Source organism: Microbacterium sp. NPDC089189, from assembly GCF_040685095.1.
Lineage (GTDB): Bacteria > Actinomycetota > Actinomycetes > Actinomycetales > Microbacteriaceae > Microbacterium.
This window is the reverse complement of sequence record NZ_JBFBHG010000009.1, coordinates 1-112,991: the sequence shown is the minus strand read 5'-3', so window position 1 is coordinate 112,991 and position 112,991 is coordinate 1. Positions and strand designations below refer to the sequence as shown.

105 protein-coding genes and 1 riboswitch (1 of these 106 running past the window's edge) are annotated in these 112,991 nt (G+C 71.2%); of the genes, 33 read left to right on the top strand and 72 right to left on the bottom strand.

What is annotated here, in order from left to right; all coding sequences use genetic code 11:
• The 3 genes in view from AB0N73_RS07315 to AB0N73_RS07305 are tightly spaced (at most 28 nt apart) and all read right to left on the bottom strand, a layout consistent with a single transcriptional unit that may run on beyond the window.
• Positions 1-771 carry the 5' portion of a monooxygenase gene (locus tag AB0N73_RS07315; protein ID WP_363561897.1) on the bottom strand. 498 nt of this gene lie to the left of the window's left edge, so the window shows 771 of its 1,269 coding nt (coding positions 1-771); its start codon is at positions 769-771; its stop codon lies off the left edge, out of view.
• Positions 768-1,994 carry an acyl-CoA dehydrogenase family protein gene (locus AB0N73_RS07310; RefSeq protein WP_363561895.1) on the bottom strand — a complete coding sequence of 409 codons (1,227 nt, stop codon included), beginning with the start codon at positions 1,992-1,994 and terminating at the stop codon, positions 768-770. Before AB0N73_RS07310 ends, AB0N73_RS07315 begins: the two co-directional genes overlap by 4 nt.
• A gap of 28 nt (positions 1,995-2,022) precedes the next feature.
• Positions 2,023-3,444: an LLM class flavin-dependent oxidoreductase gene (locus AB0N73_RS07305; RefSeq protein WP_363561893.1), complete on the bottom strand. Its 1,422-nt coding sequence runs from the start codon at positions 3,442-3,444 to the stop codon at positions 2,023-2,025.
• 226 nt (positions 3,445-3,670) lie between these two features.
• Between AB0N73_RS07305 and AB0N73_RS07300 the strand changes: the two genes are divergently transcribed.
• The 4 genes from AB0N73_RS07300 (at position 3,671) to AB0N73_RS07285 (ending at position 8,015) form a co-directional block, all read left to right on the top strand.
• Entirely contained in the window at positions 3,671-4,990 is a 1,320-nt protein-coding gene (locus tag AB0N73_RS07300; protein ID WP_363561891.1) for a sugar ABC transporter substrate-binding protein, read from the top strand.
• A complete protein-coding gene (locus AB0N73_RS07295) occupies positions 4,983-5,900 on the top strand; it encodes a sugar ABC transporter permease (RefSeq protein WP_363561889.1) in 918 nt (305 codons plus the stop codon). Before AB0N73_RS07300 ends, AB0N73_RS07295 begins: the two co-directional genes overlap by 8 nt.
• Complete coding sequence (locus tag AB0N73_RS07290; RefSeq protein ID WP_363561887.1) at positions 5,893-6,738, top strand: carbohydrate ABC transporter permease; 846 nt, start codon at positions 5,893-5,895, stop codon at positions 6,736-6,738. Before AB0N73_RS07295 ends, AB0N73_RS07290 begins: the two co-directional genes overlap by 8 nt.
• 287 nt (positions 6,739-7,025) lie before the next feature.
• A complete protein-coding gene (locus AB0N73_RS07285) occupies positions 7,026-8,015 on the top strand; it encodes a hypothetical protein (RefSeq protein WP_363561885.1) in 990 nt (329 codons plus the stop codon).
• Positions 8,016-8,178: 163 nt separating this feature from the next.
• On the opposite strand, the gene AB0N73_RS07280 is transcribed toward AB0N73_RS07285, so the two are convergent.
• The 3 genes from AB0N73_RS07280 to AB0N73_RS07270 all read right to left on the bottom strand — a co-directional run bounded on the left by AB0N73_RS07280 (position 8,179) and on the right by AB0N73_RS07270 (position 11,146).
• A complete protein-coding gene (locus AB0N73_RS07280) occupies positions 8,179-8,667 on the bottom strand; it encodes a DUF4870 domain-containing protein (protein WP_363561883.1) in 489 nt (162 codons plus the stop codon).
• Between the two features lie 89 nt (positions 8,668-8,756).
• A complete protein-coding gene (locus tag AB0N73_RS07275) occupies positions 8,757-9,638 on the bottom strand; it encodes a DUF4436 family protein (RefSeq protein WP_363561881.1) in 882 nt (293 codons plus the stop codon).
• A 35-nt stretch (positions 9,639-9,673) separates the two neighbouring features.
• Positions 9,674-11,146, bottom strand: coding sequence for an NAD-dependent succinate-semialdehyde dehydrogenase (locus tag AB0N73_RS07270; protein WP_363561879.1), 1,473 nt, complete (start codon positions 11,144-11,146; stop codon positions 9,674-9,676).
• 285 nt (positions 11,147-11,431) lie between these two features.
• Here AB0N73_RS07270 and AB0N73_RS07265 point away from each other — a divergent pair, with 285 nt between their 5' ends.
• Genes AB0N73_RS07265 through AB0N73_RS07255 form a run of 3 tightly spaced genes read left to right on the top strand, consistent with a single transcriptional unit; the run spans position 11,432 to position 13,016 of the window.
• Positions 11,432-11,758, top strand: coding sequence for a transcriptional regulator (locus AB0N73_RS07265; protein ID WP_363561877.1), 327 nt, complete (start codon positions 11,432-11,434; stop codon positions 11,756-11,758).
• Positions 11,755-12,423 (top strand): NAD(P)H-dependent oxidoreductase, encoded by a 669-nt coding sequence (locus tag AB0N73_RS07260; protein ID WP_363561875.1) that lies wholly within the window; start codon positions 11,755-11,757, stop codon positions 12,421-12,423. Before AB0N73_RS07265 ends, AB0N73_RS07260 begins: the two co-directional genes overlap by 4 nt.
• 2 nt (positions 12,424-12,425) lie before the next feature.
• Positions 12,426-13,016: a hypothetical protein gene (locus AB0N73_RS07255; protein WP_363561873.1), complete on the top strand. Its 591-nt coding sequence runs from the start codon at positions 12,426-12,428 to the stop codon at positions 13,014-13,016.
• 124 nt (positions 13,017-13,140) lie between these two features.
• Here the strand turns inward: AB0N73_RS07255 and AB0N73_RS07250 are convergent, their stop codons facing one another.
• The 3 genes from AB0N73_RS07250 to AB0N73_RS07240 are packed head-to-tail and all read right to left on the bottom strand — an operon-like array spanning position 13,141 to position 15,905.
• Positions 13,141-13,779 carry a pyridoxamine 5'-phosphate oxidase family protein gene (locus AB0N73_RS07250; RefSeq protein ID WP_363561871.1) on the bottom strand — a complete coding sequence of 213 codons (639 nt, stop codon included), beginning with the start codon at positions 13,777-13,779 and terminating at the stop codon, positions 13,141-13,143.
• A 9-nt stretch (positions 13,780-13,788) separates the two neighbouring features.
• Positions 13,789-14,586 carry a creatininase family protein gene (locus AB0N73_RS07245; RefSeq protein WP_363561869.1) on the bottom strand — a complete coding sequence of 266 codons (798 nt, stop codon included), beginning with the start codon at positions 14,584-14,586 and terminating at the stop codon, positions 13,789-13,791.
• Positions 14,583-15,905, bottom strand: coding sequence for an FAD-binding oxidoreductase (locus AB0N73_RS07240; protein ID WP_363561867.1), 1,323 nt, complete (start codon positions 15,903-15,905; stop codon positions 14,583-14,585). The genes AB0N73_RS07245 and AB0N73_RS07240 overlap by 4 nt, the downstream gene beginning before the upstream one ends.
• Before the next feature lie 158 nt (positions 15,906-16,063).
• Here AB0N73_RS07240 and AB0N73_RS07235 point away from each other — a divergent pair, with 158 nt between their 5' ends.
• Entirely contained in the window at positions 16,064-16,672 is a 609-nt protein-coding gene (locus AB0N73_RS07235; protein WP_363561865.1) for an XRE family transcriptional regulator, read from the top strand.
• A gap of 5 nt (positions 16,673-16,677) precedes the next feature.
• Here AB0N73_RS07235 and AB0N73_RS07230 read toward each other — a convergent pair whose 3' ends face one another.
• Positions 16,678-17,727, bottom strand: coding sequence for a methylenetetrahydrofolate reductase C-terminal domain-containing protein (locus AB0N73_RS07230; protein ID WP_363561863.1), 1,050 nt, complete (start codon positions 17,725-17,727; stop codon positions 16,678-16,680).
• A complete protein-coding gene (locus tag AB0N73_RS07225; RefSeq protein ID WP_363561861.1) occupies positions 17,724-18,518 on the bottom strand; it encodes a hypothetical protein in 795 nt (264 codons plus the stop codon). Before AB0N73_RS07225 ends, AB0N73_RS07230 begins: the two co-directional genes overlap by 4 nt.
• A 32-nt stretch (positions 18,519-18,550) precedes the next feature.
• Between AB0N73_RS07225 and AB0N73_RS07220 the strand changes: the two genes are divergently transcribed.
• On the top strand, positions 18,551-19,159 hold the full coding sequence (locus AB0N73_RS07220) for a cyclodeaminase/cyclohydrolase family protein (RefSeq protein WP_363561859.1): 609 nt from the start codon (positions 18,551-18,553) through the stop codon (positions 19,157-19,159).
• Between the two features lie 84 nt (positions 19,160-19,243).
• Here the strand turns inward: AB0N73_RS07220 and AB0N73_RS07215 are convergent, their stop codons facing one another.
• The 4 genes from AB0N73_RS07215 to AB0N73_RS07200 are packed head-to-tail and all read right to left on the bottom strand — an operon-like array spanning position 19,244 to position 23,401.
• Complete coding sequence (locus AB0N73_RS07215; RefSeq protein ID WP_363561857.1) at positions 19,244-20,446, bottom strand: hypothetical protein; 1,203 nt, start codon at positions 20,444-20,446, stop codon at positions 19,244-19,246.
• 59 nt (positions 20,447-20,505) lie between these two features.
• Entirely contained in the window at positions 20,506-21,384 is an 879-nt protein-coding gene (locus AB0N73_RS07210) for an ABC transporter permease (RefSeq protein WP_363561855.1), read from the bottom strand.
• A complete protein-coding gene (locus AB0N73_RS07205; protein ID WP_363561853.1) occupies positions 21,381-22,127 on the bottom strand; it encodes an ABC transporter ATP-binding protein in 747 nt (248 codons plus the stop codon). Before AB0N73_RS07205 ends, AB0N73_RS07210 begins: the two co-directional genes overlap by 4 nt.
• On the bottom strand, positions 22,124-23,401 hold the full coding sequence (locus AB0N73_RS07200; RefSeq protein ID WP_363561851.1) for an amidohydrolase family protein: 1,278 nt from the start codon (positions 23,399-23,401) through the stop codon (positions 22,124-22,126). The genes AB0N73_RS07205 and AB0N73_RS07200 overlap by 4 nt, the downstream gene beginning before the upstream one ends.
• Positions 23,402-23,593: 192 nt before the next feature.
• Between AB0N73_RS07200 and AB0N73_RS07195 the strand changes: the two genes are divergently transcribed.
• A complete protein-coding gene (locus AB0N73_RS07195; protein WP_363561849.1) occupies positions 23,594-24,586 on the top strand; it encodes a PDR/VanB family oxidoreductase in 993 nt (330 codons plus the stop codon).
• A 39-nt stretch (positions 24,587-24,625) separates the two neighbouring features.
• Here AB0N73_RS07195 and AB0N73_RS07190 read toward each other — a convergent pair whose 3' ends face one another.
• The 3 genes from AB0N73_RS07190 to glyA all read right to left on the bottom strand — a co-directional run bounded on the left by AB0N73_RS07190 (position 24,626) and on the right by glyA (position 28,274).
• Positions 24,626-25,948: an amidohydrolase family protein gene (locus tag AB0N73_RS07190; RefSeq protein ID WP_363561847.1), complete on the bottom strand. Its 1,323-nt coding sequence runs from the start codon at positions 25,946-25,948 to the stop codon at positions 24,626-24,628.
• 43 nt (positions 25,949-25,991) lie between these two features.
• Positions 25,992-26,873 (bottom strand): bifunctional methylenetetrahydrofolate dehydrogenase/methenyltetrahydrofolate cyclohydrolase, encoded by an 882-nt coding sequence (locus AB0N73_RS07185; protein WP_363561845.1) that lies wholly within the window; start codon positions 26,871-26,873, stop codon positions 25,992-25,994.
• A 126-nt stretch (positions 26,874-26,999) separates the two neighbouring features.
• Complete coding sequence (glyA, locus tag AB0N73_RS07180) at positions 27,000-28,274, bottom strand: serine hydroxymethyltransferase (RefSeq protein ID WP_363561843.1); 1,275 nt, start codon at positions 28,272-28,274, stop codon at positions 27,000-27,002.
• 36 nt (positions 28,275-28,310) lie between these two features.
• Positions 28,311-28,394: riboswitch (ZMP/ZTP riboswitch) on the bottom strand.
• A gap of 82 nt (positions 28,395-28,476) precedes the next feature.
• Between glyA and AB0N73_RS07175 the strand changes: the two genes are divergently transcribed.
• The 4 genes from AB0N73_RS07175 to AB0N73_RS07160 are packed head-to-tail and all read left to right on the top strand — an operon-like array spanning position 28,477 to position 32,928.
• Entirely contained in the window at positions 28,477-29,985 is a 1,509-nt protein-coding gene (locus AB0N73_RS07175) for a family 20 glycosylhydrolase (RefSeq protein ID WP_363561841.1), read from the top strand.
• Positions 29,982-31,130: an N-acetylglucosamine-6-phosphate deacetylase gene (gene nagA / locus AB0N73_RS07170; RefSeq protein ID WP_363561839.1), complete on the top strand. Its 1,149-nt coding sequence runs from the start codon at positions 29,982-29,984 to the stop codon at positions 31,128-31,130. Before AB0N73_RS07175 ends, nagA begins: the two co-directional genes overlap by 4 nt.
• A 41-nt stretch (positions 31,131-31,171) precedes the next feature.
• Positions 31,172-31,564, top strand: a complete 393-nt coding sequence (locus AB0N73_RS07165; RefSeq protein ID WP_363561837.1) for a YrdB family protein — start codon at positions 31,172-31,174, stop codon at positions 31,562-31,564.
• Positions 31,561-32,928, top strand: coding sequence for an FAD-linked oxidase C-terminal domain-containing protein (locus AB0N73_RS07160; RefSeq protein ID WP_363561835.1), 1,368 nt, complete (start codon positions 31,561-31,563; stop codon positions 32,926-32,928). Before AB0N73_RS07165 ends, AB0N73_RS07160 begins: the two co-directional genes overlap by 4 nt.
• 24 nt (positions 32,929-32,952) lie before the next feature.
• Here the strand turns inward: AB0N73_RS07160 and nagB are convergent, their stop codons facing one another.
• From nagB to rpsO, 5 genes are all read right to left on the bottom strand, one after another.
• Positions 32,953-33,732 carry a glucosamine-6-phosphate deaminase gene (nagB, locus tag AB0N73_RS07155; protein ID WP_363561833.1) on the bottom strand — a complete coding sequence of 260 codons (780 nt, stop codon included), beginning with the start codon at positions 33,730-33,732 and terminating at the stop codon, positions 32,953-32,955.
• On the bottom strand, positions 33,725-34,651 hold the full coding sequence (locus AB0N73_RS07150) for an ROK family protein (protein ID WP_363561831.1): 927 nt from the start codon (positions 34,649-34,651) through the stop codon (positions 33,725-33,727). The genes nagB and AB0N73_RS07150 overlap by 8 nt, the downstream gene beginning before the upstream one ends.
• A gap of 7 nt (positions 34,652-34,658) precedes the next feature.
• Complete coding sequence (locus tag AB0N73_RS07145; RefSeq protein WP_363561829.1) at positions 34,659-35,501, bottom strand: carbohydrate ABC transporter permease; 843 nt, start codon at positions 35,499-35,501, stop codon at positions 34,659-34,661.
• A complete protein-coding gene (locus AB0N73_RS07140) occupies positions 35,498-36,337 on the bottom strand; it encodes a sugar ABC transporter permease (protein ID WP_363561827.1) in 840 nt (279 codons plus the stop codon). Before AB0N73_RS07140 ends, AB0N73_RS07145 begins: the two co-directional genes overlap by 4 nt.
• 149 nt (positions 36,338-36,486) lie before the next feature.
• The gene (rpsO, locus tag AB0N73_RS07135; protein ID WP_223723405.1) at positions 36,487-36,756 is read right to left on the bottom strand and encodes a 30S ribosomal protein S15; all 270 of its coding nucleotides are present in this window, start codon (positions 36,754-36,756) and stop codon (positions 36,487-36,489) included.
• Between the two features lie 243 nt (positions 36,757-36,999).
• Here rpsO and AB0N73_RS07130 point away from each other — a divergent pair, with 243 nt between their 5' ends.
• Positions 37,000-37,923, top strand: a complete 924-nt coding sequence (locus AB0N73_RS07130) for a DMT family transporter (protein ID WP_363561824.1) — start codon at positions 37,000-37,002, stop codon at positions 37,921-37,923.
• A gap of 39 nt (positions 37,924-37,962) precedes the next feature.
• On the opposite strand, the gene AB0N73_RS07125 is transcribed toward AB0N73_RS07130, so the two are convergent.
• The 4 genes from AB0N73_RS07125 to AB0N73_RS07110 all read right to left on the bottom strand — a co-directional run bounded on the left by AB0N73_RS07125 (position 37,963) and on the right by AB0N73_RS07110 (position 41,872).
• The gene (locus tag AB0N73_RS07125) at positions 37,963-38,520 is read right to left on the bottom strand and encodes a YceI family protein (protein ID WP_363561822.1); all 558 of its coding nucleotides are present in this window, start codon (positions 38,518-38,520) and stop codon (positions 37,963-37,965) included.
• A gap of 162 nt (positions 38,521-38,682) precedes the next feature.
• On the bottom strand, positions 38,683-39,051 hold the full coding sequence (locus AB0N73_RS07120; RefSeq protein WP_363561820.1) for an FKBP-type peptidyl-prolyl cis-trans isomerase: 369 nt from the start codon (positions 39,049-39,051) through the stop codon (positions 38,683-38,685).
• A gap of 165 nt (positions 39,052-39,216) precedes the next feature.
• Positions 39,217-40,569 carry an NtaA/DmoA family FMN-dependent monooxygenase gene (locus AB0N73_RS07115; protein ID WP_363561818.1) on the bottom strand — a complete coding sequence of 451 codons (1,353 nt, stop codon included), beginning with the start codon at positions 40,567-40,569 and terminating at the stop codon, positions 39,217-39,219.
• An 85-nt stretch (positions 40,570-40,654) separates the two neighbouring features.
• Positions 40,655-41,872 (bottom strand): PrsW family intramembrane metalloprotease, encoded by a 1,218-nt coding sequence (locus tag AB0N73_RS07110; RefSeq protein WP_363561816.1) that lies wholly within the window; start codon positions 41,870-41,872, stop codon positions 40,655-40,657.
• Positions 41,873-41,910: 38 nt separating this feature from the next.
• On the opposite strand from AB0N73_RS07110, the gene AB0N73_RS07105 reads away from it, so the two are divergent.
• Positions 41,911-42,777, top strand: coding sequence for a fumarylacetoacetate hydrolase family protein (locus tag AB0N73_RS07105; protein WP_363561814.1), 867 nt, complete (start codon positions 41,911-41,913; stop codon positions 42,775-42,777).
• Between the two features lie 18 nt (positions 42,778-42,795).
• Here AB0N73_RS07105 and AB0N73_RS07100 read toward each other — a convergent pair whose 3' ends face one another.
• The 4 genes from AB0N73_RS07100 to AB0N73_RS07085 form a co-directional block, all read right to left on the bottom strand.
• On the bottom strand, positions 42,796-44,259 hold the full coding sequence (locus AB0N73_RS07100; RefSeq protein WP_363561812.1) for an aspartate ammonia-lyase: 1,464 nt from the start codon (positions 44,257-44,259) through the stop codon (positions 42,796-42,798).
• A gap of 120 nt (positions 44,260-44,379) precedes the next feature.
• On the bottom strand, positions 44,380-45,315 hold the full coding sequence (locus AB0N73_RS07095; RefSeq protein WP_363561810.1) for a phosphodiesterase: 936 nt from the start codon (positions 45,313-45,315) through the stop codon (positions 44,380-44,382).
• Positions 45,316-45,345: 30 nt separating this feature from the next.
• Positions 45,346-45,681, bottom strand: coding sequence for a peptidase (locus AB0N73_RS07090; protein ID WP_363561808.1), 336 nt, complete (start codon positions 45,679-45,681; stop codon positions 45,346-45,348).
• Entirely contained in the window at positions 45,681-46,910 is a 1,230-nt protein-coding gene (locus AB0N73_RS07085; protein WP_363561806.1) for an inorganic phosphate transporter, read from the bottom strand. Before AB0N73_RS07085 ends, AB0N73_RS07090 begins: the two co-directional genes overlap by 1 nt.
• A gap of 209 nt (positions 46,911-47,119) precedes the next feature.
• On the opposite strand from AB0N73_RS07085, the gene AB0N73_RS07080 reads away from it, so the two are divergent.
• Together AB0N73_RS07080 and AB0N73_RS07075 are read left to right on the top strand one after the other, a co-directional pair.
• The gene (locus AB0N73_RS07080; protein WP_363561804.1) at positions 47,120-48,682 is read left to right on the top strand and encodes a molybdopterin-dependent oxidoreductase; all 1,563 of its coding nucleotides are present in this window, start codon (positions 47,120-47,122) and stop codon (positions 48,680-48,682) included.
• A gap of 56 nt (positions 48,683-48,738) precedes the next feature.
• Positions 48,739-50,844, top strand: a complete 2,106-nt coding sequence (locus tag AB0N73_RS07075; protein ID WP_363561802.1) for a S9 family peptidase — start codon at positions 48,739-48,741, stop codon at positions 50,842-50,844.
• A 97-nt stretch (positions 50,845-50,941) separates the two neighbouring features.
• On the opposite strand, the gene AB0N73_RS07070 is transcribed toward AB0N73_RS07075, so the two are convergent.
• From AB0N73_RS07070 to AB0N73_RS07055, 4 genes are all read right to left on the bottom strand, one after another.
• Complete coding sequence (locus tag AB0N73_RS07070; RefSeq protein WP_363561800.1) at positions 50,942-51,700, bottom strand: hypothetical protein; 759 nt, start codon at positions 51,698-51,700, stop codon at positions 50,942-50,944.
• 358 nt (positions 51,701-52,058) lie between these two features.
• Positions 52,059-53,087, bottom strand: coding sequence for a 6-phosphofructokinase (locus AB0N73_RS07065; protein WP_363561798.1), 1,029 nt, complete (start codon positions 53,085-53,087; stop codon positions 52,059-52,061).
• Positions 53,088-53,223: 136 nt separating this feature from the next.
• On the bottom strand, positions 53,224-55,371 hold the full coding sequence (locus AB0N73_RS07060) for a DEAD/DEAH box helicase (RefSeq protein WP_363561796.1): 2,148 nt from the start codon (positions 55,369-55,371) through the stop codon (positions 53,224-53,226).
• A 175-nt stretch (positions 55,372-55,546) separates the two neighbouring features.
• The gene (locus AB0N73_RS07055) at positions 55,547-56,149 is read right to left on the bottom strand and encodes a hypothetical protein (protein WP_363561794.1); all 603 of its coding nucleotides are present in this window, start codon (positions 56,147-56,149) and stop codon (positions 55,547-55,549) included.
• 154 nt (positions 56,150-56,303) lie between these two features.
• Between AB0N73_RS07055 and AB0N73_RS07050 the strand changes: the two genes are divergently transcribed.
• Positions 56,304-57,692: an MFS transporter gene (locus tag AB0N73_RS07050; protein WP_363561792.1), complete on the top strand. Its 1,389-nt coding sequence runs from the start codon at positions 56,304-56,306 to the stop codon at positions 57,690-57,692.
• Here the strand turns inward: AB0N73_RS07050 and AB0N73_RS07045 are convergent.
• From AB0N73_RS07045 to truB, 4 genes are read right to left on the bottom strand one after another with little or no spacing between them, the layout of a single operon-like run.
• Positions 57,671-58,630 carry a bifunctional riboflavin kinase/FAD synthetase gene (locus tag AB0N73_RS07045; RefSeq protein ID WP_363561790.1) on the bottom strand — a complete coding sequence of 320 codons (960 nt, stop codon included), beginning with the start codon at positions 58,628-58,630 and terminating at the stop codon, positions 57,671-57,673. The genes AB0N73_RS07050 and AB0N73_RS07045 overlap by 22 nt on opposite strands.
• Positions 58,627-59,079 carry a hypothetical protein gene (locus AB0N73_RS07040; RefSeq protein ID WP_363561788.1) on the bottom strand — a complete coding sequence of 151 codons (453 nt, stop codon included), beginning with the start codon at positions 59,077-59,079 and terminating at the stop codon, positions 58,627-58,629. Before AB0N73_RS07040 ends, AB0N73_RS07045 begins: the two co-directional genes overlap by 4 nt.
• 43 nt (positions 59,080-59,122) lie before the next feature.
• Complete coding sequence (locus tag AB0N73_RS07035; RefSeq protein WP_363561786.1) at positions 59,123-59,491, bottom strand: hypothetical protein; 369 nt, start codon at positions 59,489-59,491, stop codon at positions 59,123-59,125.
• Positions 59,488-60,420 carry a tRNA pseudouridine(55) synthase TruB gene (gene truB / locus AB0N73_RS07030; RefSeq protein WP_363561784.1) on the bottom strand — a complete coding sequence of 311 codons (933 nt, stop codon included), beginning with the start codon at positions 60,418-60,420 and terminating at the stop codon, positions 59,488-59,490. The genes AB0N73_RS07035 and truB overlap by 4 nt, the downstream gene beginning before the upstream one ends.
• A 61-nt stretch (positions 60,421-60,481) precedes the next feature.
• On the opposite strand from truB, the gene AB0N73_RS07025 reads away from it, so the two are divergent.
• Entirely contained in the window at positions 60,482-61,348 is an 867-nt protein-coding gene (locus tag AB0N73_RS07025) for an A/G-specific adenine glycosylase (protein ID WP_363561782.1), read from the top strand.
• 115 nt (positions 61,349-61,463) lie between these two features.
• On the opposite strand, the gene rbfA is transcribed toward AB0N73_RS07025, so the two are convergent.
• The 5 genes from rbfA to AB0N73_RS07000 form a co-directional block, all read right to left on the bottom strand.
• Positions 61,464-61,901, bottom strand: a complete 438-nt coding sequence (rbfA, locus tag AB0N73_RS07020) for a 30S ribosome-binding factor RbfA (protein WP_363561780.1) — start codon at positions 61,899-61,901, stop codon at positions 61,464-61,466.
• Between the two features lie 67 nt (positions 61,902-61,968).
• Complete coding sequence (gene infB / locus AB0N73_RS07015; protein WP_363561778.1) at positions 61,969-64,740, bottom strand: translation initiation factor IF-2; 2,772 nt, start codon at positions 64,738-64,740, stop codon at positions 61,969-61,971.
• Between the two features lie 57 nt (positions 64,741-64,797).
• On the bottom strand, positions 64,798-65,070 hold the full coding sequence (locus AB0N73_RS07010) for a YlxR family protein (protein WP_363561776.1): 273 nt from the start codon (positions 65,068-65,070) through the stop codon (positions 64,798-64,800).
• Positions 65,071-65,106: 36 nt separating this feature from the next.
• Positions 65,107-66,093 (bottom strand): transcription termination factor NusA, encoded by a 987-nt coding sequence (gene nusA / locus AB0N73_RS07005; protein ID WP_363561774.1) that lies wholly within the window; start codon positions 66,091-66,093, stop codon positions 65,107-65,109.
• An 86-nt stretch (positions 66,094-66,179) separates the two neighbouring features.
• Positions 66,180-68,018, bottom strand: coding sequence for a lipase family protein (locus AB0N73_RS07000; RefSeq protein WP_363561771.1), 1,839 nt, complete (start codon positions 68,016-68,018; stop codon positions 66,180-66,182).
• Between the two features lie 82 nt (positions 68,019-68,100).
• Between AB0N73_RS07000 and AB0N73_RS06995 the strand changes: the two genes are divergently transcribed.
• Positions 68,101-68,898 (top strand): DUF1206 domain-containing protein, encoded by a 798-nt coding sequence (locus AB0N73_RS06995; RefSeq protein WP_363561769.1) that lies wholly within the window; start codon positions 68,101-68,103, stop codon positions 68,896-68,898.
• 97 nt (positions 68,899-68,995) lie between these two features.
• A complete protein-coding gene (locus AB0N73_RS06990; protein WP_363561767.1) occupies positions 68,996-69,625 on the top strand; it encodes a GPR1/FUN34/YaaH family transporter in 630 nt (209 codons plus the stop codon).
• Positions 69,626-69,634: 9 nt separating this feature from the next.
• Here the strand turns inward: AB0N73_RS06990 and AB0N73_RS06985 are convergent, their stop codons facing one another.
• From AB0N73_RS06985 to AB0N73_RS06975, 3 genes are read right to left on the bottom strand one after another with little or no spacing between them, the layout of a single operon-like run.
• Positions 69,635-71,389: a proline--tRNA ligase gene (locus AB0N73_RS06985; RefSeq protein WP_363561765.1), complete on the bottom strand. Its 1,755-nt coding sequence runs from the start codon at positions 71,387-71,389 to the stop codon at positions 69,635-69,637.
• Positions 71,390-71,432: 43 nt separating this feature from the next.
• On the bottom strand, positions 71,433-72,593 hold the full coding sequence (locus AB0N73_RS06980; RefSeq protein WP_363561763.1) for a hypothetical protein: 1,161 nt from the start codon (positions 72,591-72,593) through the stop codon (positions 71,433-71,435).
• Positions 72,584-73,120, bottom strand: a complete 537-nt coding sequence (locus AB0N73_RS06975; RefSeq protein ID WP_363561761.1) for an RNA polymerase sigma factor — start codon at positions 73,118-73,120, stop codon at positions 72,584-72,586. Before AB0N73_RS06975 ends, AB0N73_RS06980 begins: the two co-directional genes overlap by 10 nt.
• 133 nt (positions 73,121-73,253) lie before the next feature.
• On the opposite strand from AB0N73_RS06975, the gene AB0N73_RS06970 reads away from it, so the two are divergent.
• Both AB0N73_RS06970 and AB0N73_RS06965 read left to right on the top strand, forming a co-directional pair.
• Positions 73,254-73,943: a GntR family transcriptional regulator gene (locus tag AB0N73_RS06970; RefSeq protein ID WP_363561759.1), complete on the top strand. Its 690-nt coding sequence runs from the start codon at positions 73,254-73,256 to the stop codon at positions 73,941-73,943.
• A complete protein-coding gene (locus tag AB0N73_RS06965) occupies positions 73,940-74,959 on the top strand; it encodes a 1-aminocyclopropane-1-carboxylate deaminase (protein ID WP_363561757.1) in 1,020 nt (339 codons plus the stop codon). The genes AB0N73_RS06970 and AB0N73_RS06965 overlap by 4 nt, the downstream gene beginning before the upstream one ends.
• A gap of 21 nt (positions 74,960-74,980) precedes the next feature.
• Here the strand turns inward: AB0N73_RS06965 and ispG are convergent, their stop codons facing one another.
• Both ispG and AB0N73_RS06955 read right to left on the bottom strand, forming a co-directional pair.
• The gene (ispG, locus tag AB0N73_RS06960) at positions 74,981-76,132 is read right to left on the bottom strand and encodes a flavodoxin-dependent (E)-4-hydroxy-3-methylbut-2-enyl-diphosphate synthase (protein WP_363561755.1); all 1,152 of its coding nucleotides are present in this window, start codon (positions 76,130-76,132) and stop codon (positions 74,981-74,983) included.
• A 48-nt stretch (positions 76,133-76,180) separates the two neighbouring features.
• A complete protein-coding gene (locus tag AB0N73_RS06955; protein ID WP_363561753.1) occupies positions 76,181-76,447 on the bottom strand; it encodes a 2TM domain-containing protein in 267 nt (88 codons plus the stop codon).
• A 158-nt stretch (positions 76,448-76,605) separates the two neighbouring features.
• On the opposite strand from AB0N73_RS06955, the gene AB0N73_RS06950 reads away from it, so the two are divergent.
• On the top strand, positions 76,606-78,507 hold the full coding sequence (locus AB0N73_RS06950) for a chorismate-binding protein (RefSeq protein WP_363561751.1): 1,902 nt from the start codon (positions 76,606-76,608) through the stop codon (positions 78,505-78,507).
• A 6-nt stretch (positions 78,508-78,513) separates the two neighbouring features.
• Here the strand turns inward: AB0N73_RS06950 and AB0N73_RS06945 are convergent, their stop codons facing one another.
• The gene (locus AB0N73_RS06945) at positions 78,514-79,788 is read right to left on the bottom strand and encodes a M50 family metallopeptidase (protein WP_363561749.1); all 1,275 of its coding nucleotides are present in this window, start codon (positions 79,786-79,788) and stop codon (positions 78,514-78,516) included.
• A gap of 197 nt (positions 79,789-79,985) precedes the next feature.
• Between AB0N73_RS06945 and AB0N73_RS06940 the strand changes: the two genes are divergently transcribed.
• The 3 genes from AB0N73_RS06940 (at position 79,986) to pflA (ending at position 84,953) form a co-directional block, all read left to right on the top strand.
• Entirely contained in the window at positions 79,986-81,593 is a 1,608-nt protein-coding gene (locus AB0N73_RS06940) for a UDP-N-acetylmuramoyl-L-alanyl-D-glutamate--2,6-diaminopimelate ligase (protein WP_363561747.1), read from the top strand.
• A gap of 176 nt (positions 81,594-81,769) precedes the next feature.
• Positions 81,770-84,046, top strand: a complete 2,277-nt coding sequence (gene pflB / locus AB0N73_RS06935; protein WP_363561745.1) for a formate C-acetyltransferase — start codon at positions 81,770-81,772, stop codon at positions 84,044-84,046.
• A gap of 7 nt (positions 84,047-84,053) precedes the next feature.
• A complete protein-coding gene (gene pflA / locus AB0N73_RS06930) occupies positions 84,054-84,953 on the top strand; it encodes a pyruvate formate-lyase-activating protein (protein WP_363561743.1) in 900 nt (299 codons plus the stop codon).
• Here the strand turns inward: pflA and dxr are convergent.
• Together dxr and AB0N73_RS06920 are read right to left on the bottom strand one after the other, a co-directional pair.
• Positions 84,947-86,035, bottom strand: coding sequence for a 1-deoxy-D-xylulose-5-phosphate reductoisomerase (dxr, locus tag AB0N73_RS06925; RefSeq protein ID WP_363561741.1), 1,089 nt, complete (start codon positions 86,033-86,035; stop codon positions 84,947-84,949). The genes pflA and dxr overlap by 7 nt on opposite strands.
• A gap of 13 nt (positions 86,036-86,048) precedes the next feature.
• On the bottom strand, positions 86,049-86,993 hold the full coding sequence (locus AB0N73_RS06920; RefSeq protein ID WP_363561739.1) for an FKBP-type peptidyl-prolyl cis-trans isomerase: 945 nt from the start codon (positions 86,991-86,993) through the stop codon (positions 86,049-86,051).
• 182 nt (positions 86,994-87,175) lie between these two features.
• Between AB0N73_RS06920 and AB0N73_RS06915 the strand changes: the two genes are divergently transcribed.
• Entirely contained in the window at positions 87,176-87,901 is a 726-nt protein-coding gene (locus AB0N73_RS06915) for a lysophospholipid acyltransferase family protein (RefSeq protein ID WP_363561907.1), read from the top strand.
• A gap of 18 nt (positions 87,902-87,919) precedes the next feature.
• Here AB0N73_RS06915 and AB0N73_RS06910 read toward each other — a convergent pair whose 3' ends face one another.
• Complete coding sequence (locus AB0N73_RS06910; RefSeq protein WP_363561737.1) at positions 87,920-88,390, bottom strand: OsmC family protein; 471 nt, start codon at positions 88,388-88,390, stop codon at positions 87,920-87,922.
• 47 nt (positions 88,391-88,437) lie between these two features.
• On the opposite strand from AB0N73_RS06910, the gene AB0N73_RS06905 reads away from it, so the two are divergent.
• A complete protein-coding gene (locus AB0N73_RS06905; protein ID WP_363561735.1) occupies positions 88,438-89,427 on the top strand; it encodes an asparaginase in 990 nt (329 codons plus the stop codon).
• Between the two features lie 60 nt (positions 89,428-89,487).
• Here the strand turns inward: AB0N73_RS06905 and AB0N73_RS06900 are convergent, their stop codons facing one another.
• The 17 genes from AB0N73_RS06900 to prmC form a co-directional block, all read right to left on the bottom strand.
• A complete protein-coding gene (locus AB0N73_RS06900; RefSeq protein ID WP_363561733.1) occupies positions 89,488-91,029 on the bottom strand; it encodes an APC family permease in 1,542 nt (513 codons plus the stop codon).
• 32 nt (positions 91,030-91,061) lie between these two features.
• Positions 91,062-93,920 (bottom strand): FtsK/SpoIIIE domain-containing protein, encoded by a 2,859-nt coding sequence (locus AB0N73_RS06895; protein WP_363561731.1) that lies wholly within the window; start codon positions 93,918-93,920, stop codon positions 91,062-91,064.
• 91 nt (positions 93,921-94,011) lie between these two features.
• On the bottom strand, positions 94,012-94,782 hold the full coding sequence (locus AB0N73_RS06890) for a protein phosphatase 2C domain-containing protein (RefSeq protein WP_363561729.1): 771 nt from the start codon (positions 94,780-94,782) through the stop codon (positions 94,012-94,014).
• A 144-nt stretch (positions 94,783-94,926) separates the two neighbouring features.
• Positions 94,927-95,637 carry a DUF5684 domain-containing protein gene (locus AB0N73_RS06885; RefSeq protein ID WP_363561727.1) on the bottom strand — a complete coding sequence of 237 codons (711 nt, stop codon included), beginning with the start codon at positions 95,635-95,637 and terminating at the stop codon, positions 94,927-94,929.
• Between the two features lie 117 nt (positions 95,638-95,754).
• Positions 95,755-96,504 (bottom strand): peroxide stress protein YaaA, encoded by a 750-nt coding sequence (locus AB0N73_RS06880; protein WP_363561725.1) that lies wholly within the window; start codon positions 96,502-96,504, stop codon positions 95,755-95,757.
• A 121-nt stretch (positions 96,505-96,625) separates the two neighbouring features.
• Positions 96,626-96,886 carry a F0F1 ATP synthase subunit epsilon gene (locus AB0N73_RS06875; protein ID WP_363561723.1) on the bottom strand — a complete coding sequence of 87 codons (261 nt, stop codon included), beginning with the start codon at positions 96,884-96,886 and terminating at the stop codon, positions 96,626-96,628.
• Positions 96,887-96,888: 2 nt separating this feature from the next.
• Complete coding sequence (gene atpD / locus AB0N73_RS06870) at positions 96,889-98,343, bottom strand: F0F1 ATP synthase subunit beta (protein ID WP_363561721.1); 1,455 nt, start codon at positions 98,341-98,343, stop codon at positions 96,889-96,891.
• A gap of 18 nt (positions 98,344-98,361) precedes the next feature.
• The gene (locus tag AB0N73_RS06865) at positions 98,362-99,264 is read right to left on the bottom strand and encodes a F0F1 ATP synthase subunit gamma (RefSeq protein ID WP_363561719.1); all 903 of its coding nucleotides are present in this window, start codon (positions 99,262-99,264) and stop codon (positions 98,362-98,364) included.
• 20 nt (positions 99,265-99,284) lie between these two features.
• Positions 99,285-100,925 carry a F0F1 ATP synthase subunit alpha gene (atpA, locus tag AB0N73_RS06860; protein ID WP_363561717.1) on the bottom strand — a complete coding sequence of 547 codons (1,641 nt, stop codon included), beginning with the start codon at positions 100,923-100,925 and terminating at the stop codon, positions 99,285-99,287.
• Positions 100,926-101,004: 79 nt separating this feature from the next.
• Positions 101,005-101,793: a F0F1 ATP synthase subunit delta gene (locus AB0N73_RS06855; RefSeq protein ID WP_363561715.1), complete on the bottom strand. Its 789-nt coding sequence runs from the start codon at positions 101,791-101,793 to the stop codon at positions 101,005-101,007.
• Positions 101,793-102,347 (bottom strand): F0F1 ATP synthase subunit B, encoded by a 555-nt coding sequence (locus tag AB0N73_RS06850; RefSeq protein WP_363561713.1) that lies wholly within the window; start codon positions 102,345-102,347, stop codon positions 101,793-101,795. The genes AB0N73_RS06855 and AB0N73_RS06850 overlap by 1 nt, the downstream gene beginning before the upstream one ends.
• A gap of 29 nt (positions 102,348-102,376) precedes the next feature.
• A complete protein-coding gene (gene atpE, locus AB0N73_RS06845) occupies positions 102,377-102,616 on the bottom strand; it encodes a F0F1 ATP synthase subunit C (protein ID WP_243227107.1) in 240 nt (79 codons plus the stop codon).
• A 43-nt stretch (positions 102,617-102,659) separates the two neighbouring features.
• On the bottom strand, positions 102,660-103,469 hold the full coding sequence (gene atpB / locus AB0N73_RS06840; RefSeq protein ID WP_363561711.1) for a F0F1 ATP synthase subunit A: 810 nt from the start codon (positions 103,467-103,469) through the stop codon (positions 102,660-102,662).
• A gap of 124 nt (positions 103,470-103,593) precedes the next feature.
• The gene (locus AB0N73_RS06835; protein ID WP_363561709.1) at positions 103,594-104,079 is read right to left on the bottom strand and encodes a hypothetical protein; all 486 of its coding nucleotides are present in this window, start codon (positions 104,077-104,079) and stop codon (positions 103,594-103,596) included.
• Positions 104,076-105,257 carry an MraY family glycosyltransferase gene (locus tag AB0N73_RS06830; RefSeq protein WP_363561707.1) on the bottom strand — a complete coding sequence of 394 codons (1,182 nt, stop codon included), beginning with the start codon at positions 105,255-105,257 and terminating at the stop codon, positions 104,076-104,078. The genes AB0N73_RS06835 and AB0N73_RS06830 overlap by 4 nt, the downstream gene beginning before the upstream one ends.
• Complete coding sequence (locus AB0N73_RS06825; protein WP_363561705.1) at positions 105,254-105,946, bottom strand: L-threonylcarbamoyladenylate synthase; 693 nt, start codon at positions 105,944-105,946, stop codon at positions 105,254-105,256. The genes AB0N73_RS06830 and AB0N73_RS06825 overlap by 4 nt, the downstream gene beginning before the upstream one ends.
• 39 nt (positions 105,947-105,985) lie before the next feature.
• Positions 105,986-106,897, bottom strand: coding sequence for a peptide chain release factor N(5)-glutamine methyltransferase (prmC, locus tag AB0N73_RS06820; RefSeq protein WP_363561703.1), 912 nt, complete (start codon positions 106,895-106,897; stop codon positions 105,986-105,988).
• Between the two features lie 101 nt (positions 106,898-106,998).
• Here prmC and cysK point away from each other — a divergent pair, with 101 nt between their 5' ends.
• From cysK to AB0N73_RS06805, 3 genes are all read left to right on the top strand, one after another.
• On the top strand, positions 106,999-107,937 hold the full coding sequence (cysK, locus tag AB0N73_RS06815; protein WP_363561701.1) for a cysteine synthase A: 939 nt from the start codon (positions 106,999-107,001) through the stop codon (positions 107,935-107,937).
• Between the two features lies 1 nt (position 107,938).
• Positions 107,939-108,517, top strand: a complete 579-nt coding sequence (epsC, locus tag AB0N73_RS06810) for a serine O-acetyltransferase EpsC (protein WP_363561699.1) — start codon at positions 107,939-107,941, stop codon at positions 108,515-108,517.
• A gap of 149 nt (positions 108,518-108,666) precedes the next feature.
• Positions 108,667-110,064 (top strand): amidase, encoded by a 1,398-nt coding sequence (locus AB0N73_RS06805; protein WP_363561697.1) that lies wholly within the window; start codon positions 108,667-108,669, stop codon positions 110,062-110,064.
• A 30-nt stretch (positions 110,065-110,094) separates the two neighbouring features.
• Here AB0N73_RS06805 and prfA read toward each other — a convergent pair whose 3' ends face one another.
• Both prfA and rho read right to left on the bottom strand, forming a co-directional pair.
• The gene (gene prfA / locus AB0N73_RS06800; RefSeq protein ID WP_363561905.1) at positions 110,095-111,171 is read right to left on the bottom strand and encodes a peptide chain release factor 1; all 1,077 of its coding nucleotides are present in this window, start codon (positions 111,169-111,171) and stop codon (positions 110,095-110,097) included.
• A 26-nt stretch (positions 111,172-111,197) separates the two neighbouring features.
• The coding region (gene rho, locus AB0N73_RS06795; protein ID WP_363561695.1) for a transcription termination factor Rho at positions 111,198-112,991 on the bottom strand (1,794 nt) is incomplete at its 5' end.

Below are 112,991 nucleotides of genomic sequence, written 5' to 3'. Positions count from 1 at the left end.
GACCGCCGCGTGCGCGATGCCGGCGAGGACGCTCAGCAGGACGAACTGGTACAGCGCGGTCTGGTAGCCGAACCGCTCCGGAACGGGCAGCACGTCGCCCGGATCCACCGCGGCCCCGTCGAACACGATCGTGCCGGTGCCGGTCAGACGCTGCCCGAATCCGTCCCAGTCGTCGAGCACGGTGACGCCCGGCTGGTCGAGCCGCACGAGCGCCGATACGTCGGTACCGTCGGCGATGCGATGCGCGACCGCATCCGTCCACTCGGCGAAGATGCTTCCCGTCGTGTAGAACTTGCGGCCGGAGATGCGGAGCACCCCGTCGTCGCCGACGGCGAGCTCGGCGCCGGCCCGGGCGGTCGTCGACCCCGAGGCCTCGCTCCAGGCGTTGCCGGTGATCTCACCCCCGGCGATGCGGGCGCGCCAGCGGTCGGCGAAGGCGCGGTCCGCGCTGGTGAGCGCCTGCTCCACGAGGGCGATGTGACCGCGGAGGATCTGCGGGAGGTTGGCGTCGGCGGCCGAGACGGCGATCAGCAGCCGCCCGAATGTGGGCCAGTCCAGTCCCAGTCCCCCGTCGGCGAGCGGGATGCGGGCGCGCCCGAGCCCCGCCTCACGCAGGAGCGCCAGCTCCTCGACCGGCAGCTCGCGGTCGAGGTCGCGGCGCCCCGCATCCGCTGCGATGCGGTCGACGACCGGACGGAAGCGCGCGACGAGCTCGAGCGGCAGCGCCGCCCACAGCTGGTCGGCGAAGCTCGTTCCCACCGCGGCGCTCACGTGTACAGCGAGATCGGCTGCACGACGCCGGTCAGGAAGTGCGCGCCGACCTCGAGCTTCTTGTAGTCGACCGGGTCGTGGAGCGAGTGGGTGCGGATGTTGCGCCAGTGCAGGTCGAGCCCGACGCGGTTGGCGGTGGAGCTCGTGCCGGTGGCCTCGAAGACGCGGTTCGCGACGTCGACCGCGGTGTCGCTCGAGACGACCTTCAGCTGGGCGATCTCGATCGCGAGCTCCGCCCGGTGCTCCTCGGTGACACCGTGACCCAGATCCACCACCTCGTCGAAGCGTCGGTTGACGCGGTCCGCCAGGGCCTCCACCGCGACCGTGCGCGAGACGAGTTCCCCGTAGAGCCGGCGCACGAAGGGGTCCTCGCTGTAGGTGTCGACGCCGCTGAGGAACCAGGAGTTCGCGCGCGCGTTGGTGAGCTCCCGCGCCTGCGCGAGCGCGCCCTGGGCGATGCCGAGATAGAGGTTGCCGAACACCAGCTGGATGCCGGGGGTGACGAGGCTCTGGAAGGCCTCGTCCGTGCCGAACCCGAGCACGTGCTCCGAGTCGACGCGCACGTCGCGGTAGGTCACGGTGTTGCTGGCCGAGAGCCGCTGCCCCAGGTTGTCCCAGTCGTCGACGAGCTCCACCCCGGGGTGCCCGTAGGGCAGCACGAGGTAGGCGAATGCGCCTGCCTGATCGCCGCCCTCGACCACGGCGTTGATGAGCAGGGCCTCGCCCACGCCCGAACCGGTCGAGTAGCGCTTGAACCCGTTGAGACGGTAGCCGTCGCCGTCGACCGTCAGCGTCAGGTTGGGATCGACGGGGTTGACCGAGTCTCCCCAGATCCACCGCCCCTGCACGGAGGCGCGGTACCAGCGCTCCCGCTCCTCGGCGGGAGCGACCAGCGCGATATTCGCCGAGTTGATGTAGTGGTAGCCGAGCACCTGGGCGATCGACGCATCCGTCCGCGCGATGATCCGCACGGCCCGCAGCGCGCTCTCCCAGTGCCCGCCGCCGCCGCCGAACTCCGCCGGGTCGAGGAGCGTCGTCAGGCCGGACTCTTGGAGGATGCCGGCCTCCGCGAAGGGCTGCGCGTTGGCACGGTCGCGGGCGAGCGCGTCGGCGCCGAGCGTCTCGGCGACACCGGTGGCGACGGCATCCCAGCGCGCGCGCTCGTCGGCGGATGCGGTGCCGGTCCACGGACTGCGGGCGCCGGTGAGAGTGGTCGAGGTCATGGCTGCTCCTGGGCGATGGGCGGGCGGGTCAGGCCTGCGAGGGGACGAGGGAGGCGCCGCCGTCGGCGGCGGAGCGGAGTCCCGCGTAGGCCCCGCGGTAGGCGTGGGCGGGATGCCAGGCGGGCACGACGGCATCCCCCGAGAGCCGCTCGCGGAGCGTGGCGCCGTCCCGCCCGCCGTCGTCGAGGCGGCCGCGCCGACGCAGCTCCGGCACGAGCAGGTCGACGACGTCCTCGAACGTGCCGGGCGTCACGACGTAGGCCAGGTTGAAGCCGTCGATGCCGCCGACCTCGATCCAGCGCTCCAGCTCGTCGGCCACGGTCGTGGGGCTTCCCACGATCACGGCGCCGATGCCGCCGATGCCCACGTACTCGGCGATGTCGCGCGGTGTCCACTGCCGCGTCGGGTCCGCCTTCGTGAAGATCGACAGCGCGGAGCGCGCGGCATCCGTGTCGACGTAGGTGAGCGGCTGATCGGGGTCGAGCGCCGACAGGTCGATGCCCGACCATCCGCCGTAGAGCGCCAGCGCGCCCTCGAGCGAGATGTACTGCCGGTAGTCGTCGTACTTCGCCTGCGCCAGCTCATCCGTCTCGGCGACGATCACGGTCGCGAGGGTGAGGATCTTGACGCTGTCGGCCGGCCGGCCGATGCGCTCGGCCTTCTCGCGGATGCTGTCGGTCACGCGACGGGTCAGTTCGGGCGCGAGGCCGTTGATGAAGATCGCCTCGCCGTGGCGCGCCGCGAACTCCTGCCCGCGCGGCGATGCGCCGGCCTGGAAGATGACCGGCGTGCGCTGCGGCGACGGCTCGCCCAGGTGGATGCCCGGCACGTCGAAGTGCTCGCCGTGGTGCGCGATGGGGTGCACCTTCTCGGGGTCGGTGAAGACACCGCCTTCCCGGTCGCGGCGCACCGCGCCGTCCTCCCACGACCCCTCCCACAACTTGTAGGTGACGTCGAGGAACTCATCGGCGATGCCGTAGCGGTCGTCGTGGGCGATCTGGTCGCCGAGCCCCAGGTTGCGCGCCGCACTGTCGAGGTACGACGTGACGACGTTCCAGCCGACGCGGCCGCCGGTGAAGTGGTCGAGGGTCGTGAGCGTGCGGGCGAGCGAATACGGCTGCTCGTACGTCGACGCGATGGTCACGCCGAAACCGAGGCGCGAGGTCACCGCCGCCATCGCCGGGATCTGCAGCAGCGGATCGCCCACCGGGATCTGGGCGGCATCGCGGAGCGCGGGCGCGGCCGAGTCGCGGTAGACGTCGTAGACGCCCAGGACGTCGGCGAGGAAGATCGCGTGGAACCCGCCGCGCTCGAGCAGCCGGGCGAGCTCCGTCCAGTACTCCAGACGGTTGTACTCGTCGGCACGGTTGTCGGGGTGGCGCCAGAGACCCGGCGCCTGATGCGTCACGCAGCTCATCTCGAACGCGTTGAGGATGATCTGCTGAGTCATCGCGCTTCCTTTCGCGCCGTAGCGGGCGCACCGCGGCAACGTAGCAGCGCGTCGCCGACGCCTCCCACCCGCCGCGACACACACCGACACGCGAGGTCGCACTGCGTCGTTGCGTGTCGCTTCCTTACGGCGCGCGATGCGCGCGGCCCGGAATGCCTCCACACTGACGGATCGATGCGGACCACAGCCCCGCACCCGCCCCGCACCCCACCCGAGAGGCTCCGCCATGTCCGCTTCGCCCCGCCGCGCCCTGCGCTGGCTCGCCGTCCCCGCCGCGCTCGCGGCGGCATCCCTGACCCTCGCCTCGTGCGCCGGCGGATCGTCGTCGGGGTCGACTGACGGCGGCGACCAGGAGCTCACCGTCCTGCTCATCTCGTCGCACGAGGGCGCCTCGAAGCTGCTCGCCGAGCGTTACGAGGAGGAGACCGGGGTGAAGATCAACCCCGTCATCGTGCCGTACGACGAGATCGGCAACACGCTCGCGCTCGACCAGCAGTCCGGCGCCAACACGATCGACGTGGCGGCCCCCTGGTACGTCTCGCTCGGCGACCTGGCCGATGCCGGCGCCATCCAGGACCTCACCGACTGGATCGCGGAGGACCCGGCGATCGAGGAGGACGACTTCATCTCGTCGATCTACGACCCGTACAGCCTGGTCGACGGCAAGCGCTACGGCCTGCCCTTCGACGGTGACACCCACGTGCTGTTCTACAACAAGGAGATCCTGGAGCGGAACGGGTTCACCGCCCCGCCCGCCACCTGGGACGAGTACGTCGAGCAGTCGCGCGTGATCACCGAGAACGAGAGCGCCGACGGGGTCTACGGCAACGTCATCTTCGGCCAGAAGTCGCCCCTCATCCTCGGTGCCAGCTTCGCGAACCGCCTCGCCGGCTTCGGCGGGGAGTTCGTGGATGCGGACGGCGCCCCCGTCATCAACTCGCCCGAGGCCGTCGCGGCCGCCCAGTCGCTCGCCGACTCGCTCGCCTCGGCCTACCCGACGCCCGCCGAGACCGCGTTCGGCGAGGGCAACTCGGCCTGGTACGCGGGCAACGCCGCGTTCATCGAGAACTGGACCGACCTCGGTGTCGGTTCGCAGACGAACCCCGACTCGACGGTCAAGGACAAGTGGGGCGTCACCCTGCTCCCGGTCGGCGGCGACAACACCCAGCCGCGGGCATCGCTCGTGGCCGGCTTCACCTGGGTCATCGCCGAGAACACCGAGAAGACCGAGCTCGCTCGAGACTTCATCGAGTGGGCGGCGTCGAGCGAGATCAACGAGGAGCTGATCGTCGCCGACCCGCAGACCGGCATCGACCCCAACCGCATCTCGTCGCTCGAGAGCGAGGCGTACGGCACCGCGTATCCCGACCTGCAGCGCGTCAACCGCGCGACGCTCGACGGCGCCCTGGCCTGGCCCACCGGAAAGAACGCGACGGCGGCCGCCGAGGTGCTCACCGATGAGCTGGCCAAGCTCGTCGCCGGCGAGGTCACGGCGCAGGAGGCGCTCGACGCCACGCAGGAGGAGTGGGAAGAGCTCCTTGGCTGACACCTCCGTCGCGGTGCGCCCGCGTCGATCCCCTCGGGGGCCGGCGTGGGCGCACCGTCTGTTCGTCGCGCCGAGCGTCATCGCACTGCTCGTGCTCGGGGTCTACCCGCTGCTGTTCATCGTCGGCGCGGCGTTCACCGAGTCCTCCCTCGGCAAGCCCTTCCAGGAGTGGGTGGGGACCGAGACGTTCGAGAGCGTCCTCGGCGACGCGGATGCGGTGGCCACCCTGTGGCGGACCCTCGGCTACGCGCTCGGCGTGTCGGTGGCGAGCCTCGTGCTCGGCGTCGTCGCCGCCCTCGCCCTGCACGGCGCCGTGCGCAGCGGGTCGCTCGTGCGCACGCTGCTGCTCCTCCCGCTCATCACGCCTCCGGTGATCGTCGGCACCCTCTGGAAGCTGATCTACAACCCCGGCGGCGGCCTGCTCGCCACCGTCCTCGGGTTCTTCGGGGCGCCGCGCGACGCGATCGCTCCGCTGTCGTCGACCACCTGGGCTCTGCCCGGCATCGCTCTGGCCGACGTCTGGGAGTGGACGCCCCTCGTCGCGCTCCTCGTGTTCACCGCCCTGCTCGCGCAAGACCCGCAGACGCTGGAGGCCGCCCGACTGGACGGTGCGCACGGCATCCGGCTCTTCCGGTACATCACGCTCCCCTCGATCGCGGGCGTCGTGGCAGCGGCGTTCTTCATCCGCCTCGTCCTGGCGTTCAAGGTCTTCGATCTGATCTTCATGATGACCTCCGGCGGTCCCGGCCAATCGACCACGACGACCTCGTACCTGATCTACCAGGCGGCATTGCGCGAGTTCGACGTCGGCAAGGCGGCGGTCATCACCCTGCTGCTGGCCGTGCTCGTCACGGTCGTCACGCTCCCCGTCGCGCTGGTCGCGCGCAGATTGCAGGCCAATCATGAGTGAGGTCCTCCTCGCGCGCCCCCGCCCGCGGGCGGATCACCGCAGCATCCTGGCGAGCATCGTCCTCGCGGTGCTGCTGATCTTCTTCGTCGCCCCGCTGCTGTACCTCGTGTCGGTCTCGCTGATGGGCCGCAACGAGACCGGGCAGGGCGTCCTGGTCCCCGCCGTCCCGCAGTGGTCGAACTGGGCCGAGGTGCTGACGCAGTCCGACCTCCTGCACGCCATCGCGAACTCGCTCGTCGCCGCCATCGGGGGCGCCGTGCTGACCCTCGCGATCGCGCTGCCCGGCGCCTGGGCGATCGTGCGCTTCCGCACCGGCGGCGCGACGCTCGCCGGAACGCTCATGAGCCCGTGGCTGCTGCCGCCGATCGTGGCCGTCGTACCGCTGTTCACCCTGCTGCGGGTGCTGGGCCTCAACAACACCCTGCTGGGGCTGACGCTCGTCTACGCCCTGGTGAACGCGCCGGTGGCGATCTGGCTGCTCGAGGGGTTCCTCCGCAAGCTCCCGACCGAGATCGAGGAGGCCGCGCGCATCGACGGGGCCGGATCGTTCCGCATCCTGATATCGATCGTCGCCCCGTTGGTCGCGCCCGCGTTGGCCGCGATCGGGATCATCGTCGGGGTGCTCAACTACAACGAGTTCCTGCTCGCCACCTTCCTCACCCAGAGCCCCGACGCCCAGACCCTCCCGGTGGTGCTGTCGTTGTTCTACGGCGAGCGCACGCCGCACATGGGCAAGATCGCCGCGGCCTCGGTCATCGGCGTCATCCCCGTCTTCACCGCCGCGGTGTTCTTCCAGCGGTGGCTCGTCGGCGGTCTCACCGCCGGCTCCGTCCGCTGACCCCCGCGCCTGCCACCTGCCACCTGCCACCTGCCACCTGCCGCCTGCCACCTGCCGCCTGCCGGGGCCTTCCCGCCGAGTGAGCACCCGTTCAGCCAGCGAGCACCCGATCGGATGCGCACTCACGAAATGAGTGCTCACTCGGGGCGGAGGGGGACGGGGCGTGACGGGGCAGCGGCGCGGGATGACGCGGGCACCTCTCCTCCCCACCCTGGATGTGGGGCGCCCGGGAACACGGACCGTGTGGATGGGCTGCGCACGGGGGCGCGGCGGCGCAGGCTGGCCGGGTGCGGCTCCCCGACTTCGACGACCAGGTCTTCTCGCGCACCGTCGCGCTGCGGCGCGGTGACACCGACGACGGTCTGTCCCGACGACAGCGCGACGGCTCGCTGCGCCGCATCCGACCGGGTGCGTACGCGATCGGCGACGCCTGGGCGAGCCTGCACGCGGAGGACCGCGCGCGATGGGCTGCCGCGGCGACGGCTCACGCCTCACGCGGCGCTCCGCTCGTCTTCTCGCACGCCACGGCCGCCGCCTTGCACGGCCTCCCCCTGTTCCGGGTCGACACGACGCGCGTCCACCTCACCGTCGACGGGCCCGCGCGATCCACCGCCCGGGTGCTCCGGCACCGGATGCCGCTCCCTCCTACAGACGTCGAGTGGATCGACGAGGGAATCGTCGGCGTCACCTCGCTCGCACGCACGGTGGTGGATCTCGCGGGCTCGCTGCTCACCGAGGCGGCCGTCACGATCGCCGACGCGGCCCTGCGACAGACCGCGCTGCGCGGTCGCGCGGATCCGGTCCCGGACCTCGACCTGGATGCGGGCGAAGACCTGCGTCTCGACCTCTCCGACCGGATCGAGGCCCGCCCCGGTGCCCGCGGCATCCGTGCGGCCCGGTTCGTGGTCGCATTCGCCGATGCGCGTGCGGATCGTCCCGGCGAGAGCATCAGTCGGCTGTACCTGCACCGCCTGGGATACGCGCCGCCCGGGCTCCAGGTCGCCGTGCCCGGTCCGCACGGCCACGACTACGCGGTCGACTTCGATCTGGGCGCGGCGTGGGGCGAGTTCGACGGGGCGCTCAAGTACACCGACCCGCTCTATCTCCGCGGCCGCGCTCCCGCCCAGGCACTGGCCGACGAGAAGGCCCGCGAGGACTGGATCCGCGGCACGACCGGCAAGCGCATCGTGCGCTGGCAGATGCCGCATCTGTCGAGTCCCGAGACGTTCGGCCGTCTCCTCCGCTCGTTCGGCATCCGCCCCCATCCCACCGAGTGAGCATCCATTCAGCCAGTGAGCACCCGATCGGATGCGCACTCGCGGAATGAGTGCTCACTCGGCATGGGCGGGCTGGGGCTCGCTCGGCACGGGCGGCGCCCGCACGCGGCGCTCGGCATGGGCGGGCTGGGGCGGGCCGGGGCCACACGGCGCGCCCGCGAGGTCAGGCGCGGACGAAGGGGATGGCGAAGGGGACGCGCATGAGCTTGCCCGAGGAGGCACGGACCGTGCCGACGATGACCAGCACCACATGCAGGAGCACCAGCACACCGTAGAGCGTGATCGGGATGCCGAGGGGGTAGAAGTCCTGCGCCGGGGCGGCGTAGGCCAACGAGAACAGGAGCACCACGTGCAGGAACAGCAGCACGAACGAGAGCAGCGTGAAGGTCAGGCCCCAGTTGAGCGCGGCGCGGCCGTTCTGCTGCGCGACGGGTCCGCGGCGTCGCAGCGAGGCATACGGGATCGCCATCGCGATGCCCGAGAAGAACAGCCCGAGCGGCACGAACACGATGAACCCGAGCGCCCACGACACGACCCCGGTCGACGGACGCGGCCCCCATCCGGGTGCGGCACCGGGCGGTGGCGCCACCGGCATTCCGGCGGGCGCCGCGTACGGGGGCGGACCGGGAGGGGTGCGGGTCGGATCAGACATCCGCCCATCCTCCCCCACGAACCGGCGCCGACCCCCCTCATCCACAGGTCCGGGCGCCGGCGACCCGCCGCGCCGGACACGACGACCGCTCAGAAGCGCGGGGGCGCGTCCGGCCGCGGCGTCCACCGCATCCAGGCGGCGGCGAAGATCGCCAGCCCCGTGACGAGCCCGACGATGACCCAGAGCACGACGAGGTAGTCGACCCAGCTGCCGATGGGCGGGGCACCGGGGAAGAAGTTGCGCAGCGGGATGGTGGCGAACAGCATCGCGCCCATCCAGCTCATGAGCGTCGCCTCGACCTTGCGATGCCCCCGGTATGCGGAGATCGCGACCATGAGCACCAGCACGGGCGTCACGATCATGAGCGCGAGCAGCACCATCGCGAACACGATGGTCGCGATCGAACGCTGCGCGGTGATCTGGATGAAGGGCAGCTCCGCCTCCTGCACGACCTGCACGGTGACCGCCCACCCCGGCACCTCGCCGTCGACCGTGTAGTAGGTCTGGAGGGCTTCGAACTCGTCGTCCACCACGTGTCCCGGCAGGATGACGACGCTGTCCGCCTCGTACCGGTCGAACGGCCAGACATCGATCGAGCCGTCGAGGGCGATGTTCGCGACGGTGGGGGCCACGATCTGATCCTTCGGGATGGTCACCTGACCCTCACCGCGCACCGGGATCATGAGCAGCACGACGTCCTCGTCGAACGCGAGCGGGGACTCCTGCGCGAGTGGGCCGGAGGGCCGGACGGTCACCGAGACCTCGAGCTGTCGGTCGAGCGCGTGCACGGCTCGCGTCTCGATCTCGACCACGGTGTCGTCGACCGTCGGCGCGGCGTCCTGCGTGATGCGCACCTGCCCGCTCAAGGCGTAGAGGGTGATCACGCTCGCGTACACGACGACGATCCCGAGAATCACGCCGTACAGACGCGGCCGCCACCAGCGGCGGCGGGCGGGCGCGGGTGTCGTCACGCGTTCAGTGTGCCAGAGCGGGCGCGGGCGCTCGATCAGGCGAACGGATCGGGCGTCAGCGTGTACTTCGTCTCGAGGTACTCGGCGATCCCTTCGGCACCGCCCTCACGCCCGAGCCCCGACTTCTTCCAGCCGCCGAACGGCGACGCGGCGTTCGAGACGACGCCGACGTTCAGGCCCATCATCCCGGTCTCGAGCCGTTCGATCATGCGCTGCCCGCGGGCGAGGTTCTCGGTGAAGACGTACGACACCAGTCCGTACTCGGTGTCGTTCGCCAGACGTACGGCGTCGTCCTCGGAGTCGAACGGGATGATCGCGAGCACCGGCCCGAAGATCTCCTCGCGCAGGATGTCGCTGCCCGGGGCGACGTCCGCCACCACGGTCGGCTCGTAGAAGGTGCCGGGACCGTCGAGCGCCGCACCGCCGGTGCGCACCGTCGCGCCGCGCGAGACGGCATCCGCCACGAGCTGCTCGGCCTTCGCGACCGCGCGCTCGTCGATGAGCGGGCCGATCGTCACGCCCTCCTCCGTGCCGCGCCCGATGCGGAAGCCCTGCACCCGCTCCGTCACACGGCGCGCGAACTCCTCGGCGACGCTGCGGTGCACGATGAAGCGGTTCGCGGCGGTGCACGCCTGACCGATGTTGCGGAACTTCGCCGCCATCGCACCGTCGACGGCCTTGTCGAGGTCGGCGTCGTCGAACACGACGAACGGGGCGTTGCCGCCGAGCTCCATCGAGGTGCGGAGCACGCCCTCCGCCGCCTGCTGCAGCAGACGCACGCCCACCGGGGTCGACCCCGTGAACGAGAGCTTGCGCAACCGCGGGTCGCGGATGATGGGCTCGGAGACCGCGCCGGACTCGGACGTCGTGATGACGTTCACGACGCCGTGAGGAAGCCCGGCGTCCTGCAGCAGCCGGGCGAAGTACAGCGTCGTCAGCGGGGTGAGCTCGGCGGGCTTGATCACCACGGTGCAGCCTGCCGCGAGCGCGGGGGCGATCTTGCGGGTCGCCATCGCGAGCGGGAAGTTCCACGGCGTGATCAGGAAGCACGGCCCCACCGGATGCTGCGAGACGATCATGCGCCCCGTGCCCTCCGGGTTGGCACCGTAGCGGCCGGAGATGCGGGGGGCCTCCTCGCTGAACCAGCGCAGGAACTCGCCGCCGTAGGCGACCTCGCCGCGGGCCTCGGCCAGCGGCTTGCCCATCTCGATCGTCATCAGGAGCGCGAACTCCTCTGTGCGCTCCTGCAGCAGATCGAAGGCGCGGCGGAGGATCTCGCCGCGCACACGTGCGGGTGTGGCCGCCCAGGCGGGGAAGGCCTCGACGGCCGCGTCGAGCGCCCGGGCGCCGTCCGCGACGCTCGCACTCGCGATCGTCTTGACGACGGCCCCGGTGGCGGGATCGCGCACGTCGAGGGTCGCGGCGTCGTCGGCGGCCTGCCACCGCCCGGCGATGAAAAGGCCGTCGGGGACGTTCGCCAGCAGATCGGTCTCGGTCGCTGCGGTCATGCCTACTCCTCGCCTCGCGGTGCACCATCATCGGCACCTGCTCATCTTCACGGCGTCCACCGTGAGCGGCACTCGCCACCATGGCGTACCGGGCGACCGACATGCGCCACCCCGTACAGGCAACCTCGCTGTCAACTCGTTGACAAAGAGCGTGTCAACGAGTTGACTCGTCGCATGAGGCCCCGGATCACCTTCGCCCTTCACGAACTGGTCGCAACTCTGACGGCGTTCGCAGATGCGCGTCTACGGCGCGACCACGGCATCTCTGCGGGAGACTTCGTGTATTTGGGCACCATCTCCGATCAGCAGCCGATCGACATCACCTCCCTCGCGCATTGCCTGGTGATCACCAAAGCGGCGGTCAGCAAACGTCTCCCGCATCTCGTCGAGTGCGGCTGGGCGAGCACGACTCCTGGACCCGGGCGACGGGTGCTCATCTCCCTGACGGATGCGGGTGCCGAACTCGTCGAGGACGCCGGCGGGCGGATCGACGCCGACGTCCTCGCACTTTTCGCCGATCCGCGACTCTCCGGCTCCGGCCTCGACCCCGCCGTGCTGGGGCCCCAGCTCGAACTCCTGACCCAGCTCATCCGAGAGAAGGAGACCGTGTGAGCGACCGCATCCTGATCGTCGTAGGCACACCCATCGCCGACAGCCTGAACCACGCCCTCGCCCGGTCGTACGCGGACGCGGCGCGCTCCGCCGGCGCCGACGTGCGCGTCATCGACCTCGCCGTCGTCGACGCGCCCTCCCATCCGCAGAGCCGGGACGAGGTCCGCATGCCGCGCTCCGTCGCGGACGCACCGCTGGACCCCGTCGCGGCGGCAGCGATCGAGGATGTCGGATGGGCCGAGCACCTCGTCTTCTTCTTCCCTCAGTGGTGGGGCACCTACCCCGGCGCGCTCAAGGTCTTCATCGACCGGGTCTTCCTCTCCGGGTTCGCATTCCGGTACCGCCCGAGCGGGCGGCTGTGGGACAAGCTGCTCACCGGGCGCACGGCGCGAATCGTCATGACGATGGACTCGCCCCGCGCGTGGAACCGCCTCGTCTATCGCGGTGCCGCCGAGACCAGTCTGCGTCGGGCCGTCTTGGGGTACTGCGGCATCCGCACGGTCGGCGTGACCCGCTTCGCCGAGGTGCGGCACCGGGACGCGGCGACGCGAAGCGCCTGGATCGCGCGCGTCGCTGCCCTCGGCGCGCGCGACGCACGGAACGCGCGCCGCGCGCCGGCGCGAACCGGCGCCGCCACACGACACCCCTCGCATGGCAGGCTGTAGGCATGAAAGCCTGGGTCGTCCGCTTCGCCTCGCTGTACCTGTTCAACGTGGTCGTTCTCCTCGTGATCGGCGCGATCTTCGGCAGCGTACGAGTGGGATGGGCCGCGCTCTGGGCGTCTCTTCTGCTGACGGCGGGGACGATCTGGTTGAAGCCGCTGCTCCGCCGCCTGTTCCGCGGCATGGCGGCACGGTCCGCCTCGCGTCGTTCACGCATGGCGGAGAAGCTCGTCCAGGCACTGATCGTCTTCGTCATCGAGCTCGGATTGTGGATCGTCGTCGTGGTGTTCTCGTCCGTCGATGTGCGGGGCTGGCTGCTCGGGTGGATCCTCCCCCCGATCGCGCTGCTCATCGCGTTCGCGATCTACGACCTGGTCGACGATCGGATCGAGGCGCGCGCGGGCGCGCTGTACGACCGCGTGGGACGCCGCGGCGCCACGGCGGCGACGACGGACACCGCCGCAGCCGGCATCCCGCCCGTGCCGCGCCCGGCCGGCGCCGCACCTGCCGCATCCCCGCCGCCGGCCGCGCGCGCGAAGGATCCGTACGACGGTCTGACCGCCGAGCAGCGCCGCATGCTCGACGACCTCGGCTGACGACCCCGCGCCACCGCCCCCGCAGCGCGTCGAGTGCACGGCTTCGCGCCGAACGCACGACGTAGCGGCGTGAGCACGCCGTGCGCTCGGCGCGAAGCCGTGCACTCGGCGCCTCGAACTCGGCTCATCCGGGAAGGTAGCGGCGCTCCCAGCCCCTCGCCGTGCGGGTGTACTCGACGCGGCGGCTCGCGGTCCGCGGGTTCGACACCCAGAACAGGAACCGGTGCGGCGTCACCGCATATCCCATCCACCCGGCCGGCTGCGCCGGAGCCGCGTTGTGCACCGCGAACTCCGCCCAGCGCTGTTCCCGGACGGCTCTCGAATTCTGCGCGAACTCATCGGTGTTGAGCCATGCGAGCTGCCGGAGGTACGGCGAGCGCGCCTCGTAGGCGGCCGCCGCCTCGGATGCGGGGGCGATGGCGGCGGTGCCCTGCACCACGATCTGCCGGGTGAATCCCGGCCAGAGCAGCGTCAGGGCGACCTTCGGATCCGCGGCAAGATCGGCCACCTTCCGGCTCGCGGCGTCCGTGTGGAAGAAGAAACGCTCGCCGTCGAACTCGCTGAGCATGACGGTGCGCGTGCGCGGGAAGCCGTCGGGGTCGATGGTCGCGAGCGTCATCAGCATCCGGTCCTCGCCGTCCGCAGGAACCCAGCTCCCGGCGAGCGCGAGCGGGTCGTCAGCGGGGTGGTCGGACTGCACGGGATCCGTCGCGTGGTCGATGATCGGCACGTCGACGATGAGTCGATCGGATGAGGCGTCCACAGCTGCCGCCTATCCGAACTCGAAGCCGTCGATCTCGACCAGCGCCTCGCTGACGAAACCCACGCCCCGATCGAAGAGGTCGCGCCCCGCCGCTGCGTTCGCACCGGTCGCGTCGCCGATGACCCCCGTCGGACCGAAGTCGTCGCTCGTCCATCCGAACATCACCGGTTTCCGGTTGAACCCGATGTGGGTCATCGCCGCGATCCGCTCCGGCACGTTCCGCGGAGGGAGATCGGGGGCGACGAGGTGCGGGGCGAGGTGCATCACGATCGACGTCTCCCCGAATCCGGCGTGGATGCCCTGACCGAGCTCGTCCGGTCGGCCGTCGACGCCGTCTCCTGCGCCGCCCACCCCGGCGGGCATCGAGAAGGAGCGCAGCCCGAACCGCCGCCGCAGCTCGCGGTTGACCCAGCCCAGCAGCATCACATTGCCGCCATGACCGTTCACGAAGGCGACCGTGCGGACCGGGGTCATCGAGATGGATCGGCCGATCTCGATCAGCTCGTCGAGGAGGGTCGTGCCCTCGATCCACAGCGTGCCGGGCGCCCAGTGGTGTTCGTCCGACTTCGCATAGGCGATCGTCGGGAGAAGCCAGGCATCCACGCCCTGCGCCGCGACGCGTTCCACCGCCGCCGTCGCGACGGCCTCGGCGATCAGCGCGTCCGTGCGCAACGGCAGGTGGGGTCCGTGGTGTTCCACCGCACCGATCGGGACGACGGCGATCGACCGCTCCGACGTCGCGGCGACGAGCGAGGGCCCGGACAGGTCGTCCCAGCGGCGTCCGGGGGGCGTGAACGGTGCGGTCATCGGATGGCTCCCTTCGTGGGGCCGGCGTACTCGGGGTTGAGCTTGCCCGGATTGAGAAGCCCTCGCGGGTCGGTCTCACGCGCGAGCTCGACGGTCTGCGGGAGACGGAAGTCGACATTCCACTGGTGGGGGTTGTGCACGCCGACGCCCAGCTCGTTGAGCGCGGCGATGCCCGCGTACACCGCCTCGGGGCTCTCGTACACGCCCGCCAGCATCCCGATCGGGACCGTATGCCCGGCCTCGATGTGCAGGAGCCCGCCGGGGTAGACCGCGTGCACCTCGTCGATGCGGTCGATCAGCGCATCCCCGGACACCTCGACATGGAAGTAGACGCCCGGCTCGGACTTCTGCAGCCATTCGATCGGGTGGTTGTAGCTGAGCACCGAGATCGCCGCCGACACGGTCGGGCCCTCACGGACGTCCTCGATGCGCCCACCCGCACCCTCGATGAGCGCGGTCGCCTCTTCGACGGTGCGGACGTCGGCGATCATCCGCAGCGAGCTGCGCCCCGGCGGGACGGCGTCATCCGGCGGCAGCTGCGCGGCGATGTGCGGGGTGTCGGCCGACACCAGGCGCGGTGCGGGATGCAGGTCACCGAGCGCGCGAAGGACCGAGAGGGCTCCGCGGAAGTCGTCGAAGGACGCGTACAGCCCGCGCCAGTCCTGCAGGTCCTCCACCCGGACGGTCGCCCGGGCGATGATGCCCGCCGTCCCGTAGTTGTGGACGTACCGCTGCGCCTCGTCGCCCTCCACATGCACGAGGGCGCCGTCGGAGACGGGCGTCGCGACATCGAGAGCGACGACGAACCCCATGTCGTTGCTGCCGTGGGCGATCGTGCCGGTTCCGCCCGACCCGCCCGCCAGGAATCCCCCGATCGTGGTGTGCACGGTCGACGGGTACATCCAGAGCTGCTTGCCCGCAGCGCGCGCTGCCTGCTCGAGCGCCGTCATCGGCGCCCCGGCATCGGCGGTGATCGTGTCGCCGTCCACGCCCAGCACGGTGCGGGCCCGCGAGGTGTCGATCACCAGGCCACCTGCCATCGGGATCGCCTGACCGTAGTTGCCGGTGCCCTTGCCGCGCGGCGTGATCGGCGCACCGAAGCGCGCCGCCACGGCCACGACGGCCGCGATCTCCGCAGCCGTCGTCGGGAAGGCGACGAGGTCGGCGACGCCCAGCGGCAGCAGCTCGGCGATGATCGGCGACATGCGCGCCCCATCGACGGAAGCCCGCTCGCGCTGACGCAGGTCGCTGCTCACCCCGCGCGGGCCGAGCAGGTCCACCAGGGCCGCCTCGAGCGCGGTGTAGTCGGTATCGGTCACGTTCGTCCTCCTCGATGACATCTCCCGCGTGTGATCCGCAGCGAGCCGGGTGATGGATCACTCGCTGCGAGGGGCGCGAGCGCCCCCTGTCCGGTGGCACGACGGACGGCGACACGGGCCGGACCGCCCTGGCGCCCGCGCGACGGTACTCTGCACCCATGGCGGACACGGGTGGGACAACGTCGACCGGCGTCGAGGGCGCCGCAGATCTGGATGCAGCGGCGCGCGCTCTGGGCGCCCGCATCCGCGAGCTCCGCAAGCGCCGCGGGCTGACGCTGACGCAGGCGGCGGTCGACGCGGGGCTGTCGCACTCCTTCCTCAGCCAGGTCGAACGCGGGCTCGAGCGGCTCAGCATGGCCTCGCTGTTCCGCGTCGCACGAACGCTCGGCACCACGCAGCAGGATCTGCTGACGGAGGAGACCGCGGAGCGCCCAGAGGGCAATTACCACGTCTACCGGCAGTCGTCCGCATCGCCCGTCGACGCGGGCACCGGCCCGGTGGCGGTGCTCGCGCAGCACCGCGCACGCTTCCTGCCGATGGTGTTCTCGGGAAGCTTCGAGGATGACGGCATCTGGTGGGAGCACGACGAGGAGGAGTTCCTGTACGTCCTCGAGGGCGAGATCATCGTCGTGCTCGAGGACTCCGAGGTGCTTCTGCGCGCGGGGGACGCCACCTATTACGAGAGCGGGATCCGCCACAAGTGGCGCACGCCGCCGGAGACCGCGTGCCGCGTCCTCGTCGTCAAGGAGCAGCAGCACAACCGCTGAGGCGCTCATCGGTCTCCTCCCCCGAGCTCGGTGGCGACGACGGCCAGCGCGCGCGCATAGGCCTGCTCCTCGCCGGCACGCGCTCCGCCGGCGACCACGACACCGCCGACGCCGGGCACGGCGAGCAGAGCGCCCCCGTACTCGACGGCCAGCCGGATCCCTTCGCGCCGCACATCCCTGGCGGAGAAGAGACGGTCCAGGTATCCGGTCGGCAGGGTCGCCGCATGGAATGACGCCAGCATCTCCGCGCCCTCGCGGTCGACCACGAGCGGAACACCGGGGAGCACCGGAACGTCGGCACCGGCCTCGGCGCAGCGGCGCACGAATGCCGCGACATCCGCCACGTCTCCGCAGTACTGCGTGAGGCAGAACTGTCCTCCGGCGCGCTCCTTCTCCCGCACGCGCGCGCCGCGCAGCGCGATGGGCGGCGCGTCGGGTGACTCGGCGAACGAGACGAGCAGACCGAGGCGTCGAGCACGCGGGATCAACGACGTCGCTTCGAGATCGAAGACAGGGCGCGCGTCGGGACGGTCGCCGGTGCGGGTGTGATCGCCGGTCACGCAATGCACACCCGCCACCCCGATCTCTCGGAGCGACGCGAGTTCGCGCTCGAGGGCGTCACGCGCACGATCCCGGGTGTTCATCCCCATCCAGACGCGCACGCCTGCCCGGCTCATGAGCAGCGCGCGGTAGGACGGCGGGAACTGGGTGCGCGACCGGCCGGCATCTCCCGACAGCACCGCATCCGCCGCGCCGCGCAGGACATCGGCGGTGCGGTGGACGTCGTCGGCCCTCATCCCCCGCACGGGGAATCCCGTGAGGATGAGGGGGCGCCGCAGCCGGATGTCCTCGACCTCGCGCGACGCTGCGGTCGGGGTCGCGCCGATCGTGGGCTCCACCGCTCCTGCCCACCGCACGGGGAGCCGTTCGCCGAGGAACACGCAGGGCGTCGGATCGACCTCGCATGTGCCGTCGCGGTTCACTCCGCCGCATGGGCCGTGCGTCATGCTCTTCGGGCACGCGTGCGGGCGGGAAGCCTCGAGGAGGGCCGTCACGGCTCGACTCTCCGGATGCGCGCCGCGAGCCGCGCGATCGATTCCGCGATCCGTGGCGGGCCGCCCCGGTCGACCTCACGGATCTCGAGGTGGATGCCGACGACCCCGGGCGTCCTCATGGCGGCCTCGATCTCGGCGAGGCGGCTCACCTCCGGTCCCTCCAGCGCCACATCGACGGTCACGACGGCGAGGGTCGGCCGAGGCGACGGGGATCGTCGAGCCGCCCGCTCGATCACGGAGCTCCCGCCGGAACCGCCCGGGCCGCCCAGGACCAGATCGGCGCCGTCGTCCGCCGCCCGGTACGCCTCGGGCACCGCGACGGTATGGCCCGCGCGACGCGCGAGCGCGGCGATCTGCGTCGCATCGAGATCGAGGGTCGGCTCCCGCCCCGGCACGAGGACGGCGGCGATGTCGATGTCGGCGAGCGCGGCGAGCTCGCCCTCCACCGCGACCCGGTTCCGATCGCGCCCGCTCAGCGCCACGATCACGTCAGCGCCCTCCGCGCGTAGCACCGCGGCTCGGTGCGTCAGCGCGAGTCCGTGACCGCCCGGGGGCTCACGGATGAGGACCGCATCGACCACGGGGCCGAGCACCGCCGCGGCCGCGCGCAGCTCTACGACGGTCGCGACGTGGGAGGGCAGCGTCGCGGAGACGATCCCGGGACGCACCATGCGCACGGCGAACCGCTCGGCCGCCGGCGTTCTGCCCTGCGTTCCGCGTCGATCGGCGAGCCGATCCGGGCCGTCGAGCGGGAACGGCTCCGCGTGCCGGGATGCGGTGGCGTTCAGCATGTCCGAGACCGCATCGGTTCTAGACTTCGGGCGTGACGCGCCCCGCAGACGACCGTTCGGCCGACGAGCTCGGACCCTGGCTCGAGCGACTCGCCGAGCCCGTGCCGTCGCCCGGCGGCGGCGCCGCCGCGGCCGTGACGATCGCGGTCGGAGCCGCGGTCCTCGGCATGACCGCGGGCTACGCGGCGGAGGGGGATGAGCGACGTCGCGCGATCGCGCTCGCCGCTCGCGTACGGCAGGACGCGCTCGCAGCCGCCGACCGCGACGCCGCCGCTTCCGCGGCCCTCGTGGCGGCCTTCCGCCTGCCCGAGGACGAACGCTCGCGCGCCGTACGCGCGGGGGCCCTGCGGGAGGCGGCGACGGCGAGCCTCACGGTGGCCCGACTCGCGCTGCCGCTCGTGGAGACGCTCGGCTGGCTCGCCGAGCACGGAGATCCGATGCTCACCCCGGACGTGGTCGTGGCCGGACGCACGCTCGCCGCCGGCATCCGCTCCGCCTGCGCCACCGCGCGGAGCAATCTCACTGCGGCGGCGGGAGTCGACGACGGCGCCCTCGCGCCGCTGCGCACCGCGGAGTCGGACGCGCGTGCCGCCGCCGGGCGCTTCGACGCGGTGGCCTCCCGGGTCGAGGATGCCCTCTGAGAGGGCACAACCCCGCCTCGCCGGCACCCGTGCCACGCGGCGCAGCGGTGATGCCGGCGAGGTCGAGGTCATGAGCAGCTCCCCTCAGCCCATCGAGATCGACGTGTCGAGGAAGTCGTTCGTGTAGAGATCGTCGACGTCGATCGCGTCCGCATCCGCCTGCCCGATGCTCCCGGATTCCACGAGGATCGGCACGAAGTCATCGAGGATCGACTGCATGCGCGCGGGGTCGAACGCGCCGAACACCCCGGATGCCGGGTCGTTCTCGACGATGCCGAGCTCGAGCTGCTGGGCGACCGAGTACTCGGCGACGCCCTCCGAATACGTCCAGCCGGTGTCGTACTGCTCCACGAGATCGAGGATCAGGGCGATCGCCGCGCTCGGGTCCTCGAGGAAGTCGAGCTGCGACTGCTGCATGATCGGCACGAGCTTGGCGAGGCAGTCGCCGTACTCCTCGACCGCATCCGCGCGCACTGCCAGCGGCTCGGGATAGACCGAGTAGCCGATCTCCGAGAGCAGCTGGAAGTCGATCGGACGACCCCACTCCGAGATCTCGTTCTCGTAGATGAACGGCTCAGCGGTGGCGAACCCCTGCTGCAGGATCGTCGGGTCGGACACGAACCGCTGCGGAGTGCCTTCGTAGCTCGTGTCGACCTGGGATGCGTCGATCATCCCCTGCGACTCGAGGAGTGCGGGAATCACATCTCCCGAGGTCACGACCACCGCGCCGTCCGCGGTGGCTTCTTCGATCGTCTCGGCGCCGGGGTGGCTCTCGGGGTCCCACATCAGGATCTGCGGGCTCCAGGTGAGCTGAGAGGCGACGGCCACGGTCGGCTGGTCGGCCGCCGCGACGATCGCCGCATCCGTGTTCACCGCACCGATCAGGATGTCGGTGTCGAGGTACATGAGGGCGGGCACCGGCTGGAAGTTGACGTTCGGACCGCCGGGGCGCACCTCGATGTCGACGCCCGTGTCGACGCCCTGCGCGACGAGCGAGCCCGTCACGGTCTTCGCGTCGGTGTCGACCGTGTAGTCGTCGCCGACGAGAGCGTACATCGCACCGTGCTCGGCCTCGGGCTGCCAGTCCTGCTGCATCACCACCGTGGCGGGGCAGACGTCGGAGAGGTCGAGGGCGCTGCCGGCATCGGCGGCGGGCGCCGAGGTTCCGGCGCGGGAGGCCGCGGGTTCGGATGCGCCCGAGCACGCCGCCAGGCTCACGGCGACGGACAGGACGACACCGGCGGCGAGAGCGGGTCGCAGGCGAGGGGAGACGGGAATGGTCGACACGGGTTCCTCCAGAGGATGGGTTCGGGTGGAGCGCGGGCGGGGCAGGTCTGTGGGACGGGTCAGCGGTTCTTCCAGCCGAACAGGCGACCGACGATCGCCCGGTCGAGCGCGGCGAAGACGGAGAACACGATGACGCCGAAGATCGCGGTGAAGATGATCGCGAGGAAGAGCGACTCCATGTTCAGACGCAGCGTGTAGGTACGCAGGAGCCCTCCGATCCCCTGCGACCCCTGCTGGAAGAAGAAGTCGCCGACGATCGCGCCGATCACGGAGAGGCCGGCGGCGTTGCGCAGACCGGTGAAGATGGCGGGCAGTGCGGCGGGCAGCTGCAGCTTCGTGAGTCGTTGCCAGCGCGACGCCTTGTTGAGAGTGAAGAGATCGTGGGCCGACGGCTCCGCGGACTGCAGGCCGAACAGTGTGTTCGAGATCATCGGGAAGATCGCGATGATCACGCATACGACGATGCGGGCGGGGATGCCGTACCCCATCCAGATGCCGATGAGAGGTGTCAGTGCGAGGATCGGGATCGTCTGCAGGATGACCGCATACGGATACAGCACCCGCTCGGCGATCCGCCACTGCGACATCAGGATCGCCCAGCCCATCCCGAGGACGACGGCGATCGCGAGTCCGATCAGGGCCACACCCGTCGTCTGACCGAGCGCCGCCAGCATCGGCGTGATGACCTGGGGATTGCCCAGGGTCTCGGTGAACACCTGATGCGGCGGCGGCAGCAGGAACCGGCGGCTCTCGGAGAGCAGGAGGTAGGACACCGCGTACCAGACGATCAGGATGCCCACGATCGCGAGCACGATCGGCAGCACGCGGGACCCCGTCGCACTGGCCGCCCGCGAGAACGAGCCACCCGTGCGAACCGGACCGATCGGCGGCGGGGTCGTCGCCGTGGTCGGCGGGTCGATCAGCGTCTTCTCGCTCACGAGTGCTCCTCCAGCATCCTCGAGATGTGCCCGGCGATCCGTCCGAACTCCGGTTCGTAGCGCAGCTCGGGCGGTCGCGGATACGACCAGGGCAGCTCGATGTCGTCGACGATCCGGCCGGGTCGCCCGCTCATCACGAGCACACGGCTGGAGAGGTAGACCGCCTCCGAGATGGAATGCGTGATGAACATCGCCGCGAACTGCTTGAGCTGGAAGAGGCGCTGCAGCTCGGTCTGCATCTTCAGACGGGTGATCTCGTCGAGGGCACCGAAGGGCTCGTCGAACAGCGCCAACTGCGGCTCTGCGACGAGCGCGCGGGCGATCGACACCCGCATCCGCATCCCTCCCGACAGCTGACGCGGATGCTGCCTCTCGAAGCCCCCGAGACCGACCAGGTCGAGCACCTCGCGAGCCCGGCGGGCGCGCTCGGCGGCACCGAGGCCGGCGAGCTCCCCGACGAGCTCGACGTTCTTCTGCGCGCTCCGCCACTCCAGCAGCGTGGGATCCTGGAACACGAAACTCGTGACCGCCGCGTCGACGTCGAGCGTTCCGTGGCTGATGGTCTCGAGCCCCGACGCCAGGCGCAGGAGCGTCGACTTGCCGCAGCCGGACGGCCCGACGACGGACACGAACTCGCCACGGGACACCGTCAACGACACCCCCGCGAGCGCGCGCGTTCCGGTGGTGAAGTCCTTCGTGACGTCGCTCAGGCGCAACGTGGGCTCGGTGAGCGTCGCACTCATGCCTGCACCGCCTTTCTCTCTCGCTGGGGGGCTGCGCTCCGATGCCCGGGAACGGGCACCGCGGTGGTGCGTGTGCGGCGTGTCGCCACGACGCGTCCGGCCCGGACCACGACGCGATCCGGCGCGCGCTCCGCGAGAGCCGCCGCGACCGAGTCGCCGCGCACGAGCACCAGATCGGCGACGTCGCCGACGGCTCCCCTCGCGGGCGGCAGGCCGAGCAGCCCGCGTCCGGACGCGATCACGTCCCATGCGGTCCGTGGCGCGAGGTGCCCCGCGATCACGAGAGACGCCGCGACGTCGACCATGTCGCCGTTGCCGAGCGGGTTGAACGGATCCTGGACGTTGTCGCCTCCCGCGGCGAGCACGACGCCGGCGTCCAGGATCGCGCGCAACGGCGGGATCGCCCGCGGGGTCGAGACCGGATGCTGCCACCCCTGCAGGTAGAGATTGGTCAACGGGTTGACGATGATGCTGACGCCCGCCTCCGCGGCCGCATCCAACGCCGCGGCCAGGCGCGCCGGCGGCTGGACGGCGAGGCTCACGCAGTGACCCGCCGACCGGGTCATGTGGGCCGGCCAGTGCCGCGTGCGCGCGGCGAGGTCGAGCAGGTCGAGCGAATCGGGGTTGAGCGTCTCGTCCGTGTGCAGGTCGATGCCGATCCCGGCTGCCTCCGCCAGGGCCGCGGCGCGGTCGATCTCGCGACGCGGGTCGTCGCTCAAGTGAGGTGCGGCTCCCACGAGGTCGACGCCGAGGGCGATGGCCTCTCGCACGAGACCGTCGTCGTGGAGTTGTCCGTGCATCGCGACGATCTGCACGTCGACGAGACCGCGGTAGTCCTCACGTGCGCCGAGCACGGCGCGCATGCCTCGCAGCGGGTCCGCGCCCTCGTGATAGTTCACGTGCGTGCGGATCGTCGTGACGCCCGCGCGGAGGGCCGCGTCCAGCTGGCGACGCGCGTGCACGGCGATCTGCTGCTCGGAGAGCGTCGCCCCGAAATCCCGCCAGCACGCGACGGCGTCCTCGAGCGACCCCTCCGGCTCCCCGGCGAGACTCCAGGTGTAGGCCTTGTCGATGTGCGCGTGCAGGTCGGCGGCCGGAGGAAGCAGCAGCCACCCGGAGGCGTCCGCGTCGGCTCCCGGTCGCGGCGCGTCGTCCGGGGCGACGATCCGGCCGTCGGCGATGTGCACCGTCGCGGTCGTGCCGTCGGCGAGCGTCACGCCGCTCAGGCGCGCCAGCGGCGCTCCGGCCTCGAGATCCTCGGGATGGGTGCTCACAACCCTGCCTTCCTGAGCGGATGTGCGGTGCGTCCTGTTGGCGTGGCCAACAATTGATGTGGCAACATTCAACGCGCAGCGTGTTTCGGCGGTCGACGGTCCCTGTTGCCGTGCTGTTAACGCATTTCGTCGTCCGCGCGTCGGGCGATCTGCCGCGATGAGCGTGAATGACCGGAGACGGGGAGGAGAGTTGTGAGCTATTTCAGCGATGTCGAGCGCGACCTGATCGTGACCGGACGCACCGAGCTGGCCGAGGGGATCGTCGCGCTCGACCTGGCGTCCCCGAACGGCCGAGATCTTCCGGCCTGGACGGCCGGTTCCCACGTGGACGTGATCCTCCCCGCCCAGGATCCGCCGAACGGCGATCCGCTCGAGCGCCAGTACTCGCTGTGCGGCGACCCCGCCGCTCGCGGGACCTGGCGCGTCGCGGTGCTGCGGGAGCAGGGGGGACGCGGCGGGTCGGCACGGATCCACGACGAGGTCGCCGTCGGGCAGCGGGTGCGCGTACGCGGCCCCCGCAACCACTTCGCCTTCACACCCGCGCCGGGTACCCGCTACCGGTTCGTCGCCGGCGGCATCGGCATCACCGCGATCCGCAGCATGGTGGCGTCGGCGGAGGCCGCCGGCGTCGACTGGCGGCTCGACTACGCCGGGCGGTCGCGTCGCACGATGGCGTTCGTGGATGAGCTCGCCGCCGCGTTCGGCGAGCGAGTCCGGGTGCATGCCGCCGACGAGGGCGCGCGCCTGTCCGCATCCGCCCTGGCCGCGGAGGTCGGGTCGGACGGCGTCGTGTACGCGTGCGGCCCGACGCGACTGCTCGACGCGCTCGAGAGCGCGCTCGCCCCTCGCCGCGACGAGGCGCTGCACGTGGAGCGTTTCGAGGCGAAGGTCTTCGGGGCCCCGGTGTGGACGGAGCCGTTCGAGGTGGAGCTGGTGGGAAGCGGCGACGTCGTCAGCGTGGCGCCGGACCAGTCGATCCTCGAAGCGATCCGGCAGCAGTCCCCCGAGACTCTCGTGCTCTCCAGCTGCCGCCGCGGCACGTGCGGAACCTGCGAAGTGCCGGTGCTCGAGGGCGAGGTCGAGCACCGCGACTCGGTGCTCACGCCGGTCGAGCAGGAGCACGGCGACGTCATGATGATCTGCGTCTCGCGCGCAGCCTGCCCGCGCCTCGTCCTCGACCTCTGACAGGCCGTCGGGTCGGCGCGCGACCCGCCTCGGTGACGATCAGGATGCGGGTGACAGCCGGGAACGGAGGGCCGCGACGATGACGTGTTCGTCCTGCGCCACGAGCCGGTAGTCACGGACGACCACGCGTCCGCCGACGACGACGTGCCGGGGTCGCCGACCGGGCGCCGCCCACAGGAGCCCCGCGACAGGATCGGCGACTCCCGCATCCGCCACCCCCGAGACGTCCCAGACGCAGATGTCCGCGCGTGCACCGACCCGCAGATGGCCGAGGTCGGGACGCCCGAGCCCCGCGGCGCCGTCCTCCGTCGCCATCCCCAGCACGGTGCGCGCCGGCAGTTGCGGGCCGACGAGCCCCGAGATCTGCATCGCCAGTCGGGCATCCGCCAGGAGATGCCCGGCGTCGTTGGATCCCCCTCCCGAAGTGCCGAGGCCGACGCGCAGACCCGCGTTCTGCAGCCGGAGCACGGGAGCGATCCCCCAGCCCATGGGCACGTCGCATCCGGGCGCGTGTGTCGCGCTCACCCCCGCGTCCGCGAGGCGGACGATCTCCGCATCCGTCACGTCGCACAGGTGGGCGATCGTGACGTCGGGGGCGAGCCATCCCCATTCCGCCAACAAGTCCAACGGACGTCGGCCGTAGCGCTCCTGCGCGATCTCGGTGTCGACCTGCTCGTTGGCCTGGGTGCGACGGCGCACGCCGTGCCGCGCGGCCACCGCGCCGAGCGCGCGGAAGGTGGCCTCACCGTCGGAGTGGACCCCCGCCGGTCCGACGGCGACCTGCCGCATCCCGTCCGCCGAGACACCCCCGATGTGCCCCCCGGACAGGAGATCCTCGATGATGGCGTCGGCACTGTCCGCCGCCAGACCTGGATCGTCGCGCGCCGATCCACGGACGAAGACGAGGCGCGCACCGAGAGACGCGGCCGCGTCAGCCACTGAGCGGGCGATGTCGACCGTGTCGCCGACGGGATCGGCGGAATCGGCCGCGGCAGGCCAGTTGAGCTGATGGTCGGCGACGGTGGTGACCCCGGAGAGAAGTGACTCGGCCACTCCCACCGACGCCGTCGCTCGCGTGAGCGACGGGTCTATACCGGCCGTCGCATATGCGCCGGCCATTACCGGCAGCCAGTCGCGCATGGGCGCGCCCCGCGTGCCGGGAAGCGTCCGGAACCCGCTCTGGAGCAGGTGATGGTGCGCGTTGACGAGTCCCGCCGTCACGACGCAGCCGCTCACGTCGAGGCGCTCTGCATCCGCCGACGGCACGTCGGACACGCGTCCATCCGATCCGACCGACAGCGTCCCGGCGCGTTCGGTTCGGGTGTCGATGAGGATGCGCTCGGCACCGGTGAGGGTCAGCATCCTCCGTTGATACCACGCGGCGCCCACCGGGCGCAGCGCCGGCTCAGGATGCCGCGCGCTCGGCCGCTTCGACCACGTTCATCATGAGCAGGGCGACGGTCATCGGTCCGACGCCGCCGGGGTTGGGCGAGAGCCAGCCCGCCACCTCGGCCACCGCGGGATCCACGTCGCCGTAGACCTTCTGCGTCCCCGAGACGGGGTCGTCCTCGCGCGTGACGCCGACATCGAGCACGGCCGCACCCGGCTTGACGTCCTCCGCCCGTACCAGGTGCTTGACGCCGGCCGCGGCAACGATCACGTCGGCCTGACGCAGGTACTGCGACATGTCGCGGGTGCCCGTGTGCGTCAGCGTGACGGTGGCGTTGACGTCCCGCCGCGTGAGCAGCAGGCCGATCGAACGCCCGATCGTGACGCCCCGGCCCACCACGACGACGTGCTTGCCGCGCAGGTCGTAGCCGTTCCGCTGCAGGAGCTCGATCACTCCGCGCGGCGTGCACGGCAGCGGTGAGGTGATCGGGGCGTTGACGTTCAGGACGAGGCGGCCGAGGTTCGTGGGGTGCAGGCCGTCCGCATCCTTGTCGGGATCGATCCGCTCCAGGATCGCGTCGGTGTCGAGATGCTTCGGCAACGGCAGCTGCACGATGTAGCCGTGGCAGGACGGGTCGGCGTTCAGCTCGTCGATCAGCGCCTCGACGTCGGCCTGCGTGGCGTCGGCCGGGAGTTCGCGCTGGATCGAGTTCATCCCGATCGCCTCCGACTGGCGGTGCTTCATCCCGACGTAGAGCTGGGACGCCGGGTCGGCGCCCACGAGCACGGTCGCGATCCCGGGCGTGATGCCCTTCTCGGCGAGCGCGGCCACGCGGACGCGGAGCTCCTCCTTGATGGACGCGGCGGTCGCCTTGCCGTCGAGCTTCTGAGCGGTCATGTCGCTGTCTTCCTCACGTCGTCGTGGTTCGGTGGTGTCGATCCGCGAGACTGCGGTTCGGCGCCGAGACAGTGGCTTAAACCCACCGTCTCGGCGCGAAACTACTGTCTCGCGGGTGATGCGGGGTTACTGGTTCAGGCCGGGGTACAGCGGGAACGCCGCCGTCAGTGCGGCGACGCGGGTGCGCAGCGCCTCGACGTCGGCACCGGGCAGCAGCGCGAGCGCGATGATATCGGCGACCTCGGCGAACTCGGCGTCGCCGAATCCGCGCGTGGCGAGGGCGGGCGTGCCGATGCGGAGACCCGAGGTGACCATCGGCGGACGCGGGTCGTTGGGCACCGAGTTGCGGTTGACCGTGATGCGGATCTCGTGCAGCAGGTCTTCGGCCTGCTTGCCGTCGATCTCGGCGTCGCGGAGGTCGACGAGCACGAGGTGGACATCCGTGCCGCCCGAGCGCAGCGTGATGCCGGCGTCCGCCACATCCTTCTGCGACAGGCGCTCGGCGAGCAGGGCCGCGCCGCGGACCGTGCGCTCCTGGCGCTCCTTGAACTCGGGCGTGGCGGCCAGCTTGAAGGCGGTCGCCTTGGCGGCGATCACGTGCATCAGCGGGCCGCCCTGCTGACCCGGGAACACGGCGGAGTTGATCTTCTTGGCGATGTCGGCGTCGTTCGACAGGATGAAGCCCGACCGCGGTCCGCCGATCGTCTTGTGCACGGTCGAGGAGACGACGTGCGCATGGGGCACCGGGCTCGGGTGCACGCCGGCGGCGACCAGACCCGCGAAGTGCGCCATGTCGACCCAGAGGTAGGCGCCGACCTCGTCGGCGATCGCGCGGAACCGCGCGAAGTCCAGCTGACGCGGGTACGCCGACCAGCCGGCGATGATCACGGTGGGCTTGTGCTCCACCGCGAGACGGTGCACCTCGTCCATGTCGACGAGCGAGGTCTCGGGGTCGACGCCGTAGGCGACGATGTCGTAGAGCCGGCCCGAGAAGTTGAGCTTCATGCCGTGCGTCAGGTGGCCGCCGTGATCGAGCGAGAGACCGAGGATGGTGTCGCCGGGGCGCGCGATGGCGTGGAGGACGGCGGCGTTGGCGGAGGCACCCGAATGGGGCTGGACGTTCGCGAACTGCGCGCCGAACAGCGACTTCGCGCGCTCGATCGCGAGCTCCTCGGCGACGTCGACCTCTTCGCAGCCGCCGTAGTAGCGGCGTCCGGGGTACCCCTCGGCGTACTTGTTGGTCAGCACCGAGCCCTGCGACTGCAGCACCGACACGGGCACGAAGTTCTCGGAGGCGATCATCTCGAGATAGCCGCGCTGGCGGTCGAGCTCGCGCTCGAGCACCTGGGCGATCTCGGGATCGACCTCGGAAAGAGGGGCGTTGAAGTACGGGTCGGTCATGACTCTCCTTGACGACGGCTCGGATGAAGAAGGTCCCGCATCGGCCCAGGCGTACGGCCGAATACCGTGTCGATCGCTCCCCGGTGGTGGCCCACCTCAACGCCAGTCGCGACGCATCGAGCATAGCGGATGCGGGGCGCCCTGCATCCGCCGTCCGCCCGAGACGGTGCGGCGCGGAGACGGGTTTGTTAAGGTTCCTTACATGAGGCACGGCCTGGTTCCCGTTCCCCGCTCGCAGCGCGACGACGACGACTCCGGCGGCCTCCTCCTCCGCGCCCCGATCCGCCTCACCGGCCCCGTCGATGCGGTCGCCCTTCTGCGCGAGGGCATCGCCCGCCGCACCGGGCTGCCGCTCGATCAGACCCCCGTCGACACCGCCCCCGAGGTCTCGTTGCGCGTGGATCGCGGTGGGGCCCCGGAGTCCTACCGCCTGCACGTCTCGCCCGCGGGCGCCGACGTCGTCGGTGCGGACGCGGCGGGTCTCTTCTACGGCACCCGCAGCCTGCTGCAACTGCTCACCGAGACCCCCGCGGGATGGATGTGGCCGGCCGTCGACATCGACGACGCTCCGCGCTTCGCGCACCGGGGCCTGATGCTCGACGTCGCCCGCCACTTCTTCCCGGTCGACGTCGTGGAACGCCTCATCGAGCGCGCCGCCGCGCTGAAGCTGAACGTGCTGCACCTGCATCTGAGCGACGATCAGGGCTGGCGCCTCGCGCTCGATCGCCGGCCCGATCTCAGCGCGCGGGCCTCGCAGACCGCGGCGCTCGGCGACGCGGGCGGCTTCTACACCCGCGCCGCGTGGGACCGCCTTCTCGCCTGCGCCGCCGCGCACCACATGACCGTCATCCCCGAGATCGACGTGCCCGGCCACACGCACGCCGTGACCCTGGCCTACCCGGAGGTGACGCGCGCGCCCGTCATCACTCCCGAGGTCGCGGAGACGATCGCCGCGTTCGGGGGCGGGACGCCCGTGACCGGCGAGCCGTACACCGGCTTCGCCGTCGGCTTCTCGTCGCTGCGCATCGGCGAGACGACGACGAGCGACTTCCTCGCCGACGTCTTCGGCGAACTCGCCTCGCTCACCCCCGGGCCCTGGCTGCACGTGGGCGGCGACGAGGCGCTCGGCACCTCATCCGCCGACTACGCGGTCTTCATCGCCGAGGTCACGCGCCTGGTCAGGGGCCTCGGCAAGACGCCGATCGCCTGGCACGAAGCCGGCGGCGTCGCCGACATCGCGCCCGGGACGATCGGGCAGTACTGGGGGTTCGTCTCACCCCGCGACGGGATGGACGAGAAGGCGCGCGGTTTCGTCCGGGCCGGTGGGCGCCTCATCCTCTCCCCCGCCGACGCGATCTACCTCGACATGAAGTACGACGCCCGAACGCCCCTGGGGCTCACCTGGGCGGACGGCCCCACCCCGCTCGAGCGGGCGTACGACTGGGAGCCGACCGCGATCATCGACGGCATCGAGGAGAGCGACATCCTGGGAGTCGAGGCGGCGGTGTGGACCGAGACGATCCGTACCGAACAGGACCTCGAGGCGATGGTGTTCCCCCGCCTCGCGGCCGCCGCCGAGATCGCCTGGTCGCCCGCGGCGGCTCTCGACTGGCCCGGGTTCCGCGAGCGCCTGGCGGTGCTCGCCGCCGGATGGGACGCGGCGGGCGTGGCCTACACGCGCGCCGACGGCGTCGCCTGGATCACCCCGTGAGCGTCCTCATCCACTCCGCCCGGCTCGTGTCGGCGGGGCGCGACGACGCCGACGGCTGGGTGCTCCTCACGCCCGCGGGCATCGGAGCGCGCGGCACCGGCCCCACGTGGCGTTCCGTCGCCGCCGACCTCGTGATCGACGCGGTGGATGCGGCCGGGCCCGGCGCCCTGCTGACGCCCGGCTTCATCGACCTCCACGGACACGGCGGTGCGGGCGGGTCGTACGACGACGGGCCCGCGGCGATCCGCGCGGCCCGCGCGATGCACCGCGCGCACGGCACGACGCGCGCCGTGCTCTCGCTGGTCACGGCGCCGCTGGAGGAGATGGCGCGCCGCGCCGCTCTGGTCGCCGAGATGACCCGCGCGGGCGAGGGGGTGCTCGGATCGCACCTCGAGGGCCCGTTCCTCGATGCGGGCCACAAGGGCGCGCACGCGTCGGCGCTTCTGCAGCCGCCGAGCCCCGCAGCCATCGAGCGCCTGATCGAGGCCGGCGCCGGCACCGTGCGGCAGATCACGCTGGCGCCGGACGCTCCCGGCGGGCTCGACGCGGTCCGGCAGGTCGTGGCGGCGGGGATCGTCGCCGCCGTCGGCCACACGGGCGCGGACCGCGACCTCGCCGCCGCCGCGTTCGACGCGGGAGCGACCGTGCTGACGCACGCGTTCAACGCGATGCCGGGCCTCCACCACCGCGCGCCGGGCCCGGTGGGGGCCGCGCTGTCCGATGAGCGCGTAGTGCTCGAGCTGATCGCCGACGGCGTGCACCTGCATCCCGACATCGTGCGCATCGCCGCCGCCGCCGCCCCCGGGCGCATCGCTCTGGTCACCGACGCGATGGCCGCGGCCGGCGCGAGCGACGGCGACTACACGATCGGGGCGCTCGCCGTGACCGTCCGGGACGGGGTCGCGCGTCTCACCGGCACCGACACGATCGCCGGCTCCACGCTCACCCAGGACACCGCCCTGCGGACGACCGTGGCCGCCGGCGTGCCGCTGCCCGCCGCGGTCGACGCACTCACCCGCACACCCGCCCGCGTGCTGGCGCGCGCCGATCTCGGTCGCCTGGAGGTGGGCGCCGTCGCCGACGCGGTGCTGCTGCGCGCTGACCTCACCGTGGCCCGCGTATGGGTCGACGGCCGCACGGTCTGAGGCGGAGGATGCGGGCGGATGCGGCTCGTAGAATGGAAGCCGTGACCGACCCGACCCCCGCCGCGCCTGCGGCCGCCGCCCCGCTGCCCGCGGGCACGCGCCCCGCGCTCACCGCTCTGGATGTGGTGGCGTTCCTGTGCGAGATCGGCGGTATCGCCGCCCTCGCCATCTGGGGCTTCGCGACCTGGCCGTTCCCGTGGAACCTGGTCGTCGGCATCCTCACGCCGGTCGCCGCCATCGTCCTGTGGGCGCTCTTCGTCTCACCGCGCGCCGTCCTGGCGGTGCACCCCTTCGTCCGCGCGGTCGCCGAGCTGCTCGTCTACGCCGGCGCGACCGCCGCGCTGTGGGCGCTCGGACTCACCTGGGTGGGCATCGCCTACGCGGTCGTCGCGATCACCGTGGGCCTGGTCGTGGGACGCCGCCGGCTCGCATGAACGACGCCGCGACGCTGGCCCGCCTCCGTGCGGAGCTGGGCGATCGTGTCGACACCTCCCCCACAGCGCTCGCGGCCGCCCGCGCCGACAAGTCCGGTCACGCGTCCGAGGGCCACCCTCTCGCCGTCGTCTCCGCGATGGATGTCTCGGATGTGCAGACGGTGCTGCGTATCGCGCACGCCACCGGCACGCCCGTCGTCACGCGGGGAGCCGGGACCGGACTCGCGGGCGGCGCGAACGCGGGATCCGGCGAGATCGCGCTGTCGATGGCGCGCATGGACCGCGTGCTCGAAGTGCGTCCCGACGACCTCCTGGCCGTGGTCGAACCCGGCGTGATCAACGCCGACCTGGGCGCCGCCCTCGCCGCACACGGACTGTGGTGGGCACCCGATCCGGCCAGCCGCGCGATCTCAACCGTGGGCGGGAACATCGCCACCGGCGCGGGCGGCCTGCTCTGCGCCAAGTACGGCGTGGTGCGCGACGCGGTCCTGGGTGTCGACGTGGTGCTCGCCGACGGCGAGCTCGTGCGGTTCGGGCATCGCAGCGTCAAGGGCGTGACCGGCTACGACCTCACGTCGCTCATGATCGGTTCCGAGGGGACGCTCGGCGTGGTCGTGGGCGCCACCCTGAAACTCCGCCGCCTCGTCGCCGGGGAGGTATGCACCGTCACCGGTCGCTTCGACGACGTGCGGGCGGCGGCCGCCGGATCCGCCGCCGTGACCGCGGCGGGCGTGCAGCCCGCCATCATGGAGCTGATGGATGCGGCCAGTCTCGCCGCCGTGGCCGCACTCCTCGAGCTGCCCCCACCCGTCGCGGGCTCCGCGCTGCTCACCGTGCAGACGGACGGACCGGCGGCGGCGGGCGAGGCCGACGCGATCGCCGGGATCCTCGCGGGCCTCGGTGCCGACGTCGCCCTCACCCACGACCGCGCCGAGGGCGAGGAGCTGCTGCGCATCCGTCGGTCGATGCACCCGGCGATGGAACGGCTGGGCACGACCCTCATCGAGGACGTGTCGGTGCCGCGCTCGGCGCTCGCGGCGATGTTCGCCGAGATCGCGCGCATCGAGGCCGACTACGGCCTGACCATCCCCACCGTGGCGCACGCGGGCGACGGCAACCTGCATCCCAACTTCGTGTTCGCCGGTGCCGAGGTGCCCGACATCGTGTGGCGCGCGGCGGACGACCTGTTCCGCTCGGCGCTCCGCCTGGGCGGAACCCTGACGGGCGAGCACGGCATCGGGGTGCTCAAGCGTCAGTGGCTGGCCGAGGAGCTCGGGGCACCGCAGTGGGAACTGCAGCGCCGCATCAAAGCGGCCTTCGACCCGAGCGGCATCCTCAATCCGGGCAAGGTCTTCGCCGTCTGAGCCTCGTTCGCCCGTCGCGACGTCTCAGAGCCCCTGCCAGTCGGGCTTGTCGGCCCACGTGTCGCGGTAGTAGTCGAGCAGGCGCAGCCGGCTCGCGGCGGCCTCGTCGACCACGACGGTGACGTGCGGGTGCAACTGCACGGCGGATGCGGGCAGCATCGCCGTCACCGGTCCTTCGAGAGCGGCCGCGACGGCGTCGGCCTTCTGCGCGCCGAACGCGAGGAGGACCAGGTGGCGTGCCCGCGCGATCGTGCCCAGACCCTGGGTGATGCAGTGACGCGGGACGTCGTCGATCGACGCGAAGAAGCGGGCGTTGTCGCGCCGGGTCTGCGCCGTTAAGGTCTTCACCCGCGTCCGCGAGGCGAACGACGAGCCCGGCTCGTTGAAGCCGATGTGCCCGTCCGTGCCGATCCCGAGGATCTGCAGGTCGATGCCGCCCGCCGCGTCGATGTCGCGCTCGTACTGCTCGCCCGCATCGGCGATCCCCGCGAGCGACCCGTCGGGCACGCGCACACGGTCGGGGTCGAGGCCGAGGGGGACGATCACCTCGCGCGCGATGACCGAGCGGTAGCTCTCGGGATGGGCGGGGTCCAGGCCGACGTACTCGTCGAGCGCGAACCCGCGCACCCGCGACACGTCGACGCCGGCGAGGCGCGGACGCAGCGCCTCGTAGACCGGCGTGGGGGTGGAGCCGGTCGCGAGTCCGAGGACGGCATCGGGACGCCGTGCGATGAGCCGCACGATCTCGTCCGCGACGAGCGCCCCGGCGTCCTCCTTCGCGTCGACCACGACGACTTCAGCCATGAACGTCCACCTCCTCGTTCGTCCGGGTGCCCCCGATGAGAGCCGCGCCGAGCGCCGCGGCCGATGACCCGGCGGGCAGCACCCGCACACGTGCCGACAGGTCGAGCGACCGCAGGAACGGCGACCCGGCCGCGCCCGCGTCCAGGCGATCGCGCACCGCCGGCAGGAACCGGTCGGCGAGCGCCGTGAGCCCGCCGCCCAGCACGACGACGTCGACGTCGACCGTGAGCACCAGGATGCGCACCGCGGCGGCGATCGCCGCCACGAGGTCGCCGCGCAGACGCACGGCGTGCGCGTCCCCGGCGTCCGCGGCGTCGAAGATGTCGCGCACGGGCAGCGCACCGCCGCGCCCCCATCGACGCGCGAGGGCAGCACCGCCCGCGAACGCCTCGATGCATCCCCGGCCGCCGCAGCGGCACTCCGGCCCCTCCGGATCGATCGGGATGTGGCCCACCTCGCCCGCAGTCCCCCGCGCGCCCCGCCAGACGGAGCCGTCGACGACGATGCCCGCAGCGATCCCCGTCCCGAGGTTGAGGTAGGCGAGCGACGCGATCCCCGGCTCGAGTGCCGCGGCGCCCACCGCCGCCGTCTTCACGTCGTTCTCGACGCGCACCGGGAGCCCCAGGACGGGCTCGAGCGCCCCCTGCGCGTCGAACTCGGTGACCCCGAGGTTGAGGGCGTGGGTCACGGTGCCGCTGCCCGGGCGCACCTGGCCCGGCATGCCGAGGCCCACGCTGCGGAACGACGACGCGTCGATCCCGGGGTGCGCGGCGAGGTCGGCGAGCGCGTCGGCGGCGGTGCGCACGACGCCCGCCGGGCCCCACAGGGTCGGCCGCCGGACGCTGCCGACCACGACCCCGCGATCGTCGATCGCGACGGCGTCGGTCTTGGTGCCGCCCACATCCAATCCCACTCTCATCGCCGCGTCATCCCTTCACCGCGCCCGAGACCAGCCCGCCGGTCATGCGCTGCTGCACGATCAGGAAGAACACGACCACGGGGACGGCCATGAGCGTCGATGCGGCCATGACGACCGACCAGTCGGTGGCCTTGGTCACCTGCACGAACGCGCGCAACCAGATGGGGAGGGTCTGCGGGTCGGGGCGGGTGAGGATCACGAGGGCGAAGACGAACTCGTTCCACGCCTGGATGAACGCGAAGACGCCGGTGGCGACCAGCCCGGGGGCGAGGAGCGGGAACGTGATCCGCCAGAACGCGCCGGTGCGACTGCATCCGTCGATCATCGCGGCTTCCTCGAGTTCGGCGGGGATGCCGTTCACGAAGCCGCGCAGGGTCCAGATCGTGAACGGCAGCACGATCGCGATGTAGACGAGGCTGAGGCCGGCCACCGTGTTGACGAGCGCCCATCCGTCGAGCACCCGGAACGTCGAGATGATCATCGCCTCGGCCGGGATCATCTGGATGACGAGGATGGCGACGATGAAGCCGCGGCGGCTGCGGAACCGGTAGCGCGACACCGCGACGGCGGCGAGGAACGCGAACAGCAGCGCCACCACCAGCGTGATGAGCGTGACGGTCAGCGACGTCCCCAGGGCGCCGAGGAACCCGCCCTCGCCGAGCGCCGTGACGTAGTTGCGCAGCGTGAACTGATCGGGCCACAGGTGGGGAGTCGACGTGCGGACGGCGGACGCCGGCAGCAGCGACGTGTTCACCATCCAGTAGACGGGGAACACCGAGCAGACGATGACGACCAGAGCAGCGGCGTTGAGGGCCGCGCGGCCGGTCCGGGTGCGCGCGCGGGCGGTCATGCGGCGTCCTCCCTCAGCATGGAGCGGATGTAGTAGCCGGCGATGAGCAGCATGATCACGACGAGGATCACCGAGATCGCGCCGCCCGCACCGAGGTCTCCCGAGGCCATCGACACGCTGTAGATGTAGACGCCGATGGTGTTGGTGTCGGCACGGACCCCGCCGATGGTCTGCAGCGCGTAGATCTGGGCGAACACGCGCAGATCCCAGATGATCTGCAGGATCAGCAGCACCATGAGGATCGAGCGGAGGTAGGGGAAGAGGATGAAGCGGAACCGCGCGAACGCTCCCGCGCCGTCGAGCGCGGATGCCTCGAGCACCTCGTCGGGCACCTGTGACAACCCCGCGTAGACCGAGAACGCCACGAACGGGATCGCACCCCAGGTGATCACGATGGCCGCGACGGCGAAGAAGCTGAGCGGGTCGATGAGCCAGCTGTGCCCCGTCCAGTCCGTGCCCGTCAGCGCGGTCAGGGCGTAGTTGACCAGTCCGTACTGGGTGTCGAAGATCCAGCCCCAGACGATCGTCGCGGTGAGCGCCGGCATCGCCCAGGCCAGCAGGAGGGCGATCGAGACGGCGGTGCGCATGGCGGAGCCGAGCTTGGTCATCAGCAGCGCCACGAGCACGCCCAGCACCATGGTCGCCGTCACGCAGACGAGGCAGAGCACGATGCTCCGTGTGAGGACCCGCCAGAACTCGGGGTCGCCGAGCACCGCCAGGTAGTTGTCGAGACCGACGAACGAGGGCGCGGCGCCGAAGATCTGCGCGCGTCCGAACTCCTGGAACGACATGACGACCATCTGCACGATCGGCCATCCGATGAAGACGGCCAGCATGACGATGGCGGGCGCCAGCAGCAGGAACGGGGTGGCGGACGGGCGGCGGCGCCGCGGGAGCGGCGGGGCGGATGCGGCGGGAACGACGAAGGCCTCCCCACACCGTGGGGAGGCCTTCGGAGAAAGCGATATACGCGGAAGCGTGTGCCTTAGCGGCGGAGCCCCAGGCGCTCGATCAGCGAGCGGTAGCGCGCGATGTCGATGTCCTGGAGGTAGCCGAGCAGACGGCGACGCTGACCCACCATGAGGAACAGACCACGACGCGAGTGGTGGTCGTGCTTGTGCTCCTTCAGGTGCTCGGTCAGGTCCTTGATGCGCTGCGTCAGCATCGCAACCTGCACCTCGGGGGATCCGGTGTCACCGGGGTGCGTCGCGTACTCTTCGATGATCGCCTTCTTGGCGTCCTGCTCAAGTGCCATAGATTCGATCCCCTCTCTGCTTGTTGCGCGGCGCCCTCCGCCTGATGCGTGGGCTCTCTTTATCCGCGGCCGATCCAACGGCAACCGCACAAGTCTACCAGCCGCGGTGCCTCGCGGCGACCGCGCGTCCGCCCCGCACCGCGCCGGCCGCACGACGACATCGGACGGCCAGCCGTCGGCGGTTTCCGGACGTCGTTGTCGCCGGGGGCGGGATGGCGATCCGGGCAGAACTAGAGTCGCTCCGTGTCCTCCCTCCCCCGGCCCGCCGACGTCGCGGCGCGATCGTCGACGATCGCCGTCCAGTTCGTCCTGACCGGCGTCATCTGGGGGTCGAGCTTCCTCTTCATGAAGATCGCGCTGACCGGGATCTCCCCCGCGCAGGTCGTCTGGTCGCGGCTGACGCTCGGGGCGATCACGCTCGGCATCTTCGTGGCGCTCCGGCGCGACCCGCTGCCGCGACGGCTCGTCGTCTGGCTGCACATGAGCGTGCTCGCCCTGACGTTCTGCGTGATCCCGTTCCTGCTGTTCTCGTGGGCGCAGCAGCACGTCACGTCCGGGCTCGCCAGCATCTACAACGCGACGACGCCGATCATGACGGCGGTGATGGCGTGGGCGGTCTTCCGGGTGGAACGGCTTCGGCTCGTGCAGATCGCGGGGATCCTGGTGGGCGTCCTGGGCGTCATGGTGATCATCGCCCCCTGGCAGGGCCTGGACATGTCGCAGAGCCTCATCGCCCAGCTCGCCATCCTCGGCGCCACCGTCTGCTACGGCTTCAGCCTCGCGTACATGCGCCGCTTCGTCGCCGATACCGGCATGAGCGCACTCGTCTTCTCGTTCCTCAACATCGGCATCGCCGCCGCCGTGATGGTGGTGCTCACCCCCGTGCTGGCGCTCACGCCGGTGCGTCTGGACGGGGCGATCATCGTCAGCCTCGTCCTGCTGGGCTGCCTCGGCACGGGCGTCGCGTACATCTGGAACCAGAACGTGCTGCGGGCGTGGGGGCCGACGCGGGCCTCGACCGTCACCTACATCACCCCGCTGGTGGGCGTCCTGCTCGGCGTCATCGTGCTGGGCGAGCCCGTCACCTGGAACGAACCGGTGGGAGCCCTCGTGGTCTTCGTCGGGATCCTCCTCGCCCAGAACAGGCTGCGCCTGCGCCGGGCATGACGAAGGGCGGATGCGATCCGCATCCGCCCTTCGGAAGAGTCAGGCCGCGACAGCGCCCTGCAGGTCGAGCTCGATCGTGACGTCCTTGCCCACGAGCACGCCGCCGGTCTCGAGCGCCGCGTTCCAGGTCAGACCGAAGTCCTCGCGGTTGATGACCGTCTTCGCGGTCGCGCCGGCCTTGTAGTTGCCCCACGGGTCGGTGCCGAAGCCGCCGAACTCCAGCTCGAACGTGACGGGCTTGGTGACGTCCTTGATGGTCAGGTCGCCGTCGACGAGGAAGTCGCCCTTCTCGACGCGCACACCGGTCGAGACGAAGGTCATGGTCGGGTAGGTCTCGACGTCGAAGAAGTCGGCCGAGCGGAGGTGGCCGTCGCGGCCCTCGTCCTTGGTGTCGACCGAGGTGACGTCGACGGTGGCCTCGACACGGGCCTCGAGCGGGTTCTCGGGGGCGATGATGGTGGCGCTCTTCACACCGAAGGTGCCGCGCACCTTCGAGATCATCATGTGGCGCACCGAGAAGGTGACCTCGCTGTGCGACGCGTCCAGCGTCCAGGTGCCGGCCTTGTAACCGGGGATCTCGATCGTGGTCTCGCTCATGGTGTCTCCAAGTCTTCGGCCGCGCTTCTCGCGGCATCAGAGACAGTCAACAGGATGATCGGCCGATCCATTCCATCGCATGTAAAAATTCTCGGCGAACACATCACGACGCGACGATGCCCCCGGCGCCGAGCACCGGGGGCATCGCAGGGGATATCGAGGTCAGCCGACCTGCAGCAGGTCGATGATGAAGATGAGGGTCTTGCCGCCGAGGAAGTGGCCACCGGCCGGGCCGTACGCCAGGTGCGGCGGGATGACGAGCTCGCGGCGTCCGCCGACCTTCATGCCCGGGATGCCGTCCTGCCAGCCCTGGATCAGGCCGCGCAGCGGGAACTGGATGCTCTCGCCCCGGCCCCACGACGAGTCGAACTCCTCGCCCGACTCGAACTCGACACCGGCGTAGTGCACGGTGACCGTGTCGCCCGGCTTCGCCTCGTCGCCGTCGCCCACGATGATGTCGCGGATGACGAGATCGGTCGGGGCGGGACCGGCGGGAGCGTCGAACTCGGGCTTGGTGCGGTTGTCAGTCATGTCTCCATCCAAGCACGCCGAGAACGCGTGCGCACGACGCGGGCGCGCACGCGACGGGTCTTGACACGGCACCGCGGGTCGCGCATCCTGGGCTCAGATCAACTCAGCGCTCGGGAGCACGCAGGCATCGCCGCGGCACCGGGCGCTGAGTCTGTGCAGGGGCACTCACCCGAGACGCGCGCCGGGGCGTTCGCGGATGCGTTCGCGCAGCGTGGTGCCGGCGGCAGGCGCGAGCCGGCCGCGCTCGGCCAGCCGAGAGAGCACGAGCTCCCCGAAGCCCTCGACGTCGCGCGTGCCGAAGACCGGCTCGAGCAGGAACCCGTCGAGCCCCGTCTCGGCGGCGAGCCGCTCGACCTCGTCGGCCACGCGGTCGGGGTCGCCGACGACGCGGAAACCCCGCGTGCCGCGGCCCCGCAGTTCGTCGAGGATCTGCCGGACGGTGGGCGCCGGGCGGCCGTCGCCGCCCAGGAAGCGTTCGATGTTGCTCGTCCCCATCTGCCCCACGGCACCGCCCGCCTCGAGCGCCTGCGCGAGGGTCAGGTCGGGGTCGAGAGTCAACAGGTCGATCCCGGTGTTGCCGGCGTAGAGCGCCGCGACGATCTCGTCGGTCTGCATCGCGGAGAACTCGCCCCACAGCCGCTCGGCCTCGTCCTGCGTGTCGGCGACGATCGCGGTGAGCCCCGCCATGATGCGGATCTCGTCGGGATCGCGTCCCGCCTCGGCGGCGAGGCGGCGGATGTCCGCCACCGCGCGGGCGGTCTGTGCGGGTGTCGTCCCCTGCACGAACACACCCTCGGCGTGCGCGGCGGCCAGCGCGCGCCCCGGCGCCGAGGTGCCCGCCTGGAAGATGACCGGCGTGCGCTGGGGCGAGGGCGGCGCACCGAAGTACCCGCGGGAGCGGTAATAACGTCCGTCGACCTCGGTGCGGTGGATGCGAGCCGGGTCGATGTAGACGCCCGCCTCCGCGTCGCGGAGCAGCGCACCGTCCTCCCAGGAGTCCTCCCAGTAGCTCCGCGCGAGCGACACGTACTCGTCGGCCATCGCGTAGCGCACGTCGTGCGGCACCATCTCGGGGTGGCCGAAGAGCTCGGCGACGGCGTTCTGGGATGCGCCGGTGACGACGTTCCAGCCGATGCGCCCGGCGGTCAGATGATCGAGCGTGCTGAACCGCCGGGCCAGGGGCAGCGGGTGGTCCATCCCCGTCGTCGCCGTGACGACGAAGCCGAGTCCCTCGGTCTCACGCGCGAGGACCGGGATCAGCGTCGACGGGTCGAGGCCGGAGAAGTTGATGGCCGCCGAGAGGCTCGCCGCGCTGATGTCGCCGTTCTGCATCGGGTACCCGAAGCCGTCGGCGAAGAAGAGGAAGTCGTACCCGGTGCGGTCCATGATGCGGGCCATGCGCACCCAGCGCTCCGGATCGAGATAGTCCGCAGCATCGCTGAGGGGGTGCGCCCAGCTGAAGGTGCCGCCGACGTGCGGCGCGTACACCTCGAACACGCCGAAATGGAGAGAGGACATGCGGGCTCCCGTCGCTGCTATGAACTGATCGGTTCACGGTAGCGCCCGCGTGTTTCCGCGACGTGACGCGCGGCGTCGGCCGGGGTCAGAGCGCGAACAGCGCCGCGCGGGCGGTGACCGTGCGCTCGAGCAGAGCCCGCTCCTCCGCCGCCGCGCGCGGATCGCGCCCGGAGATGACGCGCTGGCGGGCGGCGGCGAGCGCCGTGGCGTCGGAGATGAAGGTGCGCATGATCGGCACGCGGTCGCCGCGGAGCGTGCGCGCCCACGCGATGGCGGAACGCCGGCCCGCCCCCGTGGCGAGCATGTCGACCTCCTGCGCGGTGAACCAGCCGACGGCGGCGTACTCCCCCAGCCGGGCCCGCGTGAGACGCGCCTCCTCGCGTCGGAGCATCACGATCCCGACGACGAAGACGACGAACAGCGGCACCTGCAGCAGGGCGTAGAGCGCGAAGAAGTCGCCGAGCAGCGCGGAGCCGTTCCAGAGCGCATGCAGCGCGATCGCTCCGACGAGGCCCAGCAGCCACGGACCGAACGCACCGCCGGCGCGCGCGCCGCGCCGGGCGGCGAGGCCCACCGCGAAACCGGTCACGGCGGTGAACATCACGTGCGCGAAGGGCGACAGCATCCCGCGCACGAAGAAGGTGGCCGAGGCGAGTTCGAGGCCGCCCTCGAGGAACGACTGTGCGAAGTACTGGATGTTCTCGGTGAAGGCGAACCCCGCGCCGATGAGCCCGCCGTAGACGATGCCGTCGACCGGCCCGTCGAAGAAGCGGCGGGCTGCGGCGAAGATCAGCAGCACACCGAGCCCCTTCGCGACCTCCTCGACGATCGGAGCCTGCACGACCGACTGCAGGAACTCCGCCCAGGGCGCGGTGCTGCGTCCCACGCTGAGCACGATCAGCAGATCGACTCCCAGCGCGACGGCGACCGACACGATCGCCCCCCAGCCCAGAGCGATGATCACGAGCCCCCGGGGCTCCGGCTCCCACCGGTCGACCAGACGCAGCGCCCACAGGACGCCCGCGAGGGGCACGAGGGCGAGCACCGCGCCGAGGATGGAGGCGGCGGGCCCGATGGCCCTCAGGAAGTACCCCACGAGGACGACCAGGAGCACCACGAGGAGGGCTCCCACCCAGATGTACAGCCCCCACGCGCGCTTCAGTGCGGGCGGCACGGGGGCCTGCGCGACGGCGGGGGCCGCGATTACGGATGGCGCGGCGTGCGCGGGTTGCGCGAGCGTCGAATCGAACCCGGGGGGCGTGGTGGAGGGGCGGTGGCGCGCGGGGTCACCCGGGGAACTCATAGCGACAGCCTAGGGTCGCACCCCGGTAGCGTGGAGTCATGCGCTTCGCCCATGTGAGCACCGACGCCCATCCGGATCCGCGCCTCGTCATCGTCGACGGCGACCGAGGGGTCTTCGTCGATCGCCTCTTCGAGGGCGCTCCCTCGCAGCTGGAGCCGCTGATCGCCGGGGGCGATGCCCTGCTCGCCCGGGTGCGCGAGGCCGCCGAGGGCCGCGAGGGCGACATCGATCTCGACACCGCCGTGTTCGCGTCCGCCGTCCTCGCTCCGCCCGTCATCATGGCGATCGGCCTGAACTACGCCGCGCACTCCGGGGAACTGGGTCTGAAGACCGACCAGACCCCCACCGTCTTCGTCCTGTGGCCGAACTCGTTGACCGGCCACACCGCGACCACGTCGTGGCCGCGCACGCTCAGCGAGTCCGTCGACTACGAGGCAGAGCTCGGCGTCATCATCGGCACGCCGGCGAAGGATGTGGCCGCCGCCGACGCCCTCGACCACGTCTGGGGGTACACGGTCGTCAACGACATCACGGCCCGCGACATCCAGTTCTCGGAGGCGCAGTGGTCGCGGTGCAAGTCGTTCGATGGCTTCACTCCCACCGGCCCCGTCGTCGTGACCGCCGACGAGATCCCCGACCCGCAGGACCTCCACATCTGGGCCGTCGTCGACGGCCACACGGTGCAGGACGCGTCGACGGGCCAGATGGTGCGCAGCGTCGCGACCCTCATCGCGCACCTGTCGCAGTCGGTCACGCTCCTGCCGGGCACCCTCATCTCGACGGGCAGCCCGGGCGGCGCCGGATACTCGCGCGACCCGCAGATCTTCCTCCGCGACCGCTCCACCGTCACGGTCGGCGTCGACGGCATCGGCGCGTTGACGACCCACTGCCGCATCCTCGACTGAGCGGATGCGGCCGGCCCGTCACTCGGGCTGCGGATGGGCCGTCGTGTCGATGATCGGGATGGCGGCGGTGACCGCCTCGAGTCCCGACAGCCGCGCGGGCGAGAGCTGCTTGGCGACCTCTTCGCGCCCCATGAGCCCGGCCTCCACCACGAGGTCGGCCACATTGCGTCGGGTCAGGAGCGCGGTCTTGGCCAGCGCCGCGGCGGCCGCGTAGCCGATGAACGGCGTCAGGGCGGTGATGACCCCGACGGAGGATCCGACCATCGCACCCAGCCGGTCGCGGTTGGCCGTGATCCCTTCCACGCAGTTGACGCGCAGGGTCCACATGGCCTGACGCATCCAGGTGATCGACTGGAAGATCGAGTGGGCGATGACGGGCTCGAACGCGTTCAGCTGCAGCTGCCCGCCCTCGACGGCCATCGTCACGGTGGTGTCGGCGCCGGCGACGGCGAAGGCGACCTGATTGACGACCTCGGGGATGACCGGGTTGACCTTGCCGGGCATGATGCTGGAGCCGGCCTGCCGCGCCGGGAGGTTGATCTCGCCGAAGCCCGCCTGGGGTCCGCTCGAGAGCAGCCGCAGGTCGTTGCAGATCTTCGACAGCTTGATCGCGTTGCGCTTGAGCGACGACGAGAACGACATGAAGGAGCCGGTGTCGCTCGTGGACTCCACGAGGTCGACCGCCGTCTCGAGGTCGAGCCCCGAGATCTCGCGCAGGTGCCGCAGCACGGCGGCGCCGTAGTCGGGGTGGGTGGTGATGCCGGTGCCGATCGCGGTGGCGCCCATGTTGATCTCGTGCAGCAGGTACGCGTTCTCGCGCAGCCGCATCTGGTCGGCGCCGAGGGTGGAGGCGAAGCCGTGGAACTCCTGGCCGAGCGTCATGGGCACGGCGTCCTGCAGTTGCGTGCGCCCGACCTTCAGCACGTCGCGGAACTCGACGGCCTTGTCGAGGAACGCCTGGCGCAGCAGGCCGAGCTCGTCGAGGAGGCTCCCGAGGCTCAGCGACAGTCCGACCTTGATGGCGGTCGGGTAGACGTCGTTCGTCGACTGGCTGCGATTGGTGTGGTCGATCGGCGACAGGAACGCGTAGTCGCCCTTCGGGCGCCCGGCGAGTTCGAGCGCGATGTTGGTGATCACCTCGTTCGCGTTCATGTTGGTCGAGGTGCCCGCGCCGCCCTGGATCACCCCGACGACGAACTGGTCGTGGTGCCGCCCGGCGATGACCTGCTCGGCCGCGCGGTCGATGAGATCCGCCCGTTCGGCGTCGAGCGCGCCGATCTGGCGGTTCGCCCGCGCAGAGGCCTGCTTGACCATGGCGAGCGCGGTGATCAGCTCGGGGTACACCGAGATGGGGCGTTTGGAGATCGGGAAGTTCTCCAGGGCCCGGGCGGTGTGGATGCCCCAGTAGGCATCGGCGGGGATGGGGAGCTCCCCCAGTGAATCGGTCTCGATACGGGTGCGCGTCTCTGCGTCCTGAACCATGCGTGTGTCCTTGTGGGTCGTCGGCCGGATCCTCCCGAGCCTAGACGGGACTCCGCGCGCGGCGAGTGGCCCTGGCGTACACCGCAGGGCTGTGATCCGCCGACGCGGCGAGTGCCCGCGTCAGCGCGGCGGTTTGCGCGAGAACGCCTCGAGGCGTTCGGACGGCGTGAGCCGCGACATCCGCTCGACCCACTCGGGCGAGAAGAACTCGGCCGTGTCGGCCTCGACCACCGGCACCACGGCCGAGGTGACCGTGTCGTCGTAGACGTGCACCAGATGGAACGACTGGCCCGCATCCATGCCGTTGACCGATTCCGCGGGCCGCGCGAGGTTCATCGTGTAGCACGTGGCCGCGGCGACCGTGACCGGGATGCCGGCGAACGTGCCGGACGTCGAGTAGTGCAGGTGCCCCGCCAGGATGCCCCGCACGTCGGATCCCGCCAGCACCGCCGCCAGGCGCGGCTGATCGCGCAGCTCGAGGATGTCGAAGAACGGGATGTGGCTCGGCAGCGGCGGGTGGTGCATGGCCAGCAGGGTGCCCAGGGGCGCGGGCTCGGCGAGCACGTCGGCCAGCCAGCGCAGCTGCGCGTCGTCGATGTCGCCGTGATGCCACCCGGGCACGCTCGTGTCGAGCACGACGAGGCGGAGGCCGTCGAGGTCGTGCACCGCCGTCACGGGTTCCTCGGTGGGCGCGCCGCCCAGCAGTCCCTCCCGGAGCGCGCCGCGCTCGTCGTGGTTGCCGGCGACCCAGACCAGCGGCGCGCCCCACCGCGCCGCCGCCGGCTCGAGGATGCTCCGGAGCGCGGCGTACGCCTCCGGCTCGCCGAGGTCGGTGAGGTCGCCCGTGCAGACGACGGCATCGGGGCGGATGCGGATGCGATCGATCGCGGCGACGGCGCGCTCCACGCCGCGGCGCGTGTCGTACCGACCACCGAGCGGCGCGTCGCCCGCGAGCAGGTGGGTGTCGCTCAGGTGCACGATCGTGCGGCGGGCCGGCGGATACTGACCGAACGGCGCGGGGGCGTCTCCGTCCGCCGCAGACGTGTCGAAGCTCATGCCCTCAGCCTAGGCCGGGGCCCGGACCCCTCAGTGGCCGACGATGATCAGCAGGAGGCCCGCCAGCACCGCGAGGGCGCAGACGCCGAACGCGGCGTAGGCGCCGACGAGGGCCGCACGGCGCTGGCCGGCAGAGAGCGGGCTGCGCTTGGCCGCCTTCAGGGCGGCCTTCGCCGCCCGCGCACGCTGCTTGTCGGTCATGACGGTGATCGCATCGGTGAACTCGGCGGGGCCGACCACCGGCGCCCGACCCGCGCGCACGAGCAACCGCAGCCCGAGGGCGTAGGACCCCACGACCAGGACGGCGCCCAGGAGAGCCGCGACGAAGACCTGGACGAAGGCCAGCCAGTCGATCGAGATGCCCATCAGCTCCGGCCCCCTTCATCCGCCCCGGTGCGTTCCTTCTCGAGTCGGCGCTGCCGGCGGGTGGGCGGCGGGTTGCGCGTGACCTTGACGGCGCGCCCCGAGTCGGCGACCTCGCTCATCGCATTGCCGGCGTCGACCCGGTCGCGGCGCGACCGCAGGAACAGGAACAGGACGATGGCCACGGCGAGGACGGCGTCGATGAGGATGCCCCACGTTCCCAGCCACGCCACCACGCCAGCGGCGAGCGCTCCCACCAGCCCCGCGGCGGGCAGGGTGAGCAGCCAACCGATGGCGATGCGCCCGACCGTGCCCCAGCGGACGACGGAGCCGCGGCGCCCGAGACCCGATCCGATGACCGAACCGGAGGCCACCTGCGTGGTCGAGAGGGCGAAGCCGAGGGCGCTGGAGGCGAGGATGGTCGCCGCCGTCGACGTCTCGGCCGAGAAGCCCTGCGCCGGCTTGACGTCGGTCAGGCCCTTGCCGAGCGTGCGGATGATGCGCCATCCGCCCATGTAGGTGCCGAGCGCGATCGTGAACGCGCAGGCGAAGATGACCCAGGTCTGCGGATCGGCGTGCGAGGCGTCCTGCCATCCGGCCATGATCAGCGCCAGCGTGATCACACCCATCGTCTTCTGCGCGTCGTTCGTGCCGTGGGCGAGGGCCACGAGCGACGACGAGAAGATCTGCCCCCACCGGAAACCGTCGCGGCCATCGGGCTTGCCGTCGTAGCGGCGCGTCATCGCGTAGGCGAGCTTGGTCACCACGATCGCGATGACCGCGGCGGTGAAGGGGGCGATCAGCGCCGGCAGGATGACTTTGCCGAGCACGACGCCGAAGTCGATCGCCATCACACCGACGCCGACCAGCGTCGCGCCGATCAGGCCGCCGAAGAGAGCGTGCGACGAGCTCGACGGGAGACCCAGGAGCCACGTGAGCATGTTCCAGGTGATCGCACCGATGAGTCCCGCGAAGATGAGCGGGAGGAACTCGGTCGGGGTGATCTGGTCCTCGCGGACGATGCCGTGCGAGATCGTCTTCGACACCTCGGTCGAGAGGAAGGCCCCCACGAGGTTGAGGCCCGCGGCCAGGAGCACCGCGACCTTGGGCTTGAGCGCCCCCGTGGCGATGGGCGTGGCCATCGCGTTCGCGGTGTCGTGGAAGCCGTTCGTGAAGTCGAAGAACAGCGCGAGTCCGATGATCAGGACGACGATGAGTGCTGCGGTTTCCACCGTTCGCTTTCGGTGAGGAGTCGGGCAGAGATGCCGACCTGATCGGCGGTGCGAACGAAGAGTTCACCGTGCGGACAGCTGCCGTTCACCGGAGCCCCACGGAATCCTTACACCGCGTGGCGCGTCGGTCAACTCGACACCCATCCGATCGGCGGAGCGATCCGAACAACTCCCGACGGCATGCGCGTGCGTGCGGGAGGATGGGCATCATGGTCGCTGAACGACGCTGGCCGTGGCTGCTGCGAGCGGGAGTGGCCGGGATCGTCTCCGCGGCCGCGTTCCTGGGCATCGCAGAGCTCACTGCACTGCTGCTCTCGCCCGGCGCGAGCCCGCTCGTCGCCGTCGGTTCGTTCGTCGTCGACATCGTCCCGCAGCAGGTCAAGGAACTGGCGATCGCCTGGTTCGGCGCCGCCGACAAGATCGTGCTGCTGGGCAGCCTCGGACTCGCCGCCGCCGTCGGCGCGGCGATCGCCGGTATCGCGGAGTGGTGGCGACGGCCGGTCGGCTCCGTCCTCTTCGCCGTCGTCGCGGTGGCCGTGGGAGCGGCGCTCGCGACCCGCGCCGGAGCGGGAGCCCTCGCCGTCGCCCCCGCGGTGACCGGCGGCATCGTGGCCCTGATCGTGCTGCACATCCTCATCCGCGCCCTCCGCACCTGGAAGGACGCCCGCGCGGCGGAGGCATCGGCCGAGGACGAGAGCACGGGCACCGGACGTCGCACGTTCCTGCGGGTGGCCATCATCACGACCGCGGCGGCCGTGGTCGTCGGCACCGGCTCACGGCTGGTCAGCGCCACCACCTCGTCGATCCAGGCCATCCGCGAGGCGCTGCGCCTGCCCGCGCCCCGGTCGCGCGTCACGATCCCCGCCGGCGCCGAACTCGACGTCGAGGGGATCTCCCCGCTCTTCACTCCGAACGCGGACTTCTACCGCGTCGACACCGCGCTCACCGTCCCCCAGATCGACCCCGCCGAGTGGCGGCTCGTGATCGACGGCATGGTCGAGAACGAGATCGAGCTCACGTTCGACGACCTGCTGGCGATGGGCCTGGACGAGTATGCCGTCACCCTCACCTGCGTCTCGAACGAGGTGGGCGGAAACCTCCTCGGAAACGCCCTCTGGCAGGGCATCCCGGTGCGGGATCTCCTGGCCCAGGCCGTGCCGAGCGCGGATGCCGACATGGTGCTCTCGCGCAGCATCGACGGGTTCACCGCATCCACCCCGCTCGAATCGCTCACCGACGACGGGCTCGACGCCATCCTCGCGGTAGCGATGAACGGCGATCCCCTGCCCCTCGAGCACGGGTTCCCGGTGCGGATGGTCGTGCCGGGCCTGTACGGCTACGTGTCGGCGACGAAGTGGCTGACGCGCCTGACGGTGACCCGCTTCGACCAGGACGAGGCCTACTGGACGCCGCGCGGCTACAGCGAGCGCGCACCCATCAAGATGTCCTCGCGCATCGACACCCCGCGGGTCGACGCCCCGGTCGACGCCGGAACCGTCGCGATCGGCGGCGTCGCGTGGGCGCAGCCGGTGGGCGTCGGGCGCGTGGAGGTGCAGATCGACAGCGGCGACTGGCAGGAGGCCACGCTCTCGGCCCCCATCAACGGGCAGACGTGGGTGCAGTGGATGCTGCCGTGGGAGGCGACCGCGGGCACGCACAACCTGACCGTCCGCGCTTTCGACCTCAACGGCGATCAGCAGATCGAGGAGCGCGCGCCCATCGCTCCCGACGGCTCGTCGGGATGGCAGCGCACGCTCGTCACGGTGCGCTGAGCGAACGGCCGCACCGGGCGCGCCCCCGGGCATGCAGGGGCCGCTAGCGTGGGACGGTGACCGAGTCCCCCGCACCCGCATCCGCCCCCGTCGCCGTCCAGAAGCCGCAGACCCGCACCCACCACGGCGATGACGTCGTGGACGCGTACGAGTGGCTGCGCGACAAGGAGAACGCCGAGGTCGTCGCCCACCTCGAGGCCGAGAACGCCTACACCGAGGCGCGGACGGCGCACCTCGAACCTCTGCGCGAACGGATCTTCCAGGAGATCAAGGGACGCACGCTCGAGACCGACCTCTCGGTGCCCACGCGTCGCGGCGACTGGTGGTACTTCTCACGCACCGAAGAGGGCAAGCAGTACGGCATCCACTGCCGCGCGCCCATCGCCTCCCCCGACGACTGGACCCCACCGGTGCCCGAGGGCGCCCTGCCCGGCGAGGAAGTGCTGCTCGACGGCAACGCCGAGGCCGACGGCGAGGAGTTCTTCTCTCTCGGCACCTTCGAGGTCTCGAGTGACGCGCGACTGCTGCTCTACGGCATCGACGTCGCCGGTGACGAGCGGTACACCCTGCGCGTGCGCGACCTCGACACGGGTGAGACGCTGCCCGACGTCATCGAGGGAACCTTCGCCGGTGCGGAGCTCTCGCCCGACGGCCGGTTCATCGTCTACTCGACCGTGGATGAGGCCTGGCGCCCCGACACCGTCTGGCTGCACGAGCTCGGCACCCCCGTCGCCGACGACACGCAGCTGTTCCACGAGCCCGACGACCGCTACTGGGTCGGCGCCGGCTTCACCCGGAGCGACCGGTACCTGGTGATCGGACTCGGCTCCTCCATCACCTCCGAGGAATGGCTGGTGCCCGCCGACGACCTGCGCGCCGAGCCCCGCGTGGTGTGGCCGCGCCGCGAGGGCGTCGAGTACGACTCTTCGCACGCGGTCGTCGACGGCGAGGACGTGCTCTACATCCTGCACAACGACGACGCGCTCGACTTCGAACTGGTGCGGGTGTCGGCATCCGACCCGCAGGGAGAGCGCGAGATCGTCGTGGCGCACGCGCCGGGCCACCGACTGCTCGGAGTCTCGACCTTCCGCGACTGGGCGGTCATCGGCTACCGCCGCGAGGGCCTCGCCCGTCTCGGGATGCTCGACTACACCGACGGCGCCGTCTCCGAGATCGTCTTCGACGAGCCGCTGTACTCAGTGGGCACGGCCGGCAATCCGGAGTGGGCGCCGCCCCTCATCCGCCTCGGCTACGGCTCGTTCGTGACGCCGTCGTCCGTCATCGACTACGACCCGGCCACGGGCGAGCGCACGCTGCGCAAGCAGCAGCCCGTCCTCGGCGGCTACGAGAGCACCGACTACGCGCAGGAACGCGTCTGGGCCACCGCGCAGGACGGCACCCGGGTGCCCGTCTCGCTGGTCTGGAAGCGATCGTTCGGTGAGGCCGGGGCCGCGCCCCGCCCCATCCACCTGTACGGCTACGGATCGTACGAGCACTCGATCGAGCCGTTCTTCTCCGTCGCCCGACTGTCGGAGCTCGACCGCGGCGTCATCTTCGCCGTGGCGCACGTGCGCGGCGGCGGCGAGATGGGCCGACAGTGGTACGAGGACGGCAAGATGCTGGCCAAGCGCAACACGTTCACCGACTTCGTGGACAGCGCACGGCACCTGATCGACAACGGCTACACGACGCCCGACCGCCTCGTCGCCGAGGGCGGTTCGGCGGGGGGCCTGCTGATGGGCGCCGTCGCGAACCTCGCGCCCGAGCTGTTCGCGGGCATCGTCGCCGACGTGCCGTTCGTCGACGCGCTGACAACGATCCTCGACCCGTCGCTGCCCCTCACCGTCATCGAGTGGGACGAATGGGGCGACCCGCTCCACGACGCCGACGTGTACGCGTACATGAAGTCCTACAGCCCGTACGAGAACGTGCGCGAGGGCGTCGCCTACCCCCGCATCCTGGCCGTCACGTCGTTCAACGACACCCGGGTGTACTACGTCGAGCCCGCGAAGTGGGTCGCACGGCTGCGCGAGGTGGGCGCCGACGCGCTCCTGAAGTGCGAGATGGTCGCCGGGCACGGCGGTGTCAGCGGCCGCTACAACGCCTGGCGCGAGCGCGCGTTCGAGCTCGCCTGGCTGTTCGACGTGCTCGGCGTCGACTGAGTCCCATGTCCCACTTTTCGCTCGCCATGTCCCACTTTTCCCCGCCTAGCGCCCGCGCAAGCGGGGAAAAGTGGGACATGGCGGAGGTGGGAGAACCTCACAGGCCGGGATGCCATCCGGCGGAACGCAGCGCATCACGGACCTTGGCGACAGCGATGCCGTGATTCCCACGCATGTGGTGCCGCATGATGCGCACGTGCATCCAACCCTCGTGACGGATGCGGTCCCAGCGGTCGGCGTCTTTCGCGAACTGCGCACCGTCGAGCTCATGGATGCGGCCGTCGTACTCGACGCCGATCTGCCAGCGCGGGTAGGCGAGGTCGAGTTCTGCGACGAAGCGTCCGCCGACCCCGCGCAGCACGAAGGCGACGACAGGCTCAGGCAGCCCCGACCGCACCAGCGCCAATCTGAGCTCGGTCTCCTTCGCCGACCTCACGCCGGCACGCACGTCGCGCAGCGCCCGTCTCAGGATGCCGCTGCGCGTGTCACCCATGAGCTCGACCTCATCGCGTAGGTCCTCGCCCTCCACCTCGAGCGACGCGCTCGAAACGAGGAAGTCCCCCGCCGCGATGAGCGCATCCAACGGCCAATGGGTTGCCGCCTGACGCCACGCCCGGACCGGATGCTCGACACGCAAGCCGTCGGCGTTCTCGATGGTGGCAGGCTGCCTCACCTGCAGTCGGTGTCCGACGACCCCGACGACCCGCGGCTCGCGAGCCGGACGGTGCGTCGACACGTGGAGACCCGTGGTGGTCAGCGACGGACCGGGTGCGCCGATGAGCAGCAGAGCCGTTCCGTGGCTGAAGAACTGCCCGTCGGCGAGTCGAGGCGCATACTCGCGACACGTCTCGAACATGGTCCGAGCAGCGGCGACGTCGCGACGGGTACGAACGCCCGGAAAGGGCGCTCGCAGATCCGAGCGGTCGAAGCGCGCTCGCGGAAGTCCGATCTGGAGCCCCTCGCGTATGGCGAAGACCGGCGGGAGGTCGTCTGGCAGCGGATGCGGGTGCGGCATCCTTCAGGGTGTTCGGCCCACCGGAACCGCGATGGGCCGTCACCGCGCCGAGGGGGCGACGCTCCGCATCCGCGGGCCTGTGGAGGACCCGTCAGCGTCTCGGCCCCATCGCCATGTCCCACTTTTCCTCGTCTGAAGGGACCCCAGACGAGGAAAAGTGGGACATGCAGACCGAAAAACGGGACATGCCCGACCGGGTTCAGCCGAAGAGCGCGGCGGCCTCTTCGTAGCGGTACTCGGGAACCGTGTTCAGCTCGCCCAGGGCCTCGGCGAACGGCACGCGCACGATGTCGGTGCCGCGCATGGCGACCATCTGGCCCCAGGCGCCCTCGACGATCGCGTCGGCGGCGTGGAGGCCGAGACGCGTCGCGAGCACACGGTCGAATGCCGACGGCGAACCTCCGCGCTGGATGTGGCCCAGCACCGTGGCGCGCGTCTCGATGCCGGTGATGCGCTCGATCTCGGGCGCGAGGACCTCGCTGATGCCGCCGAGGCGCGGGCGGTTGAAGGCGTCGAGGCCCTTGTCGCTGAAGGCCTCGTCCATGCCCTTGAGCTTGAAGCCCTCGGACACGACGACGAGCGGGGCGCGGCCCCGGTCGTGGGCGCGCGAGACCTGGTCGACGATCTCGTCGAGCGAGAGCGGAACTTCGGGGATGCAGATCACGTGCGCGCCGGCGGCGATACCCGCGTGCAGCGCGATCCAGCCGACGTGGCGGCCCATGACCTCGGCCACCATGCAGCGCTGGTGCGAGTCGCCGGTGGTGCGGAGACGGTCCATCGCGTCGGTGGCGATGTTGACGGCCGTGTCGAACCCGAACGAGTAGTCCGTGGCGCGCAGGTCGTTGTCGATCGTCTTCGGCACGCCCAGCACGTTGATGCCGTCGTTGGCCAGACGGTTGGCGGCCGCGAGGGTGCCTTCGCCGCCGATCGCGATGATGCCGTCGATGCGGTGACCGTAGAGGGTCTTCGCGATGTTCTCGGCGCCGCCGCGGGGACCCTCGTAGGGGTTGGTGCGGCTCGTGCCGAGGATGGTGCCGCCGACCTTCGACAGACCCTTCACCTCGTGACGGGTGAGCGGGAAGAAGTCGGCGTCGACCACGCCGCGCCATCCGTCGCGGATGCCCACGAACTCGAGGTCGTAGGTCGTCGTGCCCTTGAGGACCACTCCGCGGATGACCGCGTTGAGTCCGGGGCAATCGCCGCCGCTGGTGAGAATACCGATCTTCATGCTGGAGTCCCTGCTTTCCGGGTGTTGCTGCTCCGGGGAATGGGCGACGTCGCCTCACCGACACTATCGCCCCCGCGGGGGCCTCCGCATCCGCCCGACCGTGCTTAACGCACGCGACGGACGGATGCGGCCGCCCTCACGCGGCGCCGAGCGCCGAGCGGGTGAGGTGCATGAGCGCCGACAGCTGCACCGAATCGCTGGATCCGGGCTCGACCGCGTGGCCGTCGAGGGCGCGCAGCGACAGACCCTGCTTGGCGTCGATGAGTTCGGCGATCTTGGTGTCGATCGTGTGCGCGGCGATGATGCGCCACGCGGTGACGGGCTCGTCCTGGCCGATGCGGTGCACGCGGTCGATCGCCTGCGTCTGCTCGGCGGCGGTCCAGCTGAGCTCCGCCAGCACGACGTTCGACGCCGCCTGCAGGTTGACCCCGACGCCGGCGGCGGTCAGCGAGCACACCGCGACCGCGACCGACGGGTCCTCGTTGAAGGCGTCGATGGCGTCCTGGCGCGCGATGGCCGTCTGGTCGCCGCGCAACGAGACCGTCTTGAGGCCCGAGGAGGCGAAGTGCGCCTCGGCGGCGTCCATGACGTCGATGTGCTTCGCGAAGAACACGACCTTGCCGACCGAGCGCTGCAGCTGCACCGTGTAGTCCGCGGCGAGGTGCGCCTTCGCCTGACCGATGCGGCGCACCATCGTGAAGACGTTCTCGGAGCCGGATGCGGCGGCCTTCGACTCGTCGAGCTCGTGCTGGGCGACCAGGCGCACGATGTCCTCGTCGACCTCGCCGGGCATCAGCCCCCGGTCTCCGCGGGCGTCGATGATGCGGCGGTACCGGCCCGCCAGACGCTCGCCGAGTTCGCGCTCGGCCTGGCGGATGCCGCGACCGAACTCGTCGTCGAGCTCCACGGGGAGATCAGCGATGAGCTTGTCGGGCAGGTCGGCGGCGACGTCGGTCTTACGTCGACGCACGATGCCCATCGAGATGACGGCGCTGCGCGCCTGCGGGTAGAACGCCTTGTCGGCCGGCGTCAGCCCCGTGTCGTCGAGCTTCGCCATGAGCTCCGGGCCCGGCTTCTCGCCCGTCGTCCAGTCGAGGAAGCGCCAGATGGCGTCGAAGTCCTCGACGTCGTTGATGAGCGGCGTACCGGTGAGCGCCAGCATGAGCGGGTCGTGGCGACGCTCGCGGATGCGGGCGGCGAGCGCCAGCACGTTGCGCGAGCGCTGCGACGACAGGTTCTTGATGAAGTGCGCCTCGTCGACGACCATGCCGGCGAGCCCCAGCGAGCTCAGCCACGACAGGTGCCGGTCGAGCACCTCGTAGTTGACGATGAAGACGTCCGCGAACGCGTCGATGTTCTCGCCGTCGCCCTGGATGACGGTGGCGCGGCGCTGCGGCGTCCACCGGTGCACCTCGCGCGCCCAGTTCATCTTGACGACGTTGGGGACGACCACGAGCAGCGGGTAGGCGTTGGCGACGGATGCGGCCAGCACCGACTGCGCGGTCTTGCCCAGACCGGGCTCGTCGGCGAGGAGGAAGCTGCGGTGTCCCTCACGCACGGCCTCGAGGAACCGCGACTGGTGCGGCATGACCTCGAGCCCCTTGGGGGAGAGCCGGTCGAACTCGGGCACCGGAGGAAGCTCCATGGTGGCCGAACCGCCGCCCGCGCCCATCTCGAACGCCTTGTAGAGGGGGCCCATGAGCTCCCAGTCGTCCAGGCGCCGACGCGGGGTCTGCGCGGCCACGGGACGCGAGAGGTCCGGCGGGAGGAACGGGTTCGACATCTGCCGCGCCTCGACCTGCGGGGGCATGACCTGCCGCTCGGCGAGCGCCGCGGGCACGACGGGGCCGGCGACCGGCGCGACGTCGGTGATGATGAGCTCGTCCGGGGCGAGGTCGGCGCCCGACTCGAGCAGCCAGTCGCGCCGCATCCGCTTGGCGACCGGCGAGGTGGCCTGGTCGACCTCGAGCAGCTGGATGAGCGAGGTGTCGCGTGCCGCGGTCTTGGCGAGGATGGTGGCCACCCCGTCGAGACGCTTCAGCAGCTCGGCCCGCGCCGCATCCGCGATCGATCCATCGCCCTTGACCCGCGCGCGTTCCTCGCGCACGAGGAAGGCGATGACCTGGAACTTCACACGGTTCGTGGGTCCGAGCTTGCCGCGCTGCGACTTCGCTTCGACCTCGCGCACCTTGCGCGCGAGGATCGGGATGACAGGTGCCTCGTCGTCGCGTCGAGCGGACGAGGACTTCTTGCGGCGCTGCGACGCCGGGGCCGTGGTCGGCATGCTCCTCCTGAGCGTCGGGTTCGCGAACGAACCGTCGACCGATGTTTCGAGTGTCCCGCCGGCGGCTCGGTGCCGAAACGAGGCGGTGACATCGACCGACGGAGCCGAAAGAGCGAATGCGGCATCCCGGTCGAGTGCCGCCAGTTTACGCCATCACCGCGCCGATCGCCGCCGCTCAGCCCCAGAGAGTCCGGGCCACGTCCTGCGTGTAGCCGTCCGGGATCGTTCCGACCCACGAGGTCGCGACCCACCCGTTCCCGCGGAGGAAGTGGGATTCGGTTCCCGACGCGCACAGGATGCCGCCGTCCGCGTCGGCGCAGGTGAACCCGTTGACGGCCAGAAGGTCCTGGATGCGGGGCGCATCAGCCGGGTCGACGATCGTGACATTCGTCGAGATGCCCAGCTCGCTGGGCACACCCCACGTGCAGCGGAGCGTCGGGACGCCGGACTCGATGAGCTGCAGCGCCGCCTCCACCTGCGTGGAGGTGAGCGTGATCCCCGGGTCGTTCAGCGGCGGCACGGCCGCATCGAGGCCGGCACGCATCGCGGAGGAGTACAGCGCATCGCAGTCCGCCGGCAGGGTGATCTCGAGCGCCTGCGGGCGATCCGTGGCCGCCGGATCGTCCGTCGCCTCGGGAAGCGGCGTCGCGTTCGGGGTCGTCGTCGCGACGGGCGTCGGCGCGGTGGACTCCGCCGGCTCCGGCACGCACCCGGCGAGGGCGACGGCCGCGCCGGCGACGACGAGCGAGATGAGCAGAACGCGCGCGGAACGGATCACGACATACCTCCGGGGTGGATTCTCTTCGACCCTAGACGTCGACGCCCCCGGCGCCCCGTCGCCGCACCGCGCCGATCGCCGCCGCCCCTGCTGTGGAGAGGGTTTCTCCCCCTGTCGCACCCGCCGACGCTCCCGCGGACGTAGGTTGGGCCTCATGACCGCGGCCTCCTCATCCACGACGAGCGGCAGGGTCGTGCTGACGGTCGCCATCCTCGCGTCCTTCGTCTCGTTCCTCGACGCCACGATCGTCAACGTCGCGCTCCCGGCGATCGCCCGGGACCTGGGCGGCGGGCTCGCCACCCAGCAGTGGGTCGTCGATGCCTATCTGGTGACCCTCGGCGCCTTCATCCTCGTCGCGGGATCGTTGAGCGACGCGTTCGGGCGCGTGCGGATCCTGCGTATCGGCCTGCTCCTGTTCGGCGCGGCATCCCTCGCGTTGGCGTTCGTCCCGAACCCCGCGTGGCTGATCGCGTTGCGCGCGGTGCAGGGCGTGGGCGGAGCACTGCTCGTGCCCAGCTCGCTGGCGCTGATCACCGCCCGGTTCCAGGGCGCGGAGCGGGCGAGGGCCATCGGCATCTGGACGGGCGCGACGACGGTCGCCACCCTCATCGGCCCGCTGGCCGGAGGGATCCTCGTCGACCTGCTGTCGTGGCGGTGGGTGTTCGCGATCGCCGTGCTGCCGGTGATCCCGACCCTGATGCTGCTGCGCCGCCTGTCGGACGAGCACGTGCCCGGCGCGCGCATCGACGTGCCGGGCGCCCTGCTGAGCACGAGCGGGCTGGGCGTGCTCGTGTTCGCGCTGATCGAGCAGCCGCGATTCGGATGGGACTCCCCCTGGGTCTGGGGCGGCGGGCTGCTGGGCCTGCTCCTGCTGGCCGGCTTCGTGTGGCGTCAGCGCGTGGCGCCCGCGCCGGTCCTGCCGCTGGGACTCTTCCGCGCCCGCAATTTCTGGGCGGGCAACCTCACTACGCTCTTCGTGTACGCCGGGCTGTCGCTGAACGGCCTGATCGTGACCCTGTACCTGCAGCAGTCCGCGGGGCTCTCGGCCACTCTCGCCGGCCTCGCCGGGCTTCCGCCCACCCTCGTGATGATCGCGTTCAGTTCCCGCGTCGGCACCTGGGCAGGCCGGGTCGGTCCCCGCCTGTTCATGACGCTCGGACCCGCGCTCATGGCCGGCGGCGCCCTTCTGCTGCTCAGCGTGGGCGAGGACTTCGACTACCTCACGCAGATCCTGCCGGGCATGCTGCTGTTCGGGGTGGGGCTCACCCTCACGGTGGCCCCGCTCACCTCCGCCGTCCTGGGATCGGTCACCACCGACCGATCGGGGATCGCCTCCGCGGTGAACAACGCGGTCTCCCGCGTGGCGGGTCTGCTGGCCGTCGCCGTCATCGGCGTCGTGATCGCCGGGTCGCTCGATCTCGCCGGCTTCCACCTGGCGATGATCGTCACCGCCTCGCTGATGGCCGCGGGGTCGATCGCCGCGGCGTTCGGCATCCGCAATCCGGCGCAGCCGGCTCCCGATCAGAGCGCGTCGAGCACCTGACGCACCCGCGCCACGTCGTCCGACATCTGACGCGTGAGCGCGTCGATGTCGGAGAAGGCCACCATGCCGCGCACGCGCGAGACGAACTGCACCTCGACGTCGTGACCGTAGAGATCCAGCGCGCTCTCGTCGAGCACGTAGGCCTCGACCTGACGGTGCGCCACGTCGTCGAACGTGGGGTTGGTGCCCACCGAGATCGCGGCCGGGTAGCGGATGCCGGAGCGCAGCCCCGAGGCCTCGTCCACCAGCCACCCCGCGTACACGCCGTCAGCCGGCACGAAGCCCTCGAGACGGGGCGACAGGTTGGCCGTCGGGAACCCCAGCTCGCGCCCGCGCTTGAGCCCGTGCACGACCTCGCCCCACACGGCGCTCGGGCGGCCGAGGAGCTTGGCGGCGGTCTCGACGTCGCCGACCGCCAGGAGCTCCCGCACCCACGTCGACGAGACGCGGCGTCCTTCACCGATCGAGCGCACGTCGTCGACGACATCCACGTCGAAGCCGAAGGTGCGTCCGAGATCCGCGAGCACCTCGGGGGTCCCCTCCCCGCCGCGACCGAACCGGAAATCGTTGCCGACGAGCACGGCGCAGGTGGCGAGCGGGGCGACGAGGACGTCGCTCACGAACTCGCGCGCGCCGAGCGCCGCGAGCGCGTCGTCGAAGGTGAGGACCATCACGGCATCGATGCCGGTGTCGGCGAGCAGGCGGAGCTTCTGGGTGATGCCCACCAGGTCTTCGGGGCAGCGCTCGGGACGCAGCACGGCGAGCGGGTTCCTGTCGAAGGTCACCGCGACGACCTTCGCGCCGCGCTCGGCAGCATCGACCTTCGCGCGCTCCAGCAGGACCCGGTGCCCGGCGTGCACGCCGTCGAACTTGCCGATCGCGACGACCGAGGGGCCGAACCCCTCGGGCACCTCGGCCGGACCACGGAAAACGATCACCAGACGGACCTTTCGACGGCGACGGCCGCGGGGACGGGAGCGGGGCGACCCGGTCGATGGGTCGCCAGCCACCAGAGTCCCACGAACGGCAGGAAGAGCGGGACGAACACATACCCCGACCCGAACCACGACCAGACGGTCTCCTCGGGGAAGAGGTCGTGGCGGAACAGGCTGTACGAGCCGACGATCAGCACGCCGGCGAGTTCGAAGACGATCGCGGCCCAGGCGACGACGTACCAGACACGGGATGCCGAGAAGATCAGCGCGAGCGTCGCGAGGATGTAGACGAGCGCCGACACCCCGGAGAGCACGAACGCGAGCGGCGCGGAATCGAACCGTTCGACGATCTGGACGAGGGAGCGCCCCGTCGCCGCGAGCGCGAGCACGCCGTAGACCGCGACGAGTACTCGGCCGAGACCGGTGATCCGAGAGCGGGTCGGTGTTGCCATGACAGACCAATCCTAGGTCGCGCGCGGCACCGGCAGGTCCGGGTCACACCCCGGGCAGGGTCCAGATCGTGTGCATGCGCCACACCATCACGGCCACCGCGCCGGCGGCGACGCCGAGCACGACGGTGCTCCAGCGGCTGCGCTCCAGCAGCGCCCACACGACGCCGACCGGGGGCAGGAGGGCCGCCGACACCAGGTACACCCAGAACTCCAGCGCGCTGCCGACGGGCGGATTGCCCGTGAACGGCGCGACGATCGCCACCACGATCTGCGCGACGAGCAGCAGTTCGACCAGCGCCAGCGCGCCGACCGACAGATCGGAGGGGCGGCGTCCCGCCAACCCCAGCACGACGCACAGGAGGGCGGCGACGCCCGCCACCGCGACTTGCACGAGACTGAACCACAGGGTCACGCCGACACCTCGGGCATGTTCATGGTGCTCTTGAGGTCGGCGCCGCGGCGCTCGATCACGCCGACGAGTCGCCCCTCGGGGTCGACCGCCGCGCCGCGCTCCCCCGCCAGCCGCGAGCCCGCGCCCGCGAGCCGCTTGCCGTGGCGCAGATCGCGGGCCTCGTCGGCGTCGACGTCGACCCGCGGCATGGCGCGTTCGGCAGCGGCGGCCGCATCCATGAGACCCTCGACCGACAGGTCGTCGAGGGCCGCCGCATCCGCGACGTCGAACGTCCCGATGCGGGTGCGCCGGAGGGCCGTGAGGTGGCCGCCGACGCCCAGACCGGCGCCGAGATCGCGCGCGAGAGCGCGGATGTAGGTGCCGCTCGAGCAGTCCACGACCGCGTCGATGTCGATGCCGTCCGGGTGGCGGCGCACCGCGAGGACCTCGAACCGGGACACCGTGACCTCGCGGGCGGTGAGCGTCACCTCCGCGCCCTCACGGGCGAGGTCGTACGCGCGGCGCCCCGCCACCTTGATGGCCGACACCGTGCTCGGCACCTGCGAGATCGGCCCCGTCAGCGCCGCGACGCCCGCCGCGATCTCGTGGTCGCCGACCGCGGCGAGGCGAGCGGCATCGGCGCGCTGCGTGATCTCGCCCTCGGCGTCGTCCGTGTCGGTCGTCGCTCCGAGGCGGATGGTCGTCGTGTAGGTCTTGTCGAGCCCCACCACGAAGGTGAGCAGCCGCGTCGCTCCTCCGACGCCGAGCACGAGCAGCCCCGTCGCCATGGGGTCGAGGGTTCCGGCGTGACCGATCTTGCGGGTGTTGAGCGCGCGGCGGGCGCGCGAGACCACGTCGTGGCTCGTGATGCCCCCGGGCTTGTCGACGAGCAGGATCCCCACCGGCGCGCCCTCCGGACGCGATGGATCGGCGGACGGTGACGCGAACATGCATCCAGCCTACGGTCACGGCGGCGACCGTCCGGCTCACCGGATTCCGTAGGCTGAGCGGATGCCCGACCTCGCTCCTCCGCTCGTCGCCTGGTACCGCACCGCGGCGCGCGATCTGCCGTGGCGCGCGCCGGACTTCGGCGCGTGGGGCGTGCTCGTCAGCGAGTTCATGCTGCAGCAGACACCCGTCGCCCGTGTGATCCCCCGCCTCGAGGCGTGGCTGGCGCGCTGGCCGACCCCGGCAGCCCTCGCCGCCGCCTCGCCGGCGGAGGCCGTGGAGCAATGGGCGAACCTCGGCTACCCGCGGCGGGCACTGTGGCTCCATCGCGCCGGCGTCGAGATCCGCGACCGGCACGAGGGCGTCGTGCCGCGCGACGTCGATGCGCTCCTCGCGCTCAGCGGCATCGGCGACTACACCGCGCGGGCGGTGGCCGTCTTCGCCTACGGCGACCGCCACCCCGTCGTCGACACCAACACCCGGCGCGTGCTGGCCCGCGCGGTCGACGGGCAGTCGCAGCCCGGTCCGCCCTCTCCCCGCGACCTCGCGGCGATGGCCGCGCAGCTACCGGAGGACCGTGAGACCGCGGCGATCGTCAACGCCGCCGCCATGGAGCTGGGGGCCCTCGTCTGCACGGCACGCGCGCCGCGGTGCGACGCCTGCCCGCTGGCGGACCGCTGCGCCTGGCGCGCCGCGGGGTACCCGGACACCGGCGACACCCGGCGCCGCCAGGCGCGGTACGAGGGCAGCGACCGCCAGGCACGCGGGCAGGTGCTGCGCGAACTCCGCGGTGCCGCATCGCACGCGCTGCCGCTCGAGACGGTGGCGGCGACCTGGCCCGACCCCGGACAGCGCGACCGCGCCATCGACTCGCTCATCGCCGACGGGCTGGCCGAGGCGGTCGACGGGGTCCTGCGCCTCCCCCGCTGACCTACCCGCCCCATCCCGCCCGCACAACGGCGGGCCGCAACGACGACACGCCGCCGGATCCGGAGATCCAGCGGCGTGTCATGTCGGCGGCCCGCCGTTGTGCGGGCCGAGGAGGTCAGTCCTCGTCGTCCTCGTCCTCGCGCGGCTTCACGTACGGGTCGGCCTCGCCGGCGTAGTGAGCGGATGCGGCGAGCCCGGCGACGGATTCGTCGCGCTCGCGCGCCTCGCGCAGGAGGTCCTCGATGTGCCCGGCGTTCTCGGGGATCCCGTCCGGGATGAACTCCAGCGTCGGGGTCAGGCGCACCTGGAGCTGACGCCCCACCTCGCTGCGCAGCATCCCGGTCGCGGCGGTGAGGGCCGCCGCCGAGTCGTTGCGCTCCTGCTCCGAGCCCAGCACGGTGTAGAACACCGAGGCGTGCTGCAGGTCACCGGTCACGCGCACGTCGGTGATCGTGACGAATCCGAGCCGGGGGTCGCGCAGACCCTTCTCGAGCCGCTCCGCGATCAGCACGCGGATCCGGTCGGCGAGTCGTGCCTGACGTTCGCTGGCCATGTCTTCTCTCCTTCTGGCGAAACCGAGGTGAGGGCCGCCGGAGACCGGCGACCCTCACCCGTTGCTGTTACTTGCGCGGCTTCTCGACCATCTCGGTGGTCTCGATCTCGTCGCCGATCTGGATGTCGTTGAACTTGCCGAGACCGATACCGGCCTCGAAGTCCGTACGAACCTCGGTGACGTCGTCCTTGAAGCGGCGCAGCGACTCGATGGCGAGGCCATCGGCCAGCACGACGCCGTCGCGGATGACGCGGGCCTTGGCGTTGCGCGTGATCGTTCCCGACCGCACGATGACACCGGCGATGTTGCCGAACTTCGAGGAGCGGAACACCTCGCGGATCTCGGCCACACCCGACTGGACCTCTTCGAACTCCGGCTTGAGCAGGCCCTTGAGGGACTGTTCGACGTCATCGATCGCGTTGTAGATGACGGAGTAGAAGCGGACGTCGACACCTTCACGAGCGGCGCGCTCGCGCGCCTTCGTGTCGGGACGGACGTTGAACCCGATGACGATCGCGTTGTCGATCGTCGCGAGGTTGATGTCGGACTCGGTGATCGCACCGACACCGCGGTGGATGATGCGCAGCTGCACCGAGTCGTCGACCTCGATCTTGAGGAGCGACTCCTCAAGGGCCTCGACGGCACCCGAGACGTCACCCTTGATGATGAGGTTGAGCGATTCGACCTTGCCCTCTTCGAGCGCACGGGTGAAGTCCTCGAGCGAGATGCGCTTGCGGGCCTTGGCCAGCTGGGCGTTGCGCTCGGCGGCTTCGCGCTTCTCAGCGATCTGGCGAGCCAGGCGGTCTTCCTCGGTGACGATGAACACGTCGCCGGCACGCGGCACGGAGTTCAGACCCTGCACCTGCACCGGACGCGACGGGAACGCCTCGTCCACGGCGTCGCCGTTCTCGTCGATCATGGCGCGGACGCGGCCGTAGGCCGTTCCGGCGACGATCGCATCTCCGACCCGGAGCGTTCCGGACTGGATGAGGACGGTCGCCACCGAGCCGCGGCCCTTGTCGAGCTTGGCTTCGATGGCCACACCGCGGGCCGCCTTGTTGGGGTTGGCCGTGAGGTCGAGCCCCGCGTCGGCGGTCAGGAGCACCGCGTCGAGGAGGGCCTGGATGTTCCGGTTCTCGCGCGCCGAGACGTCGACGAACATCACGTCTCCGCCGTACTCCTCGGCGACCAGACCATACTCGGTGAGCTGCTGGCGCACCTTGGCCGGGTTGGCGTCGGGCTTGTCGACCTTGTTGACGGCCACCACGATCGGCACCTGCGCGGCCTGGGCGTGGTTGAGCGCCTCGACCGTCTGGGGCATGATGCCGTCGTCCGCCGCGACCACGAGGATCGCGATGTCGGTCACCTGCGCACCACGGGCACGCATGGCGGTGAACGCCTCGTGACCCGGGGTGTCGATGAAGGTGATGGCGCGCTCGATGCCCTCGTGCTCGGTCCACACCTGGTAGGCACCGATGTGCTGGGTGATGCCACCGGCCTCGCCCGCCACGACGTTGGTCTGGCGGATCGCGTCGAGGAGCCGCGTCTTACCGTGGTCGACGTGACCCATGACGGTGACGACGGGCGGACGGATCTCGAGGTCGTCCTCGCTCTCCGCATCCAGCTCGGCCTCGAGGTCGAGACCGAAGCCCTCGAGGAGCTCTTTGTCCTCGTCCTCGGGCGAGACCATCTGGATCTTGTAGCCCAGCTCCTCGCCGAGCACCTCGAACGTGGCCTCGTCGAGCGACTCGGTCGCCGTCGCCATCTCACCGAGGTTGAACAGGATGGTCACCAGGGTGCCGGGCTGCACGTTGTAGCCGCGCAGCGCCTCGAGCTTGTCGGCGAAGTCGGCGATCGATGCACCGCGGCGCAGCCGGATGATCTCGCCGTTGCCCTTGGATACGTTGACGCCGCCGACGACCGGCGCCGACCGCATCTCGAATTCCTGCCGCTTCGCCCGACGCGACTTGCGCTGCTTGGACTTGCCGCCGCCCTTACCGAAGGCACCTGCGGTACCACCGCCGGGACCACGGCCACGGCCGCCGCCACCACCGGGACGACCGGCGAAGCCGCCGCCCGCGGGTGCACCGGGGCGCTGGAATCCGCCGCCGGCACCGCCGGGACGACCGGGGCCGCCGGGACGCTGCTGGAACGGCGCACCGGGACGACCGGCACCACCGGGACGGCCTGCGCCACCGGGACGCGGGGCGCCCGGACGCGGAGCGCCGGGGCGCGGAGCCTGGGGACGCGGGATGTTGCCGGGGCTCGGGCGCTGGCCCATGCCCTGCGCGCTCGCGAACGGGTTGTTGCCCGGACGGGGACCGGCGGGACGCTGGCCCATGCCCTGGGCGCTCGCGAACGGGTTGTTGCCCGGACGCGGGGCGCCACCGGGACGCGGGGGCTGCGGGGCGCCACCCGGCTTGGGCGCGCCCGAATCCGCGGCGGGAGCCTCGGCCGCTGCGGGAGCGGGAGCCGAGGGGGTCGCTGCGGGAGCGGGAGCTGCCGGAGCCGCTGCGGGAGCGGGTGCTGCGGGGGCGGGCGCCTCGGCCGGGGCCGCTGCCTGCGGGCGCGGCGCGGGGCGCGCGGGGCCGGGCTTGGCGCCCGACGAGGCGCCGGGTGCCGGGGATCCGGCGGGCTTCGGCGCGGCCGACGGCTTCGCGGCCGGAGCGGCGGAGCCTGCCTCCGCCTCGAGCGCGGCGCGGAGCTTACGGGCCACCGGGGGTTCGATGGTCGACGAAGGGCTCTTGACGAACTCGCCGAGCTCCTTCAGCTTCGCGAGCGCGACCTTGCTGTCGACGCCGAGCTCGGAAGCGATCTCGTGTACGCGTGGTTTTGCCACAATTCTCCTGTCTGAGGCCTACCCCAGACAGGGCAGACCGTTACTCGCGGACGGGTCTCATTTCGAGCCGTTCACTTTGTGTCCATAGCCGTTCAGCCGTTTCTCGATGGTCTGCGTGTCAAGCGGGCCCGACACACGCAATGCCCGCACAAACGCATGGCGCCGGAGGGCGGCATCCATGCACTCGCTTGTCTCGTGCACCCACGCGCCCCGCCCCGGAAGCGATCCCCGCTCATCGATGACGAGCTGGGAATCGTGTGCGACCACCCTCAGGAGGTCGTGCCGGGGAGCACGCGTGCGGCATCCGACGCACGTTCGTACAGCTTCCATCGTACACCTTCGCATCGACCGGAATCCGGCCGTCGATCAGCTTTCGAGAATGCTGTCGGGCTGGATGTCGATCTTCGCGCCGGTCAGCTTGGCCGCCAGTCGCGCGTTCTGGCCTTCCTTGCCGATCGCCAGCGAGAGCTGGTAGTCGGGCACGAGGGCACGCACCGCCTTCGTGCCGGGATCGAGGATGAACGAGGACGTGACCTTGGCCGGCGAGAGGGCGTTCGCGACGAACTTCGCCAGCTCGCCGTCGTAGTCGACGATGTCGATCTTCTCGCCGTTGAGCTCCTCGGTCACCGCGCGCACGCGGCGTCCGATCTCACCGATGCACGCGCCCTTGGCGTTGATGGACGGGTCGCTGGTGACGACGGCCATCTTGGTGCGGTGCCCCGCCTCGCGCGCGAGCGCCACGATCTCGACGGCGCCGCTGGCGATCTCGGGCACCTCGAGCGCGAACAGCTTGCGCACGAGTCCCGGGTGGGTGCGCGAGACGGTGATCGACGGGCCCTTCGTGCCCTTCGACACCGACGTCACGTAGACGCGGATGCGGGAGCCGTGCGTGTAGGCCTCGCCCGGAACCTGCTCCTCGGGCGGGAGGATGGCCTCGACGGTGCCGAGGTCGACGTGCACCATGCGGGGGTTGGGCCCCTGCTGGATGACACCGGCGACGATGTCGCCCTCTTTGCCGCGGAACTCGCCGAGCACGGCGTCGTCCGCGATGTCGCGCAGACGCTGGTTGATGACCTGCTTGGCGGCGAAGGCGGCGATGCGCCCGAAGTCGTCGGGAGTGCTCTCCTCCTCGCCGATGACGACGCCCTCGTCGTCGCGCAGGGGAATGAACACGCCCACGTGACCGGTCTTGCGGTCGAGGTGGGAGCGGGCGCCCTCCGGAAGCTCTCCGGTGGGCGATGTGTGCTTGGCGTAGGCGGTGAGGATCGCCTGCTCGATGATGGCGACGAGCTCCTCGAAAGGGATCTCCCTCTCACGCTCGACGGTACGCAGCAGACCGAGATCGATATCCACGGTGTCCTCCCTATTCAGCTCTTCGCGGCGCATGCAGCCACCGCATCCCTCTTACGTTACCCGATCGCTTGCGAGCGGGTCTCGCCTCACCGCTCGCAGTCGTCGAGCACCGACGCGGGCTGGACGTCCGCGCGCAGGGTGTTGGTCCAGCGCACGAGCGAGGTGAGCATCTCGGAGCGGGGCTGCAGGATGTCCTGGTGCCCCCGGCCGGCGAGCTGCATCGAGCGCACGCGCTCCCCCTCGCCGCACAGCCTGTCGACCAGGGTGCGCTGGGCCGACACCGGGATGACCTCGTCTTGTGCGCCCCAGGCGATGAACATCGGCGTCGACCAGGGGCCGGTGGGCACGTTCTCGGCGAGGCGCCGCCCGAGGGCGCCGGTCGTGAGGTTGGCGCTGTCGAAGGGCGTGTCCTCGCTCAGCCCCAGCGCGGCCAACGCCGACACCATCACGCCCGGCTCGCTCAGGCAGCGCTGCGTCATCTCGCGGACGATCGAGCGCGCGCCGGTCGCGACGTAGTCGTCGAGGCGGACGTCGGGGTACGTGTCGGCGTAGGGCACGATCACCCACGAGACGAGAACCGTCAGCATGGCGCCGGCGTCGCCCGAGGTGAGTTCGCGGGCAAGTTCCACGGGATCCGCGGCCGGGGCGAACGCGGCGGTGCCGAGCACCCGGATGCCGGGGGTGTACTCGGGGGCGAGCTGCGTCGTCCACAGCGCCGCGTGCCCTCCCTGCGAGTGTCCCCACACCACGGTGTCGGGCGAGAGCACGACGTCGTCCATCTCGCCGGCGGCGAGCACCGCGTCGAGCGCGGAGTACGCCTCGCCCGTGCCGATGAGGTAGGGGAACTCCCCTTCGGCGCCCTGACCGCTGTAGTCCGGCGCGACCACGACCCATCCGCGGGCGAGCATGCGCTCGAGCGCCGGGATGGCCCACTTGGTGGCGGTGCCGTCGGCCAGACTCGGCGCGCAACCGCGCGCGACGCCGGTCGTGCCGTGGTTCCAGATGATCACCGGTCGCGGACCCGGCGGCGGGTCGTCGGGCAGGATCACCATCGCGCTCCCCACCGCCGGGGCGCCGGTGGAGGACTTCGTCGTGTAGAGGATGCGGCTGACCGCTCCTCGGTCCGGCTCGCGTCCGCCGTAGTCGCCGACGCGGATGAGGCGGCCGTGGCCGGAGGGGACCTCATCCGGGGCGTCGTAGAACGCGTCGACGACCGGCGCGCCGTCGTCGAGGAACTCGTTGAGCCCGAAGCCGCCGACCGTCGTGGCGACCAGCACGAGCGAGAGGGCGTACCGGCCGGTCGCCGTCCACGCGCGCCGTCGGCGCGAGGGCCCCGGTGCCGGGACGGCGCTGACCGAGCGCCGGCGCTCGAGGATCAGGCGCACACCGCGCGAGAGCAGGTCGATGCCGAAGACCACGGTGCGGACCCCGAAGACGACGGCGACCACGAGCAGGGTGACGTCGGGCCAGGTGAGGGACAGGATGCCGAACGCGATCTGCGCCCCGCCCCATACCGCCGCGAGCACCCGCTGACTCAGCACGCCGCGACTGAGCGCGTCGCCGAGCGATGCGAGCCCGCCGACGGCCAGCAGGACGGCGAGCGTCGGAGGCAGGAGCTCGATGCTGCGCCCCAGCCAGATGAGGATCACCACGCCGCCCGCGATCCACGCGACCGCGAGCACACGGGTCCACCAGGCGGGTGCCCGGTGGCGCGCGATGAGCTCCAGAACACCGGAGAGGATCGCGCTCAGCCCGACGTAGACGCCGAGCAGCACGAGCGAGGTGAGCGGGCGGATGACGATGAGCAGCCCCAGGAGCGCGACGCACAGCCCGATGAGCACCATGACCCGGGGCGGCGCGGAGGCGAGCAGCTGCGGCAGCGCGCTGAGGCGCAGTCGGCGTCGCAGCGGCGGGCGGTCGGGCATCCGCACATTCTAGGCAGCGCGCTGATGCGTGCCGGGCCGCCCCGGCGATGCGCTAAGGCGGTCAGCGCATAGGCTGCCGGACATGCCCACGGCACAGGATGCGGCCCGTACCGCCGAGCAGAACCCCGTCGTCCGCGCCCTCGCCCGGGCGGGGTACGCCGCGAACGGGGTCGTCCACGCGCTGATCGGCGCCATCGTGCTCGCGATCGCCGCGGGAGGCGAGGGCGAGAGCGACCAGAGCGGCGCGTTCAAGACCATCGCCGACGCGCCCGCCGGGTTCGTGGCGCTGTGGGCCCTGGCGGTCGCGTTGGCCGCGCTCGGGCTCTGGCACGCGGCGGTGGCGCTGCGCCGCGGCGGCGGCGATCGCTCGGCGTGGGGCGCCCGCATCTCCGAGGCGGGCCAGGCGCTGGTGTTCATCGCGCTCGGGGTCGTCGCCGCATCCGTCGCCCTCGGCGCACGGCCCGTGGCCGACGACAGCGCGGAGGAGGCCAGCCGCGGGGTGCTCTCGGTTCCGGGCGGCCCCTTCGTGCTCGGCGCCGTCGGCGTGGGGATCGCGGTGGGCGGTGTCGCGTTCGTCGTCATGGGGGTGCGACGCAGCTATCGCACCAAGATGTCGATCCCGTCGGGACCGGTGGGCATGGTCACCGACGTGCTCGGCGTGTTCGGATTCGTCGCCAAGGGGGTGTCGCTGCTCACCGTCGGCGTGCTCCTCGTGATCGCCGCCGTCACGGTGGACGCCGATCAGGCGGGCGGCCTCGACGGGGCCATCCGGTCCCTGCTCGGCATGCCCGCCGGTCCGTTCGTCGTGTCGAGCGTCGGTGTCGGCTTCATCGCGTACGGGATCTTCTGCGGGCTGCGGGCGCGGTTCGCCCGACTCTGAGCGCGCGGCGCGGCGGCGGGAGCATCCGCCGGCGTCGGTCGGATTTCCCCGGGCGCGGTGATCGACGCGACTCCCGTCGAGCGGGCATGCTGGCAGGGTGTCCGCAGATCCCCGCTCCCCGCTCCGCACCGCCCCGGGCGGCTATCCCTTCCAGCCGGCAGACCCCGGTCTGATCGGGCTCCTCGGGTTCGTGATCGCGACCCTCACCGCGCAGCTCGCGCACCTCGGCATCCAGGACGAGAACCCGGTGTTCTGGGTCGGCGCCGCGTTCGGCGGCATCGTCCAGGTGACCGCGGGGATGTTGTCGTACTTCATCGGCGACGACTTCCACTTCATCGTCTACAACGCGTTCGGCTGGTACTGGATCGTCGTGCCCGGCTTCCTCCTGGGCGAGGAGCTCGGGTTCTTCGAGGTCACCGCGCAGGCACGCGGGTTCTTCTCGCTCATCTTCGCCGTGCTGGCGTTGGCCTTCGCCGTCGCGGGCTCGCTGCACAACACGGTGCTGCCGATCACCCTGCTGTGCGTGTCGGCAGGCCTCGCGCTGCAGTCCGCCGCGGCGTTCTCCGATCTCGGCGCGCTCGGCACGGCGGGGTCGGTGCTGCTGCTGGCCGCATCGGCCCTCGCGCTCTACCTGCTCGTCGAGAAGTTCTACTGGCGCACCATGCACCGGCACGTGCTCCCGCTCGGCCGCCCGTGGATCGCGGGCGATGCCGACCGGGAGTCGTGACCGGGAGCCTCAGGAGCGCAGGCGGGCCACCGCGTCGGCGGCCGCGACTTCCTCTCGCTCGCCCGTGCGGCGGTCCCAGAGCTCGACCAGACCGTCGGCCGCACCGCGTCCGACGATGACGATGCGGGGCACGCCCACGAGCTCCGCGTCACCGAACTTCACCCCGGGCGACACCTTGGGGCGGTCGTCGTAGAGCACGTCCAACCCGGCGGCCTCGAGGTCGTCCGAGAGCGACGCGGCGAGTGCGAAGGCGGCCGCATCCCGCCCGGTGGCGACCACGTGCACGTCGAAGGGCGCGACCTCTGCGGGCCAGATGAGGCCCTTCGCGTCGTTGTTGAGCTCGGCGATGATCGCGAGGATGCGGGTGACGCCGATGCCGTAGGAGCCCATCGTGACGGTGACGAGCTTGCCGTTCTCGTCGAGCACCTTGAGCCCCAGCGCCTCGGCGTACTTGCGCCCGAGCTGGAAGACATGGCCGATCTCCATCCCGCGGGCGAGCGAGACGGGACCCGAGCCGTCGGGCGCCGGGTCGCCCTCGCGGACGTTCGCGACGTCGACCGAGCCGTCCGCCGAGAAGTCGCGACCGGCGACGAGCGAGTGCACGTGCTTCTCGTCGACGTTCGCGCCCGTGATCCAGCTCGTGCCGTCCGCGACGCGGGGATCGAGCAGATAGCGGATGCCGGTGGCCGACTCCTCGCCCAGCACGGCGCCCGTGGGCGACCAGGGACCGATGTAGCCCTTGACCAGCAGCGGGTGCTTCGCGAAGTCCTCGGCGGTGGCGGGTTCGACCGCGGCCGGAGCGAAGGCCACCTCGACGCGCTTGTCGTCGACCTCACGGTCTCCGGGAAGCCCCACGACGACGAGCTCACGGGAGCCGTCGACGTGCGTCAGCGCGAAGACGACGTTCTTCAAGGTGTCGGCTGCCGTGTACTCGCCCTCGAGCACCGCATTGGCGTGCGCGACGAGCGTCGCGATGGTGGGGGTGTCCGGCGAGTCGAAGATCACGGGCTCGGCGAGGCCGTCGAAGGCCCGAGCCTCGGGCGCCGCCGTGACGTACGCCTCGACGTTCGCGGCGTATCCGCCGGCGGAGCGGACGAAGGTGTCCTCACCGACCGCGGTCGGGTGCAGGAACTCCTCGGAGCGCGAACCGCCCATGGCTCCGGCGTCCGCCTTCACGATGACGTACTCGAGGCCGAGGCGCGAGAAGATGCGCTCGTACGCGTCGCGCTGCGCCTGGTAGCTCGCGTCGAGCCCGGCGTCGCTCGCATCGAACGAGTACGCATCCTTCATCGTGAACTCGCGTCCGCGCAGGAGGCCGGCGCGGGGGCGCGCCTCATCGCGGTACTTGTCCTGGATCTGGTAGATCGTCAGCGGCAGGTCCTTGTACGACGAGTACAGGTCCTTCACGAGCAGCGTGAAGACCTCTTCGTGCGTCGGCGCCAGCAGGTAGTCGGCGCCCTTGCGGTCCTGCAGGCGGAACAGCGCGTCGCCGTACTCGTCCCACCGGCCGGTGGCCTCGTAGGGCTCGCGGGGAAGCAGCGCCGGGAAATGCACCTCGTACGCCCCGGCCGCCGCCATCTCGTCGCGGATGACCTGCTCGATCTTCGCCTTCACCCGCAGACCCAGCGGCAGCCAGGCGAACACGCCCGGCGCCTGACGCCGGATGTAGCCGGCGCGCACCAGCAGCCGGTGCCCGATCACCTCCGCGTCGGCGGGGTCTTCACGGAGCGTGCGGAGGAAGAAGTGCGAGAGACGTGTGACCACGATCGACAAGTCTACGGATGCGGGGCCCCCGGCGCGGGCCGGGTCATCCGAGCGCCGTCAGGATGTCGGCCGCGAGGTCGGCGACTCTTCGGTGCGCCTCCTCGGTCCCGTCCACGAAATCGGTACCCAGGAGGAAGATGTCGTCACCACGTTGCACGAGGAGGTCGCGGTTGTGTCGCTCCCACGCGTAGTTCTCCACGACCAGCGCGGCGCGGTCCGCGCCCTGCACCACGATCGACTGCGCACCATCTGACGCGGCGATGGCGTCGAAGAGCGGCGCCCCGCCGGGCACAAGGGTCAGCCCGAATCCCTGCCCGTTCCCGGTGTACGAATGGCAGTAGTCGACGCCGGTCGACGCGAGTGACCACGCTCGCGTCGGACTCTTCCACACGTCATCCATGCTCGGGGGCGCCTCGACGCTCAGGCCCGCAAGGTCGGGGAATGTTCCAGCGAGTTGCGCGCACACGTCCGCTGACCACGGGGAACCAGTCGCGTCGGCGGACCGCGCTGCGGGGTATGCCTGTGCGCGCTCGCCGATCTCCAGAACGAGTGCTGTGAGATCCGATGAATCGAGCTCTCGCATGGGAACTTCCGAATCGTACGATCCGATCCACGCCGCGTGAACCCAGCTGCCCTCGACGATCGCCGCGGCGGTGCAGGTCTTCTCCTCGCACCCGTAGGTCCCCACCGGGGCGGCCATACCGCCGCTTTCGAAGATCGCGCTCGGGAACACCGTCACCTCGATCGAACCCCACACGTACGCCTCGGGGTAGGCCCAGATGCAGTTCAACGCCCCGCTGAGTTGCTCACCGGGACTCACCCACGGCACCATAACGCGGCGCATTTCGGCCCCCATCCACTCCGCCGCGCGGTCGATCGACAACACGTTGTCGCAGCTGCCGCCGAACGGCGTGACGGCGGAACGCGGCGCGGGATCGACCACAGGCGCGGTCGGTGTCGGCGTGGGGGTCGGCGTCGCCGGAGCACTCGTGGTCTCGACGGGGGTCGCGACCCGGTCCACCGGGCGGACCGCGGCCCAGGTGACCGCCGTCACGATCGCGGCGACCAGCACGAAGGCGGCCGCCCCGGCGGTGAGCTGCATGCGACGGGCGCGGGCTGCCCGCATCCGCACCGCTCCGCCCGTGACCATCTCGCGCATGTCGCGGCGCTCCGCCGGGGACAGCTTGTCGTCGTTCAGGTCCACGATGCCTCCATCGCCGTCATCTCATCGCGCAGTCGCCCCTTCGCGCGGGACAGTCGGGACTTCACCGTGCCGACCGGGATGCCGAGGGCCTCGGCGGCCGAGCGCTCCGGATACCCCTCGAGCACCGTGAGCACCACGACGCTCCGCTCCCCCGCCGGCAGCCGCCGCAGCGCCGCCAGCACACCGCTCTCGTCCTCGGCGACGGGCGCGTCGGCATGCGCGGCGGCGGGGACCTTTCCCAGCAGCGCGCGGTAGCGACGCCCCGACCGCTCGAGGTTCCGCGCGGAGTTGGCCACCGTGGTCAGCAACCACGGCAACGGCGAGCCGTCCACCATCCGCGCGGACGCACGCTTGCGCCACAGCTCGAAGAACGCGATGGCGACCGCATCCTTCGCGTCCTCACGCGCGCTCAGCAGCCGGCACGCGTGCCGGAACAGGCGCGCCTCGTGCCGGTCGAACAATTCCCCCAGCGCGGACTCGTCGCCCGCCCGCAGCCGCTCCGTGAGCGCGGCCTCATCATCTGTCACACCTTGTAGTGTCCGGCACCGGTCGGATGGTTCGCGTCTCGCGAAAGAGATCCCGAGCGTGTGCGCACACCGGAGCGGGATCGCGCACGCGCCCGATTTGACTCGGCCCACCCCGGCATGCGCAATATATTGCATGCCGGTTCCTTCCGAGACGCTCGCCCCTCGCCCGCTGCTGCGCGACGAGGTGCTGCGGAAGCTCCGCGACGCGATCGTCGACGGCACCTTCGCGCCCGACGAGCAGCTCCGCGACGCCGAGCTCGCCACGTGGCTGGGCGTCAGCCGCACACCGGTGCGCGAGGCGCTGCTGGAACTCGGGCGCTCCGGCCTGGTCCGCACCTCGCCCGGCCGCTCGACGGTCGTCGCCCCGGTCGACCCCGCCGCCGTGCGCGACGCCCAGGTCGTCGTCGCCGCCCTCCACCGCGCGGCGCTCGAAGCCGCCGTCCCGCGCCTCACCCCGACCGACATCGCGCGGATGCGGTCGGTCAACGCCGACGTCGCCGCCGCTCAGCAGGCGGGCGATGTGGATGCGACCCTCGCGGCCGACCACGCGTTCCACGACATCACGCTCGCGGCGAGCGGGAACGCCGCGATCCGCGCGGTCCTGGCCCAGTACGAGCCCGTGCTCCGCCGGGCCGAGCGCCTGCGTTTCGCCTCGCACGAGGGGCGCGACTCGGTGGCGCGACACGAGCAGATGATCACGCTGTGCGAGCGCGGGGATGCCGCCGGCGCCGCCGCCCTCGCGGAACAGACCTGGCAGAGCCTCACCGTCGAGGAGCTCCCCGCATCCGATCCATCCGACGTCACCGAGGAGAAGGCCCCATGAAGCTCGATCAGTTCGACCGTTATCCGCTCACGTTCGGGCCCAGCCCGCTGCAGCACCTGAAGCGGCTGTCCGCCCACCTGGGCGGGGCGCAGGTATGGGCAAAGCGCGAGGACGTCTCGAGCGGCCTCGCCTACGGCGGCAACAAGGTCCGCAAGCTCGAGTACATCGTTCCGGACGTCCTCGCCTCCGGCGCCGACACCCTCGTCTCGATCGGCGGCTACCAGTCCAACCACACCCGGCAGGTCGCCGCGGTCGCCGCGCACCTGGGCCTGAAGAGCCGCCTGGTGCAGGAGAAGTGGGTGCCGTGGGAGGACCCGGTGAACGACAAGGTCGGCAACATCCTGCTCTCGCGCATGATGGGCGCCGACTCGCGGCTGGACGACGCCGGGTTCGACATCGGCATCCGCGATTCGTGGAAGAACGCCCTCGCCGAGGTCGAGGCCTCCGGCGGCACGCCGTACGCCATTCCGGCCGGCGCCTCCGAGCACCCGCTCGGCGGCCTGGGCTTCGCCAACTGGGCGTTCGAGCTGGCCGAGCAGGAGAAGCAGCTCGGCGTCTTCTTCGACACGATCATCGTCTGCACCGTGACCGGTTCCACGCACGCCGGCATGATCGCGGGCTTCGCGGCGCTCGAGGAGCTCACCGGCGTCCGGCGTCGCGTGCTGGGCATCGACGCGTCGGCGACCCTCGCGAAGACGACCGACCAGGTGGCGCGCATCGCCCGTCACACGGCGGAGCTCATCGAGCTCGGCCGCGATCTGCGCGACGACGAGATCCAGGTGCTGGAGGGCTGGGCGGGAGAGCTGTACGGGCTCCCCGTCGACTCCACGATGGAGGCGATGGCGCTCGGCGCGCAGCTCGAGGCGATGATCACGGACCCCGTCTACGAGGGCAAGTCGCTCGCCGGACTCATCGATCTCGTCGGCTCGGGAGACATCCCGCGCGACTCGACCGTGCTGTACGCGCACCTGGGCGGGCAGCCCGCCATCAACGCGTACCACCGCCTCTGGGACTGACAGCCCCGGGGCCGTACCGCCTCAGGCGGTGACGACCTGCGCCGTGCCGAGGGGGGCCTCCGGGCCCATCTCGGCCGCCAGGCGGTTCGCCTCGGCGATCAGCGTCTCCACGATGTCGGCCTCGGGCACGGTCTTCACGACCTCGCCCTTGACGAAGATCTGCCCCTTGCCGTTGCCGCTCGCGACCCCGAGGTCGGCGTCGCGGGCTTCGCCGGGGCCGTTCACGACGCATCCCATGACCGCCACGCGCAGCGGGACGGTCATGTCCTTCAGGCCCTCGGTCACGTTGTCGGCCAGGGAGTACACGTCGACCTGGGCCCGCCCGCACGAAGGGCACGAGACGATCTCGAGCGTGCGCTCGCGCAGGTTCAGCGACTGCAGGATCTGATGACCGACCTTGACCTCTTCGGCCGGCGGCGCCGAGAGCGAGACGCGGATCGTGTCGCCGATGCCCTCCGAGAGCAGGATGCCGAAGGCCGTGGCCGATTTGATCGTGCCCTGGAACGCCGGGCCCGCCTCGGTCACCCCGAGGTGCAGCGGCCAGTCGCCGCGTTCGGCGAGCAGGCGGTAGGCCTTCACCATGACGACCGGATCGTTGTGCTTGACCGAGATCTTGAAGTCGTGGAAGTCGTGCTCCTCGAACAGCGACGCCTCCCACACGGCGCTCTCCATGAGCGCCTCCGGGGTGGCCTTGCCGTACTTCTCGAGCAGACGCTTGTCGAGCGAGCCCGCGTTGACACCGATGCGCAACGAGACGCCGGCCGCGGACGCGGCGGCGGCGATCTCGCCGACCTTGTCGTCGAACTGCCGGATGTTGCCGGGATTGACCCGGACGGCGGCGCAGCCGGCATCGATCGCCTGGAAGACGTACTTGGGCTGGAAGTGGATGTCGGCGATGACCGGGATCTGGCTCTTCGCCGCGATGATGTGCAGCACGTCCGCGTCGTCCTGCGTGGGCACGGCGACACGCACGATCTCGCATCCGGATGCGGTGAGTTCGGCGATCTGCTGGAGCGTCGCGTTGATGTCCGTCGTCTTCGTGGTCGTCATCGACTGCACGCTGACCGGGGCGTCGCCACCCACCAGGACCTTGCCGACGCGGATCTGGCGACTCTTGCGGCGGGGGGCGAGGATTTCCGGGATGCGGGGCATCCCGAGATTCACGGCTGGCACACGCTCAGCCTACGCGCCCGCGCCTGAGCGCGGCCCGATGACCCGGCATCAGGACAGACGCTTCATCTCGTCCTGGATCTTGTCCTCGGGCGGTCCGCCGTCGCCGGGCCCGAACGCCCGGATGCCGGTGAGCACGACGCCGATGCCGATCGCTCCGATGGGCCAGAGCGGCCAGAAGTAGCCCTCCCCGCCGACCAGCCAGATCACCGTGAAGAGCCCCGACAGCACGACCCACGTGGCCAGGGCGTACCAGAACGACTGCCGAGCTTTGAGCCTGTTGATGGCGCGATCGCGCAGCTCCCCCGAGTCCGTCATGGCGCCGAGCATAGTGGGCATGTGGTAATTTCGGGCCCATGCTCGCGAACCCCTCCTCCTGGTGGCTCACCGTTTAGGCGGTGTGCGCGTGCGACACGAACCGCCTCCGGGCGGTTCTTCTGCGTTGAGGCGGCCGCTCCCCCGATGAAGGAACGACCATGACCGGCACGACAGCGGATCTGCTCACCTCCCTGGCCTCCTCGGATGCCCCGTTCGCGCTGATCGCGCGCGACGACGCCTGGGTCGAGGTGCTGACCGGCGACGTCGTGGATGTCGAGCTGCTCGCGGACATCCCCCTGCTCGATGCGGAGGGGGTTCCCCGAGAGGTGCTGGCCCTCGTCCCCTACCGCCAGGTGCGCGAACGCGGGTTCGTCTGCCACGACGACGGCGCGCCGCTGCGCTGCCTCGTCGTCGACACGCACACCCGCCTTCCGCGCTCCGAGGTGCTCGCGGCCCTGCCCACGACCCCGGTCCCGCTCGCCGATCCCGGCTTCGACCTGTCCGACGACGAGTACGCCGACATCGTCCGCACCGTGATCGCGGACGAGATCGGACGCGGCGAGGGCGCGAACTTCGTCATCCGTCGCGACTTCACCGCCGCGGTCGACGCCCCCGAGCGCACGGCCGCCCTCACCTGGTTCCGCGCGCTCCTCGAGCACGAGCGCGGCGCCTATTGGACCTTCGCCGTCGTCACCCCCGGCCACGTCGCCGTGGGCGCGAGCCCCGAGGCCCACGTGAGCGCACGCGACGGCGTCGTCACGATGAACCCCATCTCCGGCACTTTCCGCCACCCCGCGGGCGGCGCCACGGTCGAGACGCTCAGCGCCTTCCTCGAGTCGACGAAGGAGACCGAGGAGCTCTTCATGGTCGTCGACGAGGAGCTGAAGATGATGAGCGCCGTCTGCACCGACGGCGGCCGCATCACCGGCCCGCATCTCAAGGAGATGTCGCGCCTCACGCACACCGAGTACATGCTGCGCGGCTCGTCGCGGCTCGACCCGCGCGACATCCTGCGCGAGACGATGTTCGCGCCGACGGTCACCGGGTCGCCCATGCAGAACGCGTGCACGGTGATCGCCCGCCACGAACGCGCACCCCGCGGCTACTACTCCGGCGTCGCGGCGCTCTTCACCCCCACGGGACGCGACGACGCGACGCACGACCTCGATGCCCCCATCCTCATCCGCACGGCCTACCTCGTCGACGGACGCCTCCGTGTCCCGGTCGGCGCGACGCTCGTGCGCCACTCCGACCCGGACGGTGAGGTGGGCGAGACCCACGGCAAGGCCGCCGGCGTGCTCGGCGCGATCGGGGCCGTGCCGCGCGAGGCGCGCGCGGACGTCGACGCCCCTACCGCCGCGCCGACACCGCTCGCGGACGACCCGGCCGTCGCCGCGCTGCTCGCCTCGCGCAACTCGCGGCTCGCCTCGTTCTGGCTGAACCCCCAGGCCGGCGGGGCGCACGTGGGCCCGTTCGCCGGACGTACCGCGATCGTGGTGGATGCGGAGGACCGCTTCACGACCATGCTCGCGCACCAGCTGCGCCACCTGGGGCTCGAGACGCGGATCGTGCCGTGGGCGGAGGCGGATCCCGCGCTCCTCGCCGCCGCCGACCTGGTCGTGTCCGGCCCCGGCCCCGGCGACCCCCGCGACGCCGACAGCCCCCGCATCCAGCGGATGCGGGGCGTCGTCGAGACGCGGCTGGCGTCGGGCCGACCGCTGCTCGCGGTCTGCCTGAGCCACCAGATCCTCGCCGACCGGCTCGGCATCGGTCTCGCGCCGCTCGATCGCCCGCACCAGGGCCTGCAGCTGGACGTCGACGTGTTCGGGCGCCCCGCATCCATCGGGTTCTACAACACGTTCACCGCGCGCCTCGCGCCCGGCACCGACGGGATCGACGGCGCCGAGGTGTCGGCGGACCCCGCGACGGGCGACGTCTACGCGCTCCGCGGGCCCGGCTTCGCCTCCGTGCAGGGGCACCTCGAGTCGATCCTGTCGCGCGACGGCATGATCACGCTGGAACGGCTGATCGGGCACGCGCTCGGCAGCGTCGCCGTCTGAGCGGGGCTACAGCAGCGAGACCGGGTTGAAGAGGTCCGCGAGGATCAGCGTGCCGCCCATCACGACGAGCGCGACGAACACGACCATCGTGAACGGCACGAGCCGGGTGGCGTCGACGGGCTTCGGCGCGGGGCGCGAGAACAGCCGCGCCCACGCGCGCTTGATGCCGTCCCAGAGCGCCACCACGACGTGACCGCCGTCGAGCGGCAGCAGGGGCACCAGGTTGAAGACGAACAGGGCGATGTTGAGCGATCCCAGCAGACCGATCATGCCGGCCACGCGGTTGAGGACGGGGGCATCGGATGAGGCGACCTCGCCCGCGATCACCCCGGCGCCGACGACGCTGAGCGGTCCGTTCGGGTCGCGCTCCTCGCCGGTGAACAGCGTCGCACCGGCCTCGACGATCTTGACCGGCAGCTGCCAGATGATCCCGGCGACCGCGCCGACGTTCTCGAAGGCCGCCTGAGGGCCCACCCAGATCGGTTGACGCACGAACTCCGAGGTCGGGCGGAAGCCCACGAAGCCCACGTCCGCGCCGTCGGACGACGGCACGGCGGTGGGGGTGACCGACAGGGTGCGCTCCGCGCCGCCCCGCTCGACGACGAACGTCAGGGTGCGACCGGCCGACTGCTGGATGATCGCGGACGCCTCGGCGAAGTCGGCGGTCGAGGTGCCGTCGATCGAGACGATGACGTCGCCCTCCTGCAGGCCCGCACGCTGCGCGGGCGTCTGGCCGGGCGCGCACTCCGAGGCGTCGGAGGCCGTGGCGGATGCGGGCACGCATGCACTGAGCGATCCGACCGTGGAGGATGCCGTCTGCACCCCGATCCCGCTGAACAGGATCGCGAAGAGCACGATCGCGAGCAGGAGGTTCATGAACGGCCCGCCGAGCATGATGACGATGCGCTTCCACATCGACAACCGGTAGAACGTGCGGTCTCCGGCGCCGATGAGGGTCTCCTCGTTCGCCGCCCGCGCGTCCTGCACCAGGGTGGAGAAGAAGCGCGAGGATGCGCGCCGCGGGGTCGTCTCGGCGCCGGGAGCGGGCGGGTACATGCCCGCCATCGAGATGTAGCCGCCCAGCGGCAGGGCTTTGAACCCGTACTCGGTCTCACCCCGTCGCCAGGAGAAGAGCGTCGGCCCGAAGCCGATCATGTACTGACCGACGCGTACGCCGAAGGCCTTGGCCGGCACCAGATGGCCGACTTCGTGGAGGGCGATCGAGATCGCGAGTCCGATCACCAGGACCACGATGCCGACCACGAAAGCGAGGATCGTCACCTGCCCACCGTAGTGGCGACGGCTTTGAGCCAGCCGAATGAGCGCCGCCCGACGGGCGCGCTCGGCACCGCCGTCGCGCAGGAGGAATCTCCCCGGCAGGACGATCGGCGCCGCATCCTCCTGCGGAGGGGATTGCTCCTGCGGGCGGGTGGCGCCGATCACGGCGGGCGAGGCCCCGTCTGGTTGAATGGACAGCCATGTCCTCCTCGAATCTGCCCCCGGTCCTGCGGCCCGAGCACCCCCCGACGCGCGCGCTGTCGGAGCTCGCCGACCGGTTCGGCGCCGAGGTGCGCGGCGACGCGTCGCACGTCACCCTCAACGGCATCACCCTCGCCACCGCCGACCTGCGGGCGGGCGAAGCATTCGTCGCGCTGCAGGGCGTGAACCGTCACGGAGCCGACTTCGCGGTGGATGCCGCCGCGAAGGGCGCGGTCGCCGTCATCACGGATGCCGCGGGCGCCGAACGGGCGAGCGCATCGGGCCTGCCCGTGCTCGTGCTCGAGGCCCCGCGGTCGCGCATGGGCGAGCTGTCGGCCTGGGTCTACGGCACCGGGCCCGACGACGACCTGCCGATCCTGTTCGCGCCCACCGGGACGAACGGCAAGACGAGCGTCTCGCATCTGCTGGAGGGCATGCTGGGCCAGCTGGGCGTCACGACGGGACTCTCGTCGACCGCAGAACGCCACATCGCCGGTCAGGTCATCGTGTCGCGGCTGACCACCCCGGAGGCCTCCGAGTTCCACGCGCTGCTGGCCCTCATGCGCGAGCGCGGCGTCGAGGCCGTGGCGGTGGAGGTGAGCGCGCAGGCGCTCAGCAGGCACCGCGTCGACGGCATCGTCTTCGACGTCGCCGCGTTCACCAACCTCTCCCACGACCACCTCGACGACTACGCCGACATGGCCGAGTACCTCGAGGCCAAGCTGGCGCTCTTCCGCCCCGACCGGGCACGTCGCGCGGTGATCTCGCTCGATTCCGCCGCCGCCGCCGAGGTCGTCGCCCGCAGCGAGATCCCGGTGACCACCGTGGCGACGCCCGACATCGCGGCGGACCGTGAGCTCGCCGCATCCGCCGAGTGGATCGTCGACATCCTCGACGAGCGCCCCGAGGGCACCCGGTTCTCGCTCCGCGGCCCGAACGGCGAGGCGCTCGAGACGGTCGTGCCGGTGATCGGGCGCCACATGGCCTCCAATGCGGGCCTCGCGATCGTGATGATGCGCGAGGCGGGATACGCCTGGGAGCGCATCGTGGCGGCCCTCGACGGCCGGCGGATCGAGGCGTACCTGCCGGGCCGCACCGAGCGGGTATCGGGCGAGACCGGGCCCGCGGTCTACGTCGACTTCGGCCACTCCCCCGACGCCTTCGAGAAGACCCTCGCCGCGGTGCGACGGGTCACCCCCGGACGCGTGCTGATGCTGTTCGGCGCCGACGGCGATCGCGATGCGACCAAGCGCCACGACATGGGCCGCACCGGAGTCGAGGGCAGCGACATCCTCGTCATCACCGATCACCACCCGCGCTTCGAGGACCCGTCCTCCATCCGCTCGACGCTCATCGAGGGTGCGCGCCGCGCGCGCCCCGACGCCGAGATCCACGAGTACTCGCCCCCGGAGGCGGCCATCGTGGCGGCCGTCGCACTCGTGGGCGACGGCGATGCGATCCTCTGGGCCGGCCCCGGCCACCAGGACTACCGCGACATCCGCGGCGTCCGCACGCCGTACTCGGCGCGCGAGCTCGCCCGGCGGGCGCTCCGCGACGCCGGCTGGGATGTCCCCGAGCCGCACTGGCCGGTCCCCTACTCCGACTGACCCCCGCACGTCCCGACGCCCGCGCTCTGCGCTCCGGCGCGGGTTATTCCTGGCCCGCACGCCCGCCTCCTCCCGCGGCCGCGTCCTACCGTGAAGCCAGGCCCGCCGGGCGGGCGCCCAACGACGACGCACACACCCGACGCGACCTGACCCACGAGGACAAGGAAGCGAGAACCATGAGCATCGTCAGCACGACCGGACTCACACGAGACGACAGCGACGCCCTCCCCACGGCGTGGACAGGCTTCACCCCGGGACCCTGGCAGGACGCGGTCGACGTCCGCGACTTCATCCAGCGCAACTACACCCCGTACACCGGCGACGCGGCGTTCCTGGCCGGCCCCACGGCCCGGACGACGCATGTCTGGGACACGCTCTCGGCCCTGTTCCCCGAGGAGCGCGAACGCGGTGTCTACGACATCGACCCCTACACGCCGGCGGGCATCACCGCCCACGCGCCCGGGTACATCGCGAAGGACGACGAGCTCATCGTGGGCCTGCAGACCGACGCTCCGCTCCGCCGCGCGATCATGCCGAACGGCGGATGGCGCATGGTCGAGGGCGCGCTCAAGACCTACGGCTACGAGGTGGACGACACCCTCAAGTCCATCTTCACGCAGTACCGGAAGACCCACAACGCGGCGGTCTTCGACGTGTACTCCCCCTCGGTCCGCGCGGCGCGCAGCTCGCACATCATCACGGGGCTGCCGGATGCGTACGGCCGCGGCCGCATCATCGGCGACTACCGGCGGGTGGCGCTCTACGGCGTCGACGCCCTGATCTCGGCGAAGAAGATCGACAAGCTCGAGCTGGACTCGACCCCCTTCACCGAGGACGTCGTGCGCGCTCGCGAGGAGCACGCGGAGCAGATCCGCGCCCTGGGTGAGCTGAAGCGCATGGCGGCGTCGTACGGCATCGACATCTCCGGCCCCGCCACCACCGCCCGCGAGGCCGTGCAGTGGCTGTACTTCGCCTACCTCGGCGCGGTCAAGGAGCAGAACGGCGCCGCCATGTCGCTCGGGCGCACCTCCACGTTCCTCGACGTGTACCTGGAGCGCGACATCGCGGCCGGGACGCTCACCGAGTCCGAGGCGCAGGAGCTCGTCGACGACTTCGTCATCAAGCTGCGCATCGTGCGGTTCCTGCGCACCCCCGAGTACGACGAGCTGTTCTCGGGCGACCCGACCTGGGTGACCGAGACCATCGCGGGGGTCGGCGAGGACGGCCGTCCGCTGGTCACCCGCACCTCGTTCCGCTACCTGCAGACGCTCTACAACCTGGGCCCCGCCCCGGAGCCGAACATGACGGTGTTCTGGAGCTCGGCGCTGCCCGGCGGCTTCAAGGACTTCTGCGCCCAGGTCTCGATCGACACCTCTGCGGTGCAGTACGAGTCGGACGACCTGATCCGCGCGGAGTGGGGCGACGACGCGGCGATCGCCTGCTGCGTCTCCCCCATGCGCGTCGGCAAGCAGATGCAGTTCTTCGGTGCCCGCGTGAATTTGGCCAAGACCCTGCTGTACGCCATCAACGGCGGCCGCGACGAGGTCTCGGGCGAGCAGATCGCCCCGCAGGAGGCGCCCGTCGGCGACGGCCCGCTCGATTTCGACGACGTGTACGCCCGCTTCGACCGGATGATGGACTGGCTGGCGGCGACCTACGTGGAAGCCCTCAACTGCATCCACTGGTCGCACGACAAGTACGCGTACGAGCGGCTCGAGATGGCCCTGCACGACAAGGACGTGCTGCGCACGATGGCGTTCGGCATCGCCGGGCTCTCGGTCGCCGCCGACTCCCTCTCGGCGATCAAGTACGCCACCGTCACCCCCGTGCGCGACGCGCGCGGCGTGGTCGTGGACTACCGGACCGACGGCGTGTACCCGGCCTACGGCAACGACGACGACCGCGCCGACGGCATCGCCGTCGACATCGTCGAGCGCTTCATGACCAAGCTCCGCCGGCACCCGATGTACCGCGACGCGCGACCCACGCAGTCGGTCCTCACGATCACCTCGAACGTCGTCTACGGCAAGGCCACCGGCAACACCCCCGACGGGCGCCGTGCGGGCGAGCCGTTCGCGCCGGGGGCCAACCCCATGAACGGCCGGGACACGCACGGGATGCTCGCCTCGGCCCTGTCGGTCGCGAAGGTGCCCTACTCGGAGGCGCAGGACGGGATCTCGCTCACCAACACCATCGTCCCGGCGGGCCTCGGCCGCACCGGCGAGGAGCGCAGCGGTCATCTGGCGGGCCTGCTCGATGCGTACTTCGACTCCCGCGGCTATCACATGAACGTCAACGTGCTGAACCGCGAGACGCTGCTGGACGCGATGGAGAACCCGGAGAACTACCCGCAGCTCACCATCCGCGTGTCGGGGTACGCGGTCAACTTCGTCCGCCTCACCCGCGAACAGCAGCTCGACGTGCTCTCGCGGACCTTCCACGGGGGGATGTGAGCGGACCATGACGATCGTCAGATCGCCGCTTCCGCGCGAAGCGACGCGACTCGACGCTCCGACCGAGGAGGCCTGCTCCGCCCGTCGCGGCGGGGCGGGCCTCCACGGCCTCCAGGTCGCCGACATCGATCGCGCCGCCCGGTTGGCGGCCATGCGCACGGGCGAGCTGGGCTCGGTCCATTCGTGGGAGCTCGTGACGGCCGTCGACGGGCCTGGGACCCGCATGACGCTGTTCCTCAACGGCTGCCCGCTGCGGTGCCTCTACTGCCAGAATCCCGACACCTTCGCGATGAAGGACGGGGTCCCGGTCATGGCGGAGGCCGTGCTCGACCGTCTTCGCCGGTACCTGCCGGTGTTCCGCGCCTCGGGCGGCGGACTCACGATCTCGGGCGGCGAGGTGCTCATGCAGCCGTCGTTCGCGACCCGCCTCATCCGCGGAGCCAAGGCGATGGGGGTGCACACGGCGCTCGACACCTCGGGGTTCCTCGGCGCCCACGCCTCCGACGAGCTGCTGGCCGACACCGACCTGCTCCTGCTCGACGTCAAATCCGGCGACCCCGACACCTACCGTCGCGTGACGGGGCGCGAGCTCGAACCCACCCTGGAGTTCGGCGAGCGCGTGGCCCGTCGCGGCGACACCGAGATCTGGATCCGTTTCGTGCTCGTGCCGGGGCTGACCGACGACCCCGACAACGTCGAGCTCGTGGCACGGTACGCGGCGTCGCTGAACGAGATCGCTCCGGGCACCGTCACGCGCGTCGAGGTGCTGCCGTTCCACCAGATGGGCCGGGACAAGTGGCGCGAGCTGGGACGCGCCTACCCGCTCGAAGACGCCCAGCCTCCCACCGTGGCGCTGCTGGACCGCGTCCGCGGGCAGTTCCGCTCACACGGCCTGACCGTCTACTGAGCGGATGCGGCGATGGCCGCGTCCGCGGAGCGGCGCGCCCATTGCTCGGCGTCGGCCAGCGCCTCACGCGTGAGGGCGGCCGGCGCCGTGTGCGCGTCGACCACGCGCTCGATGACCTCGACGATGCCGAGGAAGCCGATCCGACCCTCGTGGAAGGCGTCGACGGCCTGCTCGTTGGCGGCGTTGAAGACCGCGGGGTAGGTGCCGCCCGCTCGACCCACCCGCTTCGCGAGCGCCACCGCGGGGAACGCCGCCTCGTCCAGCGGCTCGAACGACCAGGTCGACGCCGTCGTCCAGTCGAGCGGTCGTCCCACCCCGGCCACCCGATGCGGCCAGTCCAGACCGAGCGAGATCGGCAGGCGCATGTCGGGCGGTGAGGCCTGGGCCAGGGTGGAGCCGTCGACGAACTCGACCATGGAGTGCACGATCGACTGCGGGTGCACCACGACGTCGATCGCGTCGTAGGGCACGCCGAACAGCAGATGCGCCTCGATGACCTCGAGCCCCTTGTTGACGAGCGTGGCCGAGTTGGTCGTCACCACGCGCCCCATGTCCCAGGTGGGGTGCGCGAGGGCCTCCGCGGGGGTCACCGCGGCGAGCTCCTCCCGGCGGCGGCCTCGGAACGGGCCGCCGGATGCGGTGAGCACGAGCCGTCCGACCTCGGAGGGGGCGCCCGCGCGCAGCGCCTGTGCGATCGCGGAGTGCTCGGAGTCCACCGGCACGATCTGGCCGGGAGCCGCGATCGCCGTCACGAGGTCGGCGCCGACGATGAGCGATTCCTTGTTCGCCAGCGCCAGCGTGCGTCCCGACTCGAGCGCCGCCAGCGTCGGGCCGAGCCCGACCGAGCCGGTGATGCCGTTGAGCACCACGTCGGCGGGCACATCGCGGACGAGCTGCTCGGCCTCCGCGGCCCCCAGCGCCGTGTGCGCGACGCCGAACCGCTCCGCCTGCGCCGCCATCCCGGCGCGGTCGCGGCCGGCGGCGAGGCCGACGACCTCGAACCGGTCGCGATTCGCCTCGATGACCTCCAGCGCCTGCGTGCCGATCGACCCGGTCGATCCGAGGATGACGACGCGCCGCATGAGCCCGCTCCGCTCAGCCCGCGGCGGGCGCGGTCGTGGCGAGGATGTCGACGACGAAGACGAGCGTCTCGTTCTGCAGCTCGTGGCCCTCGCTGGCGCCGTAGCCGAACGCCGGCGGCACCACGACCAGCACCTGGGAACCGACGGTCTGGCCCTCGAGCGCCTGCTTGAAGCCCTCGACCACACCCGACGTCGCAAAGGATGCGGGGGTGCCGCGGTCCCAGCTGGAGTCGAACACGGATCCATCCGACCACTTCACGCCGGTGTACTGCACCAGCACGGTGGCGCCGGGCTCGACGACGGCTCCGTCGCCCTTCTTGAGCGTCTCGAGCTGCACCTCGGTGGGCGCCTCGGTGTCGGGGATCTCGATCGTGGGGGCACCGGCGTCGTCGAGCGTCACCGTCGGGAGACCGTCGACCGGTTCCTGGGGCTCGCCCCACGCGGCATCGGGGGTGGTGCCGAGCAGGTCGATGACGAAGATCTGTGCGGGCGTCGAGCCGTTGGCGGGAAGCGTCGTCACGACGCGGGTGCCGATGGAGGCGCATCCGAGCACCTGACCGAGCAGCGACTGCGCCACGATCGGCTGCGGCGTGATCTCGCCCTCGGAATAGCCGGCGGATTCGAGCAGCTCACCGGTCGTCACGTCGAAGGCGGTGACCGCGTAGTTGACCAGGTCGCCGTCGGCGATCACCTCGCCGTCGCCCTCCGTGACGACGGTGCGCTGCGGATCGGTGATCTCCAGCGGTGCGGTGAAGGTCGCGGCGGGCTCCTGGCCCACCTCGCCCGTGACCTCGATGGCGTCCGAGGCGGCACCGGAATCCAGCACGCCCGCGCACAGGTCGGCGGACGCGGCGCTGGCGGTGGGAGTGGCCGCGTCGTCCGCGGCGGACGAGCATCCCGCCAGCACGAGCGCAGACAGAGCGGCAGCGGACAGGGCGAGCAGCGGGCGAACGCGCACGAGGGACCTCAATCGATCGGAGCGGGGGACGCTCCATCCTTGCGCATCAGGTCATGCGTCCGCTGGGAGGCGCCCGGATTCACCCTATGCGCGACGGGGAATGCGATCCGCAGTAGCCTCTTCTGGTGACCGAAGCGGAGAAACCCGACGTGCCCGACGAGCGCACGAGTGCGGAAGCACCGCTGAACGACACCGGATTCACCTACTTCGTGGGGCGGAACATCCTCGCCCCCCTCGCTCGGATGATCTACCGGCCCCGGATCGAGGGGCGCGCGCTCGTGCCGCGGACCGGCCCGGTCATCTTCGCGGCGAACCACCTGTCGTTCATCGATTCGTTCGTGATCCCCCTCGCCGCGCCCCGTCCCGTGCAGTTCCTGGCGAAGTCCAGCTATTTCGACGGCCCGGGCCTGAAGGGCAAGCTGTCGCGCGAGTTCTTCACGGCCCTCGGCGCGAGCCCGGTCGAACGCGGTGCGGGACAGGCCGCGCTCGACGCCCTCGACCAGCAGCGGCGCATGCTGGAGGCCGGCAAGCCCATCGCCCTGTACCCCGAGGGCACGCGGTCCCTCGACGGCCGCCTCTACAAGGGCCGCACGGGCGTGGCCTTCCTGGCACTGCAGACGGGTGCCCCCGTGGTTCCCGTCGGGCTCATCGGCACCAACGAGGCGATGCCGGTCGGAGCCAAGTTCCCCCGTCTCAGCCCCCGCGTGACGATCCGGTTCGGCGCACCGCTCGACCTCTCGGCCCACGGCGCCGCGAACTCGGGCCGCGCCCGGCGGCTCGCCACCGACGAGATCATGGCCGCCATCCACGCGCTGTCCGAGCAGGAGCTCGCGGGCACCTACAACGAGGTGCCCGCCCACGGGACGATCGAGCGCATCAAGCAGGTCCTGCCGCACGAACGCCGCTGACCGGCTCGCGGCGCGGTGTCAGGACGCCGCGGTGATCTGCGCCTCGTGGCGCACCGGGAAGTTGACGGAGTTCGCGATGAAGCACCAGTCGTGGGCCTGCGCGTGCGCGGCCTCGGCGGCCTCGATCATCGACGCGTCGGCGACGACGACCCGCGGATGCAGCACGACCTCCGTGAACCACCCCGCCCCCGTGCTCTCCACCGTCATCGTGGCGGTGGCGTCGTCCTCGTAGGACAACACGGTCACTCCCGTCGTCACGCACGCGTGCAGGTACGACAACATGTGGCACTGCGAGAGCGACCCCAGCAGCATGTCCTCCGGGTTCCACCGCTCCGCATCCCCGCGGAAGGGCACGTCCGCGGAGGCGAGCAGGTCGGGCTTGCCCTCGATCGACAGCGTGACGGATCGGTCGTAGTCGCGGTATCCGCTGGTCCCCGCGCCCCGGTCGCCCGTCCACGTCGCATGCAGCCGATAGTGATGCTCGCTCATCGCCCCAGTCTGACATGCGCGTACGGGCACGGGGATAGGCTGAGAGGATGCCCGAGACGTTCCCCGTGACCGCCGCCGTCGAACTCGCCGTGGTGGAGCGCAGTGGCTTCGTCGAGTCACGACACAGCGGTTCCGCGGTCGTCCTCGCCCCCGACGGGACGACCATCGCCTCGCACGGCGCCCCCGGCGCCGCGGTCCTCCCCCGCTCCACGCTCAAGCCCCTGCAGGCCCTCGCCTGCGTCACGGCCGGCGCGTCGCTCGGGGGCGAGCGCCTGGCGCTCGCGACGGCGAGCCACAGCGGCACCGAGCGTCACGTCGCGGTCGTGCGGTCGATCCTCGAGGAGGCGGGACTCACCGAGGACGATCTCGGGTGCCCGCCCGCCTGGCCCGGCGACTCGGCCGCCCGCGACGAGATGGTACGCGATCATGCCGCCCCCTCCCGGCTGCGCATGAACTGCTCCGGCAAGCACGCCGCCATGCTGCTGGCCTGCCGCGCGAGCGGATGGGACACCGCGAGCTACCTCGACCCGTCGCACCCGCTGCAGCTGCACATCCGCGAGGTCATCGAACGGCTCAGCGGTGAGCGCCCCTCGGCGACGGCGATCGACGGGTGCGGCGCCCCGGTGCACGCGGTCACCCTCACGGGTCTTGCCCGCGGCATCCACCGGATGGGCACCTCGTCGGAGCGCTCGCCGTTCGCGCTGCACCGCACGGCGGCGGCGCTGATCGCCGCGGTCCGCGAGCACCCGTGGACGATCGACGGCCCCGGTCGCCCCGACACCGTCGTGATCGAGCGCACGGGCGTGTTCGCCAAGACCGGAGCCGAGGGGCTGATCGTCATGGTCGCCCCCGACGGCACGACGGCGGCGGCGAAGATGCTGGACGGCTCCTCACGCGCCGCCAGCACGGTCGCGCTGCGCCTGCTCGAGCGTGCGGGCGCCGTGACGACGGCGGATGCGGACCGGGCGCGCACCGACCTGGGGCTCGCCGTGCGCGGCGGCGGTCAGATCGTCGGCGTCATCCGCCCCGTGGTCTGATCCCGTCCGGCCGCACGCTCTCCCGAGAACGGGACGGCCGCGCCGCCCGACGGGGGCCGGTCAGGCGAGGCCGCCGTCGACGGAGCGGCTGTACTCACCGGGCTCGTCGGGCACCATCACGGGGGTGTCGCGGTTGAGGCTCTCGCCGCGGAAGAACCGCTTCGAGCGCGGGAACAGGAACCACAGGAACATCAGCACGACGCCCACCAGGAGTGCGCCGATGCCGATCACGAACGTGCCGCCGATGCCGAGCAGCACCGTGTAGCCGTAGTCCACGTCCCACATGTCGATCGCCGACTGCACGAACGCATAGGTGAGCATCAGCGCACCGAGCAGCGGCAGGAGCCCCCGGTAGAAGAAGTCCCGCGCCGAGTCGAACAGGGTGCGGCGGAAGTACCAGACGCACGCGTACCCGGTGATCGCGTAGTAGAAGGCGATCGCGAGCCCCAGCGACAGGATCGAGTCCTGCAGGATGTTGTCGCTGATGAGCGACATGCCCACGTAGTAGACGATCGCCACGACGCCCATGACGAGCGTCGAGAACGAGGGGGTCTTGAACCGGGGGTGGACGTCCTTGAAGCGGGCGGGAAGCGCCCGGTAGACGCCCATCGCGAGCGTGCCGCGTGCCGTGGGCAGGATCGTCGTCTGCGTCGAGGAGATCGCCGAGATGAGGACGGCCACGACCAGCACCCACCCGAACGGCCCCAGCAGCCCGTCCTTGATGGCGAGGAAGAAGTCGTCGGCGTTCGCCTCGTTGCCGAGCCCCGTGCCGCTCTCGCCGAGTCCGGCGTACATCATCGCGGCGATCGTGACCGACACGTAGGTGAAGAGCAGGATGACGGTCGTCAGCAGCGCCGCACGACCGGGGATCCGCTTCGGGTCCTTGGTCTCCTCGTTGAGGGCGAGGCAGGTGTCCCAGCCCCAGTAGATGAAGAGCGCGAGCAGGACGGCCTCGGTGAAGCCGCTCCACTCCGTGAAGGCGAACGGGCTCAGCCACTCCCAGTCGAACGGGGTGGGGTTCGGGGCGGTGCCGGCGAAGAACTGCCAGAGTGCCGCCACGACGAAGATCACGAGGGCCAGGTACTGGACGGCCAGCAGGATGTTCTGCAGCCGCTCGCCGATCTCGACGCCGCGCCAGCTCACCCACGTCATCGCGGCGATGAACACGACGGCGACGAGCAGGATGCGCCAGTCGTCGTTCTCGAACTCCTGCCCGAGCAGCGACCAGAAGTACACGGACGCGATCTGGGCGAGATTGGCGAGGACCACCATGCCCGCCACCGCGACGCCCCATCCGCCCATCCACCCGACCCACGGCCCGAAGGCCTTGGTGCCCCAGGTGAAGGTCGTGCCGCAGTCGGGCACCTCGCGGTTCAACTCGCGATACGCGAACGCGATGAAGAGCATCGGCACGAAGGCCACGATGAAGGCGATCGGCGCCTGCGCACCGACGGCCAGCACGACGAAACCGAGCGTCGCCACGAGCGAGTAGACCGGCGCGGTGGAGGCCAGACCGATGACGGTCGATCCCCAGAGGCCGAGCGTTCCGGCCGCGAGGCCTTTGCCGTCGCTGCGCTGCAGGTTGATGGGCGTGGTTGCCATGTGCTGAACGTAGGGGTGCGAGCCGAGCGCGGTCAAGCAGCGCGTCGACGGCGCGGCGGATCGATGCCGGGCAGCACGATGCGCTGCGGGGGTGCCCCGTCGTGCAGCAGCCACCCGCGCCCGCGCCCGGGGGCGCAGTACGGCGGCAGCGCGCGGTCGCCGGTGAGGATGCGGTACTCGATCGCGCAGGAGGCGTCGACGACGAGCTGGCCGCGCGATCGGACCGCGTGCAGGACGGGCCACTCCCGCTGCCACTGCTCCGGCTCCCCCAGCACGGCCACCGGTGCGCCACCCCGCTCGATCGCCGCGGCAACGCCGGTCTCCCCCAGCAGCACGACGTCCCGCCCGGCCCCGCGGAGCGTCTCGCGCAGCCGGCGTTCGTCGGCGCCGGGGCGGATGACGAATCCGCACAGTTCGCGCTCCGGGTGCCACGCGGCCGGCTCGTCGGCGATCGGGCGCGGACCGACCTCCGTGTACGGCAGCTGCACGCGCAGCGCCCCCACCACGGCACGACCGGCGGGAGCGTCGGGGTCGTAGGCGGCGCTGTGTCCGCCCGCGGCGATGTGGTCCAGCCGATTCGGCAGGCGCAGCAACGCCCGCCGCGGCAGCAGCTCGGCGATGCGCGCCACCGGGCCCGTCACCCGGGCGGTCGACATCACGAACCGGCGCCCCTGCGATCGCGCCGCGCGACACGCGTGCTCGAGCAGCGCCGCCGCGGCCGCGGCGTAGTCGGCGGGGAAGCCGGTGAGCAGCACGTCGACATCATCGGCGATCACCAGCTCGCCGTTCCCCGGTCCCGCGCTCAGTGCGCCCAGTGCGTCCCAGAGCGCCTCGGGGTCGTCGGGCAGCCACAGCGCATCCGCCGCCTGCGCGGCGATCGCCGCGAGCCCCGTGCTCTTGCCGCTTCCGGGCCCTCCGACCACGAGCAGCCCCGCGTCACCGGGCTCCAGGCGCAGCGACCTCTGCCGCTGATGATCGGGTTCGTCCGCGAGCCCGATCACCGGACGCTCCCCGTTCGTCGGCAGGTCGGCGAGCGGGATGCGGACGGGCAGCGCCGGCTGCCAGGGACGACGCGGGCGCTGCTCCGCCCGCCGTTCCTCGACGATCCGCTCGATGTCCGAGGGCGAGGTGCGGGCGATCCGCACCAGCTGCGGCTTCGCATCCGCGGCCCGGCGGATGTAGGCGAGCCCCCGGGATGCGGCGTCCCCCGGCAGGAGCGCCGCGACGTCGCTCCCGAGCACCGCGCGACTGTCGGCCTCATCCACCACCCGCAGCCCCACCCGCAGCGCGCAGTTGGCCATGAGGGCGTCGCGGACCACGCCGGTGGCGCGCTGCGTGCCGAGCAGCAGGTGCATGCCGAGCCCGCGGCCTCGCGCGGCGATGTCGGCGAAGACCGCGCCCAGCTCGCGGTGCGCGTCGAGCAGCGCCGCGTACTCGTCGACGACGATCACCAGCCGCGCGAGTTCGAGGCCGGGATGGGTGATGTCCCGGGCGCCGACCTCGGCGAGCACCCGTTCGCGGTGACGGATCTCTGCGCGCAGGCTCTGCAGAGCGCGCTCGGCGCCGTCGCCGTCCAGGTCGGTCAGCACGCCGGTCACGTGCGGCAGCGCGGCCAGGGCGTCGAAGGCCGAACCGCCCTTGAAGTCGGCCAGCAGGAAGACGACCTCCCGCGTCGACCGCGTCGCGCACAGGCGGGACACCCAGGTCACGAGAAGCTCGCTCTTGCCCGCGCCCGTCGTGCCCGTCACCACCGCGTGCGGCCCGTCAGCCACCAGGTCCACCGCGACGGCGCCGTCGGCGTCCCGGGCGATCGCGACACGCAGATCCGTCGCACGGGGCGCCGGACGATCCTGGTCGACGCGGCGCGCGTCGATCTCGTGCGGCCCGGTGAGGTCGGCGAACCCGACCGCGTCGGGAACCCGACCGGCACCGGCCCACGAGGCCGCGCGCGCCGCGAGCGAGACGGCGATCCGCTCCGCCTGTTCCTCCCCCAACGGCGTGACCTCCAGCGCCATCGTGCGGCCGGCGTAGTCCAGACGGGCGCGCGTCACATCCTCGACGGTGATCACGGCGCGGCAGTGCGGGGGCGGCGGGGTGTCGGGCGGCACGATGACGACGGCCATGTCGGCCGCGGAGCGCTCCGCGGCCGAGCGATCGTCGAGGTGGCAGACCACCGCGGACGCGGCTGAGTGCGGCAGTGCGACGGTCCACGCCTCCGGCTCGCGCGCCGCCAGACGGAGCGCCCCGGGAGGGTGAGCGCAGCACAGCTGGAGCACGAGCGATCGGGCGACGGCCGCCGCCAGCCACGCCGGCCCGCGGACGGCGATGCCGGCGCTGCCCGGAACCGCGACCGGCACGTCCGAGAGCACCGCCGCACGCGCCCGCAGGTCGTCCGCCAGCTCGTCGCCCTCCTCGCCCTGGATGCGCAGTGCGCTCACGCCCTCGCCCGCCCCGGCGACGATCACCCCCTCGCGCCCCGGCACGGCGCGCCAGAGCTCTCCCGGGCTCTGCAGATACCCCGCCAGGTCGGGCCAGTGCGCACTCCTCTCCGCACGTTCCCGCGCGTGACGCCGCTCGATCTCGCGGGCGACCCGCGCCGCGGCGTCGGCGCGCACCGCCCGCACCTCCTTCTGCTCTCGGCGTCCCGCGCGGGCACCGTCCGCGGCCGCGGCGACGGCGATCAGCGGCCCGAGCGCGGCGAACCACAGCGCGAACGGGGAGGCGAGCACCCACCAGAGCACGAGCGCGCCCGCGACCGGCACGAGCGATGCGATCCACGGGATCGGCGGGCGTCGGCGCGGCGCCGGTGGCGGCGGGACCGTCAGGACGTCATCGGACAGCGCGGCACCCGCGAGCGGCGGGAGCGGGGTCGGCGGGTGCGGGATGAACACCCGGCCAGTCAACCGGCGGGGCTCGCGTCACCCTGCGCGAGGCACCAGGCTGTGGAGCGGCGAGCGGCGACGCCGAGCTGGGGAGAAGCGGTCAGTCGCGCCGGGCGACGTCGAGCACCACGACGGTGACGTTGTCGCGTCCGCCGTTCTCGATCGCGGCGTCCATCATGGCTTCCACGGCCGTCGACGGATCCGCGTTCTCGCGCAGGAAGTGCTGGATCCCGTAGTCGGTGAGCTCTTTGGTGAGGCCGTCGGAGCAGATGACGAAACGGTCGCCGTCCACGACGTCGAGCCGGATGTAGTCGGGGCGTACGCTGTCGCTCGGGCCCACGGCGCGCGTGATCACGTTGCCGTAGGGGTGGTGCTCGGCCTCTTCCGGGCTGAGCCGTCCCGCGGCCACCAGCTCCTGCACGACGGAGTGATCGGTCGTGATCTGCTGGAGGTCGTCGTCGCGCATCAGGTAGACGCGGGAGTCGCCGATGTTGAGGCTCACCCAGTGGGGCTCGGCGCCGGTGAGCTCCAGGAACACGCCGGTCACGGTGGTTCCGGTGCCCTCGTCCGTGGCCTCGGGGTGCGCGGCGATGTCCTTCACGGCGCGAGAGAGCGCCTTCTCGATGGCCTTCGGCGTCACGGTTCCCGACTCGACGACGCCCGCCAGGCGCGTCACGGTGCTGGCACTGGCGATCTCGCCTCCGATGTGGCCGCCCATGCCGTCGGCGACGACGAACAACGGGTACTCGGCCAGGAGCGCGTCCTGGTTGACCTCGCGGCGGCGTCCGACATCCGTCAGGGCCGCCCAGGCGAGATCGATCGATCCGTGCGACAGCGGCACAGTATGCCGCCGGGTCGCTGCCTCCGGCACGCGGTGTCCTTCCGTCGGGGCACGCGCATCCTCGCGGAGCGCGTCATCACATCCTAACCAACCCGGGCGACCCGGGCCGGGAGCCGCGCGGGTGACAGCAGGCCCCGCCGAGGGCGGGGCCTGCTGTGCTGCACCCGCGTCGGGTCAGACGCGCGGCGGCTCGGTGTCGTTCGGCGCCGCGGGAGGTGCCGGGGGCACCGTTCCGGCGGGAGGTGCCGGCGGCACGGCGCCGGCGGGGGGCGCCGGCGGGTAGGTGCCGGCGGGCGGGGGCGGGTAGGCGCCCGGAGCGGGCGCGCCCGGCTGCGGTGCGGCGTAGCCGGCGGGCGGCGCGGCGTAGCCCGCGACCTGCACCGGGATGCCCTGCCAGACCGTCTTGTCGGCGAGGAAGTTGCCGGCCCACGCGGCGGGGCGCACGGCCGTGTTCCAGCGCGACTTGTCGAACGCGGCGATGCCGAGCCAGACGATCGACAGGAAGATGTAGAGGACGACCCAGGCGCCCTCCTTCTGCAGCTTCAGACCCACGCGGTAGGCGGCGAGGATCAGGTAGATCCACGCGGCGATCGGCAGGAGGAAGTTCAGGACGGGGACCCAGCTGAGGACGGCGTTGCCGGCGATCAGGCCGAGCAGCCACCACGGGCTCAGGTCGCCGAGCTTGGCGAAGATGAGCGAGTTGTAGACCGGGACCCACGCGCGCCACTTGCCCTGCACGCCGGCCTTTTCGAAGATCTTCATGTAGAACCACGAGGAGAGCACGTATCCTGCGGCGGCGAAGAGCAGGATGAAGGGGATGAGCAGCAGGTAGAACGCCGCCAGCGCGGCGACACTCCCACTCGGATCGTCGTAGTACAGGTGCATGGCAGGTCCCATCGTCTAGGTCGGCGCCGGATGCGGCCGCGGGCGATCGGTCTCGATCGCGCCCTTCATGCTAGCGATCCTGAGTGTTCCCTGTCAGCCAACACACCCGCGCGGCCGTCAGACGACGAGCGCGAGTTCGCCCGCGGCCCCGTCCTCGACGCTGAAGCCCGCGGTGCTCGCCCAGCGCCGGAATGCTCCGACCGAGCCGATCCGCGGCCGCGCGAGCGCCAGCGCGCGCACGAGATCCCCCTTCGCGTGCTTGTTGAAGTGGTTGAGCGCGCGCACGCTCCCCTCGGGGGTGCGCGTGACGACCCGCAGGTACACCGAGCGGATGCCGGCCGGCACCGGACCGAGCGCGACGTACGCCTCGGATCGCAGATCGAGCACGAACGACGGGGATGCCGCCGCGAGCGCCGCTGTCACGGGTTCCGCCCAGTGGCGCCGGAGCGGCGGCAGACCCGGCAGGGCTGCCCCCGCCGCGAGCCGGTACGCGGGAATGGGATCGAGCGCCCCCACCGGCCCGAACGGCGCGGACTGGATGAGCACGTGGGAGCCGAGCCAGCGCCGTGCCGGCGCGGTCAGCGACGCCGCATCCACCGCGTCGTACAGCACACCGGTGTAGCGGTCGATCGCGGGCATGGTCGGGGCGGTGGCGATCGCCGCGTTCACCGCGATCTCGCCGAGCTGGCGTGCGCTGAGCCCGAGCACGCGCGCGGCCTCCTCCGGCGTCTCCGAGAGCGCCGCCAGCGCCGTCACGGCCTGCGCACGCTGGACCGCGAGCGACGGGAGGGCGAGATCGTCGAGGACCAGCGGTGCAGCGTTCCCACCGGCACGCTTGGTCTCGGACGGAGGGAGCAGGATCAGCATGCGCGGCGTTCCTCTCATCGCGCGACGGCCTCATCCGTCGTGACGGTACGTCCCGCGACGGAGGCGGGGAAAACACAGGTGCGCCGCCCGTCGGAACGGGCGGCGCACGTGATGATGTGTGTCAGGACACGAGGGCGGCGTTACCTGCCACGATCGTGACCTCGTCGTGCTCGACCGAGACGAACCCGTCGTGCGCGTTGGCGACGATCTTGTTGCCGGAGGTCTCGGTGATGCGCACCTGTCCCTCGGCGAGGATCGCCAGGACGGGCTCGTGACCGGCCATGAAGCCGATCTCGCCCTCGATGGTCTTCGCGATCACGAGCGTGGCCTCACCGGACCACACCTCGGCGTCCGCGGAGACGAGACTCACCTTGAGCGGCATGATCAGCCGTTCTCCTTCTGGATCTGCGCCCACTTGGCCTCGACGTCGCCGATGCCGCCGACGTTGAAGAAGGCCTGCTCGGCGACGTGGTCGAACTCGCCCTTGACGATCGCGTCGAACGACTCGATCGTCTCCTTGATCGGGACCGTGGAGCCCTCGACGCCGGTGAACTTCTTCGCCATGTAGGTGTTCTGCGACAGGAACTGCTGGATGCGGCGGGCCCGCGACACGACGACCTTGTCCTCTTCGGACAGCTCGTCGACGCCGAGGATCGCGATGATCTCCTGGAGTTCCTTGTTCTTCTGCAGGATCTGCTTCACCGACGTGGCCACACGGTAGTGGTCCTCACCGATGTAGCGGGGGTCCAGGATCCGGCTCGTGGAGGTGAGCGGGTCGATGGCCGGGTACAGACCCTTCGACGCGATCTCACGCGAAAGCTCGGTCGTCGCGTCGAGGTGCGCGAACGTCGTCGCCGGAGCCGGGTCGGTGTAGTCGTCGGCGGGGACGTAGATGGCCTGGAGCGAGGTGATCGAGTGACCACGCGTCGAGGTGATGCGCTCCTGGAGCACACCCATCTCGTCGGCGAGGTTCGGCTGGTATCCCACCGCGGAGGGCATGCGGCCCAGCAGCGTCGAGACCTCGGAACCGGCCTGCGTGAAGCGGAAGATGTTGTCGATGAACAACAGCACGTCCTGCTTCTGCACGTCGCGGAAGTACTCCGCCATCGTCAGCGCCGACAGGGCGACGCGCAGACGCGTTCCCGGCGGCTCGTCCATCTGGCCGAACACGAGGGCCGTCTTGTCGAAGACACCGGCCTCTTCCATCTCGCCGATGAGGTCGTTGCCCTCACGGGTGCGCTCACCGACACCGGCGAACACCGACACACCACCGTGATCCTGCGCGACGCGCTGGATCATCTCCTGGATGAGGACGGTCTTGCCGACACCGGCACCGCCGAACAGTCCGATCTTGCCGCCCTGCACGTACGGGGTCAGCAGGTCGATGCTCTTGATACCCGTCTCGAACATCTCGGTCTTAGACTCGAGCTGGTCGAAGCTCGGCGCCTGGCGGTGGATGCCCCAGCGCTCGGTGATCTCGACCTGCTCGCCCGGAGTGCCGTTCAGGATGTCACCGGTGACGTTGAAGACCTTGCCCTTGGTGACGTCGCCGACGGGCACCGTGATGGGGCCGCCGGTGTTACGGACCTCCTGGCCGCGGACGATGCCGTCCGTCGGCTTGAGGGCGATGGCGCGCACCAGGTCGTCACCGAGGTGCTGAGCGACCTCGAGGGTGATCTCGGTCGACTCCTCACCGATGGTGATGGTGGTCTTGAGCGCGTTGTAGATGTCGGGAATCGCGTCGTGGGGGAACTCGATGTCGACGACGGGGCCGGTCACGCGCGCGACGCGCCCGACGACGGCGACGGGCGCCTGATCGGCCGAAGCGGTGGTGGTCATGGTTGTCTTCCTCGTTTTCTACTTGCCGGTGGCCAAGGCGTCGGCGCCACCGACGATCTCGGCGATCTGCTGCGTGATCTCCGCCTGACGCGCATTGTTGCGCAGGCGGGTGTAGTCCGTGATGAGCTTGTCGGCGTTGTCGCTGGCCGACTTCATCGCCTTCTGCGTCGCCGCGTGCTTCGCCGCGGACGACTGCAGCAGCGCGTTGAACACACGGCTCTGGATGTAGACCGGCAACAGTGCGTCGAGCACCGTCTCGGCTTCGGGCTCGAACTCGTAGAGCGGGTAGACCGCGCTCGACGCGCTCGGCTCATCCGTGGCTTCGACGACCTCGAGCGGCAGGAGACGAACCGTCTCGGGGCTCTGGGTCATCATGCTGATGAAGCGGTTGTAGACGAGGTGGATCTCGTCGACGCCGCCGAGCTCGCCACCGAGGTGGAAGGCTTCGAGAAGCGTGTCGGAGATCTGCTCGGCCGTCGAGAAGTGCGGCGTGTCGGTGTCACCCGTCCACTCCGCCGCCGCCTTGAGCTTGCGGAACTGGAAGTACCCCACGGACTTGCGTCCGATCAGGTAGTACACCGGCTCGCTCCCCTGGCTGCGCAGGAGCTCGCCCTGCTCGACACCCGCACGGATCACCTGGGAGTTGAAGGCTCCCGCGAGACCGCGGTCCGACGAGAAGATGACCACCGCGGAGCGGCGGATCGTCTCGGGTTCACGTGTCAGCGGGTGATCGACGTCGGAGTACGTCGCCACGGCGGACACCGCACGGGTGACGGCACCCGCGAACGGGCCTGCCGCCCGCACGCGGGCCATCGCCTTCTGGATCCGCGAGGCGGCGATGAGCTCCATCGCCTTCGTGATCTTCTTGGTGGTCTGCGCAGAAGAGATCTTCTGCTTGTAGACCCGGAGTTGTGCGCCCATGATTTCTCAGTTCGCGGCGCTCAGCCGCGACGGCCCTTGACGATCTTCTCCTGGTTGACGTCCTCGGCCGCAGCCTCTGCGATCTGCTCGCTGCCCGGCCCGTTGATGGCCGTGGCGCCGCCGGAGGTGAACTCCAGGATGAACTCGTCCGTCGCCTTCGTGAGGGTGGCGACGGTGTCGTCGTCCAGCACGTTGGTCTGACGCAGCGTCTCGAGGACCTGCGTGTTGCGACGCAGGTGGTCGAGCAGCTCGCGCTCGAACTTCAGGACGTCTTCGACGGCGATCGTGTCGAGCTTGCCGTTGGTGCCGGCCCAGATCGAGACGACCTGCTCCTCGACCGGGTACGGCGAGTACTGCGGCTGCTTGAGCAGCTCGGTCAGACGCGCACCGCGGGCGAGCTGGCGACGGGAGGCCGCATCCAGGTCGGAGGCGAACATCGCGAAGGCTTCGAGCGAGCGATACTGCGCGAGCTCGAGCTTCAGCGTTCCCGAGACCTTCTTGATCGACTTCACCTGGGCGTCACCACCGACGCGCGACACCGAGATACCCACGTCGACCGCGGGACGCTGGTTGGCGTTGAAGAGGTCGGACTGCAGGAAGATCTGGCCGTCGGTGATCGAGATCACGTTCGTCGGGATGTAGGCCGACACGTCGTTGGCCTTCGTCTCGATGATCGGCAGACCCGTCATGGAACCGGCGCCGAGCTCGTCCGAGAGCTTCGCGCAACGCTCGAGCAGACGGGAGTGCAGGTAGAAGACGTCACCGGGGTACGCCTCACGGCCCGGCGGACGACGCAGCAGGAGCGACACGGCGCGGTACGCCTCGGCCTGCTTCGACAGGTCGTCGAAGATGATCAGGACGTGCTTGCCGCCGTACATCCAGTGCTGGCCGATGGCCGAACCGGTGTAGGGGGCGAGGTACTTGAAGCCGGCCGGGTCGGACGCGGGGGCGGCGACGATGGTGGTGTACTCCATCGCGCCGGCGTCCTCGAGCGCACCCTTGACGGCCGCGATCGTGGAGCCCTTCTGACCGATCGCCACGTAGATGCATCGCACCTGCTTGTTGACGTCGCCGGAGTCCCAGTTGTCCTTCTGGTTGATGATCGTGTCGATCGCGATCGCCGTCTTGCCGGTCTGGCGGTCGCCGATGATCAGCTGACGCTGGCCGCGGCCGACGGGGATCATCGCGTCGATGGCCTTGATGCCGGTCTGCAGCGGCTCGTGGACGCTCTTGCGCTGCATGACGCCGGGAGCCTGGAGCTCGAGCGCACGACGGCCCTCGGACTCGATGGCGCCCAGTCCGTCGATCGGGTTGCCGAGCGGGTCGACGACGCGTCCGAGGAAGCCGTCGCCGACGGGTGCCGACAGCACCTCGCCAGTACGCGTGACGGGGTGTCCGGCCTCGATGCCGGAGAAGTCGCCGAGGACGACCACACCGGCCTCGTGCTCGTCGAGGTTCAGCGCCAAGCCCTGCGTGCCGTCTTCGAAGACGACGAGCTCGTTCGCCATGAGGCCGGGAAGGCCCTCGATGTGCGCGATGCCGTCGGCGGCGTCGATGACCGAGCCGACCTCTGCCGTGGCGGCACCGGTGGGCTCGTATGCTGCGACGAAGTCCTTCAGGGCGTCACGGATGACGTCGGGGCTGATGGAGATGTCTGCCATTGTCTTCCTTCGGTTCGTGGGGCCTCGGCCCCGAAGTCTCCGCGCTGGCCGTATCGGGATCAGTGCGGGAAGTCTGTGCTCAGCCTGCGAGACGCTGGCGGAGGTCGGCGAGCTTCGCGGAGATGCTCGCGTCGATGACGTCGTCGGCGATCTGCACGCGCAGGCCACCCACGATCGACGGGTCGATGACGGTGTTGAGGGAGACCTCGGTGCCGTAGCGACGCGCCAGGGCATCGCGCAGGCGCTCGGCCTGCGCATCGCTGATCGCGGTCGCCGAGGTCACCGAGGCGACCACTCGTCCGCGCTGCGACGCCACCAGGTTCATCGCCCAGGTCAGCGCCTGGCGGATGCGGCGCTCGCGCGGCTGCTGGGCGAGCGAGGACACCACCAGGGTGGCCGCCTCACTCGCGCGGCCGGACAGCAACGACGTCACCAGCGCACCCTTGGCCGCGTTGTCGCCGAAGCGACGGCCGAGGGCGAGTTCGAGCTCGGGGTTCGCCGCCACCGTCTGGGCGAAGGCGAACAGCTCCCCCTCCAGATCGGTGTCGGTGGCCTTCGAGGCGGCACGGATCGCGAGTTCCTCGACGCCGTCGACGAAGTCGTCGACCGAGGACCAGCGGACCGCGGTCGCCGCGTCGAGCAGCGTCACCGACACCGGCGACAGTGCGGCGCCGAAGACGTCCGAGACGACGCGGGAACGCGCGGCCGGCGCAGCGGCCGGGTTGGCGAGCGCACCGGCCAGAGCCGACGACGATCCCAGCAGCCGAACGGCCTGGAACAGCTCACCGGCGACGGCCAGGTCGACCCCGGTCGCGGCGTCGAGCGCCGCCGTCGTGGCCGTCCGGGCCTGCGTGGTCGCGCTTCCCATTACTTCGCCGCCTTCTCGGAGGCTTCCAGCTCCGCGAGGAACCGGTCGACGACGCTCTGTGCGGTGGTGTCGTCGGCGAGCTTCGCGCCGAGCACGCCACCGGCGAGATCGAGTGCGAGCGTGCCCACTTCGCCGCGCAGCGCCGTGCGAGCGGTCTGCGTCTCGGCCTCGATCTGCGTGTGCGCCTGCGCGGTGAGGCGCGCGGCCTCGGCGGAGGCGTTCTCACGCGACTCGGCGATGATCTTCTTGCCGTCCTCGCGGGCGGCCTCACGGATCGCGCCGGCTTCCTTGCGAGCCTCGGCGAGCTGCGCCGTGTACTCCTCGAGAGCGGCTTCGGCCTGACGCTGTGCCTCGTCGGCCTTCGCGATGTTGCCTTCGATCGCGGCCGAGCGCGCGTCGAGCACCGTGCCGATGCGCGGCAGGGCGACCCGCCACACGACGATCACGATGACCAGCATGCACACGGCAGACCAGATGATGTCGTAAGCCGCCGGGAACAGCGGGTTACCGACCTCGCCTTCTTCGGCGGCGACCGTGACAAGAGCGTTCAGCATCTTGCCTCCTTAGCAGGTTCTGACGACGATCAAAGAGCGTTGAAGATGAACGGCGTGGCGATGCCGATCAGCGCGAGGATCTCGATGAATGCGACACCGATGAACATCGTGGTCTGCAGGCGACCGGCCAGCTCGGGCTGACGGGCGGTTGCCTCGATGGTCTTGCCGATCATGATGCCGAGGCCGATGGCCGGGCCGATGGCGGCGAGGCCGTAGCCGACCGTCGCGATGTTGCCCGTGATCGCGGCGAGTACCGTCGTTGCTTCCATGGGTCGTTTCCTTTCGTAGGGTGAACAGCCGTATGGCCGTCCGTCAGTGCTCCTCGGCCACGGCGAGCTGGATATACACCGCGGTGAGGACCGTGAACACGTACGCCTGAAGAGCGGCGACGAAGATCTCGAAGAGGGTGAAGGCGAAGCCGAGTGCCAGCGTGCCGGCGGCCATGGGCATGAACCAGTTCATGCTCAGGAGGAAGAACTGCGTGGCCGCGAAGAAGAGGACCAGCATGAGGTGCCCGACCATCATGTTGAGCAGCAGTCGCAGGAACAGCGAGACCGGCCGGGCGATGAAGGTCGAGATGAGCTCGACGATCGCGATGATCGGCACCAGGTAGACGGGGACTCCGCTCGGGATGAGCGAGTTCTTGAGGAACCCGCCGACGCCGTGCTTGCGGATTCCCGCGTAGACGAAGAGGACGTACGCGATGAGCGCGAAGACGAAGGGCGCTCCGGCGACCGAGGTGCCGGCCATGTTCAACCCGGGGATGACGCCCGTCAGGTTCATGAACAGGATGCCGAAGAAGAGGGCGCTGAGGATCGGCATGAACCGACGCCCGTCCTTCTCGCCCAGGATCTGGTAGACGATCTGGTCGCGCACGAAGCCGAAGCCGAGCTCGACGACGCTCTGGAAGCGCCCCGGGACGACGGTCATCCGTCGCGTCCCCAGCACGAGGAAGAGCACCAGCACGACCGTCGCGAGCACCTGGATCAGGTTGATGCGCGTGAATTCCAGCGGCGTGCCTTCGAAGAGAAGGATCGGCGGGAAGAAGTCTGAGATCGACGGCGGGTGGAACTCATTATCCGCGGCGGGCAGCAGCGCGGCGAGCACATTCGCTTGAGTCAACGGAGTGGCTCCAGCTTCTCGTGCCCAGCAGCGGGGCACGGGTGATGATCGGGAACAGTCGTCCTCGGCAGGCTCCCAGCGTCACCGCTGTCTTTTACCCGCCGTCGAGGCCTTGGTAAGCCTATCAAACGGATCGTGTCCCGGCGGACATCCCCGGGTCTTCGTCCCCGGCCGGCATCACGATGTCGGACACCGCGGGCAGACGCATCTTCATCAGAACGATCAGATCGACCACCAGCGAGGCGATCGCGGTCGCGAGAAGAGAGAAGTAGAACACGAGCGGCACGACCCAGTCCACGCGCGTGAGGACGACCAGCGCGACGATCACCAGGATGAACTTGAGCAGCCAGCCGCCCAGGACGACGCCGAAGAAGATCTGCAGGTACGCCGGCCGACCGTAGAAGCGGTTCGCGATGAGGATGCTGATGGCCGTGAAGGCGGGGAAGACCGCGCCGATGAGCGCGCCGACCAGGCCGCTGGCCAGCCCGTCCTCCCCCGCGACCAGGTACCCCACGATGCCGGCGGCGATCAGCAGCACCCCGCCCACGATCGAGCCGATGATGAGCGTCATCCGCAGAAGAGGCGTGCTGGACACGGTGGGGCGGGTCATGAGATCTCCTCGGCGGCGCCGTCGGGGGTGGGGGTGCCCGCCGCGCGCGCGGACGCGGGACGGCGGGCGGGGAGGAAGGTGACGACGAGGCAGGCGGCGATGCCGACCACGCCGAAGGCGACGCCGACCCAGTACTGGCCGAACCAGTCCTCGCGGGTCGCGATGTACATGAGCAGGAACGCGATGCCGATGATCGCCGTCCATGCATAGAAGATCAGCACCGCATCGCGGTCCGAATGCCCCATGTCGAGCATGCGGTGGTGCAGATGCTTGCGGTCGGGCGAGAACGGCGACTTCCCCGCCCGCATCCGGCGCAGGATCGCGGACCCGAAGTCGATGAGCGGCAGGATGACGACGGCGACCGGCAGGAGGATCGGGATGAACGCACCCAGCAGCTGCGAGCGTCCCAGCTGGTCGGGGTCGAGGGCTGCGGGGTCGAGGATGCCGGTGATCGAGACCGCCGAGGTGGCCATCAGCAGGCCCAGCATGAGCGCTCCGGCATCGCCCATGAACATCTTCGCCCGGTGCCAGTTGAAGGGCAGGAACCCCACGCACGCGCCGACGAGCACCACCGCGATGAAGGACGCGAGGTTGAAGTACGTGCTCGCGCCGATGTCGCGGGTGAGCACGTAGGCGTAGACGAAGAAGATGCCGTTCGCGATGAGGCAGACGCCGGCGACGAGCCCGTCCAGGCCGTCGATGAAGTTGACCGCGTTCATCACGATGACGATGGCGAACACGGTGAGCGCGAAGCTCATCCAGCTCGATCCGACCGTGAGCCCGCCGATGGGCAGCGCGTAGATCTGGATGTGACCGAACCACGCGATGATGCCGGCGGCGACGAACTGCGCCCCGAGTTTGATCATCCAGTCCAGGTCCCACAGGTCGTCCGCCACCCCGACGAGGACGATCAGCAGCGTCGCGCCGAGGATCGACAGCACCGGCCACGGGTCGGCCCAGAAGATCGCGAAGAACGGGTTCTGCGACGAGATCGCGAAGGCCGCAGCCACCCCCAGGAACATCGCGATGCCGCCCAGACGCGGCGTCGGCCGGGTGTGCACGTCGCGTTCGCGGATCGGCGGGTGCAGCTTGTAGCGGATCGCGAGCTTCCACACCGCCCATGACAGCCCGAACGTGATCACCGCGGTGATCGCGGCGATGAGCAGGTACTGGGTCACGCCGTCCCGCCGGCGTCCTCGTCCGGCTCGGGCGCGAGCGCGTCGCCGAGTGCCGTCTCGAGTTCGGCCCGCGTCACGGCGCCGTGGCGGAGGATGCGCACGGAACCCCCCGCTCCGAAGCAGAGGCCGGTGGCGTCGATGATCGTCGAGGCGATGCCCATCATGCTCGGACCGTCGTCGAGGTAGACCGAGACGCTGTCGCCCAGCATCTGCTGGGCGTTGTGGGCGTCGACCGCGGCGGGCTGGCCGGTGAGGTTGGCGCTCGAGACGGCGAGCGGCCCGGTCTCCTCCAGCAGCTCGAGCGCGAGTCGGTGCGCCGGCATCCGGACGGCCACGGTTCCGCGGGTCTCCCCCAGATCCCACGACAGCGAGGGCTGAGCGGGAAGGACGATCGTCAGGCCGCCGGGCCAGTGGGCCTCGACGAGTCTCTCGATCTGCTCGGGCAGCTCGCTCACGAGCGCACGCACGGTCGTGAGACCCGCCACGAGCACGGGCGGCGGCTGCTGCCTGCCGCGCCCCTTGGCGGCCAGCAGACGCGCGACCGCCGCAGGGCTGAACGCGTCGGCGGCGACGCCGTACACGGTGTCGGTGGGGAGGACGACGAGTTCGCCGCGCGCGAACGCGTGCCTCGCCTGTCGCATTCCCGTCAGCAGCTGCGTCTCGTCGCGACAGTCAAAGAGAGTGGCCATGGCCGCATCAGTCTACGCGGCGACGCCGCCGCGGCCCTCTCAGGGTCGCGTCGCCGTCGTGGCCCGGTCGCGGAGGGTCAGATCGGGGTGGGTGGCGGCGGAGCGCCAGCCGGCCGCCGTGAGCACCGCGCGCACCTCGGCGCCCTGGAGCTCGCCGTGCTCGATGACGATCAGTCCCCCGGGGTGCACGAGGCGGAGCCCCGTCTCCGCGAGCTGGCGGACCACATCCAATCCGTCCTCGCCGCCGTAGAGCGCGTGCGCCGGATCGAACAGGCGCACCTCCGGATCGCGCGGCACCGCCGCATCCGGGACGTAGGGAGGGTTCGACACCAGCACCGACACGGTGCCGTCGAGCTCGGGGAACGCGCGGTCGAGGTCGATGAACGCGAGGCGCGCGTTGGACGCCCCCACCCGTGCGAAGTTCTCCTTGGTCCAGACGAACGCATCGACCGAGTTCTCGGCCGCGTGCACCCGGGCGTGCGGCACCTCGGTGGCCAGGGCCAGGGCGATCGCGCCGGAACCGGTGCCGAGGTCGACGGCGACGGGGGCGGGCGATGCCTGGGCGCGCAGCGCGTCGATCGCCAGCTGCGCGACCATCTCGGTCTCGGGACGCGGGACGAAGACGCCGGGGCCGACGGCCAGCTCCAGGTGACGGAAGTAGGCGACGCCGGTGAGGTGCTGCAGGGGTTCGCGCGCGGCACGTCGCTCGAGAAGGGAGCGGTACGACTCGACCTCGGATGGGGTCAGCCGATCGCCGCGGATCATGGCGGCCTGGAGCTCGCCCCGGCCCACACCGCGCACATGCGACGCGAGCAGCTCCGCGTCCACGCGGGGACCGGTGATCCCCGATCGCTCGAACCGCGCGGCGGCGTACGCCACGGCATCCGCCACCAGGACGTGCTCGGCGGAGGCGGACAGGGCGGGGGACTCGGGCGGGATGACGGCAGACATAGACCCCGACAGCCTAGTGCGCGCCCTCGTCACACGCGCGCCCTCCCGGCGTCCCTCCCCTAGGCTGGACGCGCGCTTCCCGACTCGTGAAAGGCCACGCCATGACCGGAATCCACTCCGACATCACGTCCGCATTCGGCGGCACGCCGCTCGTCCGGCTCAACCGCGTCGCCGAGGGGGTGGCGGGCAACATCCTCGCGAAGCTCGAGTTCTACAACCCCGCCTCGAGCGTCAAGGACCGCCTCGGCATCGCGATCGTCGATGCCGCCGAGGCCTCCGGAGAGCTGAAGCCCGGCGGCACGATCGTCGAGTCCACGAGCGGCAACACCGGTATCGCCCTGGCCATGGTGGGCGCCGCGCGCGGATACCGCGTGATCCTCACGATGCCCGCCTCCATGTCGAAGGAGCGTCGCATCCTGCTGAAGGCGTTCGGCGCCGAGCTCGTGCTGACCGACCCCACGAAGGGCATGTCGTTCGCCGTCGACGAGGCCAAGCGCATCGTCGCCGAGACCCCGGGCGCCGTCTGGGCGCGTCAGTTCGAGAACGAGGCGAACCCCGACATCCACCGCCGCACCACGGCCGAGGAGATCCTCCGCGACACCGACGGTCAGGTCGACTACTTCGTCGCCGGCATCGGCACGGGCGGCACGATCACCGGCGTCGGTCAGGTGCTGAAGGAGCGCGTGCCGGGCGTGAAGATCGTCGCCGTCGAGCCCGCCGACTCCCCCATCCTCACCAAGGGGCACCCGGGGCCGCACAAGATCCAGGGCATCGGCCCGAACTTCGTCCCCGCCATCCTCGACCGCGACGTCATCGACGAGGTGATCGACGTCGAGTTCGACGACGCGATCCGGCTGGCGCGCGACGTCGCCGCGAAGGACGGCATCCTGGTGGGCATGTCGAGCGGCGCGGCGGTCTGGGCCGCCCTGCAGATCGCGGCGCGTCCCGAAGCGGCCGGCAAGAACATCGTGGTCATCATCCCCTCGGGCGGAGAGCGCTACCTCACCACGGCGCTCTTCGAGCACCTGCGCGAGGACTGAGGTGGTGACGGGCGGCGTCGTGGGCCGCATCCGTGAGGACATCGCCGCGGCGCGACTGCGCGATCCCGCCGCACGCGGCTCTCTCGAGATCGCCCTGCTCTACCCCGGGCTGCACGCCATCTGGGCGCACCGGGTCTGGCACGCGCTGTGGGTTCGGCGTTGGCGCTTCGCGGCCCGTGCGGGATCGCAGATCACCCGGTGGCTCACCGGCATCGAGATCCATCCGGGCGCGCAGATCGGGCGGCGCTTCTTCATCGACCACGGCATGGGCGTCGTGATCGGGGAGACCGCCGAGGTCGGCGACGACGTCATGCTCTACCACGGGGTCACCCTGGGCGGCCGGCAGCGCGAGGGCGGCAAACGGCACCCCACCCTGGGCGACGGCGTGGCCGTGGGCGCGGGTGCGAAGGTGCTCGGCCCCGTCACGCTCGGCGCGCACACGGTCGTCGGGGCCAACGCGGTCGTGACGAAGGATGCCGCACCCGACAGCGTGCTGGTGGGCGTTCCGGCCAAGGCCCGGCTGCGCCGGGCGGGCGAGGACACCCGGGCGCTGCTGACCGCTCCCGAGTACAGCATCTGACGCCGCATCCACCCCGACTGAGCACCTGATCGGCGAGCGAGCACCTGATCGGGTGCTCCCTCGCCGAATGGATGCTCGCTCGGCGGGATGCGGCGGAGTCGGGAGGCAGGGCGGGGCTGGGCGTGCGGGGGCCGGTCTACGCTCGAAGGATGGATGCGTTGCACGAGCTGTCGGCCGTCGAGCTGGCGGCAGCGCTGCGCGCGGGCGACGTGGACCCGCAGCGCGCCACCGACCACTACCTCGCCCGGATCGCGCGCCACGAGGCGCTGGGCGCATTCGCCGAGGTGACGCCCGAGGCCGCCCGCGAGCGGGCCGCGCAGCTCGCCGCCTCGCCGCCCTCCGGCCCCCTCTGGGCCCTCCCCCACGCCGACAAGGATCTGGTCGCCCGTGCGGGCGTCGCCACCCGCTACGGCTCCCGCGCCCGCGCCGCGCACGTCCCGACCGTGTCCGATCCGCTCGCCGCAGCGGTGGATGCCGCCGGCGCGGTGTCGGTCGGCAAGACGGCGACGAGCGAGTTCGGCCTCACCGGGTTCACCGAGCCGCTGACGTCCCGACCGGCCCGCGACCCGTGGAACACCGCGCACGGCGCGGGCGGGTCCAGCGGCGGCGCCGCGGTGGCCGTCGCCGCGGGACTGCTGCCGCTCGCCATCGGCTCGGACGGCGGCGGATCGATCCGCATCCCCGCCGCGACCGTGGGCGTCGTGGGGCTGAAGCCCTCCCGCGGGCGCCTGCCGATCGGATCGGGGTTCGACGCACCGGACGGCCTCGCCGTCACCGGCCCCCTCGCGCGCACCGCCGAGGACGCCGCCTTCCTCCTCGACGCGCTCGTCGGGCTCGCGCCGTTCCGTTACGCGACGGGCGCGCCCGGGTCGGGCCCCTTCCTCGACGCCGCGCGGCGCGACCCGGCGCGCGGGAGGGTCGGCGTGACCCTGACCTCGCCCTGGGACGACGACGAGGACATCCGTCTCGATCCCGCGGCGCGCGCCGCGGTGGATGCGGCGGCCGGCTGGCTGGCCGGCGACGGACAGTCGGTCGAGGAGTTCGACTGGCGACCGCAGGGCTATCCGGCCCTGTTCCGCGTGCTCTGGCGTGCGAGCGCCGCGCGCATCCCCCTCAGCGCGCACGACATGCAGACGGTGGAACCGCTCACGGCCTGGCTGGTCGCGGAGGGGCGCGCGCTCCCGGCGACGCGGCTTCTCGACGCGCTGGCCGCCGCCCGCGCGTTCGAGAGGGCGACGATCGAGGCGTTCTCCCCGTACGACGCCGTGCTGACCCCGGCCCTCGCGCAGTCACCTCGTCCGGTCGGCGCGTACGCCGGCCAGGACCCGGAGCGCACGTTCGCGATGCAGGTGGAGTACGCGCCGTACTCGAGCTACGTGAACGTCGCGGGCCTGCCCGCGCTCACTGTTCCGGTCACCCGGGCCGCCGACGGCCACCCGGTCTCGGTCCAGCTGGTGGGCCGCCCCGGGGGCGAGGCCACACTGCTGGCGCTCGCGGCGCAGCTCGAGCGCCGGCGCGGGCCGCTGCCCCATCCGCCGCTCTGGTGACGCCGCGCGCCCCGGCGTAGAGCGGGCGGGTCAGTCCGCGGCGAGAGCCGCGAGGCGTGCTTCTTCGTCGGCGGCGATCGCGGATTCGACGATCGGCCCGAGGGCGCCGTCCATCACCTGGTCGAGGTTGTAGGCCTTGTACCCCGTGCGGTGATCGGCGATGCGGTTCTCGGGGAAGTTGTACGTGCGGATGCGCTCGGAGCGATCCATGCCGCGGATCTGCGAGCGGCGGGCGTCGGATGCCGCGGCCTCCAGCTCTTCCTGCTGACGTGCCAGGAGCCGCGCGCGGAGGACGCGCATACCGGCCTCCCGGTTCTGCAGCTGCGACTTCTCGTTCTGCATCGACACCACGATGCCCGTCGGGACGTGGGTGATGCGCACGGCCGAGTCGGTCGTGTTGACCGACTGGCCGCCCGGCCCGGAGGAGCGGAACACGTCGATCTTGAGGTCGTTGGGGTCGATCGAGATCTCTTCGGGGGCATCGACCTCGGGGAAGACGAGCACCCCCGTCGTCGAGGTGTGGATGCGGCCCTGCGACTCGGTGGCCGGCACGCGCTGGACGCGGTGCACGCCGCCCTCGTATTTGAGGTGCGCCCACACGCCCTGCGCCGGGTCACTGGAGGAGCCCTTGATGGCGACCTGGACGTCCTTGTAGCCGCCGAGGTCGGACTCGTTGCGCTCCAGCAGCTCGGTCTTCCACCCCTTCGCCGCCGCGTACTGCACGTACATCCGCAGGAGATCGGCGGCGAACAGCGCACTCTCGGCGCCGCCCTCCCCCGCCTTGATCTCCATGATGACGTCACGGGCGTCGTCGGGGTCGCGCGGGATCAGCAGACGACGCAGCTTCTCCTGCGCGCCGTCGACGCTCTCCTCGAGCGCCGGCACCTCGTCGGCGAACGCCGCGTCCTCCTTGGCGAGTTCGCGCGCCGCATCCAGATCATCGGATGCGGCCACCCACGCCTCATAGGCGTGCACGATCCGCGACAGTTCCGCGTACCGCCGGTTGACGCGCTTGGCGCGCACCGCGTCGGCGTGCACGGCGGGGTCGGAGAGTTCCTCCTGGACCGCCCTGTGCTCCTCGATCAGCCCTTTGACGGAGTCGAGCATGCCGGTGTCGGACATGGCCGACCCGGTCAGCGGATGTTGTTCTCGTGCCCGTGCGAGTGCCCGCCCGCGGCCGGAGCCGGGATGGACTTCTGCATCTGCACGAGGAACTCGACGTTCGAGGAGGTCTCCTTGAGCTTGCCCAGGACGACTTCGAGCGCCTGCTGCGGGTCGAGACCGGCGAGGGCGCGACGCAGCTTCCACGTGATCTTGACCTCGTCGGACGACAGCAGCATCTCTTCGCGGCGGGTGCTCGACGCGTTCACGTCGACGGCCGGGAAGATGCGCTTGTCGGCCAGCTGACGCGACAGACGCAGCTCGCTGTTGCCGGTGCCCTTGAACTCCTCGAAGATGACGTCGTCCATCTTGGAACCGGTCTCCACGAGCGCGGTCGCGAGGATCGTGAGCGATCCACCGTTCTCGATGTTGCGCGCAGCGCCAAAGAAGCGCTTGGGCGGGTAGAGCGCCGCCGCGTCCACGCCGCCGGAGAGCACACGGCCGCTCGTCGGGGCGGACACGTTGTACGCACGTCCGAGGCGGGTGATCGAGTCGAGCAGCACGACCACGTCGCGACCGAGCTCGACGAGACGCTTCGCGCGCTCGATCGCGAGCTCCGCGACGGTGGTGTGGTCCTCGGCCGGGCGGTCGAAGGTCGAGGCGATGACCTCGCCCTTGACCGTGCGCTGCATGTCGGTGACCTCTTCGGGGCGCTCGTCGACGAGCACGACCATGAGGTGGACCTCGGGGTTGTTGTGGGCGATCGCGTTGGCGATCTGCTGCAGCACGATGGTCTTGCCGGCCTTGGGCGGCGCGACGATCAGGCCGCGCTGGCCCTTGCCGATCGGCGCCACCAGGTCGATGATCCGCTGGGTCAGCTTCTCGGGAGCCGTCTCGAGCCGCAGGCGCTCCTGCGGGTAGAGCGGCGTGAGCTTGCCGAACTCGACGCGCTCGGCGGCATCCTCGACGGAGAGTCCGTTGACCGAGTCGACCTTGACGAGCGCGTTGTACTTCTGGCGGCCGGACTGCTCGCCGTCGCGCGGCTGCTTGATGGCACCGACGACGGCGTCACCCTTGCGCAGGTTGTACTTCTTGACCTGTCCGAGCGACACGTAGACGTCGCTCGCGCCGGGCAGGTAGCCCGTCGTGCGCACGAAGGCGTAGTTGTCGAGCACGTCGAGCACGCCGGCGATCGGGATGAGGACGTCGTCCTCGGCGATCTCGGTGTCGAACTCGTCGTTCTGGCTCTGACCGCGGCGCTTGTTGCGCTGACGCCCGCGGCCCGAACCGGACTGCTCGTCGTCGTCGGATGCGGCGGCCGGCGAGTTCTGCGCGCCCTGACCGCGGGGGTTCTGAGCCTGACGGTTCTGTCCGCCCTGCTCCTGGCGATTGCCGCCCTGCTCCTGACCGTTCTGCGCGTCGCCGTTCTGGGCGCCGTCGCGGCGGTTGCGGTTGCGGCTTCGGCTCCGGCTGCGGCCACGACCGGTGCTCTCGCCCTCGGTCGAGGCGTCCGCGTCGCCGGACTTCTCGGCCGAGGCGTCGGTCTCGGCACTGCCGGAGGCGTCGGCCTCGGCGGCGGTGTCGGCCTGTGCGGGGGCCGAGGCCTCGCGCTCGGGCGCGACGTCGGGGGTCTCGGCGGGCGTGCTCGCCGCGGTCTCGGCCGTCTCGGCGGCGGGCGCCTCGGCCGGAGCGTCGGCGGCGGGCTGCTCGGGCGCGGCCTCCGTGCTCTTCGCGCGGCGGGGGGCGCGCTTGCGCGGCGCCTTCACCGGGGCCTCGGCGGCGGGCGCCTCGGCCGTCACCTCGGCCGCCGGTGCGTCGGCGACGAC

Excerpts from the sequence above, each read along its gene's own strand:
- AB0N73_RS07310 (WP_363561895.1), bottom strand. The coding sequence starts at position 1,994 with ATGACCTCGACCACTCTCACCGGCGCCCGCAGTCCGTGGACCGGCACC.
- AB0N73_RS07305 (WP_363561893.1), bottom strand. The coding sequence starts at position 3,444 with ATGACTCAGCAGATCATCCTCAACGCGTTCGAGATGAGCTGCGTGACG.
- AB0N73_RS07300 (WP_363561891.1), top strand. The coding sequence starts at position 3,671 with ATGTCCGCTTCGCCCCGCCGCGCCCTGCGCTGGCTCGCCGTCCCCGCC.
- AB0N73_RS07290 (WP_363561887.1), top strand. The coding sequence starts at position 5,893 with ATGAGTGAGGTCCTCCTCGCGCGCCCCCGCCCGCGGGCGGATCACCGC.
- AB0N73_RS07280 (WP_363561883.1), bottom strand. The coding sequence starts at position 8,667 with ATGTCTGATCCGACCCGCACCCCTCCCGGTCCGCCCCCGTACGCGGCG.
- AB0N73_RS07270 (WP_363561879.1), bottom strand. The coding sequence starts at position 11,146 with ATGACCGCAGCGACCGAGACCGATCTGCTGGCGAACGTCCCCGACGGC.
- AB0N73_RS07255 (WP_363561873.1), top strand. The coding sequence starts at position 12,426 with ATGAAAGCCTGGGTCGTCCGCTTCGCCTCGCTGTACCTGTTCAACGTG.
- AB0N73_RS07245 (WP_363561869.1), bottom strand. The coding sequence starts at position 14,586 with ATGACCGCACCGTTCACGCCCCCCGGACGCCGCTGGGACGACCTGTCC.
- AB0N73_RS07235 (WP_363561865.1), top strand. The coding sequence starts at position 16,064 with ATGGCGGACACGGGTGGGACAACGTCGACCGGCGTCGAGGGCGCCGCA.
- AB0N73_RS07225 (WP_363561861.1), bottom strand. The coding sequence starts at position 18,518 with ATGCTGAACGCCACCGCATCCCGGCACGCGGAGCCGTTCCCGCTCGAC.
- AB0N73_RS07205 (WP_363561853.1), bottom strand. The coding sequence starts at position 22,127 with ATGAGTGCGACGCTCACCGAGCCCACGTTGCGCCTGAGCGACGTCACG.
- AB0N73_RS07190 (WP_363561847.1), bottom strand. The coding sequence starts at position 25,948 with ATGCTGACCCTCACCGGTGCCGAGCGCATCCTCATCGACACCCGAACC.
- AB0N73_RS07185 (WP_363561845.1), bottom strand. The coding sequence starts at position 26,873 with ATGACCGCTCAGAAGCTCGACGGCAAGGCGACCGCCGCGTCCATCAAG.
- glyA (WP_363561843.1), bottom strand. The coding sequence starts at position 28,274 with ATGACCGACCCGTACTTCAACGCCCCTCTTTCCGAGGTCGATCCCGAG.
- AB0N73_RS07175 (WP_363561841.1), top strand. The coding sequence starts at position 28,477 with ATGAGGCACGGCCTGGTTCCCGTTCCCCGCTCGCAGCGCGACGACGAC.
- AB0N73_RS07160 (WP_363561835.1), top strand. The coding sequence starts at position 31,561 with ATGAACGACGCCGCGACGCTGGCCCGCCTCCGTGCGGAGCTGGGCGAT.
- nagB (WP_363561833.1), bottom strand. The coding sequence starts at position 33,732 with ATGGCTGAAGTCGTCGTGGTCGACGCGAAGGAGGACGCCGGGGCGCTC.
- AB0N73_RS07150 (WP_363561831.1), bottom strand. The coding sequence starts at position 34,651 with ATGAGAGTGGGATTGGATGTGGGCGGCACCAAGACCGACGCCGTCGCG.
- AB0N73_RS07145 (WP_363561829.1), bottom strand. The coding sequence starts at position 35,501 with ATGACCGCCCGCGCGCGCACCCGGACCGGCCGCGCGGCCCTCAACGCC.
- AB0N73_RS07140 (WP_363561827.1), bottom strand. The coding sequence starts at position 36,337 with ATGCTGGCCGTCTTCATCGGATGGCCGATCGTGCAGATGGTCGTCATG.
- rpsO (WP_223723405.1), bottom strand. The coding sequence starts at position 36,756 with ATGGCACTTGAGCAGGACGCCAAGAAGGCGATCATCGAAGAGTACGCG.
- AB0N73_RS07125 (WP_363561822.1), bottom strand. The coding sequence starts at position 38,520 with ATGAGCGAGACCACGATCGAGATCCCCGGTTACAAGGCCGGCACCTGG.
- AB0N73_RS07120 (WP_363561820.1), bottom strand. The coding sequence starts at position 39,051 with ATGACTGACAACCGCACCAAGCCCGAGTTCGACGCTCCCGCCGGTCCC.
- AB0N73_RS07115 (WP_363561818.1), bottom strand. The coding sequence starts at position 40,569 with ATGTCCTCTCTCCATTTCGGCGTGTTCGAGGTGTACGCGCCGCACGTC.
- AB0N73_RS07110 (WP_363561816.1), bottom strand. The coding sequence starts at position 41,872 with ATGAGTTCCCCGGGTGACCCCGCGCGCCACCGCCCCTCCACCACGCCC.
- AB0N73_RS07105 (WP_363561814.1), top strand. The coding sequence starts at position 41,911 with ATGCGCTTCGCCCATGTGAGCACCGACGCCCATCCGGATCCGCGCCTC.
- AB0N73_RS07100 (WP_363561812.1), bottom strand. The coding sequence starts at position 44,259 with ATGGTTCAGGACGCAGAGACGCGCACCCGTATCGAGACCGATTCACTG.
- AB0N73_RS07095 (WP_363561810.1), bottom strand. The coding sequence starts at position 45,315 with ATGAGCTTCGACACGTCTGCGGCGGACGGAGACGCCCCCGCGCCGTTC.
- AB0N73_RS07090 (WP_363561808.1), bottom strand. The coding sequence starts at position 45,681 with ATGGGCATCTCGATCGACTGGCTGGCCTTCGTCCAGGTCTTCGTCGCG.
- AB0N73_RS07080 (WP_363561804.1), top strand. The coding sequence starts at position 47,120 with ATGGTCGCTGAACGACGCTGGCCGTGGCTGCTGCGAGCGGGAGTGGCC.
- AB0N73_RS07070 (WP_363561800.1), bottom strand. The coding sequence starts at position 51,700 with ATGTTCGAGACGTGTCGCGAGTATGCGCCTCGACTCGCCGACGGGCAG.
- AB0N73_RS07065 (WP_363561798.1), bottom strand. The coding sequence starts at position 53,087 with ATGAAGATCGGTATTCTCACCAGCGGCGGCGATTGCCCCGGACTCAAC.
- AB0N73_RS07060 (WP_363561796.1), bottom strand. The coding sequence starts at position 55,371 with ATGCCGACCACGGCCCCGGCGTCGCAGCGCCGCAAGAAGTCCTCGTCC.
- AB0N73_RS07050 (WP_363561792.1), top strand. The coding sequence starts at position 56,304 with ATGACCGCGGCCTCCTCATCCACGACGAGCGGCAGGGTCGTGCTGACG.
- AB0N73_RS07040 (WP_363561788.1), bottom strand. The coding sequence starts at position 59,079 with ATGGCAACACCGACCCGCTCTCGGATCACCGGTCTCGGCCGAGTACTC.
- truB (WP_363561784.1), bottom strand. The coding sequence starts at position 60,420 with ATGTTCGCGTCACCGTCCGCCGATCCATCGCGTCCGGAGGGCGCGCCG.
- AB0N73_RS07025 (WP_363561782.1), top strand. The coding sequence starts at position 60,482 with ATGCCCGACCTCGCTCCTCCGCTCGTCGCCTGGTACCGCACCGCGGCG.
- rbfA (WP_363561780.1), bottom strand. The coding sequence starts at position 61,901 with ATGGCCAGCGAACGTCAGGCACGACTCGCCGACCGGATCCGCGTGCTG.
- AB0N73_RS07010 (WP_363561776.1), bottom strand. The coding sequence starts at position 65,070 with ATGGAAGCTGTACGAACGTGCGTCGGATGCCGCACGCGTGCTCCCCGG.
- AB0N73_RS07000 (WP_363561771.1), bottom strand. The coding sequence starts at position 68,018 with ATGCCCGACCGCCCGCCGCTGCGACGCCGACTGCGCCTCAGCGCGCTG.
- AB0N73_RS06995 (WP_363561769.1), top strand. The coding sequence starts at position 68,101 with ATGCCCACGGCACAGGATGCGGCCCGTACCGCCGAGCAGAACCCCGTC.
- AB0N73_RS06970 (WP_363561759.1), top strand. The coding sequence starts at position 73,254 with ATGCCGGTTCCTTCCGAGACGCTCGCCCCTCGCCCGCTGCTGCGCGAC.
- AB0N73_RS06965 (WP_363561757.1), top strand. The coding sequence starts at position 73,940 with ATGAAGCTCGATCAGTTCGACCGTTATCCGCTCACGTTCGGGCCCAGC.
- AB0N73_RS06955 (WP_363561753.1), bottom strand. The coding sequence starts at position 76,447 with ATGACGGACTCGGGGGAGCTGCGCGATCGCGCCATCAACAGGCTCAAA.
- AB0N73_RS06950 (WP_363561751.1), top strand. The coding sequence starts at position 76,606 with ATGACCGGCACGACAGCGGATCTGCTCACCTCCCTGGCCTCCTCGGAT.
- AB0N73_RS06940 (WP_363561747.1), top strand. The coding sequence starts at position 79,986 with ATGTCCTCCTCGAATCTGCCCCCGGTCCTGCGGCCCGAGCACCCCCCG.
- pflB (WP_363561745.1), top strand. The coding sequence starts at position 81,770 with ATGAGCATCGTCAGCACGACCGGACTCACACGAGACGACAGCGACGCC.
- pflA (WP_363561743.1), top strand. The coding sequence starts at position 84,054 with ATGACGATCGTCAGATCGCCGCTTCCGCGCGAAGCGACGCGACTCGAC.
- dxr (WP_363561741.1), bottom strand. The coding sequence starts at position 86,035 with ATGCGGCGCGTCGTCATCCTCGGATCGACCGGGTCGATCGGCACGCAG.
- AB0N73_RS06910 (WP_363561737.1), bottom strand. The coding sequence starts at position 88,390 with ATGAGCGAGCATCACTATCGGCTGCATGCGACGTGGACGGGCGACCGG.
- AB0N73_RS06905 (WP_363561735.1), top strand. The coding sequence starts at position 88,438 with ATGCCCGAGACGTTCCCCGTGACCGCCGCCGTCGAACTCGCCGTGGTG.
- AB0N73_RS06900 (WP_363561733.1), bottom strand. The coding sequence starts at position 91,029 with ATGGCAACCACGCCCATCAACCTGCAGCGCAGCGACGGCAAAGGCCTC.
- AB0N73_RS06885 (WP_363561727.1), bottom strand. The coding sequence starts at position 95,637 with ATGCACCTGTACTACGACGATCCGAGTGGGAGTGTCGCCGCGCTGGCG.
- AB0N73_RS06880 (WP_363561725.1), bottom strand. The coding sequence starts at position 96,504 with ATGCTGATCCTGCTCCCTCCGTCCGAGACCAAGCGTGCCGGTGGGAAC.
- AB0N73_RS06875 (WP_363561723.1), bottom strand. The coding sequence starts at position 96,886 with ATGCCGCTCAAGGTGAGTCTCGTCTCCGCGGACGCCGAGGTGTGGTCC.
- atpD (WP_363561721.1), bottom strand. The coding sequence starts at position 98,343 with ATGACCACCACCGCTTCGGCCGATCAGGCGCCCGTCGCCGTCGTCGGG.
- AB0N73_RS06865 (WP_363561719.1), bottom strand. The coding sequence starts at position 99,264 with ATGGGCGCACAACTCCGGGTCTACAAGCAGAAGATCTCTTCTGCGCAG.
- atpA (WP_363561717.1), bottom strand. The coding sequence starts at position 100,925 with ATGGCAGACATCTCCATCAGCCCCGACGTCATCCGTGACGCCCTGAAG.
- AB0N73_RS06855 (WP_363561715.1), bottom strand. The coding sequence starts at position 101,793 with ATGGGAAGCGCGACCACGCAGGCCCGGACGGCCACGACGGCGGCGCTC.
- AB0N73_RS06850 (WP_363561713.1), bottom strand. The coding sequence starts at position 102,347 with ATGCTGAACGCTCTTGTCACGGTCGCCGCCGAAGAAGGCGAGGTCGGT.
- atpE (WP_243227107.1), bottom strand. The coding sequence starts at position 102,616 with ATGGAAGCAACGACGGTACTCGCCGCGATCACGGGCAACATCGCGACG.
- AB0N73_RS06835 (WP_363561709.1), bottom strand. The coding sequence starts at position 104,079 with ATGACCCGCCCCACCGTGTCCAGCACGCCTCTTCTGCGGATGACGCTC.
- AB0N73_RS06825 (WP_363561705.1), bottom strand. The coding sequence starts at position 105,946 with ATGGCCACTCTCTTTGACTGTCGCGACGAGACGCAGCTGCTGACGGGA.
- prmC (WP_363561703.1), bottom strand. The coding sequence starts at position 106,897 with ATGTCTGCCGTCATCCCGCCCGAGTCCCCCGCCCTGTCCGCCTCCGCC.
- cysK (WP_363561701.1), top strand. The coding sequence starts at position 106,999 with ATGACCGGAATCCACTCCGACATCACGTCCGCATTCGGCGGCACGCCG.
- AB0N73_RS06805 (WP_363561697.1), top strand. The coding sequence starts at position 108,667 with ATGGATGCGTTGCACGAGCTGTCGGCCGTCGAGCTGGCGGCAGCGCTG.
- prfA (WP_363561905.1), bottom strand. The coding sequence starts at position 111,171 with ATGCTCGACTCCGTCAAAGGGCTGATCGAGGAGCACAGGGCGGTCCAG.